Source organism: Kribbella sp. NPDC051952 (assembly GCF_040680855.1).
Lineage (GTDB): Bacteria > Actinomycetota > Actinomycetes > Propionibacteriales > Kribbellaceae > Kribbella.
Genome location: NZ_JBFAXQ010000008.1, coordinates 1 through 113,816, shown reverse-complemented (window position 1 = coordinate 113,816; position 113,816 = coordinate 1). Strand labels below are relative to the sequence as shown.

Genomic DNA, 113,816 nt, shown 5'->3' with positions numbered 1-113,816 from the left:
CGACCCGTCGTTCAGCGCGATCATCGGGCCGTACACGGCGGCGCTGAACCACTACGTGCGGGTCGAGCTCGGCTACGAGAACGACCTGCCGTACGAGAGCCTCAACTTCGAGGCCGCGAAGAACTGGTCGTTCAAGGAGTTCGAGGGCCAGCAGATCACGGTCGCGGACAAGCTCGCCGAGGCGATGCGCGTCAACCCGCACCTCAAGGTCCACGTCGCCTCCGGCCGGTACGACGGCGCCACGCCGTACTTCGCCACCGAGAGCACGCTGTCCCGCCTCCAGATCCCGGCAGAGCTCGTCGGCAACATCGAGACGAAGTACTACCCGGCCGGCCACATGATGTACGTCCACGACGAGTCCCGCGCCCAACAATCCGCAGACCTGGCAGCCTTCATCCAGTCATCCTCCAACCGGTGACGCAGTACGACGAGGTGTCGGCGAAGTTCCTCGCCCTGGCCGACGAGTTGCTGCCGGGGCGGGTCCGTGGGCTGTATCTGACGGGCTCGATTCCGCTGGACGACTTCCGGCCGGGGCGTAGCGACATCGACGGCGTGGTCGTAGTCGATACGCCGGTGACGGAGGACGAGGTCCGCCCGCTCCACGCCAATCTGCCTTCACGCCCGTACTTCGACGTCACGTATCTGACCGCGGCCGAGCTTGCGGTAGCGCCAGATCCGGGTGCGCCGCTTGTCTGCACGGTCGATGGTGAGTTCAAGGTTGGCGGTGCGAGTCCGGTGTTGTGGGCGGAGCTGGCCCGGTCATCGCTGGCGGTCCGGGAGGTGCCGGGGCTGACGGTTGTCGACGATCACCAGGCGCTCGTCGACTACACGCGCGACAACCTCGTCTCGTACTGGCAGCCTCTGCTCGATCAGGTGGACAAGCACTTTGCTGACCTGCCGCGGGATCAGGTGATCGATGCCTGGATCATCCCGTGGTGTGTCCTGGGGGTGCCACGGCTTCATGCGCTGCTTGCTACTGGCAACATCGTGTCGAAGACGGCTGCGGGGGAGCACGGCGCGGTGACGTTTCCGGCGTACGGCGAGCTCTGCCGGCGCGCTATCGAGCATCGGGGCGGTGCGGAGGTTGTTTTCACAGCGGCCGATGCGGTGGAGGCCGTCGCGTTCGGCCGGGCGGTGGTTGCCTCCGCTGCGGGGCTGTGATGGGCATCTTGATGCGCTCTGCCGGTGCTTTGGAGGCGGCGTCGGTGCCTGGTGTCGTGCTGCGACCGCTTTCGGTCGCGGACACGGTCGCGTTGGGGCGGTTGTATTTCGAGGCTTATGAGCCTGGGGTTGCGTCGGCGACTCTTGCCGAAGCGATCGAGGACATCGAGCTCAGCTTCGAAGGGCATTACGGCGTACTCGATCTGGAGCTCAGCCGGTTGGCGTGGGTCGGTGATGAGGCGGTCGGCGCGATGCTCGTTGTGGAGCGGGCGCCGTGGTCCGACACTCCCGACTGCCCGTTCATCATCGAGCTCTTCACGGCACCAACCCACCGCCGACAGGGCATCGCACGGTTGCTACTGGCCTCGTGCGCCACGACAACTGTCGCCCTGCGAGTGGAGGACGACAACATCCCAGCCCTGGCCCTCTACCGCAGCCTGGACTTCCAGGGCGTATAACGTTGCCTAGAGCAACGGTATCTGTGAGATTGCTCGCTGTGGATAACTCGTCGACCTGTGGACAACTGAATCTCCTTATTTTCAAGGGGGTTTGGGGTTTGAGAACTGTCGGTGGCGGTGTCTATCGTTGTGGGCATGGATCAGTTGGGTGAGCGGCCGGTTTGGTCGATGAGCGACAGTGAGTTGCTGCCGACCATCGACCAGGTTGACGCTGCCGTCGCCCAGTTGCTCACTTACCGCCTGCAGTTGATCGCCCGCACCGATGAGGTCGGTCTGGCGCAAGAGCTCGGCGCTCGTGACACTGCCGAGCTGCTCGCGATGCGGCATCGCATTGATCGTCGCGATGCTTACCGTGACGTGAAGCTGGCTCGTGCGCTGTCTAGGTACGAGACCGTTTCAACTGCCCTCACCGACGAGGTCCGGCCGTTGCGCCCGGCGCAGGCCGGGGCAATCGTCACCGCGCTCGAGCGAGTCAAGTCGAGAGTCCCGATCGAGGACCTCGACGTCGCAGAGGAGCAGTTGGTCAACCTGGCCGGACACTTGGCGCCGGGCGAGCTGGCTAAGGCTGCCAAGGACATCTGTGACTTGCTGGACTCCGACGGCCCCGAGCCTGACGAGAATGCGGCGTACGAACGCGAATCGCTGACCTTGATCGAGGCGGAGCACGGTGTGAAGTTCCGCGGCTACCTGGCCAACGAGAACGCCGAGCTCCTCCGCTCCCGCATCCACGCCGGCGCCCGCCCCCACAAGACCGTCGACGGCGAACTCGACCCCCGCTCCCGCGAAAAGCGCCAAGCCGACGCCCTAACATCCACCTTGACGATCGCCGCCGCAGCCGCCGACGTTGCTCCCACCGGCGAAGGAGGAAGCGGCGTGCCCGGGTTCGGCGCGAAGGCAACCATCACCGTCACCATCGACTACGAAGACCTGAAGCGGGCCACCGCCGATGCGACCGGCCGCCTCGTGTACGGCGATGGTCTCTCCGCCGCCGCGATCCGTCGAATGGCGTGCGATGCGAAGATCATCCCGCTGGTGCTCGGTTCCAACTCCGAGCCACTCGACGTGGGACGGGCCGAGCGCCTCGTGACACGGGGGATGCGCCGCGCGCTGGACGTGCGCGACAACGGCTGCGTGGTCTGTGGAGCGCCGCCGGTCTGCTGTGACGCCCATCATCTGCAGTCGTGGATCGACGGCGGCGAAACTGCGATCCACAACCTGGTTCTTCTCTGCCGCCGACACCACATGGCTCTCCACAAGGGCCACTGGATCATCACCATCACCGACGGCCACGTCCAAGTCACCCGCCCGAGCTGGGCCGACCCCCCACCCCAACCAACACCACCCATCTCAACCCTCCTCGCGGCAACCGCTACCCCGAGGCCGGACACCCCTGCCACCACAAGCCCCGCCACCGCAGAACCTGCCGCCGCGGGACCTGCCACCGCAAGACCCGCTGCCGCAGGACCTGCCGTCGCGGGACCTGCCACCGCTGGGCGTTCCGCGCGTGCTAGTCGGTGGTCGGCGGATGAAACGGCGATGCAGGACGCCGCCCGCTTCGCGGTTTGGGGCGATCCCTCGACCGATCCACCGCCCGAAACACCTCGGGATTCCTTGACGGGTGGGGACATCGAGGAGGTGGTTCCCCGATTATGGATAGATGCGGAAGCCTGAGAACGTTCGGTGCTCGAACGACTCGTAGAAATCGTTCGCGCTGTCCGTGACGAGATCTACCCGTTGGGCGCCAGTGAGAGGTACGGCGTACTCGAGGAGCGCGCGACCGATGCCCTTGCGGCGGTGGTCGCGGTGGACTGCCATCTGCGACAAGTGCGCCTGGATGTGGCCGTCGCTCTGCAGGTAAGCGAAACCGACCACCAGCTCACCGTCGCCCACCAGCTCGCCGTCGACCACCAGCTCACCGTCGACCACTAGCTCACCGTCGCCCGCCAGCTCACCGTCGACCGCCGTCGCGGCCGTGGCGAGCGCGACCACAGTCGTGACGCCAGGCGCTGTGAGGACGGCGTGGGCGCGCGCTGGGTCGGACGGCAGGCTCGGCCATCCCTCCGCCTCGCACAGCGCGAGAACGCCCGCGAGATGAACCTCGTCGTACCGTGTGATCGTCATCGCGACGGGTTACGGAAGGGTGAGTACTTCGGCGCCGGTGTCGGTGACTACGAGGGTGTGCTCGAACTGGGCGGTGCGGGACTTGTCCTTGGTGGTGGCGGTCCAGCCGTCGTCCCAGAGGTCGTAGTCGTAGGTGCCGAGGGTGAGCATCGGCTCGATGGTGAACGTCATGCCGGGCTCGATCACGTCGTCGAAACGCTCGTCGTCGTAGTGCGGGATGATCAGGCCGGAGTGGAACGACGTCGCGATGCCGTGGCCGGTGAAGTCGCGGACGACGCCGTACCCAAAGCGCTTGGCGTACGACTCGATCACGCGGCCGATGATGCTGACCTGGCGACCGGGCTTGACTGCCTTGATGCCACGGTTCAGCGCCTCGAGCGTGCGCTCGACCAGCAGCCGGCTCTCCTCGTCCACGTCGCCGACGAGGAACGTCCCGTTGGTGTCGCCGTGCACACCGTCCAGGAACGCGGTGATGTCGACGTTGACGATGTCGCCGTCCTCGAGTGGGCGGTCGTCGGGGATGCCGTGGCAGATCACCTCGTTGACCGACGTGCACAGCGACTTCGGGTAGTCGCGGTAGCCGAGGGTCGACGGGTAGGCGCCGCGCTCGACCAGGTACTCGTGGCCGACCCGGTCCAGCTCGTCCGTGGTGACGCCCGGCTTGGCCGCCGCACCGACCGCCTGCAACGCCTGCGCGGCCAGCTTGCTCGCGACCCGCATCTTGTCGACCAGTTCGGGCGCCGTGACGTAGGAACCGTCGTACGGCGTCGGAGCGGGCTTGCCGACGTATTCGGGGCGCGGGATGGATGCGGGAACTTCGCGGCGCGGCGAGATCTTGCCGGGGGTAATGATCGACATGGTGAGATCATTCTAGAGAGCTGCGACAAGACTCCCAGGAGGTGGTCATCCAGATGAGCGACGATCACAGCAACGAGTGGTACTACAACACCAAGACCGGCAAGGTCGAGCAATACCAGGGTGCGAAGTCGGGCGACCGGCTCGGCCCGTACAACTCCCCGGAAGAAGCTGCCCGGGCCCTGGAGAAAGTCCAGGAACGCAACGAGTCCTGGGACAACGACCCAAAGTGGGACGACGACTAACAAACCCGCCACGCGGGCACGTTACGAGCCCGACAACCAAATCACCCGCTCCGCGGGCATGTTGTGAGTGCTGCGGCTAGTCAGCTCAAGGATGTGGATGCATCGAGGGGCACCACCGGGTGGTGGTGCCCCTCGATGTTGCAGTGCTGGACGTCACGCGAGGGCGTTGTGAGTCCGACGACCGATAAACCGTCCGCTGCATGGGGGTGTTGTGGGTCCGGCGACTGACGAACCGTCCGCTGCGCGAGGCGTTGTGACTGACAAGCCATCTGCTACGCGGGGCGCGTGAGTCCGACGACCGAAAACCACCACTCCGCGGTGATGTTGTGAGTCCGACAGCCGACAAACCACCGCTGCGTGGCGGTGTTGTGAGTGCGACGTCTGACAAACCACCCGCTGCGTGGGGGTGTTGTGAGTGTGACGACTGGCAAGCCGTCCGCTGTGCGGGGGTGTGAGTGTGGCGGCTCGTTCGCTCGATGAGTGGATGCACCGAGGGGCACCACCGGGTGGTGGTGCCCCTGGGGGTTGCAGTGTTGGGCGTCGCGCTAGTGCGGACGTCCGGGTCAGCGGGTTACTCGGCGGGCTGCGGTCTTGCGGGCCGGCGCCTTGCGCGCGGGGGCCTTCTTCGCAGCGGTCCGCTTCGCCGGCGCCTTCTTGGCGACGGTCTTCTTGGCCGGAGCCTTCTTCGCCGCGACCTTCTTGGCGGGAGCCTTCTTCGCAACCGTCTTCTTCGCCGGCGCCTTCTTGGCCACGGTCTTCTTCGCCGTCGTCTTCTTGGCGGCGACCTTGCGCGCCGGAGCCTTCTTCGCCACGGTCTTCTTGGCCGTGGTCTTCTTCGCCGGTGCCTTCTTCGCGACGGTCCGCTTCGCCGGCGCCTTCTTCGTCGCAACCTTCTTGGCTGCGACCTTCTTGGCGGGGGCCTTCTTCGCGGTCGTCTTCTTGGCCGGCGCCTTCTTCGCCACCGTCTTCCTGGCGGCGGTCTTCTTTGCCGCACTCACCTTCTTCGTCACTGTCTTCTTCGCTGCGCTGACCTTGCGCGCGGTTGTCGTCCGCTTCGCCGGGGCCTTCTTCGCGACAGTCTTCTTGGCGGGAGAAGCCTTTTTGGCTGTCGCCTTCCCTGCGGCTGCCTTCTTGGCTGGCACTCTGCCTCCTTGGTGCGGCTGAGGAAAACCACGGTGGATTCCTCGTCGTCATGATGATGACAACACTTGGTGCATACGTAAAGCACCCGAAACGTCCGCAGGTTAAGGCGTGTGAGCCGCAAAGCGGCAGGCAAATGCCGAAAATCCTTGTGCAGAAGGGATTCCGTGCCGCACCGAGCATGCCCGAGGTGCTGAATAATTTCTTGGCGACACGCGCACAATCTGTGCGCCGAACCGCACTTTCGACGAGTGTTGTCGTCGGCAACGGCCTGTACGAAGTGAGGTGACAGACATGCGAGAGAGCCTGCGAGACGACGTTGGAGACGTGGTCTCGTTGCCGTTCGAAGTGACGCGTTTGGTCAGTCTCGTACCGTCGTTGACGGAGTCGATCGCGGCCACACATCAACACCTGATCGTTGGTGCGACCGACTGGTGTACGCATCCTGCGGACCTCGACGTGACACGTGTTCGCGGTACCAAGAATCCTGCGCTCGACGTCATCGCGGAACTCGCACCAGACGTCGTACTCGCGAACGCCGAAGAGAATCGCGCGGTCGATCTGGACGCGTTGCGAGCACGCGGAATCGCGGTGTGGGTGACCGCGCCGACAACCGTCGACGCTTCACTCGACTCACTCGAACGCATGCTGTCCGCGATCACCGGAGATGTTCCCGGATGGTTGCGGGATGCGCGCGCGGTGTGGACTCCGACGTACGACGAGATGCGTCGAAGGGCCGTCGTACCAATCTGGCGTAGACCATGGATGGCATTGGGCCGGGACACGTTCGCGGGTGATCTGCTCAGCCGGATCGGTATCGACAACGTCCTTGCACATTCCGGCGAACGTTATCCGCGGATCGAGCCGGATGAGTTACCCGACTACGACATCGTGGTGTTGCCGGACGAGCCTTATGCCTTTTCACCGACGGATGGACCGGAGGCATTCACGCGGCCGGCGAAGTGTGTCTCAGGCCGTCATCTCACCTGGTACGGGCCGTCACTGGTGGAGGCGCGGGAACTGCTCAGCGGACAGCTGCAGTGACCTGTGACACGGTCATTGCCGCTCAGGTAGACGCTTAGGTTTGCCTCACCTACACTCGCTGCGTGCCGTCCATGACCGCGAAGAAGAAGTGCTGCAAGGACAAGCCGAGGTGCAAGAAGTGCCCGGTCGTCCTGCTGCGCCTGTCGAAGGCCGGTTGTGCGGAGCGGATCGATCGCGACCACTACAAGGTCGACAAGAAGGTCCCGAAGAAGGTGCTGAAGGAAGCCCGCAAGCGCTGACCGCCCGCAAGCGCTGACCGCCCGGATCAGGCTGACCGCCCGAATCAGGCTGACCGGCCCGGATCAGGAGGCGCGGCGCAGCGTGATCGTGTCGGTCGCGTGCCGCAGTAGGTCGGGGATCGTGATGTGTGCGGCCTGACCGGTCGCCTCGAGGTCGTCGCCGTACCACCAGCCGTGTGCGCTGATCGTCTGCAGCTCGAGCTCCTCTTGGTTGGCGAACGTCACGTCGACGCCGTCCACCGCCACCGCGAAGAACGTCTGGTGCTGGATGATCCGCGCACCGCCCCATTCGAACTCGATCGTGTTCGTCGCCACCGGTGCGCCGAGCGCGTCGGCGGGCAGCAGGATGCCGACCTCTTCGCGCAGCTCCCGGGTCGCCGCTTCCGGGATTTCCTCGCCGGCTTCGACGCCACCACCGATCGTGAACCAGTACGGCGTCTGTGGTTTCAGCGGATCCCAGCCGTGCAGCAGCAGTACCCTGCCGTCCGGTCGGACCGGCAGGACACGGGCCGTCGTCCGCCGGACGACGGTGCCGGGTGGTGGCAGCCGAGATTCGCTCACACAACAAAACGCTAGAGGACACAGGCGGTCCGATGTCGTGCAACGCGGCGCGTCTCACCTTTTCGTTGCCAGCGACACCTAGCGCTGCCAGCGACACCTAGCGTTGCCAGCGACATCTAGGGCCGAAGGCTTGCCGGTGACACCTAGGACGGAAGGCTTGCCGGTGACGCCTACGATCAGAGCATGGCAAGTATCGGTCTGGGCCTGGCGGCACTGGGGCGTCCTGGGTACATCAACCTCGGCCACGACGAGGATCTCCCGCCGGGCCGGGCGGTCGAGGATCTTCGGCTGCGCACGCATCAGTTGCTCGAGCAGGCGTGGCAGGCAGGTGTTCGGTACTTCGACGCCGCGCGTTCGTACGGTCTTGCCGAGACGTTCCTCGGCGAGTGGCTGACGCCGCAACGCCGTACACAGCTGACCGTCGGCTCGAAGTGGGGATACACGTACGTCGCCGATTGGCGGGCCGATGCGGATCTGAACGAGGTGAAGGACCACAGCCTCGCAACCTTCGAACGCCAGTGGCCCGAGACCCTTCAAGCGCTTGGTGGACCGCCCGACTTCTACCTGATCCACAGCCTCACGCCGGACAGCCCAGCGCTCGGCGACCAGCAACTGCTGGATCGACTCGGTGAGCTTGCGGATGACGGCGTACGCGTCGGTCTGTCGACCAGTGGTCCGCATCAGGCCGACACTCTGCGGGCAGCCCTCAAGGTCGGTGGTCCCTTCTCCGCGGTCCAAGCGACGTGGAACGTCCTCGAGACGTCAGCCGGCGCCGCGCTGGCCGAGGCACACGACGCGGGCTGGTTCGTCGTGGTGAAAGAGGCCGTGGCCAACGGCCGCCTGACCGCGCGAGCCGGCGAGACGCCCTTCAACGAGTTCGCGCGTCAGCATGGCGTCGCCCCGGACGCGTTGGCGATCGGAGCCGCAGTCGAGCAGCCGTGGGCGGACGTCGTACTCAGCGGTGCGATCACCGCCGAGCAACTGGAGAGCAACCTCGCGTACGCCACCGACGGACCGCTGTCGGAGTTCGTCCAGCAACCCGAGGAGTACTGGACGGAACGCTCCGGCCTGCCCTGGATCTAGAACGTGTGCTCGTCGCCCGGGAAGGCACCCGTGGCGACGTCCGCGGCGTACGACGTGGCTGCGGTGGTCAGGATGCCTCGCAGGTCGGCGTACTGCTTGACGAAGCGAGGCATGGTGCCGGACCGGAGGCCCGCCATGTCTTGCCAAACCAGGACCTGTGCGTCGGTGTCGCGCCCGGCGCCGATGCCGATCGTCGGGATCGGGACTCGTTTGGTGATCTCGGCGGCTACGTCGCCGGGGACCATCTCGAGTACGACGGAGAAGGCACCCGCTTCGGCCAGCGCGACGGCGTCGTCGATCAGGCCGGCGGCTTGGTCGCCGCGCCCCTGAACTCGATAGCCGCCGATGCTGTGCTCGCTCTGCGGGGTGAAGCCGATGTGCGCCATCACGGGGATGCCGGACTGGGTCAGCTTCTCGACCATCGGGACCATGTTGCGGCCGCCTTCGAGCTTCACTGCATGTACGCCGGCTTCCTTCATGAACCGCACGGCGGTGTGGAAGGCCTGCTCGGGTGAAGCCTGGTACGAGCCGAACGGCAGATCCGCGACCACGAGCGCGCGATCGACGGCACCCGCGACGGCGCGAGCCAGCGGGATGAGTTCGTCAACGGTGACGCGCAGCGTGGTGTCGTAGCCGAAGACATTGTTCGCGGCGGAGTCGCCGACGAGCAGGACCGGGATGCCGGCCTGGTCGAAGATCTCGGCGGTGTACTGGTCATACGCCGTGAGCATTGCCCACTTCTCGCTACGGTTCTTCATGTCGCGCAGGTGATGCACGCGGTACCGCCGCGGCCGCTTGGGATTCTCGGCCGAACCCGAACCCGAACCACCGCCCTCAGGCGGCCGGTTCTCGGTCGGCGCAGACGGCGCGCTGAACCCGGGCTGCTCGGTGCTCGCGGTCGGCTGCGCTCTGCGCGCGGCGCGGTGTGAGCTCACGTGCTCGGTGGAGACCTGCGGCGGCGCGTCCTGCTGCACATCCGCACGTCGCCGCCCGCCGACCCGCTTGGGCTCGTTCGCTGCCGCGTTGCTGTTGTTGTTGCTGTACTCGGTGCTCTCGTACTCAGCACTCGGGTCCAGGTAGCGGTTGTCCTGCTTCGGCGCAGAGTCCTGCCGGTAGGCGTCGATGTTCTCCGGCATGTACGCCGTGATCGTCGGGCTGTCCGCCGGGAAGTTCGGCGGGGGAGTGGGCGGCCCGGCCGGTCGCTGCTGCTGTTGCTGCGGTGGCTGCACCGGCTGCGGCTGCTGCTGTGCCGGAGGTGGCGTCTGGTTCTGCGGCGCCTGGTTCTGGGCCTGCGCGACCGGAGGCGGAGTCTGCTGCTGAGGCTGCGGTTGCGGCGCAGGGCTCGGCGGCGGTGCCGGCTGACTCACACCATTGCTGTGCCCGTTGCTATGGCCATTGCTCAAGCCATTGGACGGCGTAGGAGTCGGAGCCTGCGGGCTCCAGTTAGCGCTTCCGTTCGAGCTGTGCGGCGCCGCGGGACGCTGCGTCACGCCGTTGCTCGGCTGCGACTGAGACTGTGGCGGCGCAGGCGGACGCTGCTGCTGCGGCGGAGTAGCCGGCGGTTGTGGCTGCCGGTTCGGCGGCGCACCGTTGCTTCCCGGACCGAACGGACTCGGACGGCCCTGCGCCGGCGGCGGAGCCGGCGTCTCACGGGTCGGTTCGCGGTCCCCGTAGTACTCGGGCCGACTCTGCGGCTGTTCGCCGTACCGCTGCTGCGGTGGTGGCGGTGCAGCCGGGAGGTACGGCGGCTTCGGCACGTACGGCTGCTGCGGCACCGGGCCGCGCTCGTACGACCGGGGTGCGCTCGGCAGGGACGGCGATGGGTCGAGGCCGAGGCCACCGGCCCGGTCCCGCCAGTTGTCGTCGCCGTACTCGGAGCGGCGGTTCTCTTCGGTTGTCCGGTTCTTCGGTCCGGTCCCGTACGGCGACGGCAGTTCCTCGTCGTCACCTGGGGTACCGGCCGACGCGAAGTTGTCAACCATGCCTTCATCGTCCCACCGTTGCGGAGGGTAAGCGCCACCGCCTGTGGGTGAGCGATCGCTCACCTCGTCGGAGGGCAGGCCGGAGCGCCCGGCGAGCTCTTCGGCAGAGCCCCACGGGCTGTCGGAGGAGGTTGGGCGGTACCGCCAGGAGTCGCTCAGTGCTCGGCTGCCTTTCGTGCGTCCTCACGCCATGCGCTGGTGATCGGCAGTCGCCGGTCCCGGCCAAACGCCTTGTGGGTGATCTTCGGACCCGGCGGATACTGCCGCCGCTTGTACTCCGCCTTGTCGACCAGCTGGATCACCTTGCTGACCAGCGCGCTGTCGAACCCGGCGGCGACCAACTCGGCACTACCCCGGTCCTGCTCGACATAGTCGTCCAGCATGTCGTCGAGCAGATCGTACGGCGGAAGCGAGTCGGTGTCCTGTTGTCCCGGGCGCAGCTCGGCCGACGGCGGCTTCGCGATCGAGTTCTCCGGGATCGGCGGCTGCTGGCCGCGTTCCTTCGCGTCCGCGTTCCGCCACTTCGCCAGCCGCCAGACCACGGTCTTCGGAACGTCCTTGAGCGGCGCGTAACCACCGACCGCGTCGCCGTAGATGGTCGAGTAACCCACGGACAGCTCAGATTTGTTGCCACAGGCAAGCACCAGGTGGCCGTCGGCGTTCGACAGGCCCATCCAGATCACCGCGCGGACGCGGGCCTGCAGGTTCTCCTCGGCCAGCCCGGTCAGGCCGAGCGTGTCGAGGAACGGCTGCACCATCGGCTGGATCGGCACCACCCGGTAGTTGAGACCGGTACGCGCGGCCAACTCGGCGGCGTCGTCCTTCGAGTGGTCGCTGGAGTACACGCTCGGGTTGGAGATGCCGAACACGTGCTCGGCGCCGATCGCGTCACAGGCGATCGCGGCGACCAACGAGGAGTCGATGCCGCCGGAGAGCCCGAGCAGGACGGATTTGAAACCGTTCTTCTGGACATAGTCACGCAGTCCGGTGACGATCGCGCCGTACATCTCGGCCTCGTCGGTCAGGCGCGGCGCCATCGCGGCGTCCATCGGCTCGTACGAGGGCAACGCGTCCGCATGGATCACGGTGTGGACGATCTCGATGCCCTCGTGCGTACCTTCCGGCGTACCGGTGGCGGCGGCGGGGAGCTCGAGGTCGACGACCATGCTGCCCTGCTCGAACTGCGGCGCGCGGGCGAAGACCTTGCCCTCGGCATCGGCAACCAGCGAGTCGCCGTCGAAGACGAGCTCGTCCTGACCGCCGACAAGGTTGACGTAGGCAAGCGAACAGCCGGCCTCGCGGGCACGACGCCGGACGAGATCGCCACGAACGTCGTCCTTGTTGGCCTCGTACGGCGAACTGTTCACAACCAGCAGCAGCCCGGCACCGGCGGCCTTGGTCACGGCGACCGGGCCGCCGTCCTGCCAGAGGTCCTCACAGATCACCAGCGCCACGTCGATGCCGTGGATACGCACTACCTGCAAGGTGTTGCCGGGAACGAAGTGCCGGAACTCGTCGAAGACGCCGTAGTTCGGCAGGTGATGCTTGACCGCGCTGGTGACGACCCGGCCCTGGTGGATCACCGCGGCGGAGTTCGTCGGCGAACCCTTGGGGCGACCGAGCCGGTCGATGCCCATCGCCGTACCGCCGGCGCGGTCGAGGTAGCCGCAGACCACGACGATGTCGCCGAGCCCTTCGTCGGCCAGCCGCTTCGCCAAGTCGTGGATCCGAGCCTGTGACGCGTCCACGAATGACGCCCGCAACGCGAGATCCTCGACCGGGTAGCCAGTCAGCCCGAGCTCCGGGAAGGCGACGATGTGCACACCCCGCTCGACAGCGTTGCGGGTCCACGCGACGATCTTGTCCGCATTCCCGTCAATGTCACCCACCGTCACATTGAGTTGAGCAAGCGCTACCCGAAGCTGAGGCACGGGAGCACATTACTGGTTCCGCGCCCAGTTCCCTACGTAGAGGTACGAAGGTTTACGCAGTGCGGAACTTTGGGTGGATGCGAGCGGTGGCCGGCGCCGATTGACTGATGGCATGACGGGACCGACGGGGATGAGTGAGCGGGCGCTGGGGCCGGACCTGGCTCGGGGCTTCATGTTGCTGTTCATTGCCTTGGCCAACTCGCACTACTTCGTCTATGGCGATCGGGTATTCGGGGGATTCCCGGTCGCCGGTTCTGGGGTCGACCGGGTGGTCGGGATGGTGATCTCGACCTTCGTGGACGGTCGGGCGTTCCCGATGTTCGGCGTGCTCTTCGGGTACGGCGTCGCGCAGATCGTCCGGCGGCAGCGCGAGGCCGGCCGGGACTGGTGGCCGATCCGGAAGCTGCTGTGGCGGCGGAGTCTCGTCCTGGTGGTGCTCGGGTTCGCGCACGCGATGCTGCTCTACATCGGCGACATCCTCGCGGCGTACGGCGTACTCCTCTTCCTCGGCGTGTGGGCGCTGCGCTGGAAGGACCGCTGGCTGTTCATCGTCGCCGCGTTCGTGCTCATCTTGACCGCCCTGCCGAGCGGCGACTCGATGGCGACGGCGTCCGACGCGGCCGACCCGTCGATGCTGCCGCCGAACTTCCTCGGCCAGTTCGGCGATCGCATCATCGTCCAGCCGTTCATCGCCGGACTCGGGTGGATCGGCTTCGTCACGCCGTTCCTGATCGGGCTCTGGGCCGGCCGCCGGCGCATCCTCGAGCGCCCGGCCGAGCACCTCGCCCTGCTCCGGACGACGGCGATCGCCGGCCTCACCATCGCGACCGCCGGTGCGCTCCCGGTCTCGCTCGTCGTCGGCGGCGTGATCGACCAACCGAGCGACCACGCGCTGACGATGCTCGGTCCGTTGCATGACGCGTCAGGTGTCCTCGGCGGTTTCGGGTACGCCGCTCTGATCGTCCTGATCGCGCGCCGGCTAAGCGACCAAAGACCGGGCGATCAAGGACGGGGCGACCGCCAGAGCCACCTGACCCTGGCGATCGCGGCCGTCGGTCAGCGTTCGCTGACCTGTTATCTCTCGCAGTCCGTGGTGTGGGCCGTCGTCTTCACGCCGTACCTGCTCGACCTGTCCCGCACGCTCACCACGACCACGACGGCACTGCTGGCCGTCGCGACCTGGCTGGCGACCGTGTGGCTGGCCGACCGGATGCGGCGCGCCAATTACCGCGGCCCGTTCGAGATCCTGATCCGGCGGATCACCTATCAGGAGACGATCGCGGCGACGCGGTCCCGGAGTTCCGGGAGCCTGGCGTAGAAGACGTCGCCCGGGCACTGGGTCGTGTTGTAGTCGCGGTGACCGACGATCGCGGCGTGCGGATCGAGGCCGTACGTCGTACACAGCCAGGCGCAGGTCAGCACGGACACGTCGAAGAGCGCGGTCGGCACGTTCTCGGTCACGTAGATGCCCTCGTGCTCGATGCCGATCGTGTGACTGTTCTGGTTCGCGGTCTGGGCGCCCATGACGTTCTGGCCGCTCCGGATCGACGACAGTGACTTGCTGCGGCCCTCCATCAGGAACCCGCCGCGGCTGATCGTGAGCTGGTTGCCCATGTCGATCCAGCCGTTCGTGTCCATGTGCAGATCCTGGATCCAGTGCTGGACCGCGTACGCCGCCGACAGCGTGTAGTCGGTGACATTGGGGCTCGCGGTGTGGTGGATGACGATGTGGTCGGGGGCGCCGATCACCTGGGTGGCGGCGGTGGGCGGGCGCGCCGACCATTCGGTCCGCGTGTAGCAGCGCGGCGCCGGAGCGGCCTGGGCTGCTGTGGTCGAGAGGGCGATGCCACCGAGCAGTGCGCCGCCGGCGGCAGCGCTGCGGAGCAGGGTGCGCCGTGACATGTGGGCACGTTGGATATTTTCTGGGGCGGTCATAGTCTGGAAAATTCCCTACCGGTGACCCCTTGAAACCGAGGATGGTCTAATGACGGGCGTGACAGATGGTGAGCGGACGAGGGTCGTCCGGCTGGGGCGGGTCGGCAAGGGCGTGCGGGTAGCCGTCGCCCTCGTCGGGATCGGCCTACTGATCAACGGGTCCGTGCGAGCCTCCGACGACGCGTGGCCGTTCGGCCCGATGTCGCAGTACGCGATGTCCGTGCCGGATGACGCGTCGATCACCTACACCCGGATCAGCGCGCAGACGGACGTCGGTACGACGGTCGACGTACCGCTGAACATCGAGGGCGCCGGGGTCGCGCGCGCCGAGATCGAGGCACGGACCGGGGAGATCGTGAAGGACCCGTCGTTGTTGCAGCAGGTGGCGGACGGGTGGGCGCAGAAGCACCCGGATCAGCCCAAGTACGTGAAGCTCGAGCTGATCCGTGACACCACGCAGTTGGTGAAGGGCCGCGTCGTCGGCCCGCCGACGCCCGAGGTGTTGGCGACCTGGCAGGTACGCCGATGAAGGTGACGAACTGGTTCACTCCGACCATCGCCCTCGCCCGCGTCGCGTGGCTGCGGACAGTCCTCTACCTGTTCGTCATCCTCGACATGCACGCGTTCGTCCGGGACACCCGGCTGAAGGGTGAGCACCCCGGGCTCTACCAACCGTTGCTGCTGGCCCGCATGTTCGAGCTGCCCAAGCCGTCGGTCGCCAACACGACCGCCCTGTACTGGGTCCTGATCGTGGCCTGCCTGCTCGGCGCGAGTAACTACTTCCCGCGGATCGCCGGCTGGATCGTCGCTCCGGCGTTCACCTGGTGGGTCCTGATCGGGATGAGCGACGGCAAGGTCGACCACGACCACCTCGCCCTGGTGATCGCGCTCTGGGTCCTCCCGACGGTCAAGGCCGGCCGTCGCGGGTTGGCGTCGTACGGCGATCAGACCCGGTCCGAGGCGGCCGGCTGGGCGATCCGGTGTGTGCAGATCTGTGTGATCGCGACGTACTTCTTGTCCTTCGTCGCGAAGCTGCGGAGTGCCGGCTGGGCGTTGACCTGGCCGGGGAGCGCGGTGCTGACCTGGGCGATCGTACGGCGGCCGCACCCGGTCGGGGAGTGGTTGCTGCATCACCCGTGGATGCTGCACGTGATGCAGTGGGTCGGGATCACCGCGGAGTTCCTGTCGCCCGCGATCCTGTGGCTCAAGGGTCGGTGGCAGTTGCTCGGGGCCCTGTTCTTCCTCGGGTTCCACGCGGCGAACACGGCGATCCTGCTGATCCACTTCCTGCCGACCGTGGTCTGCTGGCTCGCGTTCGCTCCGCTCGAGCGGGTCGTGCCCTGGTTCGAACAGCGTCAGTTCAGGCAGCGTGGGCGCAAGCAGGGGTCAGGTCGCAACGCCCGAGAGGCCGAAGACCAGGCCGAACAGGGCCGGCAGGCCGAGCAGCAGGCCGGCGCGTAGCCGGAATCGGCGGCCGCCGGGGCCCGGTGTGCGGACGATCCGGGACAATACGGCTCCGGCGTACCCGAAAACCAGGGCGGCGAGCAGGATCTGCTTGGTCGGCAGGTCGTCGGCGTTGTGGTGGGTCAGGCCGAGCGTGACCAGGCCCGGGCAGCAGAAGGCGCACATGCCGAAGCCGAGCTCCGGGATCGGCAGCCAGCGGCGGCCGAGCACGTCCCGCTCGGCCGGGCGCTTGCGGCGGATCGACTGGACGAACCGCGCTGTACCGAGCAGCAGGTCGCTGATGCAGAGGACCGCGGCCATCAACAGCGCGACCTGGTAGCCGGTACCGAAGATCGTCTGCACGAGGGAACACGCTAGGCCCTCTTGCGGCAGTTGTCCGCCGAGCCACGTAACGTCTGCTTAACAGAGTCGGGGCACACTGTGTGAGACCTGCAAGGATCAGTTGTTGAGAGGTGGACCAATGGACAAGCAGCAGGAGTTCGTGCTGCGCGCGCTGGAGGAGCGCGACGTACGTTTCGTGCGGCTCTGGTTCACCGATGTGCTCGGGTTCCTCAAGTCGGTGGCGGTGGCGCCGGCCGAGCTGGAGGGCGCGTTCGCCGAAGGGATCGGCTTCGACGGCTCCGCGATCGAGGGGTTCGCCCGGGTGACCGAGGCGGACATGCTGGCCAAGCCGGACCCGTCGACGTTCCAGATCCTGCCCTGGCGGGGCGAGACGATGGGCACCGCGCGGATGTTCTGCGACATCAACATGCCGGACGGGTCCGCGTCGTTCGCCGACCCGCGGCATGTGCTGAAGCGGACGCTGTCGAAGGCGGCCGACCTCGGGTTCACCTTCTACACGCATCCCGAGATCGAGTTCTACCTGTTCAAGTCGCTCGTCGGCGATCCCGGTACGACGCCTGAGCCGGTCGACTCGTCCGGGTACTTCGACCACACGCCGCAGGGGATCGGGAACGATTTCCGCCGCGAGGCGATCACGATGCTGGAGTCGATGGGCATCTCGGTCGAGTTCAGTCACCACGAGGGTGGGCCGGGCCAGCAGGAGATCGACCTGCGGTACGCCGACGCCCTCAGCACCGCGGACAACATCATGACGTTCCGCGTGGTGGTGAAGGAGGTGGCGCTGACGCAGGGCATCTACGCGTCGTTCATGCCGAAGCCGCTGAGCGACCAGCCCGGGTCCGGTATGCACACTCACATGTCGCTGTTCGAGGGTGACCGGAACGCGTTCTTCGAGGGTGGCGCCCAGTACCAGCTGTCCAAGACCGGCCGTGCGTTCATCGCCGGCCTGCTGCGGCACGCGGGCGAGATCACCGCGGTGACGAACCAGTGGGTGAACTCGTACAAGCGGCTCGCCGTCGGTGACGAGGCGCCGTCGTTCGTCTCCTGGGGTCACAACAACCGGTCCGCGCTGGTCCGCGTGCCGATGTACAAGCCGCACAAGGGCCAGTCGTCGCGCGTCGAGTTCCGCTCGCTGGACTCGGCGGCCAACCCGTACCTCGCCTTCGCGCTGATGCTGGCCGCCGGCCTGAAGGGCATCGAGGAGGGCTACGAGCTCCCGCCCGAGGTCGAGGACGACATCTGGTCCCTCACCTCCCGCGAGCGCAAGGCCCTCGGCATCAAGCCCCTCCCCGGCAGCCTTGCCGAAGCGATCAGCGCGATGGAAGACAGCGAACTGGTCGCCGAAACCCTTGGCGAGCACGTCTTCGACTTCTTCCTCCGCAACAAGCGGGCCGAATGGCAGGACTACCGCCGCCAGGTAACCCCCTTCGAACTCAACAAGCTCCTGCCTGTCCTGTAGGTTCCGCCGGTGGACGATCTCCTGGGCAGACTCGTGGAGTTGCCGCTGGGGCACGAGCTGGTGGCTGCCTGCCGGATGAAGGCGGTCGCTTGTGTTGCCGGCATGTTGGTGGCGGGGGAGTCGGCGGATTCGCTGGGGATCGCCGCCAACCTCGTTCCGGATATGTCGGTCGAGGGGATGGAACGGGCGTACGCCTCCGGGCAGGTCATGCGCAGGGAGCAGTCGGCGTTCTCACGGTCCTCGTTCCAGACCCGGCTCAACCATCATCCTGGTGTGGTCGACACCGAGGACGCTGAAGTCGTGCTGGACGGCAGCATCCGGGTTCGGGCCGAACAGGGCGTCCAGGGTCCTGGTGTGCACGTTCAACACGTCGACACCGACAACGGATGGTGGTTGGCGGATACGACGGAGCCAGGGCAGCAGTTCGGGAATCACTTCGCGGCCGTGCGGTTTCATGCGCCGGCCGACCGTGGCGAGCCCGTGCCGATGGTCTACGACCCTGGGTACGACAACCAGGATCCGCTCACGGTGACGGAGTGGAAGGCCCGGCAGGGCTACCCGGACTCCGTGGCCGCGGTCGCGCGGCTCGACGGTCCGTACCGCCTTCACCTCGAGTCGATGAGTGATGTCCAGAGAGCACGTTTGGCGGCGCTCGGCACCACCGAACACAACGACTTACTGCGGGAGTTCTTCCGGTTCCCACCGGAGGGAGATCGGTCTTACGCAAGCGACATCCGCGACCTGATCGTCGTCGAGGAGGCGATGCCAGGCGTCACCGACGATCCGGCCGCCGTCCTCCGCGCGACGCTCCGCGAGCTCGTCCCGCTGGCCACCTACGAGCGGTGGTTGCACGACACCGACGCGCGGATCCGGCTCAGCGCACCATCCGCGTCACCCGCAGTTGTCCAGGCGACCAGCAGTACGACGCCGACACGGCGCCGAGGCGGTCCGTCCGACCGAGAGCCCCGGGAGAGGTAGACACGGCGATTTGCCGCGTCATGGCGGCAAATAGTTTCCTGAGCCGTCATCCAATGGTTGCCAGGATCGCGTGGGATCTAGCCTCATGCGGCGCCTCCTGGTGGTCACCGGACTCACCGTCCTGCTGTTCCTGCCCGGAGCCACCTCGGCTTCGGCTCACGTGATCGCATCGACCGGCTATTCCACCGTGCACCAGGACGGCAACCGCGTGACCTGGCTGCTCAGCCTGGAGTACGACGTACTGGGTCGAGCCGTGGAGCTCGGTGGCCCGGGGACGGATGACGGGCAGCGCGCGCAGGCGCTGGACAATGCCAAGGAGCAGATCGGCGAGTACCTGCACGACCGGGTCGTCGTCTCCGTCGACGGCGCGGCCTGTGAGTCCGCGCTCGAGACCACCTCGGTCGGACAGCGAGCCACGAAGGCGTACGCCGAGCTCGGCCTGGTGTTCGAATGCCCCGGCTCAACCGGAACCTTCAGCCTCAAGTACGACGTCTTCGACACCGCCGAGGCGGTCGCGGACGATCACACCAACCTGGTCGAGTACGACTTCGCCAACCAGCACGGTCGGACCGTCTTCGACCGTTCGCATCACGACTTCAGCGTCGGCGACAACACGATGGCGAGTTCCAGCCTGCAGTTCGGGAAGATGGGCGTCGAGCACATCCTGCTCGGTCTCGATCATGTCCTCTTCGTGGTCGCGCTGATCCTCGGGGCGAGCAGCCTGCGCGGCCTCGTCCAGGTCATCTCGATGTTCACCGTCGCGCACAGCGTCACGCTCGTCTCCACCCTGCTGGGCGGACTCGCCGTACCGGCGGTGATCGTCGAGCCGCTGATCGCGCTCTCGATCGCCTTCGTCGCGGTCGAGAACCTGCTCGGTTCCACCCGCCACCGGCTCCCGGTGGTCTTCGGTTTCGGTCTTCTGCACGGTCTCGGGTTCGCCGGGTCGTTGCGGATCACCGATCAGGCCAGTCCGGAACTGCTCGTCTCGCTGCTGAGCTTCAACGTCGGCATCGAGGTGGGTCAGGCGTTGCTGTTGCTCGCCGTGTTCCCGCTGGTCCTGATGATCCGCCGGACCCGCGTCGCGGTCCCGGTGGTTCGCTCGGCGACCGGGGTCGTCGCCGCCTTCGGTCTCTTCTGGTTCGTAGAGAGGTTCTTCCTGGCATGATCCGCCTGTCACGCAGGTCGAACGATCAATCCACCGCCACCACGAGGTGGCACAAACTCCTGTACGGCGTCACCGCCGGACTGGCCGTCCTGGTGGTCGCAGTGCCTTTGAGCGGCGTAGTCGCGGACGCCGTCGACGGGCCGAGCGCCACCATCACCGGCACGGTCTTCGAGGACAAGGACGCCGACAACCGGATCGACAACGGTGAGGCCGGGATCCCCGGCGTCAGCGTCTCGGACGGTCAGCAGAGCGTCGTCACCGACGCCAAGGGGCAGTACACGTTCAAGACCGACGTCGAGCGTCGGGACACCGACCTCGTCTTCGTCACCCAACCGGCCGGCTACGCCGTCGGCACCGACGACAACATGACGCCGAAGTTCTTCCGGAACCTCGGCCAGTTGACCGACGGCGCCGCCCAGGAGGTCAACTTCGGCCTCCGCAAGGACAAGTCGTCCGCGAACGGCGGGTTCACTTTCGCCAACGTCGCCGACCCGCATGTGAACGCGCAACTGCCCGAGCAGATCGCCGAGGTCAACTCGACCCAGCAGAAGCTCGCGTTCATCCAGGTCAGCGGTGACCTGACCAACAGCGCAACCGACGCGGAGTTCGAGTTCTACAAGAAGAGCACTGCGAACTCGAAGGTCCCGGTCTGGCCGGCTGTCGGCAACCACGAGTACGCCGCGGGTGCGACGTACGCGGCTCGGATCAACAATTACCGCAAGCACGTCGGCCCGGAGTGGTACTCGTTCGACTACAGCGACCGGCATTTCCTGGTGCTGGAGAACAACGGGGCCGCGCCGTTCGCCGAGCAGCTCGAATGGGTCAAGGCCGACCTCGCCCGCAATATGAAGAAGGGCAAGCATCTCGTCGTACTGACGCATCAGCCGATGAACGTCCCGTTCGGCTCGCCGTCGGTGTACGACGAGTACGGCAAGGTGCTCGAGCAGTACGGCGCCGAGCTGATCCTGGTCGGTCACGAGCACTCCAACGACGTCGAGCCGAAGAGCGACTTCGCCGGCACCGCGAAGCACATCCAGACCGTGTCCAGCTCGTACACGATCGACAACTCGCCGCGCGGGTTCCGGTTCGTGCACATGGACAACAAGGCCTTCGACAACCCGTTCCGGATCTACGGCGCGGAGAAGGATCTGACCGTCGTCTCACCGGCGCCCGATACGGCGGTCCCGCTGGACCGCTTCCCCGGCATCCAGGTGAACGCGTACGACACCACCGACGCACCCGTCCGGGTCCGCTACCGCCTGGACAACGGCGCGTGGCGCGCACTGCAGTCGACCGGAGAGTTCACCTGGTACGGCGACCTGCCGCATGGTACCAAGGCCGGCAAGCACAAGCTCGTCGTGGAGGCAGCGGACAAGACCGGCGCGACCTGGACCCGTACGTCGGACTTCACCTTCACCACCGGCAAGGCGATCCAGCCGATCGCCGGAGCGAACTGGTCGCAGCACCACGGCGACGCCTCGCACAACGGGGTCGCCACCGACGCGATCGCCGCCGGCCAGCGGCTAGCCTGGTCCTTCCGGACCAAGGGCACCTTCCTGACCGGCTCGCCAGCGATCGTCAACGGCATCGTGTACGCCGGAACCCGGGACGAGAACGGTGACGGCAACAGCGCGGTCCACGCGGTCTCGCTCGCGACCGGCAAGAAGCTGTGGAGCTACACCGTGCCGTCGTCGGTCCACGGCAGCGTCGCGGTGTCAGATGGTCTCGTCTACGTCCCGACGCTGCGCGGCACGCTCTTCGCCGTGGACGCCAAGACCGGCAAGCTGAAATGGCGGCACGACCCGGAGGCCGCGCCGGAGGGCAACAACCAGCGCACCTACGGGTACTACGGCGTGACGGTTGCCGACGGCAAAGTGCTGTTCCCGTACCAGACTCGCTTCGGCGAGGCGGCGACCGGCCTGCTGCTGGCCCTCGACGCCAAGACCGGCCAGCGGGTGTGGGCCGCACCGATGTCCGGGGCAACGATGAGTGACGGCACGCCGGCTGTCTCCGACGGACGTGTGTACGTCGGCAACGAAACCGCCGACCGGGTGATCGCTTACGACCTGAAGACCGGCGCGAAGGTCTGGCAAGCCACCGAGAGTCTCGGCGGCTGGCAGGACGGCATCCCGTCGGCGGCCGATGGCAAGGTGTTCATCGGTTCGAACAACGGGATCGTGGCTCGTGACGGCGCGACCGGTGCCACGCTGTGGTCCTACACCAGTTCGCACTCGTCGCTGGTGAGCAGCGGCGCGACCCCGGCCGCCGCGGCGATCAAGGGCAACACGGTCTACATGTCCTTCCCGAGCGGCGCGGTCACCGCGTTGAACGCGACCACGGGTGCGGTGATCTGGGACCAGCTGTTGCCGGGTTCGCTGTACCGGGGTGGTTCTTTCACCTCACCGGCGCTGTCCGGGAACACGCTGTTCGTCGGCGCCAACAGCGGCGGGTTCTACGCGCTGGACGCGCGGACGGGCCAGCCGCTGTGGTCGCAGGACATCGGCACCTGGGTGTCGGCCGGACCGGCGGTCAGCGGCAACACCGTGGTCGCCGGCGCGTTCGACGGCAACCTGTACGCCTTCACCCCGGGCGGTACGACGGCCAACCCGTGGCCGCTCGTCTCCGGCAAGGTCACCAACAAGAGCACCGGCGCACCGGTGGCGAACAGCACGGTTCTCGTCGTCCGGGACGGTACGGCGATCGGCCGCACCACAACCGATGCCTCCGGCAATTACCAGGTCGGGCTCTCGCAAGGTGCGGGCAAGTACACCGTCCAGGTTGCCCAGCTCGGGTTCGGGACCGCGGCCAAGGAGGTCGAGGCCGGCGACAGCGGTACGTATCAGGCCAACCTCGAGGTGGCTCCGGTCACCGTCGACGCCAGCATCGGCAAGCGTCTGCCGAGCGGTCTGGTCGAGGGCGGCGTCGGTGACATCGTGATCGAGAACAAGCACCTGGCGATGACGGTCGCGAAGGTCTTCCAGGACTCGCAGCTGAGCCCGTCCACGCCCGGCAAGGTCGTCGACATGGCGATCACCGGGCAGCCGGACCAGCTGGACTGGATCAACCTCCCGTACGTGACCACCACCGAGCCGACCGGCGGCAGTGCCTGGCAGCAGACGCAGGTCCGCTCGACCGACGTCCGGATCGTCGAGAACACCGGCGAGAAGGCCGTCGTCCAGGTCACCGGCACGTCGGTGGAGAACGCGAACCTCAAGGTGGTCACGACGTACACCGCGACCGCCGACGAGCAGTTCATCGCCGCGGCAACGACCTTCACCAACGCAACGGGTGCGCCGCTGACGGTGTGGGCCGGCGACGCCCTCGACCACGACGGCGCGGGCTCGCGCTCGGCCGTCGCCGGCAACGCTCCAGTCACGACCGGTGGGCCGCTCGCCCAGACGCCGGACGTGAAGGGCTGGATCGGTCAGTCGGGGACCGGCGCGGACAACCAGACCTACGGGCTGGTGTACGGCGCGGACAGCGGAGCGTTCACAGGGTATTCGCAGGCGATCTGGACGATGAGCAAGTTCAAGCTCGACCTCCCGGTCGGTGGCGAGCACACCATCACCCGGCGGATCGTCGCGGTCTCCAACGAGGGCGCGGCGGACAAGTTCGCCGTACTGAACCAGTTCGCGTTCTGATCAACCGACCAGGACGCTGAGCACCTTGACGGGCTGCTGGGGCGAGGCCGCGATCCGGTCGAGCACCGGCAGCCCGTTGCTCACGGCACCGATGACGGTGGAGTTCTTCGGTACGCCGTTCGCCGTGTGCACGAGGAAGAACCGGCTCCCGCTACCGCCCTCATTGCTGAGGGCAACTACGCCGTGGCTGTAGGCCTCGTGGCCGGTCAGCTCCGGGGTGAACCGGTACCCAGGCCGGCCCGCGCCGCACTCGAGGATCGCCCGGGTACGGCGCGGGCACGGGGTCTGGTCGTAGAACCGCTTCAGCGCGAGATACGTGAAGCTGTGCACAGCACACGGTGCACCGTGGCGATCAAGCGTGAGGACCAGGTCGCCGCGATTGGTACGGACCGTCACCTTGACCAGTCCGATCGTCGGCGCCAGCGAGTACGGCGGCCGCACGGTCCCGTCACCCACCCGCGTGTAGGTGCAGGTCTTGAAGAGCGTCGGAGCGGCCTGGGCACTGGCGGCCCAGCCCTCCAGGATCAGCGCGACGGCTGCGACCAGGACGACTGCGACAATCCGTTTCCAGTGACGCATAGTGCTGACGCTAACATTGGGTAGGCGGATTGCAACAGATTGTGTTCAGACTGTGGCAGGCTGCGGTGGTGTGTCGTCCGACGCGTGCTTGGACGTCCAACGCGATGCCGCAGTCGAATGCCGGTACGGTCCATCGTCCGGGGGAGGACCCGCCGGGGCTTCTTCGGCAGCAGGTGGGATCACCGGTGTGCCGTCCGCCGCGAGGGCGTGAACTTCCTCGACCGTGAGCAGGCCGACCGGTCGGACCCCCTCGGTGATCACCACGATGCAGCCGGGGATCACCTGCTGGGCGCGGTATCCCTTCGCCGGTACGAGAATGCCCTCGGCCGGGGTCCGCCAGGCGCCCGGCGCGAACCGGCGCAGTGCGATCCCGGCCTGCCCGTCCTCCGCCGTCCGCGGCGGTAGGTAGGCGGTGGCTGTGTAGTCGTAGTCGTAGTCCGGCTCAGGCGGCCCGGACACTCGCCCACCCTGCTGGGGCGTCAACCAGACCACCATGCCCCGAACAGCGAGCGACCCCGTCATCATGACCATGAAGAGCCATCATGCCGATTACTGAGTGAATCCGCTATACGACACCGTGTATTCCCCGCAATCTCTCCGCGATCTGTTCGCGATGTACGGCCCGCCCGGCTGTGACAAGCGTGTCTTGGGTAGCCTGCAAGGGTGGCTGAGGCGCGGATGGGGTCGTGGGAGGGACGGCTGGTCCGGCTCGGGTTCGCGGACCCCCAGCGAGCCGGAGTGATGCTCGAACAACTCGATCTGCTCGAGCCGCACAGCCCCTTGGCGACCGAGCAGTTGATCACCAGTCTGTCCGAGTCGGCAGACCCGGATCTTGCACTGCTGGGCCTGTGCGGGATGGCCGAGGCACTGCACCGGCATCAGTACGATCTGGCCGCGTTCGCGCGCACGCTGGAGATGGACGACGGCTTCCGGCGCCGGCTCGTGTACGTGCTTGGTGCGAGCGAGGCGCTCGGGCGGCATCTCGGCGTACACCCGCGGCATTGGTACGACCTGGCGGATCCTGCGCTGGCCGGCTCGAGGCCGTCGGTTGAGGATGTTGCCGCGAAGCTGGCGACCGCGGTCGACGCCAAGCATCCGGTCGACGCGCTGCGGGTGGAGTATCGCCGGTTGTTGTTGCGGTTGGCCGCGCGTGATCTCGCCGAGGGGCTGCTCGTCGACGAGGTCGCCGCCGTACTGGCCGACTTGGCCGCGGGAGCGCTCGAGACCGCGCTGCGGATTGCCCGGAACCAGTTCTTCGCCGCTCACCCCGGTGCGGCCGATTGCCGGCTCGCGATCATTGCCATGGGCAAGTGTGGCGGCCGCGAACTCAACTACGTGAGCGACGTCGACGTACTGTTCGTCGCCGAGCCGCTGGAAGGTGAGCCGGAGGCGCCCGCGCTCAAGACGGCGACACAGTTGGCCGCGGCAACGATGCAGATCTGTTCGGCCCACACCGGCGAGGGCACGCTCTGGCCGGTCGACGCCGCGCTGCGTCCGGAGGGCAAGTCGGGCCCGCTGGTTCGTACGCTCGACAGCCACCTCGCGTACTACCAGCGCTGGGCCAAGACCTGGGAGTTCCAGGCCCTGCTCAAGGCCCGTCCCGTCGCGGGCGACGCGAAGCTCGGTCAGGAGTACAGCGAGAGGACCGGGCAGCTCGTGTGGTCGGCAGCCGACCGTGAGGGCTTCGTCGACGACGTCCAGGCGATGCGGCGTCGGGTCATCGACCACATCCCCGCAGCCGACGTCGATCGCCAACTGAAGCTCGGTCCCGGCGGGTTGCGGGACGTGGAGTTCGCCGTACAACTCCTGCAGCTTGTCCACGGCCGCAGTGACGAGGCGGTCCGCAGCGGTACGACGCTCGTCGCGCTGGAGCAGCTGACCACAACCGGGTACGTCGGTCGCACGGATGGCGCCGTACTCGCGGATGCGTATCGCTTCCTGCGGTCGATGGAGCACCGCATCCAGCTGTACCGGTTGCGTCGTACGCATCAGGTCCCGGACGACGACGCCGATCTGCGCCGGCTCGGCCGTTCGCTCGGTTTCACGAAGAACCCGGTCACCGACCTGGTCGCGGCGTGGAAGAAGCACGCGCTCGAGGTACGGCGACTCCACGAGAAGCTGTTCTACCGGCCGCTGCTCGCGGCCGTGGCGCGGATCCCCGGCGGCGAGGTGCGGCTGACGCCGGAGGCCGCGAAGCAGCGGCTGACCGCGCTCGGGTACGCCGATCCCTCCTCCGCGCTGCGCCACATCGAAGCCCTCTCGGAGGGTGTGACCCGGCGATCGTCGATCCAGAAGGCGTTGCTGCCGGCGATGCTCGGATGGTTCGCGGAGTCGCCGGATCCGGATGCCGGCCTGCTCGCGTTCCGGACGATCTCCGACGCGCTCGGCTCGACGCCCTGGTACCTGCGCCAACTCCGCGACGAGGGCGCCTCCGCCGAACGGCTCGCGCACCTCCTCGCCAGCGGCCGGTACGCAGTCGACCTCTTGCAGCGTGCACCCGAAGCGACCGCGATGCTCGCCGACGAGCGCGAACTCGTGCCGCGGACGGCAGACGCCTTGCTGACCGAAATGTCCGCGGCCGCGCGTCGCCAAGAAGCACCCGAGGCCGCGGTGGCCGCGATCCGGGCGGTCCGGCGGCGTGAACTCTTCCGGGTCGCCGCGGCGGATCTGTCCGGCCTGCTCGACGTCGAGACGGTGGGGACGACGCTGACGACGATCGCAGTCGGCACCCTGAGCAGCGCGTTGGAGGTGGCCCGCCGCACGGTGGCGAAGGGACAGCCGGAGCCGACGAAGATGGCGATCATCGCGATGGGCCGGTTCGGTGGTCACGAGCTCAGCTACGGCAGCGACGCGGACGTGATGTTCGTCCACCAGCCGAACCCGGGTGCGGACGAGAAGGCCGCCACCGACTTCGCCACCCAGGCCGCAACCGAGCTGCGCCGCCTGCTCGCGCTGCCGGGATCAGATCCGGCGGTCGCGATCGATGCCGACCTGCGCCCCGAGGGCCGCCAGGGACCGCTGGTCCGGACGCTGGCGTCGTACGAGTCCTACTATGCGCGCTGGTCCGCGGTGTGGGAGGCGCAGGCGTTGCTGCGGGCCGATCCGCTTTGTGGTGATGCCGACCTGTGCCAGGCGTTCCGCGAACTGATTGATCCGCTGCGCTATCCGGCGGACGGAGTCAGCGAGCGAGATGTGATGGAGATCCGGCGGATCAAGGCCCGCGTCGACGCCGAACGTCTGCCGCGCGGCGCCGATCCGGCCACTCACACCAAGCTCGGCCGCGGCGGCCTCGCCGACATCGAGTGGACCGTGCAGCTCCTCCAGCTCCGCGAGGCGCACCGCGTTCCGACACTCCGTACGACGCGCACGCTCGGCGCACTCAACGCCGGGGTCGAGGCGGGTCTGGTCGACCCGACCGAGGCGGAGACGCTGCGCACCGCGTGGGAGATGGCGACCCGGATCCGGAGCGCGATCATGCTCGTCCGCGGCCGCCCCAGCGACTCCCTGCCGCGCGATCCCCGCGACCTGGCCGCCGTCGCCCACATCTGCGGCTACCCGCCCGGCGAATCCAGCCGCTTCTCCGACGACTACCTCCGCATCACCCGCCACGCCTACAACACCGTGTCCCGCCTCTTCTGGGACGACTAATAAACTCATGCCGGTGGATGCAGTGGATCAGGTCAGACAGGAAGGCGTCTTCAGCCACGTCCGGCGGAGCGTGCGGATGACGGTTGGGCAGAAACGTGTCTGGGCGACGCACTGGTCCGAGCTGGGTCGCCGGCTCGAGGAGCTGCCGCCTGGATCGGTTGATCTGCCCGCGTGGTTCGACCGGGACGCGCCGACCGTGCTGGAGATCGGGTCCGGGATGGGTGACGCGACCGCGCAGCTCGCCGTCGCGATGCCCGAGGTGAATCACCTGGCCGCCGAGGTGTATCCGGCCGGCCTCGGGCAGCTGATGCTGTGGGTGGAGAAGTACGACCTCGACAACGTCCGGCTGCTGCACGGCGACGCGCTCGACTTCCTGCGTGACCACGTCGCGCCCGGCACACTGGCCGGCGTACGGATCTACTTCCCGGACCCGTGGCCGAAGAAGCGGCACCACAAGCGGCGACTCGTCACCGCGCCGTTCGTCGCACTGGTAGCGTCCCGGCTGCAGCCGCGCGGAACGTTGCATCTGGCAACCGACTGGCAGGACTACGCGGACCGGATGCTCGAGGTCTGCGAGAGCGAGCCGCAGTTGAGCAACCAGTACGACGGCTGGGCCCCGCGACCTGAGTGGCGTCCGGTCACCAAGTTCGAGTCCCGGGCCCAGGCCGAGGGCCGTGAGGTCCGGGACCTGATCTACAGCAAGGTCTAGTGCCTCGCGTCGGAGGCACTAGGCCGACCGACCGGTGAAGCTCCACTGCCCGGCCGGCACGGTGAAGATCGTGTAGCCGTCCTGGTACGTCGCCTCGCCCGCCAGCGAAGCCGGTACGGCGGTGACCTCCGAGGCTGCCGTGGACGGTACATGAACCTCTGCCGTCGTACCGATCGGGATCTGGATGTCCAGCGTGAACACCCGGCTCCGCTTCTTCCAGGCAACGGCTACCCGGCCGCGGACCGTCTCGGTCCGGATGCTTGCCGAGGGCACCTCACTGCGCGCGTCCGGCCGGATCACGATCCGCTCGCAGCCGTCGCCGACGATGCGCAGCCCGGCGACGTTCTCGTAGATCCACTGCACGACCGTGCCCTGGAAATAGTGGTTGCGCGACCGCGAGTCGTCCTCCCACTTCTCCCACATCGTGTCCGCGCCGAGGTCGAACCAGTAACCCCAGCTCGGGAACGTCCGCTGCAAGGCGACATTCGTTGCCACGTCGTCGTACCCGTGCGCGGTGAGGACCGGCAGCAGTACGCCGACACCCAGGCAGCCGGTGTTGAGATGGAAGCCACGGGCCTCGACATCGGCGGCCAGGTTGGCTGCGACACGATCGACCAGATCATCCGGCACCAGTCCGAACGCAAGCGGCACGGCGTTGGACGTCTGCCGGTAGTCCGGATCGTCAGCCGATCGGTACCGGCCCGCCTCGCGATCCAGGAACGCTCGGTTCAGACCGTCCTTGAGGTCGGCGGCCGCCTTGCGATAGTCGTTGGACTGCCCAATCAAGTCGCCGATCTCGGCCGCCGCAATAACAGCCCGATACAGGTATGCCGTACCCGTGAGCCGCCGGTCTTCCGGCGCCGGGCCGTTGCCGTAGCCGGGTGGGAGCCAGTCGCCGAGCACGCTGACGGACAGGCCGTCCTCGACCCGATCGAGTTCCCAGGCGAGATAGCGGGTGAGTGATTCCCAGTGCTCGCGCAGGATCCGCTCATCGCCGTACCAGCGGTGCATCTCGCGCAGCAGGAACGGATAGACCGTCGGCCATTCGGTCGCGGGGGAGAGGTCGGTGAAACCCCAGCCGCTGGACGGGACGATCACGGGCAGCTGGCCCGAGTCGGCCTGGCTGTCCCGGATGTCGCCGAGCCACTTGGTGAAGAACCGGGCCAGGTCGAGCATGGCCAGCATCGTCGGCCCGCCGACCTGCGCGTCACCCGTCCACCCGTTCTTCTCGAAGAACGGCGTATCGGTCGGGATGCCGTGCAGATTCCCCAGGATCGTCCGCCGCATCGCGTGGTCGAACTGTTCGTACGGCGCCTGCGCCGACGCGAACTGTGTCACGGTGCGAACGTCCGAGTGCACCACGCGCATCTGCACCTCGGCCGATGCGCCTTCGAGCTGCACGTATCGGAAGCCCTTGTAGGAGAAGCGTGGTTCCCAGGTCTCGACGCCGTTGCCGGCGGCAATGTACTCGTCGCGCTGGATCCGATCGCCGTCGACGTGCCCGTTCTCCGCGACCACGTTGCCATCAGCAACCGTCTCGCCGTGGGTCAGGCTGATCGTCGTACCGGCGGATGCCGTCACGGTCAGCCTGGTCCACCCGGCCACGGTCCGGCCGAAGTCGGCGATCCAGACACCAGGCCGGACCTCGGTGACGTCGACGGGATCGACAGTGTCGGTCACCCGGATCGGCTCGTGCTCCTGCGCCTTGACCTGTCCCTTCGGCGCCTCGACCACGGTCGCCGCCGACCACGACGAGTCGTCGAAACCGGGTGCGTCCCAGCCGGGCAGGGCGCGGCGCGCGTCGTACGTCTCGCCGGTGTAGAGGGAATCCGAGAGGGTGGGGCCGCCGGTGATGCGCCACGACTCGTCGGTGACCACCTCGGTCGTCCGGCCGTCGTGGTACTCGATCACGAGGCGCGCGATCAGGCGCGGCTCGGCGGTCCAGGGGGCCTGGTGCCAGCGCCAGACGTTGGGGGAGTTCAGGCCGAAGAAGCCGCGGCCGAGCTCGGCACCGACCACGTTGTCGCCGGACTGCAGGAGTTCGGTCACGTCGTGGGTGACATAGAGGACAGTGCGGTCGTAGGCGGTGAAGCCGGGATCGAGGACCGCGTCGCTGACGGCGTTGCCGTTGAGCCGGAGGTCGGCGTACCCGAGGCCGCTCGCGTAGAGGCGGGCTCGGCGCACCGTCCCGTCGATGGTGAAGCCGCGTCGTAGCAGGGGAGCGCTGTCGGTCGTGCCGCCGATCCAGCCGGCGCCGGCGAAGCCCTCGTCAAGGAGGCCGGTCTCGAACCATTCCGGTGCAGACCACTCGCCACTCCGGTCGAGTCCGTCCCAGAGCCGCACGGACCAGTGGTAGCGCGTCCGGGCTGTCGTCGGGCCGTCGTACTCGATCCCGAAGGTCTGCGCGGAAGCCACCCGACCGGAGTCCCATATGTCAGCGGTCTCCGGGCTCAGCAGCTCCGGCGTCGACGCGACGACGATCTGGTACGCCGTCTGCGTCGCGCCGTACCCGGGAGCCGTCGCGACCCAGCTCAGCCGCGGTCTGGGTACGTCGGTGCCGAGTGGCTGGACGGCGTACTCGGTCTTGAGGGAACGGGCGATCAGTGGACCACCAGGCGTCCATCCGTCCGGCACGTGCATCAGGCGGCTCCTCAAGCTCGTCTTGGCACCCCGAGGACCCTAGGCAGCTGGTTGTCGGCCTTTCAACACTCTGACCAGAACCGGCCGTGATCAACAGTGCCTTCTGTTCACTCGCTGCGCTCGTCAAGTGATCGTTTGTCTCACTTCCTGATTTGTCGTCTCACATCGCGAAACCTGAGCATGTCACTCGACTTTGTCCGCTTTCATGGAGACATGCAGGTCACCCGTAATGCGCCCGGCGACGCTCTCACGCGTCGTCGGCACGTCGACCTGCTGCGCGTGAACTCCTCCGGCTGTTGACCTTCGGCGTACTACCCGCCGTTCTGTCAGCGTCTCCACCCGACCCGTGGGAGCAGCTCCGTGCGTCGTCTCATTCTGATCGCCTTGCTGGGCTCGGTCGCCCAGCTCGTCGACGGCACCCTCGGCATGGCCTACGGCGTCACCGCCAGCACGGCCCTGCTGATCACCGGGATCACCCCGGCCGTCGCGTCTGCCTCCGTTCATCTCGCCGAAGTCGGCACCACGCTCGCCTCCGGCCTGTCGCACTGGCGGTTCGGCAACGTGGACTGGCGTGTGGTCACGCTGATCGGCCTACCGGGCGGTGTCGGCGCGTTCGCCGGCGCGACGTTCCTGTCCAGCCTGTCGACCGAGTCCGCGTCGGTGTGGGTTGCCGGACTGCTGCTCCTGCTCGGCGTCTACATCCTGGCCCGGTTCGGGACCGGGAAGGTGCGCGCGATCGTCGAGGGCCGCCCGGCCGGCAAGTTCCTCGGCCCGCTCGGTCTGGTCGCCGGGTTCATCGACGCCACCGGTGGTGGCGGCTGGGGACCGGTCGCGAACTCGGCGCTGCTCAGCAGCGGCAAGCTCGCGCCACGGCGCGCGGTCGGCTCGGTCAACGCGGCTGAGTTCATCGTGTCGGTCGCGGCGAGCATCGGATTCCTGTTCGGACTCGGTGGGCAGAACCTGCCGTTCAGCATCGTCGGTGCCTTGCTGATCGGTGGCGTCCTGGCCGCGCCGCTCGCCGCCTGGCTGGTCTCGCGACTGGCGACCCGCTGGCTCGGCGTCGGGGTCGGCCTGGTGCTGATCCTGACCAACGCCCGCACCCTGCTGAACGGTCTCGACGTCGCCACCGGCCCGCGGTACGCGGCGTACGGCGCTCTCGTCCTCGGCTGGGCCGCCGTCGTCGTGTACGGCGTCCGGTTCGCCGGCCGTCGCGCGGTCACCGAGGCCGAAGGCGTCCTCGACGACGAGCGCGAGCTCGAGACCGTCTCCTGACCTGCCCTTTCTTCCGCCTGCGGCCGTCCAGCCGCCGTACCACCAGAGGTCTTCTCGTGCGTATCCCCAGCATCCGTCCTGTCCGACTCCTCGCCGCAGCTCTGGCCCTGACCGTCGCCGCGGCCGGCTGCTCGCGCGCCGACTCGGACGAGACCACGGCCGCCACCTCAGACAAGGGCCCGGCCACCGAACTCCGGCTCGGCTACTTCCCGAACGTCACGCACGCCGCCGCCCTCGTCGGCCTCGGCAAGGGCTTGTTCAGCAAGGAACTCGGCAACACCAAGCTGGTGCCGACCAAGTTCAACGCCGGTCCCGAGGAAGTCGGCGCGTTGCTCGGTGGCTCGCTGGACGCCGGCTTCATCGGCTCCGGTCCGGCGATCAACGCCTTCGCCAAGTCGAACGGCGAGGCGGTTCGCCTGATCGCCGGTGCGACGTCCGGCGGAGCCCAGCTCGTGGTGAAGCCGACGATCACCAAGCCGGAGGACCTGGTCGGCAAGACCGTGGTCACTCCCCAGCTCGGCAACACCCAGGACGTGTCGCTGAAGAAGTGGCTCGCCGGGAAGAACCTGACCGGCAAGGTCAAGGTGACCAACCTGGAGAACGCCCAGACCCTGGACTCGTTCAAGAAGGGTGACGTCGACGCCGCCTGGCTGCCCGAGCCCTGGTCGTCGCGGCTCGTCCTCGACGCCGGCGCGAAGGTCCTGCTGGACGAGGCCACGCTCTGGCCGGACGGCAAGTTCCCGACCACCGTGCTGATCGTCCGCACCCAGTTCCTGCAGGAGCACCCGGAGACGGTCAAGGCACTGCTCACCGGTCTGGTCTCGGCGATCGACTTCTCCACCAGCAACCAGGCCGAGGCCGCGACCGTGGTGAACGCGCAGCTGAAGGCGGCGACCGGAAAGGCACTGTCGCCGGCCGTGATCGACCGCGCGTTCAAGAACATCCAGCTCACCGCGGACCCGATCGCGGCCACGTTCCCGCAGTTGGCCAAGGACCAGGTCACCGCGGGGATCGCGAAGGAAGCGCCCGCGGTGGCCGGATTCGCGGACCTCGGCCCGCTGAACGACGTACTGGGCAAGGCAGGCAAGCCGGCGGTCGACGCGGCCGGTCTGGACACCAAGTAACTCACGCAGTACCCGAGGAGGCAGCCATGACCGCGACCGTCGAGACCGATCGGACCGCAACGGACAGCAGGGTGAGTCCCGTGCGGTTTCATCAAGTGGGTAAGGCGTTCGGGACCGGCCGGAAGGCGGTCGTGGCGCTGGATGGTGTCGAGCTCGAGGTCGGGGCGGGCGAGTTCGTCTGCCTGCTCGGTGCTTCGGGGTGTGGCAAGACCACGCTGCTGAACCTGGTCGCGGGATTGGATCAGCCGACGAGCGGGCGGATCGAGCTGAACTCGTCGCGTCCGGCCGTGGTGTTCCAGGAGCCCGCACTGATGCCGTGGCTGACGGCCGCCGGGAATGTCGAGCTGCCGCTGCGGATGGCCGGCGTACCGAAAGCGCAGCGACGGGCCAAGGCTGCCGAGTTGCTCGAGTTGGTTCGGCTGGCCGGATTGGGCGACAAGCGGCCGCACGAGTTGTCCGGTGGTATGCGGCAGCGAGTCGCGCTGGCTCGTGCGCTCGCCTCGACGACCGACAACACCGGCTCGGGCGCAGGCAAGCCGTCGTTGTTGCTGATGGACGAGCCGTTCTCGGCGCTCGACGCGATCACCCGGGACGTCCTGCAGGGTGAGCTGCTGCGGATCTGGCGTGCGACCGGTACGGCGATTCTCTTTGTCACCCACGACGTCCGCGAGGCCGTGCGCCTCGGGCAGCGCGTCGTACTGCTGTCGTCGCGGCCCGGCCGGGTCGTGCGGGAGTGGGATGCGGACAAGCTGCCGGAATCCGACGCGGTGGACGAGATCAACGCCGCGCTGCGGAAGGTGATCAGCAGTCATGCCGCCTGAGCGGGCCCTCATAGACGGCACAGCAGATAGCGGAGTGGACGGGACGGCGGAGGGTTCGGTCGAGGCCGGACTCGACGCTCTCGATACGCCGGTCGTCGCGCCCGACGGTTCGCCGCTGCGGCGGATCGCGGCCCGGGTGCTGCCGCCGGTCGGCGCGATCGTGCTGTTCGTGGCGGTGTGGCAGGCGTTGTGGGCGGCCGCGTTCTGGCCCGAGTTCAAGCTGCCCGCACCGGTCGACGTATGGAGCCAGATCTGGCAGCTGGTCACGTCGGGCAAGATCGTCGAACTGTTCTGGGTCTCGGTGCACCGGGCCGTGATCGGCTTCGCGATCTCGCTGCTGATCGCCGTACCGCTGGGGCTGGCGATCGCGAACATCAGGGTTGTACGGCGGGGGATCGGTCCGCTGGTGTCGGGACTGCAGAGCCTGCCGTCGGTGGCGTGGGTACCGGCCGCGATCCTGTGGTTCGGGCTGAACGACCGGGCGATCTACTGGGTCGTGCTGCTCGGCGCCGTGCCTTCGATCGCGAACGGCCTGGTGTCCGGTCTGGATCAGGTGCCGCCGATCCTGCCGCGAGTCGGCAAGGCGCTCGGTGCGGGTCGGCTGGGCGGGATCCGGTACATCCTGCTGCCGGCCGCGTTGCCCGGATTCCTCGGCGGCTTGAAGCAGGGTTGGGCGTTCTCCTGGCGGTCGCTGATGGCGGCCGAACTGATCGCGACCTCACCCGAACTGGGCGAAGGACTGGGTCAGTTCCTGCACAACGGGATGTCCCTGTCGGACATCTCGATGGTCTTCGCCGGCATCATCCTGATCTTCGTCGTCGGCGTCGGCATCGAGCTCCTCGTCTTCCGCCCACTGGAGAACTCGGTACTACGAGCCCGCGGACTGACGTCCTCGGCACACTAACGCCGTACTGTGGGGGCGTGGTCCGATTTCTGCCGTTCCTGATCAGCTTGGTGCTCAGCGTCTACGCGCTGTTCTCCTGCATCCAGACGCCCGACGAGGACGTGCCGCACCTGCCGAAGCTGGTGTGGATCGTCCTGATCGTCTTCGTCCCGTTCGTCGGGCCGATCGTCTGGCTGCTGATGTCCCGGACCCAGCCCGGGCCGGCGGCCGGCACCGTACGACGATCGCCGGCGCCGGGGTCGCGCCCGGTCGCGCCCGATGACGATCCGGACTTCCTCAAGTCACTGGATCGCTACCGGGACCCGCGTACGACGAAGCCCGAGCCGCCCAAGCCGGAACCGCACAAGCCCGAGCCGACCAAGCCCGAGCCGACCAAGCCCGCACCGGCCAAGCCTGAACCGACCGGGGACGGGCCGAAGGACGCGAAGAAGAAGCCACCCCAGGACAAGCCCAAGAAGTCTCCGAAGCCGACCGAGGAGACGCCGTCGGAGACCGACGACGGTAAGGCCTGAGCTTTCGCGCAGGCCCCACCGACGACAGGTTGTACTGGAAGTGCGCGGCTCCTTACGCCGACTTTCGGTGCTCGGTCATGGGGTTGTCGCGCTCGGATTCTGTGGTGCCGCCCCAGACGCCGTACGGCTCACCGACCGACAGAGCGTGCTGCCGGCACTCGGGCTGGACCGGGCAAGTACCGCAGAGCGACTTGGCCACCATCTCGCGGGCGCGCTTGCGCACGCCACGCTCCGATTCGGGCGAGAAGAACAGCTCTGGGTTGACGTCGCGGCACGCGGCCTGCGACTGCCAGTCCCACAGATCCATGAGCGGGCGGGGTAGGCGAGGCATCCCTCTCGACATGGCAACCTCCTTGACTCACCGTGAGCGCGGACGGGCGCTCGGTGAAAACTATGCTCAACTCACACCGAGTTCAACCCTTGTTGTCTCGAACTTCGGTCCATTCGTTATCGCGGCGTACCCATCGAGGGCCGTCGCGGGCCGTGATCGGCGGTTTTCACACGGAGCGGGTGTTCACGTCATCACCTGATGTGACATGAGTCACTTCGTCAGCCAGGCACCGAGAACGGCCGCGAGCAGGCCGGCTCCGAGGTTCAGCACCACGTTGAGCAACGCTTTGCCACGATGCCCGGAAGTGGCCAGTGCGGTCGTCTCGGCCGCGAAGGTGCTGTACGTCGTGAACGCACCGCAGAACCCTGTACCAGCAAGCAAAGCGATCGTGTGATTGCCGACGCCAACGAGCATCCCGAGGACGAAACTGCCGAGAACGTTGACGGTGAAGGTTCCCCACGGGAGTGGCGTCTCGATCCGGGTTCCGAGCAACAACCGTCCGACCAAGTGCTTGTCCACCAGGAAACGCAGGGGAGCACCGACCGCGGCGCCGAGAGCGACCCACACGACGTTCATCGACGGTGCCCGGTCCACTCGCCGATGAATGCCGCCAGCAACGCCGCGACGACCGTGCCGAAGTAGTAGGCAAAGGCAACGAGCAGATGCACGTGCAGAAGCTGCTCGGTATCGACGGCGAAGGTCGAGAACGTCGTGAACCCGCCGAGGATCCCGGTGCCGAGGAACGGCCGCAACAACGGATGCGATCGCGGCGTGATCCGGGCCAGCAGAACACCGATGGCGAAACAGCCGAGTACGTTCGTCCCGAACGTCGCCCAGGGGAACTCGCCGACCGAATGTGGGAACGCCTCAGCGAGGCCGTAGCGCGCCAAGGAGCCGATCACACCACCGAGCGCTACGACACCGACAACACGGGGCAATCCATCGTCAGCCATCGTCCGCTGGATCGTAGCGGTAGTACTCGTGCCCGCCGTGCAGGATGCCCTTCTCGCCGGTCAACGCGCGGATCACCATCGCGTGCGTGATCGCGAGCACCGGTCCGTACGTGCTGGCGGTGTGCCGGGCCAAGGCCGCACGGGCTCGCTCGCGGACCTGCGAGAGCGGCTCCCAGGGACGTTGGAGACCTTCCGGCCACTCCCCGTCGTACTGCTCGAACTCCGCGTGAGCCGCCCGTACGTCGGCAATCCCGCGCCAGGACCCGGTGTTGTCGGGCAGCCAGTCGCGCAGGTCGTAGTCGACCCGAACGCCGAGGGCCAGCCGGTGACCGATGATCGCGGCGCTCTGCAGCGCCCGCGTGAACGGCGAGCTGACCAGGTACGTCGCCTGGATGCCGCTGAGCAGGTCAGCAACCTCCAAGGCTTGTTTCGCGCCGACAGTGGTGAGCGGGGCGGAATCGGCCGCCATCCCCGGCCATCCCCGGGAATCGATCGGCTCGTAGTCCGGCTCACCGTGCCGGACCAGGTAAATCTGCGTCACGGCCATGTTCTACCTGAGATGGCGCGCGCCCGCCCAGCCGCGGGCATGCCCGGGCGGCGGGATCGGCTCGGTCAGAGACGTAGGAGGCCGGACTTGATGCAGTTCGTCGAAGAGATGGTCGATGGGCCCGGGCTGCGTCTCGTCCTCGATCCAGCGCACCTCGGTCGCACCTTGGTGCCCGTGCACGGCAAGGACGGAATCGACATTCGGCCACACCGCCGTCGCCGGGTTGTCTCCGCGCCAGCGAAGGGCCACCGACCCGTCGCTGAACTCGCAGCCTTCCGCGACCACCCCGGTTCCCGACACGCCACTGGGATCCCGGTACCGCACCAACTCGAAAGTCCGCGGCCTCACCACCTGCTGCACTCCCCGTTTCCTCGACCCGTCTTGCAGCCCTCAACGAGTCCGGACCGGTCGCGGTTACTGACCGCCGACCGAACGACGCATGAAGATCCGCTGTGCCGGGTCGAGTCCGAACGCCGTCTCGGCCGCCAGCAGGTCGGTCAGTCCCGAGGTCAACTCCTGCGGCGGCAGCTCCTGGAAGCCGAGGCGGGCGTAGTACGGCCCGTTCCACGGCACGCTGCGGAAGGTGCTGAGAGTGAGGGCCGGCAGCCCCTGCTCCGCGGCCCAGGCGTCGACGTGGCTGATCATCCGGCGGCCGAGTCCCTGACCCTGGTGATCCGGGTGGACGCTGATCTGCTCGATGTGGGCCGCGCCGTCCACCAGCGTGACGAGGACGAAGCCGGTCGGGTGATCGTCGGCGTCGACGGTCACCCAGAGGCGGCCGGCCTGGCGGGCCTGCTCGAAGAGCTCGAGCGGTGGCGGTGGGTGCTCGGCGATATCCGTCATCCCGATAGTGCGGAAGAGCACGCCGGCGGCGGATTCCAGGGTGCGCAGGAGCTCCAGTTCGTCCTGGCGCGCGGTACGGATGGTCACCGGACGAGACAACCATGACCGAGGAGCGGACGCCACGCAGTTTCCGGCAGTGGTAGCCTCTGTCACGTGAAGCGCAGCTATTGGCGATTTTTTGAGTGGCCGGCCTTGGTGCCGGGCAGCTCAGCCATTCGCTGACGCCCAACCGCAAGACACCAGAGCCGGCTCGAAGACAAGGACTCCCGTCCTTGTCTTTTTTCGTTCCCAGCCGGTGTCTGCGACCTTCCGCGGCCTCCGGCGCCAGCCCCCTCGGGGGCGGAAAGGTCCCCATCATGAACACCCTCCCTCAGCAGGCCAGTCAGGCGGCCGTCGTCGACCGACGGATCGAGAAGACGGTCCCGCTGGTCACCCCGCTCGCCCTGCACGACGAGCTGCCGCTGAGCGACGACCTCGCCAAGACCGTCGTCGATGGTCGACAGGCCGTGGTCGACGTACTGAACGGCGTCGACGACCGGTTGCTGGTCGTCGTCGGGCCGTGCTCGGTCCACGACGCGAAAGCGGCCCTCGAGTACGCCGAACGCCTCCGACCGGTCGCTGAGCGACTCTCCGACGGTCTGCTCGTGGTGATGCGCGTGTACTTCGAGAAGCCGCGCTCGACCCTGGGCTGGAAGGGCCTGATCAACGACCCGGGTCTGGACGGCTCCGGCGACGTGAACCGTGGCCTGCGGACCGCTCGCCAGTTGCTGCTCCAGGTCCTCGAGCTCGGCCTTCCGGTCGGGTGTGAGTTCCTCGACCCGATCACCCCGCAGTACATCGCCGACACCGTCGGGTGGGGCGCGATCGGCGCGCGGACGGTCGAGAGCCAGGTGCACCGCCAGTTGTCGTCCGGTCTGTCGATGCCGATCGGCATGAAGAACCGCCCGGACGGCTCGATCGGTACGGCGGTCGACGCGATCAAGGCTGCCGCCGTACCGCACGTGTTCACCGGTATCGCCCACGACGGTGCGCCCGCAATCCTGCACACCCGCGGCAACCCGGACTGCCACCTCGTACTGCGCGGATCCGACAGCGGACCGAACTACGACGCGGTGTCTGTCGCCGGCGCGCAGGAGGCGCTGCGCAAGGCTGGTCTGCCGGAACGCGTGGTCGTCGACGCGAGCCACGGCAACAGCCGCAAGGACCACCGCCGGCAACCGGTGGTGGCCGAGGAGATCGGTGCGCAGATCGCGGCCGGCAACTCCGCGATCGTCGGCGTGATGCTGGAGTCGTTCCTGGAGGAGGGCCGCCAGGAGCTCGACCCGACCCGCGAGCTCACCTACGGGCAGTCGATCACCGACGCCTGCATGGGCTGGCAAACCACCGAAACAGTCCTCGAAACCTTGCGGGATGCGGTGCTGACCCGGCGGGGATAGCTGTTCACCTGGAGGTCTAGTCACGGCTACAGCGCGACCCTAGGGGTCCGGACCATGACTGAGATCTCCCGGCGCCCGGTGCTTGGTTCGGCGGTGGGTGGGGCAGCGGTCTCGCTGCTCCCACCCTCGCTGCACACCGCGATGGCGCAGCCTGTGCGGCGCGGTGGGCTGCGCGCGGTCGAGCACGTGATCGTGCTGATGCAGGAGAACCGCTCGTTCGACCACTACTACGGGACCCTGCGCGGGGTCCGCGACCATGACGCACTACGAGCGTCGCGACATCCCGTTGCAGTACGAGCTCGCCGAGACCTTCACGATCTGCGACGCGTACCACTGCTCGGTCAACGGCTCGACGAACCCGAACCGCAACTACCTGTGGTCCGGCACCACCGGCTACGAGCCCGGTACGACGCAACGCGCGGTCACCAACGCCGCCTACGACCACAACCACGCCGGTTACGACTGGACGGCGTACCCGGAACGGCTGGAGAAGTGCGGTGTCTCCTGGCAGATCTACCAGGAGTGGGACAACTTCACGACAACGCGGTCGAGTACTTCAAGACGTTCAAGGAGCTCGGGCACCGGATCCTCCTGGTCCCGTCCGCGGTCGACTCCGAGCACCCCGGCTCGTCCACTCCGGTCGGCAGCGCGAATCTCGTCTACGACCTGCTCGACGCGATCGCGTCGGACCCGGAGATCTGGTCGAAGACCGTGCTGCTGATCAACTTCGACGAGAACGACGGGTACTTCGACCACGTCCCACCGCCGGTCGCGCCGCGACCCGCCTCGGGTGAGGGCGACGACTGGTACGCCGGTCAGCCGATCGGTCTCGGCCCGCGGGTCCCGATGACCGTGGTGTCGCCGTGGACGGTCGGTGGGCATGTCAACTCGCAGGTGTTCGACCACACGTCCGTGATCCAGTTCCTGGAGGACTGGACCGGCGTACGCGAGCCGAACATCAGCAAGTGGCGGCGGACCGCGTGTGGCGATCTCACGTCGGCGTTCGACTTCCAGCGCACGTACCGGCAGCCGTCGGTCGACCAGCCCGGTCCGGTGCCGGCTCCGATCGAGCGGTGGAAGCCGACGCCGCCGGTCGACCAGGCGGTTCCGCAGCAGGAGCCAGGTCGCCGTCCGTCGCGTGCTGGTACGACGTAGAGGTCACGGCCGTCGAGGACACGACGTACTGTCGCCGGCTCACCGGGCACCTGGAGACCGGGAAGCCCAGCATCACCGGGTGATGCAGCCGCAGGACTCGCGATGCATGATCTCGGCCGGCAACCGGCTGGTCTGAGGTGGTGCGCCCGGGTCGTTCATCCTCCGGATCAGGAGCTGGACGGCCCGGGCCCCGATCGCGGCCGACGGCTGCGCGACTGTGGTGAGGCCCGGGCTGAAGAGGTCGGCCCAGGCGAAGTCGTCGAAGGCCGCGATGGCCAGGTCACGCGGCACCTTCACACCGGCAGCGCGGAAGGCGGCGAGCGCGCCGATCGTCATGTCGTTGTTTGCGGCAAATACCGCGGTCGGTGGCTCGCGCAGCTCGAGCAGTTCCCAGGCCGCTTTCCGGCCACCCGCGCTGGATGACGAGCCGTTGATGACCAGGCGGGGATCGACGGCGACGCCGGCGCGCTGATGAGCCAGGTGATACCCGCGTAGGCGTTCGCTGCTGGTCGAGAGGCCGGAGATGCCTGTCAGCATGCCGATCCGGGTGTGGCCGAGCGAGATCAGGTGATCGATGACGGCCGCGGTGGCCGCCTCGTTCTCGACGCCGACCTGGTCGACGCGGAGGTCGGGATCGATCCGGTCCACTACGACGTACGGAATCGGGTGATCGCGCAACAGCGGCAGGGTGAGGTCGCGCCAGCCGACGGCCGGGGCGATCACCAGGCCCTCGATGTGGTGGGCGAGCAGGTTCGCGATCGCGACCGCCTCGTGCCGGGCGTCGTCGCGGGTGTCGACCATGATCAGGTTCAGTCCGGCCCGGGTCGCCTCGCCGTCGATGCCCTGGATCAGGTCGGCCCAGTACGGATTCGAGGCGGCGGTCAGGGCCAGCCCGATCGTCCGGTTCGACCCGGCCGCGAGCGAGCGCGCGGTCGGGTGCTGCTGGTAGCCGAGAATCCGCATCGCGTGCTGGACCCGCTCACGCGTCTTCGGCGCGACCAGGCGGGTGCCGTTCACGACGTGCGAGACCGTACTCACCGATACTCCGGCGGCGTGGGCGACCTCGGTCATCGTGACCATCCGTCGAATGGTCGTCGCTGTCCGTACGTTGCGCAAGGCTTTGCGCAAAGCCGGAAACCAGTGCCCGCACAGGTCTACCTTCACCACTCAGACCTCCGCCCGGGTCGGTGGACCCGGGCCTACCCAGCTCCGGGAGGGCAGACCCGTGCGTAGAACCGTCCCCGTGTTCCTGCTCGCCGCTTCACTCGTGTGTACGGCGGCCTGCACCCAGACCAAGTCCGGTGGTGGCAGTTCGGACGACAGCGGACCGATCAAGATCGGCCTGGTCACCAAGACCGACACCAACCCGTACTTCGTCAAGCTGCGCGAGTCGGCCAAGGCGCACGCGCAGTCCAAGGGCGCCGAGCTGATCGCGGTGGCCGGGAAGTTCGACGGCGACAACGAGGGTCAGGTGGCCGCGATCGAGAACCTGGTCCAGCAGGGCGTGAAAGGAATCCTGATCACGCCGAGCAACTCGACCGGCATCCTCGGAGCGCTCAAATCGGCCAAGGAGAAGGGCGTTCTGGTGATCGCCCTCGACACCGAGACCGATCCGAAGGACGCGGTCGACGCGACCTATGCGACCAACAACACGACGGCCGGTGAGCTGCAGGGCAAATACATCAAGGCCACCCTCGGGTCGACGCCGCCGAAGCTGCTGCTGATGGACGGTACGCCGGGCGGCACCGTCGACGAGCAACGCCATCGTGGCTTCCTGCAGGGGATGGGCCTGAAGGACGGTGACCCCGCGATCCTCGGCGCGGCCCCGACCAACGGCGACCAGAACAAGGCGCAGGCAGCGATGGAGAACCTGCTGCAGCGCGACTCCTCTGTCAATGCCGTCTACACCTTGAACGAGCCCGCTGCGCGCGGCGCCGTTGCGGCTCTGACCGCGAAAGGGCTGGCGGGCAAGGTGGCCGTCGGTTCGATCGACGGCGGTTGCCAAGGGGTCGCGGACGTGAAGGCCGGCAAGTACCTGGCCACCGTCATGCAGTTCCCGAAGAAGATGGCCGAGCAAGGCGTGGACGCGGTGGTCGACTTCGCCAAGAACGGCAAGAAGCCCACAGGTTTCCAGGACACCGGCGCCCAGCTCATCACCGACAAACCCCTCGCGGGCCTGGACGCCAAGGACACGACCTGGGGCGCCCAGAACTGCTGGGGCTGAGATGACGATCACCGGAGAACGAACGACTCCCACCCTGAGGAACCGTTCTGCAGAAGCCTTTCTGCACAACCCGGCGTTGGGTCCACTGGGTGCACTCATCCTTGCCGTCATCGTTTTCTCGGTGACGACCAGCACCTTCCTCACGGTCGACAACATCTCGCTCGTGGTGCAGCAGTCGCTGGTGGTGGCGACCCTGGCGCTGGGGCAGACGCTGATCGTGCTGACCGGCGGGATCGACCTCGCGAACGCGGCGATCATGGTGCTCGGCACGATGGTGCTCGCCCGGCTGGTGACCGAGGGGAGTCCGTCCGGCGTCGCCCTGCTGGTGGGATTCCTGGTCTGTGCGTTGCTCGGCGCGGTGTCCGGTGGCCTGGTGACGATGCTCAACCTGCCGCCGTTCATCGTGACGCTCGGCATGCTGACCGTCGTACTGGCTGCCGGCCGGCTGTACTCCGGCGGCAACTCGTTCCCGGTCACCAATGAACTGCTCGGCGTACTGGGTGAAGGCGGGTACCTGTTCGGCCAGATCAAGGTGACGCACGGGATGACGCTGGGCGTGGTCATGTTCGCGGTCACCTGGTACGCGCTGACCCGGACCGCCTGGGGGCGCCATGTGTATGCCCTCGGCAACGATCCGGAAGCGGCCCGGCTGACCGGTATCCACGTCGGCCGGACCCGGTTCAGTGTCTATCTGATCGCCGGCGTGATCTACGCGTTCGCCGCCTGGCAGGCGCTCGGCCGGATCCCGAACGCGGACCCGAACGCCTTCCAGACCGGCAACCTGGACAGCATCACCGCGGTCGTCATCGGCGGCACCAGCCTGTTCGGCGGCCGGGGCAGCGTGATGGGCACGGTCGTCGGTGCCCTGATCGTCGCCGTACTGCGATCCGGTCTGACCCAGGCCGGCATCGACAGCCTGTACCAGGACGTCGCGACCGGTGTCCTGGTGATCGCCGCCGTCGCCTTCGACCAGATCGTCCGCCGGAGGTCACGATGAACGCACCCGCTCTGCAAGCCCGTGGCCTGGTGAAGCGCTACGGCCGTGTCACCGCCATCGACGGCGCCGACTTCGACCTGTACGCCGGGGAGGTCCTGGCCGTGGTCGGCGACAACGGCGCCGGCAAGTCGAGCCTGATCAAGGCCTTGTCCGGAGCGCTGATCCCGGACGCCGGCACGATCCTGCTCGACGGCCAGGAGACCCACTTCCACTCACCGCTCGACGCCCGCTACGCCGGGATCGAGACCGTCCACCAAACCCTCGCACTCGCCCCGGCGATGGACATCGCCACCAACCTCTTCCTCGGCCGGGAGGTACGCCGTACCGGTCCGTTGGGGACCGTGTTCCGGCTGCTCGACCGGTCGGCGATGCGCAAGCAGGCGCAGCGGCAACTCGATGCCCTCGGCATCGAAACCGTGCAGCACATCGGCCAATTGGTCGAGACCTTGTCGGGTGGTCAGCGGCAGGCGGTCGCGGTGGCGCGGGCGGCGATGTTCGGCAACCGGATGGTGATCATGGACGAGCCGACGGCCGCCCTCGGCGTGAAGGAATCCCGGCAGGTCCTCGACCTGATCCGCCGGATCCGTGATCGCGGCCTGCCGGTCGTGCTGATCAGTCACGACATGCCGCAGGTGTTCGAGATCGCCAATCGCATCCACGTGCACCGGCTCGGCCGGCGGGTGTCGGTGGTCAGTCCGGCGGACGCGTCGATGAGTCAGGTGGTGTCGCTGATGACCGGTGCGCTGCGTCCCGACGATTCCGACGCACCGCCGAACCTCGTGAGTTAGCGGGCGATGGCCGCCGTACGAGCCTTGGTCACGGTGATCAGGTCGGCGGGGGACAGGCCGATGTCGAGGCCGCGGCGGCCACCGGACACGTAGACGGTGTCGTGGTCGGAGGCAGTGCTGTCGACGACGGTGGGAAGGGCGCGCTTCTGGCCGATCGGGCTGATGCCGCCGACGACGTACCCGGTGGTGCGTTCGGCGGCGGCCGGGTCGGCCATCACGGCCTTCTTCCCGCCTGACGCGGCCGCGATCGCTTTCAGGTCGAGCTGCTTGTCGACCGGCAGTACGCCGACCGTGAGTTTGCCGTCGACCTCGACCAGCAGGGTCTTGAACACCTGCTCGGCTGCGAGCCCGAGTGCCTCGGCCGCCTCCAGCCCGTAGGACTTCGCGGCCGGGTCGTGGTCGTAGGCGTGGGTGCTGAACTCCACCTTCGCCTTCGTCAACGCCACTGTCGCCGGCGTCCCCTGGCTCTGCTTGTTCTTAGCCACCCGCCGAGCCTAATCCGACCGGCGCCAACCGGACGCAGCACCTGCCGGGACCAGGGTCGAGCCGGGCTTCGTACGGGATGTCGAGGGCGTCGACGAGTCCGGCGAGCAGGTGCAGGTTCATCCCGCAGACCAACTGCGGCTGCTCGACGGCGATGCGCTGGAACGGGCAGTTGGCGAGCGCGATGCCGTCCTTGTCGGGGCGAGGCTCGAAGCCGTGGGCGGCCAGGATCTCGGTCAACGACGTGCCGCTCGCCGCGCGGCCGAGGGCTTCGCCGTACTCCTCGGCCCGGTGGTTCACGGCTTCGCGGGGCGACGTACCGGTGGACTCGGCGTCCTCGATCGCGGCGGCGAGCAGGCGGCCGGCCACGGCGTACTGGCGCTCTGGCAGAGAGATCTCGATCTCACGGTCGGAGCGGTGGTAGAGCTTCGCGGGACGGCCGGCGCCGGGTCCGGTGCGTCCGGAGCGGCGCTCGTAGCAGGTCGCGAGCAGACCCTCTTCGGTCAGCTTGTCGAGGTGGAATGCGGCTGTCGTGCGCGGTAGTTCGAGCGCGGTGGCGGCCTCGTCCCGGCTGACGGGTGCGGACTGGGCGACGACGTACTCGTAGAGCCGGCGCCGGGTCGGTTCCTCCAGCACGGCGACCGCCTGAACCCGTGCGTCCCAAGGAATGTCCACAGAATGATTCTATCGACAACATCGGTTGATGTAACAGTATGATGGGCGTTCGTTGAACCTTCAGGGAGTTGCAGATGGCGATCTCGGCCGACCTCGAGTCCGTCCCCCTCCACATCGTTCCCGGGCGGGCGGAGATCGATCTACCCGCTGCCCAGCGTGCCGTCGCGGATCTGCTGACCGCGCTCGGGCGGGACCCGCACAGTCCGCATCTGGCGGACACCCCGCGCCGCGTCGCGGATGCCTACGCGGAGATGCTGACGCCGCGCGAGTTCGAGCTGACCACGTTCCCGAACGACGAGGGGTACGACGAACTCGTCCTGGCCAAGGACATCCCGGTGCAGTCGCTGTGTGAGCACCACCTGCTGCCGTTCACCGGGGTCGCCCACGTCGGGTACCTGCCGGGGGAGCGCATCCTCGGGCTGTCGAAGCTGGCCCGGGTGGTGGAGCTGTTCGCCCGCGACTTCCAGGTGCAGGAGCGGCTGACCAAGCAGATCGCCGACTGGTTGCAGGATCACCTCGACCCGAAGGGGGTCGGCGTGGTGATCGAGGCCGAGCATCAGTGCATGTCGTTGCGTGGTGTCCGCGCGATCGGTTCCCGCACGGTCACGTCGTCGTTGCACGGCGTACTACGCAACAGTCCCAGCTCGCGCCAGGAGTTCTTCGCCCTGACCGGCCTCACCCCGTAGTTACGGCGGCCGGGCGAAGGATTACCGCAGGTCAGCCGGCGACCGCCGCCGGGTGGTGGGTATGGCGTCCAGTGGCCAGGATGTGGGCGACTTCGCCCGGGAGCAGGTCTGTGCCGGGGACCGTTTCCATCTCGGAGACGTCGAGCCAGCGGACCACAGTGGCGCCGCAGTGGCCGTGGACGGCGAGGATGGAGTCGAGGTCCGGCCAGACGGCCGTGGACGGGTTGGGCCCGTGCCAGCGGAGGGCGACCGAGCCGTCGGTGAAGACACAGCCTTCGGCGACGATGCCGGTTCCGGAGACTCCGCTGATGTCGGTGTAGCGCACGAGTTCGAACGTCTGGGGTTTCACCGGCGGGCCTTGCCGGAAGCTACTGACCCGTTGTGCTGTGGATGGCGTGAGGGAGGTGCCATGATCCTTTCCCCGTAGTCGGCGTGGGTGGGCGCTCGCCACAAACCGGGGACAATACCGACTGTCAACGGGGAAGGACGGTCTGTAGCGACACATCTTCTCAAGACAAGCTAGAGCCAAATCGCCCGAACGCGCCAGAGTTCCGGCAGCGTGTCTCAATCTGCGACCTGCGAACGGCTCGAAACTCCTGACAAACCAGGACAATTCGGTGGGTTGTGGTCGCCCGGCGTGATCGAATACAGCGGTGTTCCTGACGTTTGGCACCGACCTGGCTGGAATTGACGCGCCCGCGAGCGATTTCGGGTTTCTGCTGCACAAGAACCCGGCGCGACCGCAGGCGATCGACGTGACCGGCGGGTCCGCCCATGTGTTCTACCCCGAAGCGACCGACGAACGCTGTACGGCGGCTGTCCTGCTCGAAATCGACCCGATCGGGTTGGTCCGCGCCGGCCGCGGGAAGGCTGCGGAGGGATTCACGCTCGGGCAATACGTGAATGACCGTCCGTACGCCGCTTCGAGCCTGCTGGCGGTCGCGCTCGGGAAGCTGTTCCGGACCGCGATGAACGGGCGCTGCGACGCTCGTCCCGAGCTGGCGGCGCGGGCGATCCCGCTGGAGATCCACGTCCCGGCGCTCCCGTGCAGCGGTGGCGCCGACTTGGCCGAGCGGCTGTTCGCCCCGCTCGGCTGGACCGTGGACGCCCGGCCGGTGCCGCTCGATCCGGAGATCCCGGCCTGGGGCGCTTCGCGGTACGTCGATCTGCGGTTGACCGGCGTACTCCGGCTGGCCGATGCACTCAATCACCTCTACGTCATGCTCCCGGTGCTGGACGATGCCAAGCACTACTGGGTCGGGTCCGACGAGGTCGACAAGCTCGTCCGGGCCGGCGAGGGCTGGCTCGGCGCGCACCCGGAGAAGGACCTGATCTCGCACCGCTATCTGGCGCACCGGCGGTACCTGGCCGACTCGGCTCTGGAGCGGCTGGCCGAGGTGGATGGCGTCGAGGTGGTGGAGGAGGAGGCGGTCGAGGGTTCGGTCTCGCTGGCGGTTGAGCGTCGTACGGCGGTGGCCGGCGTACTGCGGGAGCTCGGGGCGCGGCGCGTGGCTGACCTCGGTTGTGGTGAGGGCGCGCTGGTTGCTGAGCTGCTGAAGGATCCGATGATCGGCGAGCTGATCGCGACGGATGTCTCCGCGCGTGCGCTGATCTCGGCCAAGCGACGGCTGCACTACGACGACCTGCCGGACCGTCAGCGCGAGCGGCTGCGCTTGCTGCAGTCGTCGGTGACGTACGCCGACCAGCGCCTGGCCGGGCTCGATGCCGCGGTGCTGATGGAGGTCGTCGAGCACGTCGATCCGCCTCGGCTGCCGGCGCTGGCTCGTTCCGTCTTCCACACTGCCCATCCCGGAGCCGTCATCGTCACTACCCCGAACGCCGAGTACAACACGTTGTTCCCGTCCCTTCCGGCCGGCAATTTCCGCCACCCCGACCACCGGTTCGAATGGACCCGCGAAGAATTCCGGTCGTGGTCCCAGGATGCCGCGGAGATGTACGGCTACACCGTCGAGTTCCGCCCCATCGGCCCAGAGGACCCGCAGTTCGGTGCCGCGACCCAACTGGCTCTCTTCAAGGTGCAAGGGGAGGTCGGCTGATGGGTGAGATCGAGATCCCGGCGCTGTGTCTTGTTGTGCTTGTCGGCGCCAGCGGTTCGGGGAAGTCGACGTTTGCGCGGGAGCACTTCCTCGGGACCGAGGTGATTTCTAGTGACTTCTGCCGGGGGCTGGTTTCTGATGACGAGAATGACCAGGCCGCGACCAAGGACGCGTTCGAGGTACTGAACTTCATCGCCGGGAAGCGGCTCGCGGCCGGGCGGTTGACGGTGATCGATGCGACCAATGTGCAGCCGGAGGCGCGCAAGGAGCTGGTGAACCTCGCCCGCGAGTACGACGTACTCCCGGTCGCGATCGTGCTGGATCCGCCCGAGCGGGTGTGCATCGAGCGCACCGAGCAGCGGGCCGACCGGCAGTTCGGCGCGAAGGTGATCGCCCGTCAGCGCTCGCAGCTGAAGCGCGGTCTGCGAAGCCTCAAGCGTGAGGGCTTCCGGACCGTGCACGTGCTCACGACCGTCGAGGAGATCGATGCCGTCAGCATCGAACGCACCCGGCTGTACAACGATCTGACCGATCAGACCGGCCCGTTCGACATCGTCGGGGACATCCACGGCTGCCGGGCCGAGCTCGAGCAACTCCTCACCAACCTCGGCTACACCGTCACCCGCGACGACGCCGGCCGCGCGGTCGACGCCGTCCACCCGGACCGTCGGGCGGTGTTCGTCGGCGACCTCGTCGACCGCGGCCCCGACACCCCAGGTGTCCTCCGGCTGGTGATGGGCATGGTTGCCAACGGCCACGCTTTCTGTGTCCCCGGCAACCACGAGGACAAGTTGCTCAAGGCCCTCAGAGGCAAGAACGTGAAGATCAGCCACGGCCTCGAAACCACCCTCGAGCAGCTCGCCGACGAGCCACCAGAGTTCCGCGACGCCGTCATGGCCTTCATCGACGGCCTGATCTCGCACTACGTCTTCGACGGCGGCAAACTCGTCGTCTCGCACGCCGGCCTGGTCGAGCGGATGCACGGCCGTACCTCCGGCCGGGTCCGATCCTTCTGCCTGTACGGCGAAACGACCGGTGAGACCGACGAGTTCGGCCTGCCGATCCGCTACCCGTGGGCGAACGAGTACCGCGGTCGAGCGACCGTCGTCTACGGCCACACTCCGACTCCGGAGCCGGAGTGGATCAACAACACGATCTGCCTCGACACCGGCTGCGTCTTCGGCGGCGCGCTCACCGCCCTGCGCTATCCCGAGCGTGAGCTGGTCGCGGTCCAGGCCGCCCAGGAGTACTACGCGCCCGCGAAACCGTTGCACGTGGCAACCGCGCCGGGTCGCGAGCCCGACGTACTCGAGCTCACCGATGTGACCGGTCGCCGGGTGATCGAGACCTCGGCGCACGGCCGGCTCAGCATCCGGGCCGAGCAAGCGGGCGCGGCGCTGGAGGTGATGAGCCGGTTCGCGATCGATCCGCGGTTCCTGCTCTACCTGCCGCCGACGATGAGCCCGGTCGCCACGTCGAGCGAGCCCGGCCTGCTCGAACACCCACGGCAGGCCTTCGAGATGTACCGGGCGCAGGGCGTCACCGAGTTGGTGTGCGAGGAGAAGCACATGGGCTCGCGCGCCGTTGTCCTGTTGACCCGGGACGACGATGTCGCGGAGAAACGATTCGGCCTGGCCGGTCGGGGTGCGATCCACACGCGGACCGGCCGATCCTTCTTCGACGCTGCCCTGACCGACGAGCTCCTGCTCCGGCTGCGCGCCACCGCCGAGGAGGCGGGCCTGTTCACAGAGCTCGACACCCCGTGGCTGCTCCTCGACGCGGAGCTCCTGCCGTGGAGCGCGAAGGCCGAGGAACTGCTTCGCAACCAGTACGCCGCCGTCGGCGCAGCCGCCCGTACGTCGTTGCCAGCCGCAACGGATGCACTCCGGTCGGCGGTCGCGGCCGGCCTGGACCTCGGTGAGTTGCTGGCCGCAACTGAACGGCGTACGGCGAACTCCGAGCGGTTCACGGATGCCTACCGGCGGTATTGCTGGCCGACGGACGGGCTGGACGGGGTCCGGATCGCGCCGTTCCAGGTGCTGGCGTCGGAAGGTGCGACGTACCAGGACCGGCCGCATGCGTGGCACCTCGGGATCGCGGACCGGATGGTTTCCGCCGGCCCGGGACTGATCACGCCGACCCGGCGGCTGTTCGTGGACGCCGAGGACTGGGACGCCGGGATCGCGTGGTGGGGGGAGCTGACTGGTGCGGGCGGTGAGGGCATGGTGGTGAAGCCGGCCGCCAACCTGACCCGGACCGCGAAGGGACTCGCGCAGCCGGGGCTGAAGGTCCGCGGGCAGGAGTACCTGCGGCTCATCTACGGCCCGGACTACACCGAGCCCGCGAACTTCGAGCGCCTCCGCGACCGCAACCTCGGCCACAAACGCTCGCTGGCCCTCCGCGAGTACGCCCTCGGCATGGAGTCGCTGGACCGCGCCGCCCGAGGCGAACCCCTCTGGCGAATCCACGAGTGCGTCTTCGCCGTCCTCGCCCTGGAGTCCGAGCCGGTCGACCCCCGGCTCTGAGCCGGGGCCCCCGACGCAGGAGTTGTATCCGGGAGGTAAACGTCTTCCGGAATCCCTTGGCAAGGCGTGGGGGAGCGCCTAGGGTCAGTGCAATGTCACACGGTACAGAGATCACGACGGAGCTGACCGGAGGGCTGCTCCGCGCCTGGCAGGAGCGCAACCGGACCGCGACGATCCCGCACTCGATCGCCGAGCTGCGCAAGGCGGGGAACCTGGAGAACCTGCGTCGGCTGGCCGACCCGTCGATCGGGCCGTACCGCGGGCGCTACCCGTTCCTCGACACGGACCTCTACAAGACCCTCGAAGGGCTCGCGTACGAGGTCGGCCGGGACGACGCGCCGGTCGGAGCACGGGAGTTCTTCGACGAGGTCGTCGGGTTGCTCGAGCAGGCGCAGGCCGAGGACGGTTACCTGAACTCGTACTTCCAGGACCCGGATCAGCCCAAGCAGCCGTGGTCCGACCTCGGCTGGGGGCATGAGCTCTACAACCTCGGTCATCTGATTCAGGCGGCCATCGCGGCGAACCGTCAGTTGGAGGACGGTCGATTGTTGACAATCGCCGGCCGGTTCGCGGATCTCGTCGTACGGAAGTACGGGATCGACGGCGAGGAGGTCGTGGACGGGCATCCCGAGGTCGAGATGGCGCTGGTCGAGCTTTATCGAGAAACCGGCAACGCGGAGTATCTGACCCAGGCGCGGCTGTTCGTCGATCGCCGTGGGCAGGGGAAGTTGAAGCACACGATCTTCCCGGCCGAGTACTTCCAGGACAACGCGCCGTTCCGGGAGTTGCCGTCGGTCACCGGGCACGCGGTCCGGATGGCGTATCTCGCGGCCGGTGCCGCGGACGTGCACCTGGAGACCGGTGATCCGACCCTGCTGGCGGCGTTGGAGCGGCTGTGGGACGACATGGTCGCGACCAAGCTCTATCTCACCGGTGGGCTGGGAAGCCGGCACTCGGATGAGGCGATCGGGGATCGGTACGAGTTGCCGTCCGAGCGCGCGTACGCCGAGACGTGTGCGGCGATCGCGACGATGCAGTGGGCGTGGCGGATGCACCTCGCGACCGGGAAGGCGTCGTACCTCGACGTCTTCGAGACAGTGCTCTACAACGCTTATGCCGTAGGGCTTTCGGCCGACGGCACGGCGTTCTTCTACGACAACCCGTTGCAGCGGCGGCCGGATCATGAGCAGCGCTCCGGGGCTGAATCCGGCGGAGAGCCGTTGCGGCGCGCGTGGTTCGGCTGCCCGTGCTGCCCGCCGAACATCATCCGCTGGATGTCCCAGCTCCAGGACTACGTCGCCACCACCCGCGACGACACCCTGTACGTCGGCCTGTACGCCGACGCCCGCATCACCACGAACGACCTCGCCGTCACAGTCACCACCGACTACCCCTGGGACGGCGAGGTGACGATCACCGTCGACCACGCGACGGGGGAAGAGCGGGCGATCGCCCTACGCATCCCCTCATGGGTGGTTGGTGCACAAATAGATGGAGCGGCTGTCGAGTCCGGGTGGGCGATCGTGCGGCGGGCGTTTGTTGCTGGGGACATCGTTCGGCTGCGGTTGCCGATGGTGCCTAGGGCTCATGGGTCTCATCCGTACTTGGATGCGACGCGGGGTGGGATCGCTGTTGCGCGGGGACCGCTCGTCTATTGCGTGGAGCAACAAGATGTCGAGGCGCCGGTGGACGACTTGTTGGTCACGCCAACAGCTGTGGCTGCCGCGACCGCTGACCGGCGGGACGACAGCGTCGTACTCGAGCTGACCGGCGGCGTCGCGCCGACGCCATCGAGTGAGCTGTATCCGGTGATCACCGAGCAACCGCACAGCGCTCCGGCACAAGAGGTGCCGGTGACGCTCGTGCCGTACTTCCTCTGGGGGAACCGTCAGGCCCTGGCCATGCGTGTATGGCTGCGTGCCGCGAACTGAAAGTAGGCAGATGAAGAGAACGACCATGCTGGTGGGGCTCGTGGCGGCCGGTGCGTTGGCGTTGAGCGCCTGCGGTGGCGGTTCGAACGAACCCAAGGGCGACTCCGGTGGACCGGGCGGCAAGGCGGCCCAGGGCGGCACCCTGCAGGTGCTCCAGAACGCGGCCTACTCCCACCTCGATCCGGCCCGCGGTTTCGACGGCGGTGTGAACAACTTCTACCGGTTGATCTACCGGACCCTGACCACCCAGGGCGCGGCGCCGGGCGCCGAGGGCACGAAGATCGTCCCCGACCTCGCGACCGACACGGGCAAACCGTCCGAGGGTGGCAAGACCTGGACGTTCACGCTGAAGGACGGCCTGTTCTTCGAGACCGGTGCGCCGATCACCAGCGCGGATGTGAAGTGGGGCGTGTCCCGGGCCTGGGATCCCGAGATCGGGATCGGTTCGCCGTACGCGAAGCAGCTCATCGAGGCGCCGGCGACGTACCAGGGCCCGTACAAGTCGGGTGACCTGGCAACGATCGCGACGCCGGACGCGAAGACGATCGTGTTCCACCTGAAGAAGCCGTTCGCGGACTTCGGCAGCGTGGTCGCGCAGAACACCTTCGCCCCGGTCCCGAAGGGACAAGGCGCGGGCAACCAGCTGGACAGCAAGCCGATCTCCTCGGGTCCGTACAAGGTGGCCGAGTACAAGCCGGGCGCTTCGATCAAGCTGGTCCGCAACGACAAGTGGGACAAGAAGACCGACAGCATCCGGGCGGCGAACCCCGAGACGTATCAGTTCACGTTCGGGCTCGACGGCGCCACCATCGACGAGCGGATGATCGCCGGTCAGGGCACCGACACGGACGCGATCGCCGGCACGGTCCAGGCCGCCTCGGTCGCCCGGATCCAGGCGCCGCAGCTCAAGCAGCGAACGATGACGGGCCTCGGCGGATGTACGACGTACATGGGTCTCAACACTACGAAAAAGCCGCTGAACGACGTCAAGGTCCGGCAGGCGATCAACCTCGCGATCAACAAGCAGAGCGTCCGGGACGCGGATGGTGGTTCGGCGCTCGCGGATATCGCGACCAGCATCCAGCCGCCGACCGTGGCCGGCCGGGTGGACTACGACCCGTACCCGAGCCCGGACCACAAGGGTGACGTCGAGGCGGCCCGCAAGCTGCTCACCGAGGCGGGTCTCGCCAACGGGTTCACGCTGACGCTCGACACCCGCGCGCAACCGAAGATGCAGGCGATGGCGGTCGCGATCCAGCAGTCACTGCAGCCGCTCAAGATCGCCGTGAAGATCAACACGATCGACACCGCGACGTACTACGAGGTGATCGGGACGACGTCGCAACAGCACGACGCGGCGATCACCGGCTGGTGCCCGGACTGGCCGTCCGGTCAGACCTTCCTGCCGCCGCTGTTCGACGGTCGCAACATCACCACCAAGGGCAACTCGAACCTGGCCCAGCTGAACGACCCGGGCGTGAACGCGAAGATCGACGAGATCGCCAAGCTGACCGACGTGACCGCGGCGAACGCGGCGTACGGCGACCTGGACAAGCAGATCATGGAGCTCGCCCCGGTCGTCCCGCTGCTGTACGAGAAGGTGCTGATGGTTGTCGGCAGCAACATCGCCGGCGCCTACCTGCACGACGGGTTCTCCGGCGGGATCGACCTGGTCTCGGTCGGCCTCGCCGACGCCGGGAAGTAGCCGATGACCACAACCCCGACGCTGGCCGAGATCGAGGAGGTGGGGACCCCGGCGGCGGCCGGTGGTCCCCCCACCTCGGGCCGGCGGATCCTCACCAGGATCACCCGGGACAAGGGTGCGCTGGCGTGCCTGGTGTTCCTGGCGATCGTCGTCCTGATGGCGATCGCCGCACCGCTGATCACCAAGCTCAGCGGCTGGGGACCGTACAAGTTCGACTCCGCGGCGATCAACTCCGACCTGGGCGGCGTACCGCACGGAACCCTCGGCGGGATCAGCGGGAATCACTGGTTCGGCGTCGAGCCGCAGAACGGCCGCGACCTGTTCGCCCGGATCGTGTACGGCGCGCGCGTGTCGATCACGATCTCGTTGTCGGCGACGGTGCTGACCGGGATCCTCGGAGTCGTGCTCGGCATGCTGGCCGGGTTCTACCGCGGCTGGGTCGACCAGGTGATCTCGCGGCTGATGGACTTCCTGATGGCGTTCCCCGCGCTGATCTTCATGATCGCGATCCTGTCGTCGCTGCCGGCCGGGAACCGCCCGGTCCTGCTGGTCGTGGTGATCAGCGCGTTCGGCTGGCCCTACCTGGCCCGGGTGATCCGCGGGCAGACGATGACGCTGGCCAACCGGGAGTTCGTCGAGGCCGCGCGGGCGTCGGGGGCGAAGAACACGCAGGTCGTGTTCCGGGAGATCCTGCCGAACCTGCGCGGCTCGATCATCGTGATGACGACGCTGGCGATCCCGGGCTACATCGGCACCGAGGCCGGCCTGTCCTTCCTCGGAGTCGGCGTCTCACCGCCGACCGCGTCGTGGGGCCAGATGATCGCGAGCTCGGTGAGCTGGTACTCGGTCGACCCGATGTTCTTCGCGATCCCGGGTGCGTTCCTGTTCCTCACCGTGCTCTCGCTGACCGTCCTCGGCGACAAGATCCGCTCGGCCATCGACCAAGGAGAGGCCGCGTGATCCGCTACGTCCTCGGCCGGCTCGGCGGGGTGGTCGTCATCCTGCTCGCGGTCTGTCTGTTCACCTATCTGATCTTCTTCAAGCTTTCGCCGGATCCCGCGGTGATGATCTGCGGCAAGACCTGTACGCCGGACCGGATCGACTCGATCCGCAACGTCCTCGGGCTGAACCAGCCGCTGCTGAGCCAGTTCTGGGACTTCTTGAGCGGCATCTTCGCGGGCCGCGACTACGGCTCGGTGCACTGCCCGGCGCCGTGTCTCGGGTACAGCTTCCAGACGAACGAGTCGGTGTGGAGCATGATCACCGCGCGGCTGCCGATCAGCATCACGGTCGCGGTCGGCGCCGCCGTACTGTGGTTGCTCGCCGGGGTGCTCGGCGGCCTGGTCAGTGCGATCAAGCAGGGCACCTGGTGGGACCGTACGGCGATGGCGCTCGCACTGGGTGGCGTCAGTGTGCCGAACTACGTGCTCGCACTCGTATTGCAGTACGTCCTGGTCGTGAAGCTGCAGATCTTGCCGTTCCCGTCGGCACCGTCCTTCGCGGCCGATCCCGTGCTGTGGTTCGAGTCGTACCTGATGCCGTGGACCGTGCTGGCCGTCGGCTACGCCTGTCTGTACGCACGGTTGACCCGAAGCAATGTGATCGACACGTTGTCGGAGAACTACTTCCGGACCGCACGCGCCAAGGGACTGAGTCGTCCACTCATCCTGCGACGGCACGCACTGCGGCCGGCGTTGACGCCGATCACCACGATCTTCGGGATGGACTTCGCCGGTCTGCTCGGTGGTGCGCTGATCACAGAGACCGTGTTCGGGCTGAACGGGATCGGCAAGATGGCCGCCGATTCGATCGCGAAGAACGACCAGCCGGTGATCATGGCGGTGACCCTGCTGGCCGCGTTCTTCGTTGTCATCGGCAACGTGGTGGTCGACCTCGTGTACACCGCGCTCGACCCGAGGGTGAGGGTGACGTCGTCATGACCGATGACCTGTTCGTGGTGGAGGACCTGACCGTCACGCTGCCGACCGGTCGCGGCCCGGTGGATGTGGTCAAGAACGTGTCGTTCAGCGTCAGTCGCGACGACACGCTCGGCATCGTCGGCGAGTCCGGGTCGGGCAAGTCGATGACGGCTCTCGCCGTACTCGGACTTCTTCCGAGGGGAGCGGAGACGAAGGGCAGTATCCGGCTGGACGGTGCGGAGTTGCTCGGCCGGTCGGAGCGGGAGCTGCAGTCGGTGCGCGGGAACCAGATCGCGATGGTGTTCCAGGACCCGTTGTCGTCGCTGAATCCCTACTACACCGTGGGTCTGCAGATCGAGGAGATGTACCGGGCGCACCGCGGTGGTTCGCGCCGGGCCGCCCGGCAGGTGGCGATAGAGGCGCTGGACCGGGTCGGGATCCCCGATCCGCCGCGCCGGATCGACCACTACCCGCACCAGTTCTCTGGTGGCCAACGGCAACGAGTGATGATCGCGATGGCGTTGTGCTGTTCGCCGGCGCTGCTGATCGCGGACGAGCCCACGACCGCGCTCGATGTGACTGTCCAGGCGCAGATCCTGGAGTTGCTGGCCGAGCTGCAGTCGACCACCGGGACCGGGATGATCTTCATCACCCACGACCTGGCGGTGATCAGCTCGATCGCCCAGCGGGTGCTGGTGATGTGCGCGGGCGACCCGGTCGAGTACGGCACGGCCGAGCAGGTGTTCTCGGCTCCGCGGCACGAGTACACGCGCACGCTGCTGGACGCCGTACCGAGGATTGACGACGAGGTGCCTGGAGGAGTGTCACGATGACGTTGCTCGAGGTACGAGGAGTCACGAAGGAGTTCGCCACCCGCGGCGAAGGGGCGCTGGCGCGGAAGTCCACGTTCACCGCGGTCGACGACGTCAGCTTCGAGGTGGAGCTGGGCGAGACGCTCGCGATCGTGGGGGAGTCGGGCAGCGGGAAGTCGACCACGGCCCGGATCGCGGCCCGGTTGCTCGAACCGACCAGCGGTACGGTCGTGTTCGACGGGCAGGACGTGACCCGGTCGACCGGGAAGGACCTGGCCCGGTTCCGCAACGACGTACAGGTGGTGTTCCAGGACCCGTTCTCGTCGCTGAACCCGCGGTACACCGTCGAACGGATCGTCACCGCGCCGCTGACCTATCAGGGGATTGCGCCGGCCGGTGGGCGACGCGCGTACGCGCAGGAACTGATGGAAAGGGTCGGGCTGAACCCGGACCACTGCCAGCGGTATCCGGCGCAGTTCTCCGGCGGGCAGGCGCAGCGGATCGGCATCGCCCGGGCGCTCGCGGTGAACCCGAAGTTGGTGATCTGCGACGAGGCGGTCTCCGCGCTGGACGTGTCGATCCAGGCGCAGGTGCTCGAGTTGCTGATGCGGCTGCAGCGGGAGAGCGGGTTCAGCTACATCTTCATCGCGCACGACCTGGCCGTGGTCCGGCAGATCTCGCAGCGGGTCGCGGTGATGAACAAGGGCAGAATCGTGGAGCTGGGGTCGCGCGATCAGGTCTTCGGCGATCCTCAGGACAATTACACGAAGACGCTGCTGGCCGCCGTACCGCGGATCAATCCGGAGTGGGACGCCAGACGCCGCCAGAAGGAGGTCTCATGATCAGCTACACCATTCCGGGGATGCACGTTCGTGAGCACGAGGTGGAGGTCCCGCTCGACTGGTCGGACCCGGAGTCCGAGGCGATCACGCTCTTCGCGCGCGAGCTCGTCGACCCGGTCCGCAAGGACGACGACCTGCCGTGCCTGCTGTTCCTGCAAGGCGGTCCGGGCGGGAAAGGCCCGCGTCCGGCGGAACCCTCGGGGTGGGTCGGGGAGGCGCTGAAGACCTATCGGGTCGTCCTGATGGATCAGCGCGGCACCGGCCGCAGTACGCCGGCCTCCGGGCGCCGGATGTCTGCGCTGTCGGCCGAGGAGGGCGCTGACTACCTGGCCTGCTTCCGGGCGGACTCGATCATCGAGGATGCCGAACACCTGCGGATGACGCTCTTCGGTGGACGCAAGTGGTCGACGCTGGGTCAGAGCTACGGCGGGTTCCTCACGCTGACGTACCTCTCCAATGCGCCCGGGGCATTGACCGCCTGCTACGTCACGGGCGGCCTGGCCTCGATCGACCCGTCGGCGGCCGAGGTCTATCGGCGGACCTATCCGCGGGTGGAGGCCAAGACCCGGGTGTTCTACCACCGCTTCCCACACAACGTGGAGCGGGTCGGCCGGATCGCGGACCGGCTGGCGGCGTCCGACGTACTGCTGCCGGATGGTGACCGGCTGACCGTACGGCGGTTCCAGTCGCTCGGGATCGACTTCGGGATGAAGCCCGGGTACGAGCGGATCCACTGGCTGCTCGACGAGGCGTTCGACGGGGACGAGCTCTCGGACACGTTCCTCAACCAGGCGATGGGGTTGTCGTCGTACCGATCGAATCCGTTGTTCGCCGCGTTGCAGGAGAGCATCTACGGATCGGGCGACGGGGCAACGGCGTGGGCGGCGCAGGCGGAGCGCGAGCGGCGGCCCGAGTTCGCCGAGGACGCGCGGCCGTTGTTGTTCACCGGCGAGATGATGTTTCCCTGGATGTTCGAGGAGATCAGCGGACTGCGTCCGTTCCAGGGCGCGGTCGAGGTACTGGCGGCGCGGCCGCAGTGGCCGGAGCTGTACGACCTGGAGCAGCTGGCGGCGAACGACGTACCGGTGGCTGCGGCGGTCTACTACGACGACATGTACGTCGATTCCGCGCTGCAACTGGACACCGCGGCGCGGGTGGGGAATCTGCAGGCCTGGGTGACGAACGAGTACGAACACGACGGACTGGGCGCGGAGCGGGTGTTCGCCCGCCTGACCGAGCTGGTTCGATCCGTCGGGGGTGGCGTACCGGCCCGCTGAGGGGTGGGTGCATCACAATGGGCGGCGAGCGGGGACTGGGAGGTGGGCGGATGGCTGACTCGATCGGGCCGATGCCGAGCGTACGGAGATTGCAGCAAAGGGAGAACCTGCGCGACAGCGTCGCCAACGCGCTGCGGGCGGCGGTGATCTCCGGTGAGCTGGAGCCGGGGGAGGTGTACTCGGCGCCGATGCTCGGTGCCCGGTTCGGTGTGTCCGCGACGCCGGTGCGCGAGGCGATGCTCGACCTGGTCCGCGAGGGCCTGGTGATCTCGCTGCGGAACAAGGGCTTCCGGGTCACCGAGATGTCCGACGAGGACCTCGACGACCTGGCGTCGCTCCGGCAGTTGATCGAGCCGCCGACGATCCGGGACGTCGTACCGGCGATCCCGGCCGACGACTTCCCACGGCTGCGGGCACTGGCCGAGGACATCGTGGTGGCGGCCGAGGCGGGCGACCTGATCGCGTACATCGAGGCGGATCGGGTCTTCCACGTCACGCTGCTCGCGTACTCCGGCAACCAGAAGCTGGTCGATGTCGTGTCGGACCTGCGGTCGCAGACTCGGTTGCTCGGCCTGACACCGCTGGTGGAGAGCGGCCGACTCGTCCAGTCGGCCGCGGAACACCACGAACTGATGGACCTGGTCGAGTCAGCCGACGCCGAAGGCGCCGAACAACTGATGCGCCGCCACATCGGCCACGTCCGCGGCCTCTGGGCCCGCTGACTGGCAGGTTGCGGTCAGCCCGCTGGTACGCCGGTCCTGAACTGACAGGCTGCCGACCATGGGTTACGCACGGTTGTCAGCTGTTGTACTTGTCGGCTTGGTCCTGGCCGGGTGTGGTGGAGGGGAGAAGCCTCAGGCCGCGCCCGAGAAGCCGACGCCGACTTCCGCGAGTCCTACCCCAAAGCCGACCCCGAAGCTCACCCCGCCTCCCAGCCCGAAGCCTCCATCCACGTCGGCGCCTGTGGTGCCTGCGTCGGGGTGTGCTGGGACGTTCAAGGACGGGTCGTTCTCGTTCTCCGGGACGAACATCTTCATGAGTGGATCGAGCTTCAGCTGCGCCGACGGTCCGATGATCGACTACGAGCGGCTGAAGACCGCACTTCGCTTCTACTCCGGCTCGAAGCACATCACGCTCGGGCCGAAGCAGTCCGCGACCCTCGCCGGCTACCGGATCCGAGTCGGGCTCGCGAACAGCAAGCAGGCGACGTTCACCATCGATCGGGTCAAGAAGGCTTGATCGCGCCGCCGACCGCGCCTGCGGCCGTGGTGCCGTAGGTGGTGGAGAGGCGATCCAGGAAGGCGGCCTGGTCGAGGCTGTACTCCTGGGTGCCGACCGTCTCGAGGACCGTGGTCGCGAGCGTGCAGCCGAGGTGGGCCGCCGCCTCGTGGTCGAGGCCGGCGGCGCGCCCGGTCAGGTAGCCGGCCCGGAAGGCGTCGCCGCCGCCGGTCGGGTCGACCAGACCCGGTGCGGGCACGGCGGCGACCTTGGCGAGGATGCCGTCGGCGTTCTCGATCACCACGCCGTCACCACCGTGCGTGGTGATGCGTACGCCGACGCGCGACAGGATCTCCTCGTGGCTCCAGCCGGTCTTCTGCACCATCAGACCGGCTTCGTACTCGTTGCTGAACAGGTACGCCGCTCCGTCGATGAGCGTGCGGATGTCCGCACCGTCCATCCGGGCCATCTGCTGGGACGGGTCCGCCGCCACCGCGATGCCGTGCTGTTTGGCCAGCTTGGTGTGCTTGAGCATGCCCTCGGGGTCGTCCGCGCCGACCAGCACCAGGTCGATCCCGCCGGTTTTGGCGTGGATCTCGCCCAGGTCGAGCTCCCGTGCCTCCGCCATCGCGCCGGTGTAGAAGGAGGCGATCTGGTTGGCGTCGAGGTCCGTCGTACAGGTGAACCGGGCGGTGTGTACGTTTTCACACACGCGCACGTGCGACACGTCCACGCCGGCTTCCGTCAGGGCCGCGCCGTACTCGGCGAAATCGGCACCGACCGACCCGACCAGCACCGACGGGTGCCCGAGCTGGGCCATGCCGTAGCAGATGTTCGCGGCGACGCCGCCCCGGTGGACCACCAGCTCGTCGACCAGGAAGGACAGCGAGACCTTGTGCATCTGTTCTTCCAGGAACTGGTCCTTGAACCGGCCCGGGAACGTCATCAGGATGTCGGTCGCGATCGATCCGGCGACGGCGATGCGCATACGGGGTGCTCCTCGGGTGGGGTCGGTGTGCGACGTGCAGACGGCCAATAGAGACTACAGGCGACCGATCTAATACATGGAGGGCGGGAATTCATGGGCCATCAGGTACCGGTGACCGAAGAACTGCACGACTACATGGTCGCGCACGGGATGCCGCTGGACGAGATCGCGACCGAGCTGGTGGCCGAGACGCAGACGCTCGGCGACGCCGCCGGGATGCTGACCACCGCCGACCAGGCGGCCCTGCTGACCACGTTGACCCGGCTGGTCTCGGCGCGGCGGGCGGTCGAGATCGGCACCTTCACCGGCTTCTCCGCGCTGGCGATCTCTCGCGGGCTGCCCGACGACGGCGAGCTGATCTGCCTGGACGTGAGTGACGAGTGGACCTCGATCGGCCGGCGGTACTGGGAGCGGGCCGGGGTGGCGGACAAGATCGACCTGCGGATCGGTGACGCGCACGAGTCGGCCAAGAAGCTCGACGGCGAGTTCGACCTGGCCTTCATCGACGCCGACAAGGACTGGTACATCCAGTACTTCGAGGACGTGCTGCCGCTGATCCGGCCGAACGGGCTGATGATGTTCGACAACACGCTCGCCGGCGGCCGGGTGGTCAACGCGGACGGCCCGGCCGACCGCAAGGAGTTCAACGCGCACGTCGCCAAGGACGACCGGGTCGACGTGGTCATGGTCGGCATCGGCGACGGATTGACACTGGTCCGCAAGAAGTGAATCCGAAGGCGAGCAAATCAGGCGGCAAGTCGAGCGCGCGGCTGAGCGTGAAGGATCTCCAGCACAAGTACGGCGACCGGCCGGTGATCGAAGGGCTGACCTTCACGCTGGCCGCCGGTCAGGCGATCGCGCTGGTCGGCCCGAACGGCGCCGGCAAGACGACCGTACTCAAGTGCATCGTCGGCTCGGCCGAGCCCGCGGCAGGCACGATCCTGCTCGACGGCCTGCCGATCGACGAACGGGCTGAGTCGGTACGGCGCGATGTCGCCACGCTGCTCGACGACCTCGACTTCTTCCCGGACCTGACCGCGGCCGAACACCTGGACCTGCTCGCCCGCGCGCACGGCAACCCGGAGCCGGAGGACCTGGTCGACACCCTCCTGGACGACATCGGTCTGCTCACCGCCGCGGACCAGTTGCCCGGCTCGTTGTCGTCGGGTCAGCGTCGTCGCCTCGCCCTGGCGACGGCGTTGGTCCGGCCGCGCAAGCTGATGGTCCTCGACGAACCCGAGGCCCGCCTCGACACCGACGGCGTCCAGTGGCTCTCGGACCGCCTGATCGAGGAGAAGAAGTCCGGTACGTCGATCTTGTTCGCCAGCCACGACCCGGCCCTGGTGGAGGCGGTCGCGGACTCCGTCGTCACCCTGACCCCGCTGCCATGAGTTCAGCAGATGGTCCGGTCGTCTTCGACCCGTCAGACTTCGGCGCGATCCCGACGTCGCGCCGGCTGCGGCAATGGATGCGTACGACGCGACGCCGGCACGCGGATCGCTCGTTCTCCCAGGTGTTCGAGGACGTCTACCTGGTCGTGTTCACGCTGGCCATGGTCGGTGCGACCGGCGGCAACGTCGTCCACCACCTGAACAACAACGTCGCCAGCTGTACGTCGATGTCCTGCTTCGATCTCGTTCGCTACCTGCCGTGGATCCTCGTCCCGTTGCTGGTGGCAACCACGTTGCGGGTGCTGCTGAGTGTCGGGCCGGTGGCGGCGTCACGGGCGGCCGGGTTCTGGCTCCTCGCCACACCGGTGAAACGGACCGCCTTGCTGCGGCCGGCGTACTGGCTGGTGATCGGCGCGGTCGCGGTGATCGGTGCGGTTGCCTCGGTGATCGCCTGGGCAGTGCTCGGGTCCGGGTGGCGGTCGATCTGGGAATCGTCGTTGCTCACGGCCACTTTACTGGTCTGTGCTGCCTGCGTGACGGTATGGGCGCAGCAGACGCTGCGGCGGTCCAGATGGACGCTGCGAGTCGCCGACCTGTTGCTGGTCGCGGCCGCGATCCCGGCCGTGTGGCTGGCGACCCGGCGCGACCGGCCGGTGCAGTCGGCCAACGTCGTCCTTGGATTCGGCATCAGCTCAGCCGAGCCGGATCCGTTGCTGACGGCCGAGCAGGCGCATTTTCTGGTGGTTGCTCTGGTCTGCCTTGTGGTCGTGGTGGCCTTGGTGGTCGTCACGTCGCAGACCCTCGACAAGCTCACCCGGACGACTGTGATTGCCGGGGGCGAGTTGCTCGCCGGGCTGGCGGGCGCGGCGAGCAGTCTCGACATCAGCATGCTGGCGGACGTGGTGTCCGGCCGGCATTGGCGGCTGAAGGGGCGGGTGCATTCGCGGCGCGGTCGCGGTGCGAATGGTGGCGCGCTCGTTCAGCGCGAGTTCCTGCGGATTCTGCGGTGGCCACGGCGGTTGATCATCGGGTTCGCGCTACTGGTCGTGCCGTATGCGGTGGCCGGTGCGGGGTTCGACGTACTCGTACCGATCGCGGCCGGATTCGCCGGGTTCGTCGCCGTCCGTCCGTTGATGGATGGGCTGCGGTCGGTCTGCCGATCGACCGGACTCGTGCGCGCGCTCGGGATGGATCTGCGGGATCTGCGCATCATCATGGCTGTCGTCCCGGCGCTCTTCGCGATGGTGTGGGCGGCGCTGGCGTACCCGGCGATCGGGAACGGCGCGGCCACGTTCGCCGTTGCCGCGGGCATGCTTTCCGGTGCGGTCCGGCAGGCCTCGGCGCGGCCCCCGTCGTACGCCGGACCCCTCGTCGCCTCGCCCATGGGCGCGATCCCACCCGGCCTGTTCTCCCAGCCGATGCGCGGCTTCGACCTGCTGCTGCTCTGCCTGGTCCCGGTCCTGCTGAACCTTCCTCCCCTCTGGATGCTGATCATCCCCGCGTTCGTCCTCACCGTGATGTTCTCCGTCCGCCCGAAGACCGAATGACGGACTGACCCTCGGGTTGTCTTATCTTGGCGTTAGCAGGTACCTTGCGGTACATGGTAGCCGAGAAGGTCTTCACCCAGCTGCGGCGCGGCACGCTCGAGTTCTGCGTGCTGGCGTTGTTGCAGGGAGAGCCTCGCTACGGTTTCGAGTTGGTCAAGGCGCTCGGCGAGGTGGACGGATTGGTGACCACGGAGGGCACGATCTATCCGCTGCTCGCGCGCCTGCGGCGGGAAGGGCTGGTCGAGACCAGCTGGCAGGAGTCCGGCTCCGGCCCGCCGCGGCGGTACTACACCTCCACCGTGGAGGGCAGCCAGGCGCTGGCGGCGTTCACGGCGGACTGGGAGAGGTTCCGGACGTCGGTCGATGCGATCTTGCGGAGTGGGAGACGGGGATGAACGTGCAGCAGGACGGTGACCAGATGGTCGACGCCTACCTGAGCTACCTGACCAAGGCGGCCGAGCCGCTGCCGGCGGAACGGCGTACCGAGCTCCTCGCGGACGTGCGGTCGCATATCGCGGAGGCGCGCGCTGCCGGGGCCAACTCGGAGAGCGAGGTCCAGCAGATGCTGCGGGAGCTCGGGGATCCGGACGACATCGTTGCCGCCGCCACCGATGGGCTGGTGCTGGTCGAGCAGCCGCCGCGACTGCGGCTGCGGGACTTCGCCACGCTCGCGCTGTTGCTGTTCGGGCCGCTCCTACTGGTGGTCGGCTGGTTGGTCGGCGTTTGGTTGCTCTGGGCATCGGACCGGTGGAACCGCGGCGAGAAGTTGCTCGGCACGCTGGCCTGGCCGGCCACCTGGGCCGCTGCCGTCGTCGCCGAGTTCGTCTTCCAGCCGCAGATCTGGATGGATGTCGTGGGTGCGGAGCTGATCGCGGTCGCCGTCACCGTCGTACTCGCGATGAACGCCCGGCCGGGGCGGTCGGCATGAGCGTGCAGCATGATCCGGACCAGTTGGTCGACGCGTACCTGGAGTATCTGACGAAGGCGGCCGAGCCGTTGCCGGCGGACCGGCGTACGGAGCTCGTCGCCGAGGTGACGTCGCATATCGCCGAGGCTCGGGCCGCCGGGGCGACGTCCGAGGACGAGGTCCGGCAGATGCTCAAGCGGCTCGGGGACCCGGACGACCTCGTCGCGGCCTCGACCGACGGACTCGTCCTGGTGGACAGGTACACGCCGCGCTATCGGGGCCGGGACGTCGCGGCGCTGTTGCTGCTGGCGTTCGGGGCCGTGTTCGCGATCCTCGGCTGGGTGGTGGGTGCGGTCCTGTTCTGGAGGTCGGATCGCTGGACCCTGCGGGAGAAGTTGCTGGGCACCCTGGTCTGGCCAGGCGGCTTCGTCTTCGTCTACTTCATCGCGACCCTGCAGACCGGCTTCACGCTGCCGATCTGGCTCGGCATCCCGATCATCGTCCTGGTCGCCGCGGCCGAGGTCCTTGCCCTCGGCAAGCTTGTCAGGAATGCGAGGCCCGGTCGCTCACGCCTCGCGTGACAACCACTTCCGCTCGATCTCACCGGGCAGGTCGACGTCGTGCTGACGCGCGAGCAGGAGCAGCTGGCAGAACACGTCGGCGAACTCCTGGTGGAAGCCGGTCCGGATCTCCTCGGGCGTGAGCCCTTTGGCTCGCGCCCGCCCGGTGTGCTGGAGATAGGCCTGGGTCAACTCGCCCATCTCCTCCTGCAACTTCAGCAGGAACCAGTCCGCATCCCGCTCGAACCCGAGATGCTCGCCGTACCGCACCGACAACTTCTCCAACCGCTCCGACAACTCCGTGAGATCCACGGAATCACCCAAGCAGGGCCCACCGACTAAACCGGTGGTGTCGGCTCCGGGGCAGGCTCGTCGATCTTGGGGTCGGTGTTGGGGTCCGGCTCGGCGGGCACGTCGGGCTGGTCGACCGTGGGGAAGTTGTCAGGAGCGGTGGCCCAGACCGCGGCGGCTGCGCGGGCCGCGTCGGCGGCGTCGGTCTGGCGCTCGTAGTTCTTGATGTCGAGGGCGTACGCGCGGACCACCGCGGACAGGTCCTTGCGGAGCTGGCGGTGGGTCCACAGGGCATACGCCTGGGTGCGTGCCTCGATGAAGTTCTTCAGTTCCTGCATCTGGGCGGGGGTCATGTCGTCCTCCGAAGAGCCTGGATTGAATTCGCCGCGGGAGATTGCGGCGCGGGCCGCCGGCCCGGGACAGTCGGTCGGGTCCGGGCGGACCGCGGAGTGCGGCAGGATCGCCGTCCCGCGGGGGTAGAGCTTGCGGAAGTCGGCGATCACACCGCGGGTGGTCGCCTTCATCGCGGCGGTCGGTTGCTCACCGGTGACCAGGACGAGCAGGATCGCGCCGTACCGTTCGTTGACGTCGTTGTTCCCGTTGGCGCCGGACTGGGTGCGCAGGCCGCGCAGCGTCCAGGCCCGGCCGGACTGGTCGACCGCGATCTGGTACGCGATGTCCGACCAGCCACGGTCGTCCATGTGGAAGTTCTGCCATCCACGCAAGGCGGACGCGACCGCCGCCTGGCTGTGGATGACACTGGTCGACCCGGTCCCGGGCCAGTGGATCACCGCGCCTTGAACCCGCGACACGGTCAGATTCCCCGGCCCACCGTTCGGAGGTCGCGCGTTCCACGCGGACCGGGGCAGATATTGAACCATCACTGCTCCTCACATGCCTCACAGCACCGCATACCCAACGCTGGCGCTCGGTAATCAACCGATCACACCCAGCGCTCGACGTCAAGGCGAAAGCGCACAGACCCAGCCAACCAGTGAATGGGGTTCCTGTCCTGCCGACCCGCCTCCGGTGCCCGTGTCGTGCTGTGGAAGTAAGAGGTCAGTGCTGAGGCAGCAGGGGGAGGAGTTGGTCGCCAACGCGGATGATCTCTTCGCGGTACGGCGTGTCGGACAGGATGAAGTGCGTGACGCCGAGGTCGTAGTACTTGCGGAGCGACTTGGCGACATCATCCGGTGAGCCGACGAGCCACGTCGTACCGGCGCCACCGCCGCCGTACTTGCCGGGAGCCGTATAGAGGTTGTCGTCGAGGACCTCGCCGCGCTCGGCCAGGTCGAGCAGGCGTTGCTGGCCGACCGCCTTGAACCAGCGGCGATCGCGGGATCCCTGTGCCTCGGCCATCTTCGCGACCTTCGCCTCGGCGTCGGCCCAGGCCTCCTCGGTGGTGTCGCGGACGAGCGTGGTGATCCGCAGCCCGAACTCGAGTGGCGCGTGTTCGCGGCCGAGCTCGGACTCGAGGCCGCGCAGTTTGCTGATCCGCTCGGCGATCCCGTCCAAGGGTTCACCCCAGAACAGCTGGACGTCGGCATCCGTCGCGGCCACCCGCTGCGCCGCGTCCGACGCACCCCCGAAGTACAACCGCGGATGCGGCCGCCCTTCTCGTACGACGGGACGCGTCGCGACCGTGGACCCGGTGACCGAGAAGTACTCGCCGCTGAACGTCACGTCCTCCTCGGTCCACAATCGCCGTACCAGCTGGAGGAACTCCCGGGTCCGCGCGTACCGCTGGGCCTGATCGCCCTCGGAGTCGCCGTACGCCGCGAGGTTGTCCTGGCCCGACACGATGTTGACGAGCAACCGCCCGCCGCTCAGCTGATCCAGCGTCCCCGCGGCCGACGCGAAGTGGGCCGGTCGCCAGTATCCCGGCCGGATCGCGACCAGCGGCTGGAAGGTCGTCGTACGCGCGGCCAACGCGGCCGCGACCGTGAACGTGTCCGGCCGGCCCCATCCGGTACCGAGCAACGCCCCACCCCACCCATGCTCCTCGGTGAGCCGCGCCAACTCGGTCAAGCGCTCGATGCTGTTGTGTCCCTGGACGGCGTCGTCCCCACGATGCCCGGGAGCGACCTGGTTCGGGATGTACCAGAGGAAAGTCATACAAATCAGTCTAAGTTCACCCAATTAGTCGACTTTGACCTCATCTCGCGTGGCGGACTTTCACTGGCAGTTATCGGAAGAGACTTGTTGTAACGCTTTGTGACGGTACGACGATGTAGCGATCGACAGTCATTCGGGTTTTGGGGGAATCGTGGGACAGGAAATCATCGTGCCGAGCAGAGCCAGGGTGCCGGTCGCGCAGGGAATGCAGATGAAGGAGCGGCACCCGGTGGGGGTGTGGCTGGGGTTGCCGCTGGTCACGTTCGGGATCTACCACCTGGTCTGGTACTACAAGATCCACTCGGAGATGGCGCACTTCGACCGTCGTCGCGTCGTACCGGTCGCGGGCCCGATGCTCGTCCTGCTGTTCCTCGGCTGGACGCTGATCGCGCCGATGATCTCGTACTTCCGCACCGGCAAGCGCATCGCCGACAGCCAGCGAGCCGCCGGCCTCCCGGTCACCTGCAGCCCGGGCCTCGGTCTCCTGCTCATGTTCGTCCTCGGCCTGGGCACCTTGTACTACCAGGTCGAACTCAACAAGATCGTCACGTCGTACGGCGACACCCCGCCGCGCGCGCCGATCCAACTGCTCGGCTGAGCGACTCAGTACTGCGAGTTGTCGGGGTCAGCAACAATCCTTGTTGGACTGTGGAACGGGAACGTGGTCAGGATGCTGGAAACGTTCCCGTGACAGTCGGAGGATCTCATGACGACGGCAGCACAGCGTTCGCTCGGTGCGGGTGGACCGAAGATCAGTGCACTCGGAATGGGGTGCTGGGCGATCGGCGGACCGCATGCGCGCCAGGGCAGTCCGGTGGGTTGGGGGACGATCGACGACGAGGAATCGAAGCGGGCGCTGCGGCGTGCGTACGACCTCGGCGTCACGTTCTTCGACACCGCCGACGTCTACGGCTGCGGGCACAGCGAGAAGCTGATCGCCGCCGCGCTCGGCGACGTCCGCGACGAGATCGTGATCGCGTCGAAGGCCGGCTACACCTACGTCGAGGAGACCCGGGAGGCACCGGGGGAGAACGGCGACCCGGACTACATCCGCTGGGCCTGTGACGAGTCGCTCCGGCGGCTGAACACCGATCACATCGATCTGTACCAGTTCCACCTCGGCGGATACGACCTGGCCAAGGCGGACGACGTACTCGCGGTGTTCGAGGAACTGGTGGCCGCGGGCAAGGTTCGCGCGATCGGCTGGAGCACGGACAGTCCGGAACGGGCCGCGGTGTTCGCGAAAAGCGAGCACTGTAAGGCGATTCAGCAACACTTCAACGTCTTCGGCGGCAACGACGAGGTGCTGGAGTTGTGCGAGCAGAAGGGGCTCGCGAGCATCGTCCGTGGTCCGCTCGGGATGGGACTGCTGACTGGCAAGTTCGACCAGAACAGCACGCTCCCGGCTGACGACGTACGGCACGGTTGGGACTTCCGCAGCGGCGATCAGGCCGAGTCTCTCCGTCGCCTCGACGCGATCCGCGATGTCCTCACGTCCGACGGCCGCACGCTGGCCCAAGGTGCGCTGTCCTGGTTGTGGTCGCGCAGCGAGGCCTTCATCCCGATCCCCGGCTTCAAGACGGTCGCGCAGGTCGAGGAGAACGCCGGCGCGCTACAGCACGGCCCGCTCACGTCGGCACAGGCGGAGGAGATCGCCGGCATCCTCCAGTAGACCCGCCATTGACATCGTTGTCTGGCGCGGCGACGATGTTTCCGCACAATCCGTGTGAAACGTTTCCAACCTCGGTGAGCAGAGCCGCCACGAAGCAGTCGAGGAGAGTCCGTCATGGCCGTGTTGCGTTCCGCGCGTACCTTGCGCGTAGTCCTGGCAGGTGCGGTGACGCTGGCCGTCGGGCTGGTGTCACCGCCGTCCGCCGGTGCCGATCCGGGCCACGCCGCCGATGGTCCGACCGCCACCGCGCGGGCGCGGGTCGCGGCGGACGTGCTGATGAGTTCGTACGAGCCGGTGAAAGCTTGGTTCCCCTCCAGCTGGTGGAACTCGGCCGTCGCGTTGCAGACGATCGGCGACTACATGCAGCGGACCGGCGATCGCCGGTACCTGCCGCAGCTGGACAACACGTTCGAGAAGGACAAGGGCGTGTTCCCGGCGGGCTATCTGTCCGGTGACCCGCTGCTCGGCAACTTCACCAGCCGGGCCATCGACGACTCCGAGTGGTGGGGTCTGACCTGGATCCAGGCGTACGACCTGACCAAGAACCGCAAGTACCTCGACATGGCCGTCAAGATCGCCGAGTACGTCGAGGGCTACTGGGACCCGAGCAGCTGCGGCGGCGGGGTCTGGTGGGACGGCGAACGTACGTACAAGAACGCCGTCACCAACGGGCTCTGGGTCCGCCTCACCGCCGAGCTGCACAACCGGATGCCCGGCGACCGGCGCTGGCTCGGCCGGTCGAAGGAAGGCTGGAACTGGCTCACCGGCAGCGGGATGATCAACTCCGCCGCTCTGGTCAACGACGGCCTGAACAGCAACTGCGAGAACAACGGCGGCACGGTCTGGAGCTACAACCAGGGGCTCGCGATCGGTGCCGGCCTCGAGCTCTGGCGTGCGACCCACGACCCCAAACTGCTGACGACCGTACGGCGATTGGCCGACGCGGCAATCGCTCCGGGCGGACTCGTCACCGACGGCGTCCTGACCGAGTACTGCGATGCGCCGGGCCGCACGTGTGACGACAACGGCAAGCAGTTCAAGGGCATCTTCATGCGGTACTGGATGGACCTCGCCGACACCACCCACGACCGTCGCTACACCGACTTCGTCGACCAGCAGGCTGCCACGGTCTGGAACAACGACCGGGACGCGGCCGGGCGATTGGGGGAGCGGTGGTCCGGTGCGGCCCCGAACGTCTTCGACTGGCGGACCCAGGCCAGTGCGCTCAGCGCGCTGATCGCCGCCGTACCTCGGCAGGCACCGGTCAAGTCGTTGTCGGCGACCATCAGTCCCGCACAGCCGGTCGTGATGCCCGCAACCGGGAGCGCGACTCACGTGAAGCTGACGGTCCAGGTGCAGGCCACTGGGCATGCTCCACTGCAGGTTGCGGTGCGAGCCGGAGCTCCTGCGGGTTGGACTGTGACCCCGAGCCGGGCAACGGTGAAACTGAGTCCGCACGGCAACGCCGTACCCGTCCAGAAGACGGTAGACCTCGACGTGACGATTCCGGCCGGTACGGCGGACGGCCACTACTCGGTCACGGCCGCGGCGTCCGGATCCCAGCTGTCGTTCACCGCGCAGGCCGACATCCTGGTGGCGCACAACGTCGACTTCGACACCGGTACGGCGGCCGAGAACCCGTGGCTGTGGGACGCCGACGGCTCGCAGAGCAACGGGGTCCAGAACCGGTTCGCGGACGGGCACTCGTACTTCGTGTACCGCTTCCCCTTCCCGAGCGACACCACCACGGCCTCCGCGACGCTGACGATCGACAATGAGTACGTCGTACAGGTCAGTGGCGACGGTCAGCAGTGGACCACGGTCGCGACCGAGACGCAGCAGATCCACGACGGTGAGAACAAGGGCGACCAGACGATCGACCTCACGCCGTACCTCGGCCCGGACAAGGCCGGCTATGTCCGTGTTGCCGACTCCTTCCCGGATGACGGTTGGGGCGGCCGCGTCTACCACGTCACCGCCACCTACAACTGAGTTAGCGGGGGCGCAGGCCCTCGACGAGGAGCGCGAGCAGACGCTGTGTCTGCTCGCGCTGCTGTTCCGGGGCGGCAGCGATCACCGCGCCGGCCATCGCCGCGACAACATCGTCGGGCGGTACGCCGGGCCGGAACGTGCCCGCCGCCGTACCCGCGGCCAGGAAGTGCGCGACGGCTGCGGCGAGCCTGGCGCGGGTCTCTGCCTGGGTGACGGCGCCCGAGGCGATCATCGTGCGCAGGTCGGCGCCCATGGCCCGTTTGGAGTCGACGAAGTCGAGATAGCGGTTCATCCAGGTCAGCAACGCCTCGTCCGCGGGTGCGCCGGCCGCCAGCCCGGGGGCGGCGTCGCACAGCCGGGTCAGCTCGTGCCGATAGACGGCGTCGAGAAGAGCCTCCCGGGTCGGGAAGTGCCGGTACAGCGTGGCGATGCCGACCTTGGCCCGGGCTGCCACCCGGTCGAGGGACAGATGGACCGGCGCGCCCTGACGTGCGGCCACGCCGAGATCGGCGAGCTCGTCGCCGGCCGCCGCCACCACCTGCTCGCGCTTGCGCGCAGCGTCCGCCCGCATAAGTGGAGAAACCTCCAGTTAGTTGTTAGGGTCGAGAGAAATGGAGAAATCTCCGTTTTCATCGACTCTACCTGAGGACACAGCTGATGACATCCCAACGACCGGGCGGCACCGTGAAGCTCGGGCAGCACGAGATCGCCCGGATCGGGTACGGCGCAATGCAACTGGAACACGTTGACACCGCGGCCGCCGGCGCAGTGTTGCGGCGCGCTGTCGAGCTCGGCATCAACCATCTCGACACCGCTTCGTTCTACGGACACACCACGGTGAACGAGCACATCCGGGCCGCCCTGCACCCGTACGCGGACGACCTCGTGATCGTCAGCAAGGTGGGCGCGCGCCGGGTGGACACGCCGGTCCGGCTCGCGCTGGCGCAGCGGCCGGAGGATCTGCGCGAGCAGGTCCACCTCGACCTCACGTCGCTCGGCCTGGAGCAGGTGCCGGTGGTCAACCTTCGTCGGGCCGACCAGGGGCCGGGCCTCATTGCTGAAGGCAACCAGATCGTCCCGCTCGACGACCAGCTGGCCGAGCTGATTGCCCTGCGCAACGAAGGTTTGATCGGGGCGATCGGCCTCAGCAACGTCAATGCCGAGCAGCTCGAGCAGGCGCTGCCGGTGGGTGTGGTCTGCGTCCAGAACGCCTACAGCGTGCTCGATCGCTCGGCCGAAGAACTGCTGGCCATCTGCGCTGCGAACGACATCGCATGGGTGCCGTACTTCCCGCTCGGCTCGGCGTTCGACCGGATCCCGTCACCGACCGGGCATCCCGTCGTACAGGAGATCGCGGCGCGCCTCGGGGCCACGCCGGCCGCCGTCTGCCTGGCCTGGATCCTCGCGCACGACGAACACACCGCCCTGATCCCAGGCACCCGCAGCGTCGACCACCTCGAGGACAACCTCCGCGCCGCCGACGTCCGCCTGGACGCCGAGGCACTAGCCGCCCTCGACCACCTGTCCTGAAACAAAGCAGCCCACCCGGCCAAACCGGGTGGGCTGCTCTAATTCGGTGCGAACTCAGACGTCGTAGTAGAGCTCGAACTCGTGCGGGTGCGGACGCTGCTGGATCGGGAGGATCTCCTGCTCGCGCTTGAGGTCGACCCAGGTCTCGATCAGGTCCGAGGTGAAGACGTCGCCCTCGAGCAGGAAGGCGTGGTCGGCCTCGAGCGAGTCGATCACGGCCGGCAGCGAGGTCGGCACCTGCGGGATCGACGCGTGCTCCTCCGGCGGGAGCTCGTACAGGTCCTTGTCGACCGGGTCGGCCGGCTCGATCTTGTTCCGGATGCCGTCCAGGCCGGCCAGCAGCTGGGCCGAGAAGGCCAGGTACGGGTTGGCCGACGGGTCGGGGCAGCGGAACTCGATCCGCTTCGCCTTCGGGTTCGATCCGGTGATCGGGATCCGGATGCAGGCCGAGCGGTTGCGCTGCGAGTAGACCAGGTTGACCGGCGCCTCGAAGCCCGGGACCAGGCGGTGGTAGGAGTTCACCGTCGGGTTGGTGAAGGCCAGCAGCGACGGGGCGTGCTTGAGCAGGCCGCCGATGTACCAGCGGGCCACGTCGGACAGGCCGCCGTACCCGGCCTCGTCGTAGAACAGGGCCTCGCCGTTGGAGAACAGCGACTGGTGGACGTGCATACCGGAGCCGTTGTCACCGAAGATCGGCTTCGGCATGAAGGTCGCCGTCTTGCCGGCCGCCCAGGCGGTGTTCTTGACGATGTACTTGAACTTCATCAGGTTGTCGGCGGTCTTCAGCAGCTCGTCGAAGCGGAAGTTGATCTCCGCCTGACCGGCGGTGCCGACCTCGTGGTGGGCCCGCTCGACAACCAGGCCGGCCTTCTCCAGCGCCAGCGTGATGTCGTCACGCAGCTCGCCGAAGTGGTCGGTCGGCGCGACCGGGAAGTACCCGCCCTTGTAGCGGACCTTGTAGCCGCGGTTGCCGCCGTCCTCGACCCGGCCGGTGTTCCAGGCGCCGGCGACCGAGTCGATCGCGTAGTACCCGGTGTTGGCCTTGGTCTCGAACCGGACGTCGTCGAAGACGTAGAACTCGGCCTCCGGCGCGAAGAACGCGGTGTCCGCGATCCCGGTCGACTTCAGGTACTCCTGCGCCTTCCGCGCGATGTTGCGCGGGTCACGCGAGTACGCCTCGCCGGTCAGCGGGTCGTGGACGAAGAAGTTGATCGCCAGCGTCTTCGTCCCGCGGAACGTGTCGAGGAAGGCGGTGGTCGGGTCGGGCAGCAGCTTCATGTCGGACTCGTGGATCTGCTGGAACCCGCGCACCGACGAACCGTCGAACATCAGGCCCTCTTCGAAGACCTCGGGCCCGAACGACGACACCGGGACGGTGAAGTGCTGCATGATGCCCGGCAGGTCGGAGAACCGGACATCGATGATTTCGATGCCCTCGTCCTTGACGTAGGCGAGCAGCTCCTCAGCGCTGGAAAACATACGTACTCCTAGGGTGGCTCAGAGATTCATCTGAACGTAGGGCCTCGGCATTACTCGGTCGTGACCCTGATGTTTCGCGGATGTTACGCCCAGCGTGTCCGCGCTGACCCACTGGTGTACGTCGGCTACGCCCTGAGATCTCGTGAGCCCCTGAGAGGTCCCGCGGAGGTCACTGTGAGCGGGGCGTGGTCGCCTCCGTAGGCTAGCCATCATGGCATCATCGGCGCAGCCGGGCACAGGACCCTCCGAAGAATTCCGGTATCCGGGGAACCGGCTCGGCCTGCCCGAGGACGGTCCGGGCTCGGTCGCGGGCTGGGGCCGCCGCTTCCTCGCGCTGCTGCTGGACTGGGTGATCGCCTCGCTGATCGCGTCCGCGGTCACGTCGAAGCCCGTCTGGGCCGGCGGCAACGATTTCAGCACCGCGCAGCTGGTCACGTTCTTCGCGATGACCGCGATCCTGACCGGCCTGGCCGGCGGCACGATCGGCCACCGTGTGCTGGGTCTGCGTGTGATCAATCTCAAAGCCGAGGGGGCGACCGGCTACGCGGCACAGGTCGGTCTGCTCGGTGGCGCCGTACGCGCGCTGCTGATCTGCCTGCTCATCCCCGCCGTCGTCTACGACCGCGACCGCCGCGGGCTGCACGACCGTGCCGCAAACACAGTCGTCGTACGCCGCTGAGCTACCGCCGGGTCAGCCGGAGCTGGACGTCATCGAGGTAGCCGGTGCGGAAGCCGGCCTCGGAGTAGGCCAGGTAGAACTCCCACATCCGGCGGAAGGTGCCGTCGAAACCGAGGTCGGCGATGGCCGGCCAGCGGTCGATGAAGCGATTCCGCCAGACTCGCAGCGTCCGGGCGTAGTCGTCGCCGAGATGGCGGACGACCTCCGAGCGCAGACCCGTGTGCTGCCTGGTGACGTCGTCGATCACCTTGATCGACGGGATCAGGCCGCCGGGGAAGATGTACTTCTGCACCCAGGTGAACGTGTTCCGGGTCGCGAGCATCCGCTCGTGCGGCATCACGATCGCCTGCACGACGCCGACCCCGCCCGGGGCGAGCCGCCGCTCGATCGCATCGAAGTAGACCGGCCAGTACTTCTCGCCGACCGCCTCGATCATCTCCACGCTGAGCACGGCGTCGAACTCGCCGATCTGGTCGCGGTAGTCCCGCAACGCCACCTGCACGCGGTCGCCCACCCCAGCGTCCGCGATCCTGCGCTGCGCGAGCAACGCCTGCTGCGAAGCGATGGTGATCGCGGTGACCCACGCACCCCGCTGCGCGGCCCGGATCGCCAGGCTGGCCCAACCACAGCCGATGTCCAGTACGCGCGACCCCGACACGACGCCCGCGGCGTCGAGGATCGAGTCCAGCTTGTTCAGCTGCGCCTGGCTCAGTTCGTCGTACGACGCTGTTGCGAGGTCGGCCAGCGGATCGCCACCGAAGTACGCAGCCGAGTACGTCAGGCTCGGGTCGAGAAACTCGGAGAACATCGCGTTGCTCAGGTCGTAGTGGCGGCTGACGTTGTCCCGGGCGCCGGCGCGGTCGTTCTCCTGCTCGCCCGGCTGGGACCGCGTCACCAGCCAGCGCAGGGACTGGGCCCACTTCGGCAGCAGGTGCCGGGTCTCGTCGTTGCTGAACCGCTCCGCGAACGGGACCAGCAGATCGGCCAGGTCCGTGCCCGGCTCGGGATCCCAGTCACCGGCGAGGTACGCCTCGCCGAAGCCGGACCCGGCGTCGTGGCCGAGCCGATCGAGGAAGTGCGCGCTGCGGTGGACCCGCATCGCGGGGCCGCCCAGACCGTACGAGCGGTTGTTGTCGAGGTGGATCGTGGCCGGCAGGTCCTTGGCGATCATCCGGATCGCGGCCAGTGCACCGGCCCGGCGGATCGGATTCGACCGCGGGCGGGCCAGGGTCGGCCAGGTCTCGGCCACCGGCTGGTGCACAGCCGCCGGTAAGAGATCCGTCATGGTCGTCAACCTCGTGTCCTCGATCCGTCCTGATCGCACCTTAAGGCCCGACCGCCACCCCACGACGCGACACGAAGGCACTCTCGTGCCACGTCACGACTGATCAACTGCTGAGTTGCTGCCGGGTTACCGACATCTCACCCACAGAGAACTACTTGTCCGCCCCCCGGCGCCCTGTGAGGCCCGAATGACGCCCTGTCAGCGCCCCTTCATGGCTTGCCGGGCGCCCTTGAGGCTGGTCGGGACCGGGCCCTTCGGCATCGGCACCTGCGGGCGGACGGCGTCCAGCGCCTTCAGCCGCTGCAGCAGGTCGGTGATCTCCGACGGCTGCAGCGCCTGCGGCAGCTTCATCACGTGCTTGGTGAGCTTGCGGATGTCGATCTCGCCCTCGCCCTGACCGGCGATGATCTGGATCACCGGCGCACCACCGGCGACCCGGTTGTGCTTCTTGCCTTCGGCGGCCAGCAGGTTCTTCACCCGGCTCGGCTGTCCCTCGCCGACCAGCACGATGCCCGGCCGGCCGACGACCCGGTGCACGATGTCGGCGTTCTTGGTGACCGCGACGGCGGGCGACACGTTCCAGCCCCGGCGCAGCGTCTGGAGCGCGGACGCGGCCGCGCCGGCCTGTCCCTCGATCTGGCTGTACGCCGCCTTCTCGACCTTGCGGCCGAACACGATGGTGGCGGCCAGGAAGCCGAGTGCGACACCCAGCGGGATCCAGATCATCAGCGGTCCGACCAGCAGGCCGACCACCACGAACACGGCGACGATGCCGAGGAAGATCCCGGCGAGCACGAGTCCGACCGTCGGGTCGGACTTCTTGGTCAGCTTGTACGCCGACGCGATCTGCTTGAGCCGGCTGGTCTTCTCTTCGGGCGCGTCGTTCTTGGCCATAACTCCCGGATCCCTCTTATCCCTGTGTCACTGTCTGGGCGGCGGCGTTCATCCGCGACTCCACAGCCTGACGGTACAGCCGACCGGCCCGGTACGACGAACGCACGAGCGGTCCCGACATCACTCCGGCGAAACCGATTGCCTCGGCCTCGTCGTTCAGCTCGACGAACTCCTCCGGCCGGACCCACCGCTCGACCGGGTGGTGCCGCACCGACGGGCGCAGGTACTGGGTGATCGTGATGATCTCGCAGCCCGCCGCGTGCAGGTCGGTCAGCGCCTGGCTGACCTCCTCGCGGGTCTCGCCCATGCCGAGGATCAGGTTCGACTTGGTCACCAGGCCGTAGTCGCGGGCCTGGGTGATGACGTCCAGCGAGCGCTCGTAGCGGAACCCGGGGCGGATCCGGCGGAAGATCCGCGGCACCGTCTCGACGTTGTGCGCGAACACCTCCGGGCGGGACGAGAACACCTCGGCCAGCTGCTCGGGTACGGCGTTGAAGTCGGGCGCGAGCATCTCGACGCCGGTGCCCGGGTTGAGCTCGTGGATCTGCCGGATGGTCTCGGCGTACAGCCAGGCGCCGCCGTCGTCCAGGTCGTCGCGGGCGACGCCGGTCACGGTCGCGTAGCGCAGGCCCATGGTCCGGACCGACTCGGCCACGCGGCGCGGCTCGTCGCGGTCCAGCGCTTCCGGTTTGCCGGTGTCGATCTGGCAGAAGTCGCAGCGCCGGGTGCATTGGTCACCGCCGATGAGGAAGGTGGCCTCGCGGTCCTCCCAGCACTCGAAGATGTTCGGGCAGCCGGCTTCCTGGCACACCGTGTGCAGCTGCTCGGACTTCACGAGCTTCTGCAGCGCCTGGTACTCCGGGCCCATCTTGGCGCGGGTCTTGATCCACTCGGGTTTGCGCTCGATCGGGGTCTCCGCGTTGCGCACCTCGAGCCTGAGTAGTTTCCGTCCTTCTGGGGCGATCGTCACGACTCCAAGCCTACGCGGCCCCAGCCAACGACGGTCAGCAGCCATCCACACCCGTAGGCTGATGAGCTATGTCCACGCTTGAGCTCGGTACGGCGCCCACCGACGCCGAACCGGGGACACCACCGGGTACCGGGACGACCGTCTGCGGCTGGGTGCGGCCCGGCCCGACCGTGCGGGAGCGGCGTGCCGACATCCTGCTGGGCCTCGGCATGGCCCTGGCGGCGGTGATCGGGACGGAGCTGGCCCGAGGCGCGTCCTCGGCGAAGGTGGACCTCGGGATCGGCGGGGTCGAGGCCTACGTCCTCAGTGCGGCGACGGTCCTGCCGCTCTGCTTCCGCCGCCGGTACCCGATCCCGGTGCTGCTGGCCGTCGCGGTGCTGTTCGTGGTCAGCGGGGAGCGAGTCACGTTCGCCTTCGCCGGCAACCTCACCACCCAGGCCTCCATGTTCATGGCGATCTATGCGGCCGTCGCCTGGGCCGTCGACCGGCGGCTGATGAAGGCGTCGGTGGCAGTCGTCTTCATCGCGATGTTCGGCTGGCTGACGATCAACTTCGTCAAAGCGCTGCGGAACAACTCGATCGAGGGCCCGAACCATGCGTTGTTCTCGCCGTACGTCTCCAGCGTCGTCCTCACGGTCGCACTGAACGTCCTCTACTTCTTCGGCGCCTACTTCTGGGGCCGGACCGCCTGGGGGATCGCCCGCCAGCAGCACGAACTGGAGCAGCAGGCCGCCGAGCTCGCGGCCCAGCAGGAGGCGAACTCCCGCCGCGCGGTGATCGACGAGCGGCTGCGGATCTCCCGGGAGCTGCACGACGTGGTCGCGCACCACATCAGCAGCATCGGCGTCCAGGCCGGGGGAGCCCGCCGGGTGATGGACACCGATCCGGCCGCGGCGAAGGACGCGCTCAGCGTGATCGAGAACTCCAGCCGGACCGCGGTCAACGAGATGCGCCAGCTGCTCGGCATGCTCCGGGCCGCGGATCCCGAGCTCGACGTTGCCGGCACCGGCCCCAAGGCACCGCAGGCAGGCGCCGACCGGCTGCCCGCGCTGATCGCCGAGGTGAACGGTGAGGGCCTGCAGGTCGGCTTCCACCAGATCGGCCCGCCGGTGAAGTTGCCCGAGACCGTCTCGGTCTCGGTCTACCGGATCGCCCAGGAAGCCCTGACCAACGTACGCCGCCATTCGACCGCTCGAAGCGCTCACATCACGCTGCGTTATCTCGGGGACGCGGTCGAGCTCGAGGTGATCGACGACGGCCGGCCGAAGCACGCCCCGGTGGGCAGCCGGCTCGGCCACGTCGGGATCCGTGAGAGGGTCGGTCTGCTCGGCGGCGAGAGTGAGATCGGGCCGCGGCCCGTGGGTGGATTCCGGGTCCGGGTCCGGATCCCGCTCAATCCGCAGAACCGCCCGATGACCGAAGGATCCCTGGATGAGTGACGAACCGATGCGCGTGCTCCTCGCGGACGACCAGGATCTGGTCCGCGCCGGATTCCGGATGATCCTCTCGGTCGAGCCGGACATCGAGGTGGTCGGGGAGGCGTCCGACGGGGAGAAGGCGATCGAACTCGCGCTGGCGCTGCGGCCTGACGTCGTACTGATGGATGTCCAGATGCCCGGGATGGACGGGATCACCGCGACCCAGCAGATCGTCGCGGCCGACGCGGGCAAGGTGGTGATCCTGACCACCTTCGACCGGGACGACTACCTGTTCGAGTCCCTCGGCGCCGGGGCCAGTGGGTTCCTGCTGAAGAACACCGCGCCTGAGGACCTGGTCGACGCGATCCAGGTCGTCCATCACGGCCACGCGCTGCTCGCGCCGGAGGTGACCCGCCGGGTGATCAAGCGGTTCACCGGCACCCGCGAGCGCGTCTACCGCCCCGACCTGCTCGCCGAGCTGACCGACCGTGAACGCGAGGTCCTCGGCCTCATCGCCCGCGGCCTCACCAACACCGAGATCGCCACCCAGCTCTTCGTGGGCGAAGCCACCGTCAAGACCCACGTCTCCCGCGTCCTGCTGAAACTCGGTCTCCGCGACCGCGTCCAGGCCGTCGTCTTCGCCTACGAATGCGGCCTGGTCACCCCCGGCGACGACCCCACCAGCTAGGCAGTCCACCCCGCGGATGACGCGGGTGATCACCCTCGCGGGCGACGTGGAAGTGGTCTTGTCCTGACTAGCTTTGAACAAGCCGGGCATAGGTCCGGTGGGGGCCGAGCTGATGGGGATTGTGACCGATGTTGACAGTGGCTGGGCTCACGCGGCGGTTCGGTGAGCAACTTGCGCTGGACGACGTGACGTTCGACGTCGTACCAGGGCGGATGACTGGGTTCGTCGGGGCCAACGGCGCCGGGAAGACGACCGCGATGCGGATCATCCTTGGTGTGCTGGCCGCGAACGCCGGCGAGGTGCGCTGGCAGGGCGAGCTGCTGACCGGGGAGGTACGGCGCGACTTCGGCTACATGCCCGAGGAGCGTGGGCTGTACCCGAAGATGAAGATCCGCGATCAGCTGGTGTTCTTCGGCCGGCTGCACGGACTCACCCCGGACCGGGCCGAGGAGCGGACCGACAAGCTGCTCGAGCGACTCGGCCTGGCCGATCGGGCCACCGACATACTCGAGACGCTCTCGCTCGGGAACCAGCAGCGCGTGCAGATCGCGGCGGCGCTGGTGCACGAGCCGATCGCGCTCGTATTGGACGAGCCGTTCAGCGGGCTCGACCCGCTCGCCGTCGACGCGATGGTGGACCTGCTCCGTGAAGAGGTGACGGAGGAGGTGCCGGTGCTGTTCTCCAGCCACCAGTTGGACCTGGTCGAGCGGTTGTGCGACGACCTCGTCGTACTCGCCCGCGGCAAAGTGGTTGCCGCAGGCTCCGTTGCGGAGCTCGCGGCCGGGCCGACCACGACGTACCGCTTGGTGGTGGACGGCGACGCGGGCTGGCTGCGCGACGTCCGCGGGATCCGGGTGCGCGACGTGGCCGGCGGTACGGCGCTCTTCGACGTCGAGGACAGCGCCGTCGAGCAGCAGATTCTTCAGCAGGCGATCAGCCGTGGACCGGTGCTCGAGTTCGGGCCGGAGCGGGTGGCACTCAGCGACGTCTTCCGGGAGGCGACCCGATGAACGACCGTACTCTCGACCGGCCCTGGATGCTGATCGCCCAGCGCGAGGTGAGCACCAAGCTGCGGGACAAGACCTTCATCGGGTCGACCGTGTTCATGCTGGTGATCGTGCTCGCCGCGGTGCTGATCCCGGCGCTGATCGCCGGGCGTGGTGGTCCCGACAAGGTCGCGGTGATCGACGACGCCGGCGCGAAGGTGGTGCAGCAGGCGTCCACGACCAAGGGCGGCGACGGCTACGAGGTGACGCGGGCCGCGGACCGGCCGGCCGCCGAGCAGCTCGTCACGAACGGCGATGTGAAGGCGGCGCTGCTGCCGGGCAAGGACGGGTACGTCGTGCTCGGCAAGGACCGGGTCGACTCCGGGCTCGAAAGCGCGCTGCGGGAGGCGACGGTCAACGTCGGGATGGAGGCGAACGCCGGGCGGGTCGGACTGACGCCCGATCAGCTGCGGGCCGGGACCAAGGTCGAGCTGCAATTGCTGAAGCCCGGACCGCTGCCGGACATCGTGTCGGACTTCGTGAACATCGGGCTTGCGCTGGTGTTCTACATGACCGCGCTCGGGTTCGGCATGATGATCGCGCAGAGCGTCGTCCAGGAGAAGGAGAGCCGGGTCGTCGAGATCCTCGCCGCCGCGGTCCCGATCCGGGCGCTGCTGTGGGGCAAGGTGCTCGGCAACACCGCGTTGGCGCTGTCGCAGATCGTGGTGATCGCGGGGACCTCGCTGATCGGGCTGCTGATCACCGATCAGGCGGACATCCTCGAGGTCATCGCACCGGTCGCCGGGTGGTTCGTGGTGTTCTTCGTGCTCGGGTTCGTGGCGCTGGCCGGCCTGTGGGCAGTGGCCGGGTCGCTGGCCACCCGGCAGGAGGACCTCGGGTCGACCACGCTGCCGGGGCAGATGATCCTGATGGTCCCGTTCTTCTTCTCGGTTTTCGCGGGTTCGTCGGCCAAGACGGTCGCGTCGTTCGTACCGATCGCGTCGTCGATGGCGATGCCGGGGCGGATGCTGACCGAGGACGTCCCGATCTGGCAGCCGCTGGTCGCGATCGTGATCCTGCTCGCCGCGACCGTACTGATCGTGCGGGTCGGAGCCCGGTTGTACGAGCGGACTCTGCTCCAGACCGGGCGTCGACTCGGCTATCGAGAGGCACTCGCTCTCAAGGCGTCATGACACATCGTCACGGCCGGGTCGGGCGTTACAGCGTCGGCCCGGCTGTGACAAAACCGCAATGTTGGGTACCTGTGTGCTGTGCCTACACCTGGACTACGGTCTCAACGCATGAACGTCGAGCTGCGCCACCTGCGGGTGGTGGTCCTAGTGGCAGAAGCGGGTTCCGTCGGCAGGGCCGCCCGCTGGCTGAAGGTGAGCCAGCCGAGCCTGACCGCGCAGCTCAAGCGGATCGAGGCGGCGTTCGGGGGAGAGCTGTTCGAGCGCTCTCGCACCGGCGTGACGCCCACTCCGCTCGGCCGGTACGCCGTTGATCGCGCTCGGGCGATCCTGGTTGACGTCGATCACCTGTCCGCGACTGTGTCCGCGATGACTGCGGTCGAGTCTTCGGCCGTTCGGCTTGGCGGGTTCCCGACCGCGCCGATGTCGGGGATCGCTTCGCGGCTGCGCCGGCACGGTGAGATCGAGCAGGTCAGCATCGAGGTCGAGTGGTCCACCAGCGTGCTCTTGCAGCAGTTGGAGAGTGGTCGGCTGGACTTCGCGTTGCTGCGGGAGTTCCCCGGGTTCGAGCTGCGGCTGCCCAGAGGGGTCGAGGTGACCACGGTTGTCGAGTCGGAATCGGCGTACGTCGTGATGTCGGCCGACCACCCGACGGCGATGTCGACGCGGGCACGCGGTGAGATCGAGCTGTCCGCGCTGTCGGGCGAGGAGTGGATCGGGGAGCCGCCGGACGACAGCGGGTTCCACGTGCTGTTCCGGGCGGCGTGCGAGGAGGCTGGGTTCCAGCCGAAGGTCGAGCACCACTCGGTCGACACGTCGGTGCTGATGGGGTTCGTGACGAGCGGTCAGGGTGTGGCGCTGGTGTCGCCGACGTCGTACCGGATGCTCTCCTCCGACGTGACCACGCGCACGCTCGTGGGTGATCCGATCCATCGCAAGCTCATGCTCGCCTGGAGCACCGACTCACCCCGGGCCCAGATGGCCCCCGACGTCCTGGCCATGGCCACCGTCGCGTACGACGAAGCCATCACCGAACACGCCCGCCGAGACCAACACCAACGAATGCACGTCGCCTGACCCTCGGTCGCAGAAGAGCCCCTCACGCGTGATCGCGTGAGGGGCTCTCGAGTCTGTGGCTCCTGGAGGGCTTAAGCTCCCGCCGGGCGAACCACCGGATTCTCAAACGCAGTCAGATGAAACTCCCCGGTGTCCTCCGGATTGTCCATCCGCTCCCGATACTGAGACCCCACCTGCTCCTTAGCCCCCACTACCGGAGCCCGCTGCATCTCCACCCGTCCGTCAGGAGACGATCCCTCCGCCCGTCCGTCAGGAGACGATCCCTCCACCCGACCCGCAGGAGACGATCCCTCGGCCCGTCCGTCAGGAGACGATCCCTCGGCCCGTCCGTCAGGAGACGATCCCTCCGTGCGACCTGCAGGAGCCTTGGCCACCTGCGCGTCCTCTTCTTCTTCACCTTCCGGCGCCCGCGGCGCTTCCGGCGCAGCCACCTCGTGCGCCGCATCCGGCACGGCCTCAGCCTGAGCTGACCCACCTGCGGGTGACGCAGCCTGGGGTGACGCGGCGGGGGTTGATGCGGCGGCCGGTGAAGCGGGGGATGAAGCGGCGGGCGGTGAAGCGGCGGGTGGTGACGCAGGAGGTGAAGCGGCCGCCGGTGAAGCGGGGTGTGAAGGGGCGGGTGGTGAAGCGTTCGCGGGACCCTCAGGAGCCTGGGCCACCTGCGTGTCCTCTTCTTGTTCAACGTCCGGCGCCCGCGGTGCATCAGGGGCAGCTACCTCGTGCGCCGCAGCCGGCACAGCCTCAGCCCGCGCCTCCGGCTCTACCCGGGGAGCCAGCTGCGTTGCGTCCTCGTCGACCTCGGGCCGGGCGGCTGCCTGCGTCACCTCTTCGTCGGAGTCCGCCTCAGGCGCGAACGGGGACTTGGTGGGGACCTGGACGGTTTCGTCCGCGTTGGTGGGGACGAGGACCGTTTCCTCGCCGACGTCGTTGCCTGCGGCATCCTCTTCGGCGAACTCGCGGGTCTGCTCAGAGGTGGTCGTCGGATACTGCGACGTCTGCTCCTCCGCCTGGTTGCGCGGCCGCACCGGCTCCGGCTCGTCGTCGAAGAGGTCGTCGTACCGCGTGCTGTTCCCGTACCCACCGCCGTACGCCGGCGCCTCGGGATAGGTGCTCCCGGCAACCGGGTAGACCGCGGCGACGTCCGCCTCCTGCTGCGCCTGCGCGGCGTCCTGCTCGCGCTGCAGGCGGTCCTCCTCGGCCCGCTGCCGCCGCCGGCGCTGTACTCCGCGCACGATCAGCTGGATCGCGTAGACCAGCGAGATCACCGCAAGGATCGGTACGACGCCGTTCAGCGTGTACTGCTTCGTCCCGTCGATCATCCCGGTGGTCACGCCGGGGACGTCGTTCAGGAAGTTCGTGGTCCGGTTCGGGATCCAGAGCCAGCAGTAGATCAGCGTGGCGAACGCGATGAACGCACCCAGCGCACCGGCGCCGGAGAAGTACGACACCACGGCCCAGAAGACCAGCGCGCCGATGCCGAAGGCAAGCGCCATCTCCTTCGCATTCAGCTCGATACCACCCGGGGCCGCGAGTACGCCGAACACGGCCGGTCCGGCGAGCGCTACGACCACTCCGAGCAAGAACCCAAGAAATTTGGACACACCCCCAAGGTAGCGACGTTTCCTCGTCACACCCCGCAGACACTTCGGGCACCCAACGGAAGGGCAACCGCTTGCCTAAGCTAGGACCGTGACCCGTCCTAACGTCCTTGTTGTCCTGTCAGACGAACACACTGCCGCGGCCGCGGGGTGGGCCGGGCATCCACAGGTGCAGACGCCGCACTTGGATCGCCTGGCCGCACAGGGCGTTTCGTTCGATCACGCGTACACAAACAGCCCCATGTGCGTGCCTTCGCGGCTCTCATTGATGGCCGGACAGTATGTGCACCAGATCGGGGCCTGGGACAACGGCGTCATCCCCGGCCCGTGCTTTCGAACCTGGGGTCACCATCTGCGCGAGGCCGGTTACACGTCGGTGATCGCCGGCCGGACCCACTTCAACGGACCAGACCGCTTACTGGGCTTCGATCGCCGCCTCACAGACGACCTGGACTTCTGGATCGACCACAGTGGTCGCCCACCCCGTCGTACGACGGACTGGCGCCGGCCATCCAACTCCCACGTGACTGAGAACGGCCCCGGCGACCACGTCCACACCCAGCATGATGTGGCCGCGACCGACGCCGCACTGGAGTTCCTGCGTGACCCAGGACCTGATCCGTTCCTGCTGTACGTCGGCTACATGCACCCGCACTTCCCCCTGGTCGCACCGCCCGAGTATCGAGCGCTCTACGACCCAGCGGACGTGGAACTGCCTCCGGCTGTCGCTGACGAGCACCCGGTGATTTCGTTGCTACGGCACGGTTTCCGCAACGATGAGCCAGTCACCGAGGAGCAGTTCCGGGAGGCGATGGTTTGCTACTGGGCGCTGATCAGTCACCTCGACCACCAGGTCGGTCGGCTACTGGACGCGGTGCCCGGCGACACGGTCGTCATCTACACCAGTGATCACGGCGAAATGGCCGGTCAGCACGGCATCTGGCAGAAGCAGTGCTTCTACGAGCCCGCCGTACGCATCCCGCTGCTCTTGCGGCATCCGTCCGTCCAGCCCGGCCGAAACGACGACCACGTCAGTCTGGTCGACGTACTGCCGACACTGCGCGACATCGCCGGACTGCCGGTAGATCCCGCTCTCCCTGGACGGACGCTGCTTGACCCTGCTGATCGGCCAGTGCTGTCGGAGTACCACGCGCAGGGGATGGTCGACGGTGGATTCATGCTGAAGTCCGGCCCGTGGAAGTACTGCTACTACGGCGCCGGCCAGCGGCCGCAGGTGTTCAACGTCGACAGCGACCCGCTCGAGCTCGACGACCTCTCGACTGACGAGACCCTGGTTGCGAAGCTCGACGCCGAGCTCAGATCGCTGCTGGACCCCGACCAGATCGACGTACTCGCGAAATCCGACCAGGCCGCGCGTACTGCGGCTTCGACGAGAGGGTGACCCCCGTTGACTGCCCCGAACATCCTGCTGATCGTTTCCGACGACCATGGGTACGCCGATCGTGGCGGTCTCGGCATCCACTCCGAGGTGAAGACGCCGGCGCTGGATCGGCTCGCAGCCGAGGGGGTGAGCTGCACCGACGCCTACGTGACTGCGCCGATCTGCAGTCCGTCCCGGGCCGCGATCATCTCTGGTCGATACCAGCAGCGGTGGGGCGGTCAGTGGTTCGACTCGGCCGCGTTCCCGCCGGACGACGTACCGACGTTGGCGGAGATCCTGCGCGATCAGGGCTATCGGACCGGGTACTTCGGCAAGGTGCATTACGGGGGAGAGGCGGTCGGGGATCGGGCCTGTCCGCCGCATCACGGGTTCGAAGAGACGCTGTACGGGCTGGCCGGTCAGTCGTTCGGGCGGCTCAACTATCTCCATCACTCCGAGGACGCGGTCTCGTCGTACGGGCAGCCGGCGGCGCATCACATGGCGGTGCAACCGTTACTGTCGGGGGATGAGCCGGTCGAGCACGAGGGCTTCCTGACCGCGAGGCTCGGGCAACGGGCGGCAGAGTTCATCGACGGTGCGGACGAGCGGCCGTACTTCTGCATGGTCGCGTTCAACGCCGTCCACAACTTCTGCTGGCAGCTGCCCGAGGACGAGCTGGCCGCCCGCGGCCTGCCCGCTTTCCGGGACTGGACGCCGGACGTGAACGACTCCTTCAACGAGTGGTACGACGACGCGATCGTGCCGAACCTGCCGCACGGGCGGGAGTACTACCTCGCACAGCTGGAGCTGATGGACGCCGAGATCGGCCGCCTCCTCGACCTCGTCGACGACAACACCATCGTCATCTACGTCACCGACAACGGCGGATCGACCTGCAACTTCGGCGACAACACACCCTTGCGCGGCACGAAGTACACCGTCTGGGACGGTGGCATCCGCGTTCCGATGCTGTGGCGCTGGCCGGCTCAGCTGCCGGCCGGGCGGCGTACGGGCGCTCTTGTCAGCACACTCGACCTCGTCCCGACCCTCGCGGCTGCCGCCGGTGCGGATGTCGCCGATGTGGACGGTCTCGACATCCTTCCGGTGCTTTCCGGGGATGCCGACGTTCAGCACGACGCTCTGCACTGGGACTGCGAGTTCCAATGGGCCGTCCGCTCCGGTCCGTGGAAGCTCAGCTGGGTCGACGACAACGCCGATACCCAACACCTCAAGGACTACGAGCACGCGCCGATTGGCAACGGCTGGCACCTGTCCAACCTCGCGCAGGACGTGTCCGAGGAGCAAAACCGCCTCACCGACGAGCCAGACGTGGCCGCTCGCCTGCACGAGCTGCACGCCACCTGGCGCACCGAGGTCGGTCTACCTCCGCTGGCGCAGCCGGGACCTCAGACAGTCAGCCCGTAGGTGATCGGGGTCGGCGGTTCCTCGTGGTGGTCGATGTCCGGGCTGCGCTCGTACTCGTCCCACGCCAGCATCCGATCCAGCTCCCGGCGCACGGAAGCGAGCACCTCGGTCACCGGCACGTCCCGCCCGAGCTCCTTCGACAGCGTCGTGACGTCGGCGTCCGAGATTCCGCACGGCACGATGCGGTCGAACCAGGTCAGGTCGTTGTCGCAGTTCAGCGCGAATCCGTGCATCGTCACGCCCTGCGAGACGCGGATCCCGATCGCCGCGATCTTCCGCTCCCGGCCGCGGTCGTCGGCCGCCACCCAGACCCCACTACGGCCCTTGACCCGCCCGGTCTTCACCCCGAGGTCGGCGCAGACCGCGATCAGCGCCTCCTCCAGGCGCCGGACGTAGTCCACGACATACACATGTGAGGCCAGCTTCACGATCGGGTAGCCCACCAGTTGCCCCGGACCGTGCCACGTGATCTTGCCGCCGCGGTCCACGTCCACCACCGGCGTCCCGTCCAGCGGCCGCTCCTGCGGCTCGGTCCGCTTGCCTGCTGTGTACACCGGTGGGTGCTCGAGCAGGATGACCGTGTCCGAACCAGTGCCCTCGGCAACTTCCGCGTGCAGACGTCGCTGCTCGGCCCACGCGGTCTCGTAGTCCACCGCGTCGGCGCCGAATCCGGCCTCCACATACTTGATAGCCCTCACGCCTTCGAGTGTAGGCGCCGCCCGAACTCGTCGTCCGCCGCCATCCACAGGCACCCCTTCGGACGCCGGGATCCCGCGGGCCTGTGGATAACTTCGCCGGGCGTTCCGGCGATTCGTGCACTCTCTTGGGCATGGACCTCGACGACATCGCCGGCTACAGCCTGCGCCGCAAGCTCGGGTCCGGATCGGCCGGCACCGTCTGGCAGGTCCGCGACCTGGCGTCCGGCCGCAACGCTGTGCTCAAACGCATTCCGATCACCGACATCCCCGATCAGGAGAAGCTCCGTGAAGACCTCAACATCCTGCAACGCATCCGTCACCCGCACATCGCCCGCCTGCTGGAGTTCCGCGAGACCAGCACCGAATGGCTCCTCATCAGCCAGTACGTCGTAGCCGGCAGCCTGACCGCTCTCCTCACGCGACGAGGCCCCCTCTCTCCCGGCGAACTGGTCACGCTCCTGACCCCAATCACCGAAGCCCTCCACTACCTGCACCGCTCCGGCCTCACCCACGGCCGCCTGACCCCGATCAACACTGTCTTCGACGCCGACGGCCGCCCGGTCCTCACCGACACAACCCTCCACCTGCCTGCGCCGCCCGACCCCTACCGACCGACCGACGACCTACTCGCCCTGGCGACCCTCGCCCAAGAAGCAGGCGGCGACCCAGCCCTCTTCAGCCCCGACCTCTTCACGACCACCCCACTCCATGAGCTATCCCGCCGCCTCCTGACCCTCGCCGCGCCCGCCCCGATCGACCTGGCGTTCCCCGAGGACCCCGCCACAACGCCCACCACCAAGCCCGCAACCACCACCGATCCGCTGGAACGGTCGCGCGATCCCCTCACCGCGCCAGCACCTGAACGACCGCGGCCGGAAACCCCGCAGGCCTCCAAGGCAACGCCAACCAGCCTGGCCAAACCACGTCCCAAACCATTGCCCAAACGCCGACCGCGCGCCGCCCTCCGCCGCGCCAAGCTGCCGGCGCCGGGCGGGACAAGGCGATCATCACGGCCGATGGGTCGGTTCCTCCGCCGTGCGCCGACCCCGATCAACCCTCTGACCCGATTGAGCCCATCCACTTCCACGCCCGCCTTGGCCCTGTCCGTGCCCAGGCCCACGAGACCTGACCGACCGCGGACTCGCCGCCTCCGTTGGCGCCGCAGCCACACCCTCTGGCGCCGGCTACCTCACCCGGCCTACGGCGTACTGGCCGCGGCTGCGCTCGGAGCCGTAGTCGTCCTGGTCATCGGCATAGCAACCTTCCACGCCCTCGACACCCCCACCGCGGCCACAGGACCCACTGCGGCAACCGAACCCACCGATCCGCCCACCAGCCCCACGCCGCCCACCAGCCCCACGCCGCCCGCCAGCCCGACGCCGCCCGCCAGCCCTATGACGCCTGCCAGTCCGACCCTGTCCGCGCAGCCGTCGACCACCACCGCAACATCCAATGAGGTCGCCCAATGGACACTCACCTTGCAAGCCCTGGATGCCCAACGCGCACAGGCGTTCTGGACCCTCGACCTGAACGCTCTCGACAAGATCTACGTCCGCGACAGCCCACCCTGGCGCGCCGACCGAGCGCTGCTGACTGCCTACCGCAGCCAGAACATCCGCGTCCAAGGCCTACGCATCCACATCGACAGCACGACCGTCACACACCGAACCCCGACGACCGTCACCCTCAGAACCACCGACCATCTGTCGGCCGGTCAAGCCATCGACCACACCGGCACGACTACCCCACTGCCGCCAGGCACGCCAACAACCCGCCTGATCACCCTGACGACCACGCCAACCACGCCAACCACGCCATCCACGCGACCCACGCCGTCGACACCCGAAGCCTGGCGAATAACGACCATCACCCAGGCCTGAGCCCGGAGGTCAGGAGGTGAGCGCCGCAGAGATCGCCGCCGGAGCCGTCGGGTGGTGGAAGGTGAAGTCGTGGGACTGCAGACGAGTGGGAAGGGTGCGATTGCTCCCCAAGAGCTCCCACGCGAACTCACCCAGCACGGCCTTCATCGCGAACGCAGGCACAGGCAGGATCGTGGGCCGGTGCATGGCAGTACCAAGCGCGTGCGTGAAGTCAGCGTTCGTGGTCGGGACGGGGATGGTTACGTTGACCGGTCCACTGATGGCGTCGTTCTCGGCGACGAAACGGGCCGCCCGGAGCCAGTCGGTGAGCGAGACAACCGGGAAGTACTGCGTGCCCGAGCCAAGCCGGCCGCCGAGACCCACGCGGAAGGGAAGGGAGAGCAACTGGAACGCCGGAGCCTTCCGGTCGAGGACAACGCCGGTCCGGAGGGCAGCGACCCGGCTGCCGGCGGCACGCGCGGGTTCGAGCGCGCCTTCCCACAGACGTACGACGTCGGAGAGGAAGCCCTCACCGAGTTCGGAGTCTTCGGTGAGGATGCGATCTCCGCAGTCGCGGCCGTATCCACCGACCCCGCTCTGCGTGATGACCACCGGCCGCCGCTCGAGCTGGCTCGCGACAGCCGCGAGTGTCGCCGTCGTGCTGACTCGGCTCTCCCGGATGGTGTTCCGGTACGTCGGGGTCCACGGCCGGCCGATGTTCGCGCCGGCCAGGTTGATCAGGACATCGGGATCACCCAGCGAACCCGGGTCCAGCTCACCGCGCGCCGGGTCCCACCGGATCTCGTCCGCGGTTGCCGGCGTACGACGTACCAGGCGAAGGACCTGGTTGCCGTCGGCGACGAGATCACGAGCGAGGGCCTTACCAAGAAAGCCGGATGCGCCGGCCAGTACGTACTTCATCCCGCTTGCTCCTTGGTGTCAGTGGTACCGGAGATCGAACCTAAAAGCGCCGGTGCCCGCTCCAGAGGAGACGAACACCGGCGCAAGGGTCCGATCGGGATCAGACGTCGAACTGTGCCTCTTCGAGGCGCTGCTTGACGGCCGTCAGGTAGCGGGCCGCGTCGGCGCCGTCCACCAGGCGGTGGTCGTAGGTGAGGGCCAGGTAGACCATCTGGCGGATCGCGATGGTCTCGCCCAGCTCCGGGTGGGTGATGACGACCGGGCGCTTGACGACCGCGCCGGTGCCGAGCATGCCGACCTGGGGCTGGTTGAGGATCGGGGTGTCGAAGAGCGCGCCCCGGCTGCCCGTGTTGGTGATCGTGAACGTGCCGCCCGCCATCTCGTCCGGCAGCACCTTGTTGGTCCGGGTGCGCTCGGCCAGGTCGGCGATCCGCTTGGCCAGGCCGGCGATGTTCAGGTCGCCAGCGTTGTGGACGACCGGGACCATCAGGCCCTTCTCCACGTCCACGGCGATGCCCAGGTGCTCGGCGGCGTGGTACGTGATCTCGCCGGCTTCCTCGTCGATCGAGGCGTTCAGCTTCGGGTACTGCTTCAGCGCGTCGACCGCGGCCAGGGCGAAGAACGGGAGGAACGACAGCTTGACGCCCTCGCGGGCCTCGAACTCCGCCTTCTTAGCGTTCCGCAGCTTGGAGATCTCGGTGACGTCGACCTCGACGACCGTGGTCAGCTGGGCCGACACCTTCAGCGAGTTGACCATGTGGGCCGCGATCGCCTTGCGGATCCGGCTCATCTTCTCGGTCGTGCCGCGGAGTGGGCTGATCGAGGGGGACTTGGCTGCCGGAGCCTGTGCCTGCGCTGCGGGTGCAGCGGCGGGGGCGGCTGCGGCGGCCTTCTGGGCCTCGGCGGCGGCGATTACGTCCTGCTTGCGGATGCGGCCGCCTACGCCGGTGCCCTGGACCGCGTTCAGGTCCACCTGGTGCTCGGCCGCGAGCTTGCGGACGAGCGGGGTGACGTAGTTCGGGCCATCAGACGAAGAGCCGTTCGGGGAGGCTGCCGGAGCCGACTGCTGGGCGGGAGCCTGCGCTGCCGGGGCCTGAGTGGTCGGAGCCTGCGTCGTCGGAGCCTGGGTGGTTGGGGCCGGAGCGGATGCGGCCGGGGCGGCTGCGGGGGCTGGGGCCGCTGCGGCCGGAGATGGAGAAGAGTTAGTTGCCGGAGCCGGAGCTGCCGCCGGGGCTTGCGCCTGCGGGGCCGGTGCCTGGGCCTGGGCGGGCGCGGGGGCCTGCTGAGCCGGGGCGCTCTGCTGGGCGGGGGCCTGCGCGGCGGGCGCGGCGGCCTGCTCTGCGGGAGCTTGTTCGGCTGCGGGAGCCTGCTCTGCGGGGGCGGCCTGGGCGGGGGCTGACGAGGCTGGGGCGGAGTTGGCGGAGCCAACGATGGCTAGTTCGGCGCCTACCTCTACCGTCTCGTCTTCGGCGACCTTGATTTCCAGGAGCTTGCCGGCGACGGGGGACGGGATCTCGGTGTCCACCTTGTCGGTGGAGACCTCGAGGAGGGGCTCGTCGACGGCTACGTCGTCGCCTACCTGCTTGAGCCAGCGGGTGACCGTTCCCTCGGTCACGCTCTCGCCCAAGGCGGGGAGCGTCACCGGAGTGCCGCCACCAGAACCACCCGAAGACTGGTCGTCAGCAGGCGCCTGCGCGGCCGGAGCTGCCTGCGCGGCCTCGGCAGCCGGGGCCTCAGCAGCCGGTGCTTCCTGGGCCGGAGCCTCCTGAGCGGGCGCGGCCTGCTCAGCGGGAGCCGCCTCAGCAGCGGGAGCCTCCTGCGCCGGGGCTTCCTGGGCGGGGGCTTCCTGGGCGGGCTGCTCGGCCGGGGCTTCCGCGGCGGGCTGCTCGGCGGGGGCGGACTGGTCGGAGGAGCCGGTGGACTCGCCGGCGTCGCCGATGACGGCTAGCTCGGCGCCGACCTCGACGGTCTCGTCCTCGGCGGCCTTGATCTCCAGCAGAGTGCCGGCCACCGGTGAGGGGATCTCGGTGTCGACCTTGTCGGTCGAGACCTCCAGCAGGGGCTCGTCGACGGCAACCGTGTCGCCGACCTGCTTGAGCCAGCGGGTGACGGTTCCTTCGGTGACGCTCTCCCCGAGGGCCGGCAGGGATACAGAGGTCGGCATGACGGTCGTTGCTCCTTCGTCTGATCGGTCGAGTGTCAGCCTACGGTGCCGCCGGAGCGAGCGGGATCCGGGTCAAACAGCGCCCACTCGCCCCTTGCGGACTCAAACCTACTCGGGCGCTCCAGCAGACGCGCCCGGGTGTTCAGTCATGGAAATGCAAAGGTTTCCCGGCCAGGGCGAGGTGCGCCTCGCCGAGGGCCTCGTTCTGGGTGGGGTGGGCGTGGACGAGCGGTGCGACGTCGGCCGGGTAGGCCTCCCAGTTGTAGATCAGCTGGGCCTCTCCGATCAGCTCGCCGACGCGCGAACCGACCATGTGCAGCCCGACGACCGCGCCATCGCGGGCGCGGACGAGCTTCACGAAGCCGGCCGTCTTCAGGATCTGCGATTTCCCGTTGCCGCCGAGGTTGTAGTTGAGGATCTCGACGTCGCCGTACTTCTCCCGGGCCTGCTCCTCGGTCAGACCGACCGACGCGACCTCCGGCTCGGAGTACGTGACCCGCGGGATGCCGGCCTCGTCGATCGGCGTCGGCGCGAGGCCCGCGAGGTGCTCGGCGACGAAGATGCCCTGCTGGAACCCGCGGTGTGCGAGCTGCAGCCCCGGCACGATGTCGCCGACCGCGTAGACCCCGGGCACGCTGGTCTGCAGCGTCGCGTCGACGGTCACGAACCCACGGTCGAGCGCGACGCCGACCTCGTCGTACCCGAGACCGGTCGTGTTCGGCCCGCGGCCGACGGCGACCAGCAGCAGCTCGGCCTCGATCACCTCGCCACCGGCCACATTCACCCGTACGCCGTTGTCGGTCACCTCGACCGACTCGAACGGCGTACCCGTCTTGAAGGCGATCTTTCGCTTCCGGAACGCGCGCTCGAGGGTCTTGCTGCAGTCCGCGTCCTCGGCCGGCACCAGCCGGGGCAGCGCCTCGACGATGGTGACCTTGGTGCCGAACGACGTCCACGCCGACGCGAACTCGACGCCGATCACGCCACCACCCAGTACGACGGCGGATTCCGGCACACGGTCGAGCGTCAGCGCGTGCTCGCTGGCGATCACCCGCTGCCCGTCCAGCTCGAGCCCGGGCAGCGAGCGGGAATAGGAGCCGGACGCAAGGATCACGTTGCGACCGGTGTACGTCGTGTCCCCGACCTGGACGGTGGTGGGGGAGGTCAGCCGGCCTTCGCCCTCGACCACCGTGATGCCGCGGGCCTTGATCTGGCCCTGCAGGCCCTTGAAGAGCCGGTCGACGACGCCGTCCTTGTACTTGTTCACGCCACCCATGTCGACGCCCTCGAGCGTCGTCCGGACCCCGAACTGCTCGCCCTCGCGGGCCGAGTCGGCCACCTCCGCGGCGTGCAGCAGCGCCTTGGTCGGAATACAGCCGCGATGCAGGCAGGTGCCGCCGACCTTGTCCTTCTCCACCAGGGCGACGGACAGCCCCAGGCTCGCGGCGCGCAGGGCGGCGGCGTAACCACCGCTTCCACCGCCGAGGATCACCAGGTCGTACGTCGTGCCGGTCTCAGTCACAGGTTCCTCCGTGGGACGTGGGTCATCGGGCGGCCCCGGATCGCGGTTCCGGCCCGGCGTCATCTTCGCACTCACGGCGCCCCCGCGCGGTCCCCGGGCGGCTGCGACGCGCACATCCGCCGGGGCCAGAACCGTTATCCAGGATTTCGGCGGTGACTTGCCCAGATAGAGGACACTTACTCCATGAAGTGGTTCGGTCGCCGGCAGAAGGCCGGAACGATGCGCCGGTCGGACACACCCGACCAGGCGCACCTGCGGGACTTCGCCCAGACCCGCCAAGGAGTCGAGGGATTCGTCGAGCCGCGGACGGCGGTGACGGAGTACACCCTGCTGCTGGTAGCGATCGACGGCGAGTGGACCCGGCGCCGGGTCCCGTCGGTGCGGTGGGCCCACGATTTCGCGAACAAGCTGGGCATTCCGTCGTATGACGCGGCCGTGGTCGGCTACCCGCCGCGCATGCGTGAGTACAACGCCCGGATGAAGAAGAACGGACTCGCCTAGCCCACCGGCCGGGACTGACACATGAAACTGGCGGCGGACTGACTCATGAAGGACGAGAAGGAGTTCTTCGCCGCCGACGCTCTCCCGTGGTCCGGCACCGGGATCAGCGAGAAGGTGCTCAGCCAAGACGCTGACGGCACCCTGACCAGGCTCGCGCGCTGGGCGCCCGGGACCAGCTCAGGCGATGAGGTGATCCGGCACGAGTACGTCGAAGAGGTCTATCTGCTCGAGGGTGAGCTGACCGATCTCACCCTCGGGCAGACGTTCGGCCCCGGCGACTACGCGTGCAGGCCGCCGGGGATGCCACACGGTCCGTACGTCACGACCGGCGGCTGCACGATGCTGGAGATCCGGTACTCAGCTCGCTGACGCGGCCAGCTCGACCAGCGTGCGGACGGAGTAGCCCGTGCCGCCAGGCAGGGTGTAGCCGGCCGCGCCGCCGTCGTTGAAGGCCGGGCCGGCCACGTCCAGGTGCACCCAGTCGATGCCCTCAGCAACGAAATCGCCGAGGAACGCGGCTGCGGCGAGCGCGCCGCCCCACGGCTCGCCCGTGATGTTGGCCAGGTCGGCGACCTTCGAGTGCGTCTTCAGCTTGTCCAGCATCTCGGCCGGGATCGGCAGCGGCCACATCGCCTCACCGGCCGCGATCGCGGCGTCGACGACCCGGTCCCGGGCGGTGTCGGTGTTGGCGAACGCGCCGGCCACCTTGGTGCCCAGGGCAACAACACAGGCACCCGTCAGCGTGGCCACGTCGACGATCAGGTCCGGCTGGTCCTCGGACGCGCGGACCAGCGCGTCGCCGAGCACGAGCCGGCCCTCCGCGTCGGTGTTCAGCACCTCGACGGTCTTGCCGCCGTACATGGTCAGGACGTCGGACGGGCGCGCGGCCGATCCGGACGGCATGTTCTCGGCCATCGCGGCGTACGTCGTGATCTGGACCGGCAGGCCGAGCCGGGCGATCGCGACGGTCGCGCCGATCACCGCGGCGGCGCCGGCCATGTCGGCCTTCATGCCGATCATCCCGTTGGCCGTCTTCAGCGACAGGCCGCCGGAGTCGAACGTGATGCCCTTGCCGACGAAGGCCAGGTGCGTGACCGGCTTCTTCGGCGTGTAGGTGAGCCGGATCAGCCGCGGCGGGTTCGCCGAGCCCTGGCCGACGCCGAGGATGCCGCCGTACCCGCCCTTGAGCAGGGCCTTCTCGTCCAGCACCTCGACCTTGACGCCGTACTCCTTGCCGAGCTTCAGCGCCGAGGCGGCGAAGTCGGCCGGGTTCAGATCGGACGGCGGGGTGTTCACCCAGTCGCGCACCTGGGCGATCGCGTCGGCGGTCACCTCGGCCCGCTCCAGCGCAGCCTTGGCGTCCTTGTTCCGGGCCAGGTCCGTGAGCACGGTGAGGTTGCCGGGTGCCTCGGTCGAGCCCTCGGCCGACTTGTACGCCGTGAACGAGTAGCGACCCAGCAACGCGCCTTCGGCGATCGCCCGCACGCACTCGGCATCGGGGGTCGGCAGAGCGAACGCGACCGACTGCGCGGTCTTCGCGGCCCGGACGCCGGTGCCGGCCGCGGTCCGCAGGTCCTCGGTCTTCAACGCACCATCAGGGGCCGCACCGAGACCGACCGCGATCAGCGTGGCCGACTTGCCCGGCTTCGGCCCGGGCACCTTCGTCACCTCCCCGGCCTTACCGGTGGCGCCGAGTCCCGACAGCACCTCCACCAGCTTCCCGCCGTACGCGGCGTTCAGCGACTCGGTGCCGGCCGGCAGGGTGACGCCGCCGCCGAGTTTGACCACGCCGATGACCACCGCGTCGGTCTTGACACCGGCCGCATCGGACTTGCTCAAGGTGATGGTGCTCACGAAAATCTCAGTCCTCCTTGACCGGCCGGGCAGTCGGCGGTCGTGACGGTACGTACAAGCTGCCTCCGCATGCTACGCGTCCGGTAGTTTCCCCTCCATGACCGAGTCGCCGGAGTTGAAGAAGTCCCCGCTGCACGAGCGCCACGTCGCTCTCGGCGCCAAGTTCGCCGAGTTCGGCGGCTGGGAAATGCCCCTGGAGTACAGCGGAGTCGTCGCGGAGCACACCGCGGTCCGTACGTCGGTCGGCGTCTTCGACGTCAGCCACCTGGGCAAGGCGACCGTCAAGGGTCCGGGGGCGGCGGCGTACGTGAACGCGTGCCTGACCAACGACCTCGGCAAGATCGCTCCGGGCCAGGCGCAGTACACCCTGTGCTGCAACGAGCGCGGTGGAGTGGTCGACGACCTGATCGCGTACCTGCACGCCGACGACGATGTCTTCCTGATCCCGAACGCGGCCAACACCGCCGAGGTGGTCCGGCTGCTGCAGGCCGACGCGCCCGAAGGTGTCGTGGTGACCAACACCCACGACGACTACGCGATCCTCGCCGTCCAGGGGACGAACAGCGACGACGTGGTCGCCGCAATCGGCCTGCCGACCGGACACGACTACATGTCCTTCGCGGTGGCTGACTTCGCCGGTACGCCGGTTGTGGTCTGCCGGACCGGATACACGGGCGAGCGCGGGTACGAGCTCGTCGTACCGAACGAGGCCGCGGTGGGTGTGTTCGACGCCCTCCTGGCCGCCGGTGCGGCCCACGGGATCGTCCCGGCCGGGCTGGGTGCCCGGGACACGCTGCGGACCGAGATGGGGTACCCGCTGCACGGTCAGGACATCTCTCCGGACATCACGCCGGTGCAGGCGCGGTCCGGATGGGCCGTGGGGTGGAAGAAGGAGCACTTCTGGGGTGACGAGGCACTGCGCGCCGAGAAGGAGCGTGGACCGGCCCGGATCCTGCGGGGGCTGCGTGCCGCCGGCCGCGGCATTCCGCGGCCGCACATGACCGTTCTGGACCCGTCCGGCACCGCCCTCGGCGAGGTCACCTCGGGGACGTTCTCACCGACGCTGAAGAAGGGCGTCGCGCTGGCGCTGCTCGACGCGACGGTGAAGGAAGGCGATCAGGTCACCGTCGACATCCGGGGCCGCCAGGAGAGCTTCGACGTGGTCAAGCCGCCGTTCGTCACGGTCCACGTCCGCGAGGCCTGATCCACCCCGGCTTGGAGTCCGCGGACGGAAATTATGCACAGAGAGTGACGATTACTCAGTGCCAGGACTTTCATCACCCTCCGTCATAACCTGGCACAAAATGGCCGCTGTCTGGACTGTGCCGACGCATTTCGCGGTGGATTGATCGCAAAGGGTGACGATTCGCGACAAATGTTCCGTTCCAGTACCCGTTCCGGTAACGATTTGTGCACTGGTGCCGAGCACCGCTGGCTTGGTGTCACAGTGTCAGGCAGGCTAGCGCGCGGTTGTGGGGGACCGGCCTGTCAAGGGGATTTGACGCTGGCCCACCACAGAGCGAAGCTTCGGCACGATATTCACCAGATATGTGCCGGAACCACGGACCGAAATCCGGCTGACAGCTGACGGAGCGCGAATGACTATTGGGTTACCCGACTCGACCGTAGGGATCGAGGACCACCCGGCGTCGGCGGAACCGGTTCGCGCGGCGACCGTGGCGCACGGCAAGTCGCCGACCCGGATCGCGGTGGACCGGCTCCGTAAGGACAAGGTCGCCGTCACCTGCGCCTGCATCGTGCTGTTGTTCATCCTGATCGCGATCTTCGCGCCGCTGCTGACCAAGCTCGAAGGTGGCGACGTCGCGACGTTCCACCCGGAGCTGGTGGACGAGTTCGGCTTCCCGACGATCGGCATCACGCCGGACCACTGGTTCGGCATCGAGCCGAAGACCGGCCGGGACAGCTTCGCCCGCTGGGTGTTCGGCGCCCGCCCGTCGCTGATCGTCGCCTCGGTGGCCACGATCTTCGGCACCACCGTCGGCGTCGTGATGGGCCTGATGGCCGGCTTCCTCGGCGGCTGGGTCGACCGGGTCATCTCCTGGTTCATCGACTTCGTGCTGAGCCTGCCGTACCTGCTCTTCGCGATCGCGATGGTTCCGATCGTCGAGTCGTGGCGAGGCGGTTCGTTCAACCTGACGCCAGAGGAACAGGCAAGTACCCGGTTCTACGTCCTCATATTTGTGCTTTCGTTCTTCGGCTGGGCCGGCCTCGCCCGCATCATCCGCGGTGAAGTGCTGTCCCTGCGCGAGCGGGAGTTCGTCCTGGCCGCCAAGGCGATCGGCGTCTCGACGCCGCGGATCCTGTTCAAGGAGCTGCTGCCGAACCTGGTGGCCCCGATCGTCATCTCGGCCTCGCTGTCACTGCCGGCCTACGTGACCGCGGAGGCGGGTCTGTCCTTCCTCGGCGTCGGGCTGATCGAGCCCCGCCCGTCGTGGGGCCAGACGATCGCCAACGCGACGAACTGGTTCAAGGCCGATCCGCTCTATCTCTGGCTCCCGGTCGCGGCGATCACCATTCTGGTGCTCGCGCTCGCCCTCCTCGGTGACTCGATCCGGGATGCCTTCGACCCCAAGACTCGCCGGTAGTACGGCGATTGCCCCAGCGGCAGAAAAGGAGAAACCCGACCATGCAGTGGAAACGGATCACCGCAGTCGCGGCGACGGTCATGTTGGCCGCCGTAGCCTGTGGCAGCCCGTCCTCGAACAGTGGTACCAAGAGTGATGAGGGTGGGCAGGCCAACGCGACCCAGACCAAGGTCACGGACGAAACCGCGAAGGGCCCGGCCAAGGACGTCGACGGCTTCAAGAAGGGCGGTACGGCGACGATCCTGTCCGACGTCACGCCCGACACCTTCGACCCGACCGACACGTACTACGTCGACGGCTTCCAGATCGAGAAGCTGTACTTCCGTGCGCTGACCCAGTACCGGCTCGACGGCCCGGACCACACCCCCGTTCTGGTGCCTGACCTGGCCGAGGACCTGGGCAAGGTGTCCGACGACAAGCTGACGTGGACCTTCAAGCTGAAGAAGGGCATCAAGTACTCGAACGGCCAGCCCGTCAAGGCCGAGGACTTCGCGTACGCGATCAAGCGTTCCTTCGCGCACGACCTGTACGACGCGGGACCGGCGTACCAGATCCAGTTCTTCAAGGACGGGGACAAGTACAAGGGTCCGTACGGTCCGCAGGGTGACACCTACGCGGGCGTCGAGACGCCGGATGACAGCACGCTGGTCATCCACCTGTCCAAGCCGTTCCCGGACATGCCGTTCTTCGGCGCGTTCTCGATGTTCACGCCGATCCCGAAGGCGGCCGACACCAAGGACGCCTACGAGCAGAAGCCGCTGGCGACCGGTCCGTACATGGTCGACTCCTACAGCGCGGGCACCGAGCTCAAGCTCGTCAAGAACCCGAGCTGGGACCCGGCGACCGACCCGGTACGTCACCAGTACCTGGACGGCTACGACTTCAAGTTCGGTCTGGACACGCTGAAGGTCCAGCGCCAGATCCTGGCCAGCCAGGGTCCGGACGCGAGTGCGCTGACCTACAGCAACATCGACTCGACGCTGGTTCCCGAGATGACTGACCAGAACAAGGCTCAGCTCATCCAGGGTCCGACGCCGTGTAACCGGATGTTCCCGATGGACACCCGTAAGATCCCGCTGCCGGTCCGCAAGGCCGTCGCGGTCGCTTACCCGTACGACAGCGAGCGCAAGGTCGCCGGTTGGACCTCGCTCGCCGAGCCGGCCACCTCGACCTACATGTCGCCGTCGGTTCCGGGCTGGGAGAACTACGAGATCCCGGGCCTGAACGGCAAGGGTGACGGTGACCCGGTCAAGGCCAAGCAGATGCTGCAGGACGCGAACGCTGTCGGCTTCGAGCTGTCGTGGTACTACTCCAACGACGACCCGATCGCCACGCAGCGCAGCCTGGTCCGTCAGCAGAAGCTGGAAGCGGCCGGATTCAAGGTCAAGGCGCTGGGCGTCGGCAAGGCCAAGATCCGTACCGTCACCGGTGACCAGAACGGTCCGGTCAACACCCTGAAGGCTCCGACCGGTTGGTGCTCCGACTGGCCGAGCGGCTCCTCCTGGGCCCCCGTGCTGTTCCGTTCCGACGCGATCGCCCTGGGCAACAGCGTCGGCCAGCTCGAGGACAAGGCGCTGGACGCGGAGATCGACAAGGTCAACAACATGGACCCGAACGAGGCCCTGAAGACGAAGGCCTGGATCAACCTGGACAAGAAGATCATGCAGGACTACCTGCCGGCTCTTCCGCAGTACCAGTCGCGGTCCGCGTTCCTGGTCGGTACGAACATCGGTAACGCGATCAACGACCCGACGCAGGGTATGCCCGAGTTCACCTCGCTGTTCCTGAAGCAGCCCTGATCGGTTCCAGTGACCGGACTGCATGAGTAGTCCGTTCTGATCGCAAGGTAGGTGGCCGGACCGGTTTCCCCGGTCCGGCCACCTCCAGCGGTCGGTGAGGAGATCCCCGTGTTGCACTTCCTGGCGCGTCGCGTTGTGAGCGCCCTCTCCGTCGTGCTCGTCACCCTCGTCGCGACGTTCGCGCTGTTCTTCGTCGCCCCCACCGACCCCGCGGGGGCGATCTGCGGCCAGCGCAACTGTCCCCAGGAGCGGTACCTGGAGATCAAGAAGAACCTCAATCTGGACAAGCCGAAGGTGACCCAGTTCGCCGACTACATGAAGGGCATCGCCGTCGGCCGCACCTACACCACCAACGGTGTGGATCGCGACTGCAAGGCGCCCTGCCTGGGCTTCTCGTTCAAGAACGACCGTCCCGTGCTGGAGATGCTGGGTCAGCGCCTACCAGTGACGATCTCACTGGTCGCCGGTGCCGCGGTCATCATGCTCACGATCGGCGTGACGATAGGCTCGATGGCGGCCAAACGAAGAGGGACGACCGGTGACCGGGCACTCGTCACCACGTCGCTGGTGATCAGCTCGATCCCGTACTACATCGTGGCGCTGATGGTCGCCCTGTACTTCACCATCTTCTACTCGATCCTGCCTCGCGGCGGCTGGACGTCACCGTTCGACAGTCCGGGCAAATGGATCGCCGGGTTGATCACACCGTGGCTCGTCCTCGGGCTGGTCAACACCACCCAGTACGTGCGGTACTCGCGCGGCTCGATGGTCGAGACGCTCAGCGAGGACTTCATCCGGACGGCCCGGGCCAAGGGCCTGTCGGACCGCGTCGTCACCTACAAGCACGCGCTGCGCGCCGGGCTGATCCCGGTCATCACGATCTTCGGTCTGGACGTGGCCGGCATGCTCGCCGGCGCGATCTTCACCGAGCGCATCTTCGACCTGCCGGGGCTCGGCAACCTGGTGCTGCAGAGCCTGAACAACTACGACCTGCCGGTGATCATGGGGACCGTGCTGGTGGCGTCGGTGTTCCTGGTCGCGGCCAACCTGGTCGTCGATATCGTGTACAGCGTGATCGACCCGCGGGTGAGGCTTTCGTGAGCGCACCCGTCCCTGAAGACCGGAAGGACACCATGGTCGAGAGTGCAGCCGGCCAGCCGGAGACCGCGGCCGACGCGAAGCGTGGTCCTTCGATCGCGACCCGCGAACGCCGCCAGGGCACGCTGAACCCCAGTGGGGAGACGCCGTACCTGGTGGTCGAGGACCTGACTGTGAAGTTCCCGACCGCGGACGGCGTGGTCAGCGCGGTGAACGGGCTGAGCTACTCGGTCCCGCTCGGCCGGACGCTGGCCATCGTCGGCGAGTCCGGGTCCGGCAAGTCGGTGTCCAGCATGGCCGTGATGGGCCTGCACGACCGCAAGCGGACCAAGATCACCGGGTCGATCCGGCTCGGCGGCGACGAGATCGTCGGCATGCCGGAGAACGACCTGATGAAGGTCCGCGGTGACGCGGTGGCGATGGTCTTCCAGGACCCGCAGTCGTCGCTGCACCCGCTGTACACGGTCGGCCACCAGATCGTCGAGGCGTACCGCGTGCACCACAAGGTGACCAAGGAGGTCGCCAAGAAGCGGGCCCTGGAGATGCTCGACCTGGTCGGCATCCCGAACCCGCCGCGCCGGTTCGCGCAGTACCCGCACGAGTTCTCCGGCGGTATGCGCCAGCGCGCGATGATCGCGATGAGCCTGGTCAACGACCCGAAGCTGGTGATCGCCGACGAGCCGACCACCGCGCTGGACGTGACCGTGCAGGCGCAGATCCTGGATCTGCTGAACAACCTGCAGAAGGAGTTCGGCTCGGCGATCGTGATGATCACCCACGACCTGGGTGTGGTGGCCGAGATGGCCGACGACGTCCTGGTCATGTACGGCGGTCGCTGCGTCGAGTACGGCACGGCCGAGGACGTGCTGGCGAACCCGCGGATGCCGTACACGTGGGGGCTGCTCGAGTCGATCCCGACCGTGTCGGCGGCCCAGGAGCGGCTCCGCCCGATCAAGGGCCTGCCGCCGAGCCTGCTGAACCTGCCGACCGGATGTTCGTTCAATCCGCGTTGTCCGTACACGGACCGGGTGAAGGGCGAGCGCTGCACCACCGAGCTGCCCGAGCTTCTGCCCGTCGACGGCGCCGGTGCCCATGTGTCCCGCTGCCACCTGCACGACAAGGAAACGATCTACGTCTCCGAAGTCGCGCCGAGACTGGGCTGAGGGGGCTGAGGAGAGAGATGAGCGACACAGTGCGCACCACAGGCCGCGACAACGGGGCCGCCCCGCTGCTCGAGATCCGCGACCTGAAGATGCACTTCCCGATCAAGGAAGCTGCCGGACTGGCCCGGACCAAGAAGGTCGTCCAGGCCGTCGACGGGGTCAACTTCGACCTGAAGACGGGGTCCAGCCTGGGCCTGGTCGGTGAGTCCGGTTGTGGCAAGTCGACCACCGGTCGGATGATCACCCGGCTGCTCACCCCGACCGCCGGCCAGATCCGGTTCAAGGGCACGGACATCGCGCAGATGAAGGAGCGGGAACTGCGCCCGTTCCGGCGGCAGCTGCAGATCGTGTTCCAGGACCCGTACAGCTCGCTGAACCCGCGCCAGACGGTCAGCAACATCATCAGTACGCCGCTACGCGTGCACAACCTGGTGAAGAAGGGCAGGGAGCTCGAGCGCGTCCAGGAACTGCTGGAGCGGGTCGGCCTGAACCCCGAGCACCACAACCGGTACCCGAACGAGTTCTCCGGTGGTCAGCGTCAGCGGATCGGGATCGCCCGGGCGCTGGCGGTCGAGCCGGAGGTCATCGTGGCCGACGAGCCGGTGTCGGCGCTGGACGTGTCCATCCAGGCCCAGGTGATGAACCTGCTGGAGGACCTGCGCCGCGACCTCGGCATCGCGTTCATCTTCATCGCCCACGACCTCGGTGTGGTCCGTCACTTCTGTGACGAGGTCGCGGTGATGTACCTGGGCAAGATCGTCGAGCAGGGCCCGCGGGAGCAGATCTACAACGCTCCGCAGCACCCGTACACGCAGGCGTTGCTGTCCGCCGCTCCGGACCTGGGCACCATCCGTGGTGTCCCGCCGAAGGAGCGGATCCGGCTGGTCGGCGACGTACCCTCGCCGATCGACCCGCCGAGTGGTTGCCGGTTCCGGACCCGGTGCTGGAAGGCCGAGGACATCTGCGCGACGACCGAGCCGCTGCTGGAGGCCAAGCCGCAGTCCGGTCCCGGCCACTCGGCCGCGTGTCACTTCGCGGAGCCGAAGGTCGACCTGACCGCCGAGGTTTCGGCCTGAAACACCTTGTGGACAAGGGCCCCTGGGATCACCCGGGGGCCCTTTCTCATGCGTGATGCTTGAGCTGGTCCCGCTCCTGCGCGAACCGGATCGACTCGTACGTGACCAGGCCGACCAGCAGAGCCGTGAGTACGCCGAGCTCCGCGAGCGCCGGCAGTTCGACCACCAGCGGTACGGCGATCGCCGCCAGCGCGGCCGTGATCAGCCGGGAGTAGCTCAGCCGGTGCATCGTCCGCCACTTGAAGCCGACGTGTCCGAGTAGATAGAGGATGACGCCCGCGTACAAGGCGTAGAGGCCGAGACCCTTGAGTGGGTCGTCGAGGTGGTGATGCTCGGTGTCGCCGACGTACTCGAGCACCTTCTTCAGGCCGAGTGCGAGCAGGACGATGCCGGCCACCATCGGGAAGTGCAGGAACGTGTAGGCGTCGCGGGCGAGCGCGGTCCGGGTCTCCTTCGGTGCCTGCTCCAGCGCCTGCTCGCCGTAGTGCACGGTCGCGTCGAAGTAGATCCACCACAGCGCGGACGAGACGGCCAGTCCGAGCACGGACGCGATCAGGATCGGCCAGGAGATCGGCAGGTCGGTGACACCGACGCCGATGGCAACGATCGATTCGCCGAGCGCGATGATCACGATCAGCCCGTGCCGTTCGGCGAAGTGGGACGCGGACCGGAATCGCCAGCCGTGCGCGTCGATCAGGTACGTGCCGCCGTAGTCCACCGCCAGCGCGGCTGCCCACAGCAGCGTTTGGGTCCACCCGTCGTACTGCGAGGCGACCAGCAGCAACACGCTGGCTCCGAGCATCGAGCCGGAGAACCTGATCAACGTACGGCGGAGTTGCCGGTCGCCGGCCGCGATCAGCCAGAACAGCACCAGGTGCATCGCCCGGAACGCGAAGTACGCGCCCGCGATCACGACCGGACCGGGCAGCCCACCCGGGAGGTCGTCGAAGGCCTCCGGGATCGCCAGCGCGATCAGGAACATCGCGGCCATCGCCGCCATCATCACGCCCCGGACCGAGCCTTCGTCGGCCTTGACCAGGTTGCACAGCCAGGAGAAGCCGATCCAGCTCCACCAGAGCAGCCCGATCAGCAGGACTCCGCGCAGTACGCCGTGCCAGGTCAGCTCGTGCGCCATCAACGCGGTGATCTGGGTCAGCGCGAACACGAAGACCAGATCGAAGAACAGCTCCAGCGTCGTGACCGTCTGGTTCTCGCTGGTTTCCGCGGCCCTGATGGGCTTCCTCGATGTCGCCATGGCGGACATCCTGCCATCGGCGAAGGCCCGCGTCGTCTCCCTCCACCGACGCGGGCCGGCCCGATGATCAGGCGCGGACGGGCGTGGTCAGCAGCAGGCGGCTGAGCCCGATCCAGGAGACGCCCCACAGCGCGATGGCCAGGAAGTGCGGTACGTCGCCGACGGCAGCGCCGACCGGGATCGTCGCCAGCGGCCACACGCCACACAGCAGCGGGAGGAACCGCCCGGGCCCGGACCAGATCCGCGCCCGCAGGATCGCGACGCCGGCCACGATCAGGCCGACCGCCGACAGCACCATCAGCGCGCTGAACAACGGGGTCGCCCGGTCTGGGTCGACGATCGCGTAGAGGTGGGACAGCCCGAACAGCGTCATGGTCACGGCGACCACCGCGAGCGCACGCCGGGCGGTCGTCACGTCGGCAACCGCTTTGCGCAGCCCGGTGATTCCACCCACGAACAGCAGGATCGCCACCGCGGCGAGGGCGAACCAGATCCCGCCGGCGTCCGGCCCGAAGGCCGCGAAGACGCCGAGGGCGGTGAGTAGCAGTCCGGCGGCACCGGCGGTCCGGCCGGAGGTGTGAACAGTCGTGTCGAGCGTTGTAGTCATCGAAGTGCTCCTCTGCCAATGAAGTGGTGACGACTTCGAGACTGCGCGGGCAGCTCACCCGGGCAGCAGGGGAGATGGCCGGACGGCCTGGCCGGGATACCCGGATCGGCCGGGAGTTTTGCCTGCAGACAGCGGGACGTTCCGCACCCCACCATGGGGGCGTGAGCAACTACCGGCGGTGGGTGGGAGTGCTGCTGGCGTGTGCCCTGGCCGAGGCGCTGGCGGCCGTTGTCGGCGTACTGGCGACCGGCATCAGCTATCGCACCATCACCGACAGCTTCATGCTGCCGAACTGGGTGATCGGGGTGAGCTGCGCGGCCTGCGGTGCCCTGATCGCCTGGCACCGGCCGCGGAATCTGCTCGGCTGGTTCCTGCTCGGTGCCGGCATCGCCCAGACCGGCACAGCTGCCGTGACGCCGTGGCTGATCCAGGCCCTGCGGAACGGCGAACCCGCGCACGCCCTGTCGACGGCGTACTCGGCGGCCTGGCCGCTGTCGATCAGCCTGTTCATCCCGCTCGCGGTCCTGTACTTCCCGACCGGAACGTTGCCGGGCCGGCCGTGGCGGCTCGCCGTACTGCTTGCCGTCGTCAACGGACCGTTCCAGGTCATGCTGTTCAGTGCGGCCCCCGATCCGCTGCCTACCGTGCCTGGTCTCGGCACCCGGGACCGGGCGGCTTCGTGGCTGTCGATCCCGCCCCTGGCCACCGCCACCACTCTACAGACGGCCTCTGATGTCGCTCTCGGGCTCAGTCTGCTGGCCGGGGTGGCCGCGCTGGTCGTGCGCTACCGGCGAGGCACCGAGAAGGCTCGCCGGCAGCTGCTGTGGTTGTTGCTGGCCGCAACCGTCGCGGTGGTGGTGATCGTGGTGTCCCGGATCGCCGGACCGATCGAGGACAGCGGCTTCCCGATCGTCCTGCTGACGATGGTCGCGCTGATCCCGATCGCGATGACCATCGCCGTACTGCGGTACCAGTTGCTCGACATCCGGTTGGTCTGGTCGAGGACCGTGACGTATCTGCTGCTCACGACGGCGGTCGCGGCGACCTATCTCGGGCTGGTCGAGGTCGTCGATCGGCTGGTACGGCCGCGGCTGAGCGTCAGCGGCGCCGTGCTCGCCACGCTGGTCGTCGCGGTCTTCTTCAATCCGGTCCGGGTCCGGTTGCAGCGGCTCGTGGATCGCTTGTTCTACGGGGATCGCGGCAACCCGGTGCGGGCGGCATCGTCCGTCGCCGCACAGCTCGCCGGTGCCTCTCAGCCTGCGGATGTGCTGCCTGCGGTCTGCCAGGCGTTGCGCCTTCCGTACGCCGCTCTGACCGACGAAGCGGGCGTGATTCGCGGCGAACACGGGACGCGGCCCACCTTGCTCGAAGCGATCCCGCTCCTGCAGGCGGGCGAGCGGGTCGGCGAGCTGCAGATCGGGATCCGGCCGGGGGAGAGCCACCTGGCGAACGCGGATCGCGTCGTCCTCGAGTTGATGGCAGCCCCGCTCGGGGTGGCCCTCCGGGCGCAGGCGTTGTCGGACGCGGTCCAGCGATCCCGCCGGGAGATCGTCGCGGCTCGCGAGGAAGAGCGCCGGCGGCTCCGGCGCGATCTGCACGACCGTCTCGGTCCGGCCCTGACCGGGATCGGGTTCCGCGCGGATGCCGTGGTGAACCTGGCCGACGACCAGGTCCGGTCCCTCGGCACCGAGATCCGGAGAACGGTCGACGGCGCGATTACCGACGTACGGCGGTTGATCAACCAGTTGCACCCGTCCGCACTCGACGACGTCGGACTCGTCGAAGCGGTACGACGGCATGCGGCACTGCTCGATCGCCGGGGAGACGGGTCGCCGCTGCGGGTCGTCGTGCGGGCCGACGAGGTCCCGCCGGAGCTGCCCGCGGCTGTGGAGGTCACGGCGTACCGGATTGTCACGGAGGCGTTGACGAATGTGGCTCGGCATTCGCGGGCGGGTGAGGCCGAGGTGCGGATCTCGGGCGGGCCGGGGGAGTTGAGGTTGTCGATCGCCGACGACGGTCCGGCGGTGAACGGCCGGTGGGTGCCGGGCGTCGGACTGACATCGATGCGGGAGCGGGTGGCCGAGTTGGGTGGCACGATGCTGGCGGAACCCACACCGGCCGGCGGCCGCGTGCACATGTGCCTGCCCTTGGAGGCTGACCGATGACGATCCGCGTAGTGCTGGCCGACGACCATCCGGTGGTGCGTGACGGGCTGGAGGTCCTGCTCGGCTCGGTGGACGGGATCTCGGTTGTCGGCGTCGCTGAGAACGGGTCCGAGGCGGTCCGCGCCGCGGTGACGTTGAAGCCCGACGTACTGGTGATGGACATTCACATGCCCGGGGTCGACGGGGTTGCCGCGACGCAGGAGATCGCGCGAGCCGCGCCGTCGGTCGGCGTACTGATGCTGACCATGCTCGACGACGACGAGACGGTGCGCGCCGCCGTCCGGGCCGGAGCGGCTGGGTATTTGCTCAAGGGGTCGTCGCAGCAGCAGATTGTCCGCGCGATCCAGGCGGTCGCGGCAGGCGACTCGATCTTGGGGTCGGGAGTGGCCAGGCAGGTGCTGGATGCCGCGTCCGGACGGGTGAGCGCCCCGCCGGATCCGCTGGAGGCGTTGACGCCGCGAGAGCGCCAGATCCTCGAGCTGCTGGCCGGTGGATCGTCGACGACCATGATGGCGAGCCGGCTCGCGCTGACCACGAAGACCGTCAACAACAACCTGTCGGTGATCTTCGGCAAGCTCGGCGTCGCCAACCGCACCGAGGCCGCACTCCTGGCCCGCAGGGCAGGCCTCGGCGGCTAGGTGGAAACGGTGGGCTCCCGCTGGTCAGGGTCAGGAAGGAGCCCACCGTGTCTGAGGGTCGTGTCTGGTGGTCTCGCGAGACACGACCTACGCCCGGCCGTGGGCCTGGCGGCTGCGGCGGCTGAGCGAGTCGATGGTGACGGCGATCAGCAGGACGCCGGCGGTGACCATGTAGCGCACGTTCGAGTTCAGGCTCAGCAAGGCCAGGCCGTTCGAGATCGACATGATCACGAGCGCGCCGAGCAGTGCGGAGTACGCCGAACCCCGGCCACCGAAGAGGCTGGTGCCACCGATCACGGCGGCCGCGATCGCGTTCAGGTTGGTGTCTCCACCGCCGCTGCTCTGGTTCACCGCGACCAGCCGGGCCGCGGCCAGCAGACCACCGATCGCCGCGAACGTCGAACAGGCCGCGAACACGGACAGGTAGATCATCCGCACGTTGATACCGGCCCGCCGGGCCGCCTCGACGTTGCCACCGACCGCGACGACCGACCGACCCCACCGGGTCCGGCGGATCGCCACGTCCGTGCCGACCACCATCGCCAGCAGCAGCAGGAACATCACCGAGACACCGCGGTCACCGTTCAGGATGATCACCGGGATCAGCAACACCACAGCCAGCGCGCCGGCCTTGATCGCGATGACCGAGCTCGGCGGCGCCGACAGCCCGGCCCTCGAGCGCGCACCACCGGCCCGCAGCCGCGTCAGTGCGTACGCCGCGACCACGAGCGCGACGAGCCCGTAGGCCAGCGCGGGGGAGAGGAAGCTGCGGGTGGCGAACCCGACCAGCGCCGAGTCGTACGGGAGGTTGAGCGAACCCTCCTTGCCGAGCACCAGCAGCTGCAACCCGAGGAACCCGAGCAGACCGGCCAGCGTGATCACGAAGCTGGGCACACCGAAGCGGGTATAGAGCGCCCCGTAGAAGAGCCCGATCACGACCCCGACCACGATGCCGGCCAGGAGTGAGATCACCAGCGGCCAGCCCTGGTTGACGAAAGTGACACCGAGCACCGCCGCGGACAGGCCGCTGACCGAGCCGATGGACAGGTCGATCTCACCGAGCAGCAGGACCAGAACGATGCCGAGGGCAAGCACTCCGACCGAGGTGGTCTGCAGGGTTAGGTTGACCAGGTTGCGGCTGGACAGGAACGAGCCGTTCGCGATCTGGAAGACCGCCCAGATGATGATCAGGCCGACCACCACCGGGACGGACCCGAGGTCGCCGGACCGCAGCCGGGCGGTGAACGCGGCGACGGCACCGCTGAATCCACGACCGGCGATCAGGCGCTCGTCCTGGAGGTCGGCGGGGAGCTGGTCGGCTCCGTTCGTGACCACGGCCGCGTCGGGTGTGCCCGGCGTACTCGAAGGGGTGGCGTCCTGGGGGCGGGTGCCGGATCCGTGCAGGCTCATGATGCGGGCCCCTCCTCCCGGGTCCGGCGCGCTGCGCGCTCGGAAACGGCGTTGTCGGTCGCGCCGGTGATGGCGGCGATGATGTCTTGCGTCTTGGTGTCGCTGACCACGAAGACGCCGTTGTTGCGGCCGAGCCGCAGGACGGCGACCCGGTCGGCGACCGCCATCACGTCGGCCATGTTGTGGCTGATCAGGATCACGGCCAGGCCGCGTTCGCGCAGCCGCTCGACCAGGTTGAGGACCTCGGCGGTCTGAGCTACGCCGAGAGCCGCGGTCGGTTCGTCCAGCATCACGACCTTGGGCTGGCCGAGCAGGCTGCGGGCGATCGCGACGGTCTGCCGCTGGCCGCCGGACAGGCTGGCGACCGGGATCCGGACCGACGGGATCTTCGCGGACAGCTGCCGGAGCAGCTCCCACGAGGAGCGTTCCATCTCGACCTCGTCGAGCAGGCTGCCCTTGCGGAGCTCACGGCCGAGGTAGAGGTTCGCGACCACGTCCAGGTTGTCGCACAGGGCGAGGTCCTGGAACACGGTGGCGATGCCGAGCTGCTGGGCCTCGGCCGGACTGCCGACCCGGACCTCCTGGCCGTCGAAGATCATCATCCCGTCGTCGGCGGTGTAGACCCCGGCGATCGTCTTCACCAGCGTCGACTTGCCGGCGCCGTTGTCGCCGACCAGCGCGAGGACCTCACCGGCCCGGACGTCCAGCTCGATGTTCTTCAGAGCCTGGACCGCGCCGAATCGCTTGGAGATCCCGCGCAGCGTCAGCACCGTACCGGTGCCGACGTCGAGGGGGGTCGGGGTAACAGTCACTCGATCAGCCTCCTGGGCTTTTCAGGCCATGATCCCCGTGGGCGCGGGGTTTGGGGAGACCCGGCGTTGCCCCCCGCACCTCACTGCGGGGGGCTGCAAGAAGGCCGGCCTGCTCGGCCCGGACAACAAGATCAAGACCGTCAAGGGCGTGACCGAGTTCCTCGACATGCTCCGGGCGGTCAAGGAGA

109 protein-coding genes and 2 pseudogenes (1 of these 111 running past the window's edge) are annotated in these 113,816 nt (G+C 67.9%); 70 read left to right on the top strand and 41 right to left on the bottom strand.

Annotated elements, in window-relative coordinates; genetic code table 11:
* The 4 genes from AB0L70_RS17285 to AB0L70_RS17270 all read left to right on the top strand — a co-directional run.
* Positions 1–418: the final stretch of a peptidase S10 gene (locus AB0L70_RS17285; RefSeq protein WP_363684996.1), read on the top strand. Its footprint begins 1,064 nt before the window's first position; only the last 418 of its 1,482 coding nucleotides appear in the window; the start codon falls outside the window, past its left edge; the stop codon is at positions 416–418.
* Entirely contained in the window at positions 415–1,161 is a 747-nt protein-coding gene (locus AB0L70_RS17280; RefSeq protein WP_363684994.1) for a hypothetical protein, read from the top strand. Before AB0L70_RS17285 ends, AB0L70_RS17280 begins: the two co-directional genes overlap by 4 nt.
* A complete protein-coding gene (locus AB0L70_RS17275) occupies positions 1,161–1,619 on the top strand; it encodes a GNAT family N-acetyltransferase (protein ID WP_363684992.1) in 459 nt (152 codons plus the stop codon). The genes AB0L70_RS17280 and AB0L70_RS17275 overlap by 1 nt, the downstream gene beginning before the upstream one ends.
* Positions 1,620–1,754: 135 nt before the next feature.
* On the top strand, positions 1,755–3,290 hold the full coding sequence (locus tag AB0L70_RS17270; RefSeq protein WP_363684990.1) for a DUF222 domain-containing protein: 1,536 nt from the start codon (positions 1,755–1,757) through the stop codon (positions 3,288–3,290).
* Here the strand turns inward: AB0L70_RS17270 and AB0L70_RS17265 are convergent.
* Both AB0L70_RS17265 and map read right to left on the bottom strand, forming a co-directional pair.
* On the bottom strand, positions 3,267–3,740 hold the full coding sequence (locus tag AB0L70_RS17265) for a GNAT family N-acetyltransferase (protein ID WP_363684988.1): 474 nt from the start codon (positions 3,738–3,740) through the stop codon (positions 3,267–3,269). The genes AB0L70_RS17270 and AB0L70_RS17265 overlap by 24 nt on opposite strands.
* Before the next feature lie 9 nt (positions 3,741–3,749).
* On the bottom strand, positions 3,750–4,598 hold the full coding sequence (gene map / locus AB0L70_RS17260) for a type I methionyl aminopeptidase (RefSeq protein ID WP_363684986.1): 849 nt from the start codon (positions 4,596–4,598) through the stop codon (positions 3,750–3,752).
* A gap of 53 nt (positions 4,599–4,651) precedes the next feature.
* On the opposite strand from map, the gene AB0L70_RS17255 reads away from it, so the two are divergent.
* Complete coding sequence (locus AB0L70_RS17255; protein ID WP_363684984.1) at positions 4,652–4,840, top strand: hypothetical protein; 189 nt, start codon at positions 4,652–4,654, stop codon at positions 4,838–4,840.
* A 563-nt stretch (positions 4,841–5,403) separates the two neighbouring features.
* On the opposite strand, the gene AB0L70_RS17250 is transcribed toward AB0L70_RS17255, so the two are convergent.
* Positions 5,404–5,982: a histone H1-like repetitive region-containing protein gene (locus tag AB0L70_RS17250; RefSeq protein ID WP_363684982.1), complete on the bottom strand. Its 579-nt coding sequence runs from the start codon at positions 5,980–5,982 to the stop codon at positions 5,404–5,406.
* 292 nt (positions 5,983–6,274) lie between these two features.
* On the opposite strand from AB0L70_RS17250, the gene AB0L70_RS17245 reads away from it, so the two are divergent.
* Complete coding sequence (locus tag AB0L70_RS17245) at positions 6,275–7,024, top strand: helical backbone metal receptor (protein ID WP_363684980.1); 750 nt, start codon at positions 6,275–6,277, stop codon at positions 7,022–7,024.
* Between the two features lie 62 nt (positions 7,025–7,086).
* Positions 7,087–7,263: a hypothetical protein gene (locus AB0L70_RS17240; protein ID WP_363685386.1), complete on the top strand. Its 177-nt coding sequence runs from the start codon at positions 7,087–7,089 to the stop codon at positions 7,261–7,263.
* A 63-nt stretch (positions 7,264–7,326) separates the two neighbouring features.
* Here the strand turns inward: AB0L70_RS17240 and AB0L70_RS17235 are convergent, their stop codons facing one another.
* Positions 7,327–7,824: an NUDIX domain-containing protein gene (locus AB0L70_RS17235; protein WP_363684978.1), complete on the bottom strand. Its 498-nt coding sequence runs from the start codon at positions 7,822–7,824 to the stop codon at positions 7,327–7,329.
* Positions 7,825–8,007: 183 nt separating this feature from the next.
* Between AB0L70_RS17235 and AB0L70_RS17230 the strand changes: the two genes are divergently transcribed.
* Positions 8,008–8,907, top strand: a complete 900-nt coding sequence (locus tag AB0L70_RS17230; RefSeq protein ID WP_363684976.1) for an aldo/keto reductase — start codon at positions 8,008–8,010, stop codon at positions 8,905–8,907.
* Here AB0L70_RS17230 and panB read toward each other — a convergent pair.
* Together panB and AB0L70_RS17220 are read right to left on the bottom strand one after the other, a co-directional pair.
* Entirely contained in the window at positions 8,904–10,889 is a 1,986-nt protein-coding gene (gene panB / locus AB0L70_RS17225; protein WP_363684974.1) for a 3-methyl-2-oxobutanoate hydroxymethyltransferase, read from the bottom strand. The two genes, AB0L70_RS17230 and panB, sit on opposite strands and share 4 nt — an antisense overlap.
* Before the next feature lie 155 nt (positions 10,890–11,044).
* Positions 11,045–12,820, bottom strand: coding sequence for an NAD+ synthase (locus AB0L70_RS17220; protein WP_363684972.1), 1,776 nt, complete (start codon positions 12,818–12,820; stop codon positions 11,045–11,047).
* A 112-nt stretch (positions 12,821–12,932) separates the two neighbouring features.
* On the opposite strand from AB0L70_RS17220, the gene AB0L70_RS17215 reads away from it, so the two are divergent.
* On the top strand, positions 12,933–14,138 hold the full coding sequence (locus AB0L70_RS17215; protein WP_363684970.1) for a DUF418 domain-containing protein: 1,206 nt from the start codon (positions 12,933–12,935) through the stop codon (positions 14,136–14,138).
* Here the strand turns inward: AB0L70_RS17215 and AB0L70_RS17210 are convergent.
* Positions 14,087–14,722 carry a peptidoglycan recognition family protein gene (locus tag AB0L70_RS17210; RefSeq protein ID WP_363684968.1) on the bottom strand — a complete coding sequence of 212 codons (636 nt, stop codon included), beginning with the start codon at positions 14,720–14,722 and terminating at the stop codon, positions 14,087–14,089. The two genes, AB0L70_RS17215 and AB0L70_RS17210, sit on opposite strands and share 52 nt — an antisense overlap.
* Positions 14,723–14,804: 82 nt before the next feature.
* Between AB0L70_RS17210 and AB0L70_RS17205 the strand changes: the two genes are divergently transcribed.
* Positions 14,805–15,284, top strand: a complete 480-nt coding sequence (locus AB0L70_RS17205) for a hypothetical protein (RefSeq protein WP_363684966.1) — start codon at positions 14,805–14,807, stop codon at positions 15,282–15,284.
* The gene (locus tag AB0L70_RS17200; protein ID WP_363684964.1) at positions 15,281–16,216 is read left to right on the top strand and encodes an HTTM domain-containing protein; all 936 of its coding nucleotides are present in this window, start codon (positions 15,281–15,283) and stop codon (positions 16,214–16,216) included. The genes AB0L70_RS17205 and AB0L70_RS17200 overlap by 4 nt, the downstream gene beginning before the upstream one ends.
* Here AB0L70_RS17200 and AB0L70_RS17195 read toward each other — a convergent pair.
* On the bottom strand, positions 16,142–16,561 hold the full coding sequence (locus AB0L70_RS17195; RefSeq protein ID WP_363684962.1) for a hypothetical protein: 420 nt from the start codon (positions 16,559–16,561) through the stop codon (positions 16,142–16,144). The genes AB0L70_RS17200 and AB0L70_RS17195 overlap by 75 nt on opposite strands.
* Positions 16,562–16,679: 118 nt before the next feature.
* Between AB0L70_RS17195 and glnA (AB0L70_RS17190) the strand changes: the two genes are divergently transcribed.
* The 4 genes from glnA (AB0L70_RS17190) (at position 16,680) to AB0L70_RS17175 (ending at position 23,804) form a co-directional block, all read left to right on the top strand.
* On the top strand, positions 16,680–18,020 hold the full coding sequence (glnA, locus tag AB0L70_RS17190) for a type I glutamate--ammonia ligase (protein WP_363684960.1): 1,341 nt from the start codon (positions 16,680–16,682) through the stop codon (positions 18,018–18,020).
* A 9-nt stretch (positions 18,021–18,029) separates the two neighbouring features.
* A complete protein-coding gene (locus AB0L70_RS17185; RefSeq protein WP_363684958.1) occupies positions 18,030–18,998 on the top strand; it encodes a hypothetical protein in 969 nt (322 codons plus the stop codon).
* Between the two features lie 85 nt (positions 18,999–19,083).
* Positions 19,084–20,163, top strand: coding sequence for a HupE/UreJ family protein (locus AB0L70_RS17180; RefSeq protein WP_363684956.1), 1,080 nt, complete (start codon positions 19,084–19,086; stop codon positions 20,161–20,163).
* Entirely contained in the window at positions 20,160–23,804 is a 3,645-nt protein-coding gene (locus AB0L70_RS17175) for a PQQ-binding-like beta-propeller repeat protein (protein ID WP_363684954.1), read from the top strand. The genes AB0L70_RS17180 and AB0L70_RS17175 overlap by 4 nt, the downstream gene beginning before the upstream one ends.
* On the opposite strand, the gene AB0L70_RS17170 is transcribed toward AB0L70_RS17175, so the two are convergent.
* Entirely contained in the window at positions 23,805–24,383 is a 579-nt protein-coding gene (locus AB0L70_RS17170; protein WP_363684952.1) for a peptidylprolyl isomerase, read from the bottom strand.
* 45 nt (positions 24,384–24,428) lie between these two features.
* Positions 24,429–24,842, bottom strand: a complete 414-nt coding sequence (locus AB0L70_RS17165; RefSeq protein ID WP_363684950.1) for a hypothetical protein — start codon at positions 24,840–24,842, stop codon at positions 24,429–24,431.
* Between the two features lie 204 nt (positions 24,843–25,046).
* On the opposite strand from AB0L70_RS17165, the gene AB0L70_RS17160 reads away from it, so the two are divergent.
* Positions 25,047–28,031, top strand: coding sequence for a bifunctional [glutamine synthetase] adenylyltransferase/[glutamine synthetase]-adenylyl-L-tyrosine phosphorylase (locus AB0L70_RS17160; protein ID WP_363684948.1), 2,985 nt, complete (start codon positions 25,047–25,049; stop codon positions 28,029–28,031).
* A 13-nt stretch (positions 28,032–28,044) separates the two neighbouring features.
* Positions 28,045–28,740, top strand: a complete 696-nt coding sequence (gene trmB, locus AB0L70_RS17155) for a tRNA (guanosine(46)-N7)-methyltransferase TrmB (RefSeq protein ID WP_363684946.1) — start codon at positions 28,045–28,047, stop codon at positions 28,738–28,740.
* 18 nt (positions 28,741–28,758) lie between these two features.
* Here the strand turns inward: trmB and AB0L70_RS17150 are convergent, their stop codons facing one another.
* Positions 28,759–31,380, bottom strand: coding sequence for a family 78 glycoside hydrolase catalytic domain (locus AB0L70_RS17150; RefSeq protein ID WP_363684944.1), 2,622 nt, complete (start codon positions 31,378–31,380; stop codon positions 28,759–28,761).
* A 360-nt stretch (positions 31,381–31,740) separates the two neighbouring features.
* On the opposite strand from AB0L70_RS17150, the gene AB0L70_RS17145 reads away from it, so the two are divergent.
* Genes AB0L70_RS17145 through AB0L70_RS17125 form a run of 5 tightly spaced genes read left to right on the top strand, consistent with a single transcriptional unit; the run spans position 31,741 to position 36,013 of the window.
* Positions 31,741–32,652, top strand: coding sequence for a sulfite exporter TauE/SafE family protein (locus AB0L70_RS17145; protein WP_363684942.1), 912 nt, complete (start codon positions 31,741–31,743; stop codon positions 32,650–32,652).
* Between the two features lie 56 nt (positions 32,653–32,708).
* Complete coding sequence (locus AB0L70_RS17140) at positions 32,709–33,776, top strand: ABC transporter substrate-binding protein (RefSeq protein ID WP_363684940.1); 1,068 nt, start codon at positions 32,709–32,711, stop codon at positions 33,774–33,776.
* 26 nt (positions 33,777–33,802) lie between these two features.
* Positions 33,803–34,597, top strand: coding sequence for an ABC transporter ATP-binding protein (locus AB0L70_RS17135; RefSeq protein ID WP_363684938.1), 795 nt, complete (start codon positions 33,803–33,805; stop codon positions 34,595–34,597).
* Positions 34,587–35,501 carry an ABC transporter permease gene (locus AB0L70_RS17130; protein ID WP_363684936.1) on the top strand — a complete coding sequence of 305 codons (915 nt, stop codon included), beginning with the start codon at positions 34,587–34,589 and terminating at the stop codon, positions 35,499–35,501. Before AB0L70_RS17135 ends, AB0L70_RS17130 begins: the two co-directional genes overlap by 11 nt.
* 17 nt (positions 35,502–35,518) lie before the next feature.
* A complete protein-coding gene (locus AB0L70_RS17125; protein ID WP_363684934.1) occupies positions 35,519–36,013 on the top strand; it encodes a PLD nuclease N-terminal domain-containing protein in 495 nt (164 codons plus the stop codon).
* A 52-nt stretch (positions 36,014–36,065) separates the two neighbouring features.
* On the opposite strand, the gene AB0L70_RS17120 is transcribed toward AB0L70_RS17125, so the two are convergent.
* The 6 genes from AB0L70_RS17120 to AB0L70_RS17095 all read right to left on the bottom strand — a co-directional run bounded on the left by AB0L70_RS17120 (position 36,066) and on the right by AB0L70_RS17095 (position 38,774).
* Positions 36,066–36,356: a WhiB family transcriptional regulator gene (locus AB0L70_RS17120; RefSeq protein ID WP_363684932.1), complete on the bottom strand. Its 291-nt coding sequence runs from the start codon at positions 36,354–36,356 to the stop codon at positions 36,066–36,068.
* Positions 36,357–36,554: 198 nt separating this feature from the next.
* Positions 36,555–36,920, bottom strand: a complete 366-nt coding sequence (crcB, locus tag AB0L70_RS17115) for a fluoride efflux transporter CrcB (RefSeq protein ID WP_363684930.1) — start codon at positions 36,918–36,920, stop codon at positions 36,555–36,557.
* Positions 36,917–37,297, bottom strand: a complete 381-nt coding sequence (locus AB0L70_RS17110; RefSeq protein ID WP_363684928.1) for a CrcB family protein — start codon at positions 37,295–37,297, stop codon at positions 36,917–36,919. Before AB0L70_RS17110 ends, crcB begins: the two co-directional genes overlap by 4 nt.
* Positions 37,290–37,838, bottom strand: coding sequence for a histidine phosphatase family protein (locus AB0L70_RS17105; protein WP_363684926.1), 549 nt, complete (start codon positions 37,836–37,838; stop codon positions 37,290–37,292). Before AB0L70_RS17105 ends, AB0L70_RS17110 begins: the two co-directional genes overlap by 8 nt.
* Before the next feature lie 9 nt (positions 37,839–37,847).
* Positions 37,848–38,192 carry a hypothetical protein gene (locus tag AB0L70_RS17100; protein WP_363684924.1) on the bottom strand — a complete coding sequence of 115 codons (345 nt, stop codon included), beginning with the start codon at positions 38,190–38,192 and terminating at the stop codon, positions 37,848–37,850.
* Positions 38,193–38,258: 66 nt separating this feature from the next.
* Positions 38,259–38,774, bottom strand: coding sequence for a GNAT family N-acetyltransferase (locus AB0L70_RS17095; protein ID WP_363684922.1), 516 nt, complete (start codon positions 38,772–38,774; stop codon positions 38,259–38,261).
* Between the two features lie 269 nt (positions 38,775–39,043).
* Between AB0L70_RS17095 and AB0L70_RS17090 the strand changes: the two genes are divergently transcribed.
* The 4 genes and pseudogenes from AB0L70_RS17090 to AB0L70_RS17075 all read left to right on the top strand — a co-directional run bounded on the left by AB0L70_RS17090 (position 39,044) and on the right by AB0L70_RS17075 (position 41,278).
* Positions 39,044–40,123 (top strand): 3-deoxy-7-phosphoheptulonate synthase, encoded by a 1,080-nt coding sequence (locus AB0L70_RS17090; protein WP_363684920.1) that lies wholly within the window; start codon positions 39,044–39,046, stop codon positions 40,121–40,123.
* Between the two features lie 54 nt (positions 40,124–40,177).
* Positions 40,178–40,381: pseudogene (locus AB0L70_RS17085) on the top strand (alkaline phosphatase family protein); the annotation flags it as partial.
* Positions 40,380–40,622: pseudogene (locus AB0L70_RS17080) on the top strand (alkaline phosphatase family protein); the annotation flags it as partial. The pseudogenes AB0L70_RS17085 and AB0L70_RS17080, both read left to right, overlap by 2 nt.
* Positions 40,616–41,278, top strand: a complete 663-nt coding sequence (locus AB0L70_RS17075) for an alkaline phosphatase family protein (RefSeq protein WP_363685380.1) — start codon at positions 40,616–40,618, stop codon at positions 41,276–41,278. The pseudogene AB0L70_RS17080 and the gene AB0L70_RS17075, both read left to right, overlap by 7 nt.
* 72 nt (positions 41,279–41,350) lie before the next feature.
* Here the strand turns inward: AB0L70_RS17075 and AB0L70_RS17070 are convergent, their stop codons facing one another.
* A complete protein-coding gene (locus AB0L70_RS17070) occupies positions 41,351–42,358 on the bottom strand; it encodes a LacI family DNA-binding transcriptional regulator (RefSeq protein WP_363684918.1) in 1,008 nt (335 codons plus the stop codon).
* A 145-nt stretch (positions 42,359–42,503) separates the two neighbouring features.
* On the opposite strand from AB0L70_RS17070, the gene AB0L70_RS17065 reads away from it, so the two are divergent.
* The 3 genes from AB0L70_RS17065 to AB0L70_RS17055 all read left to right on the top strand — a co-directional run bounded on the left by AB0L70_RS17065 (position 42,504) and on the right by AB0L70_RS17055 (position 45,287).
* Positions 42,504–43,502: a substrate-binding domain-containing protein gene (locus AB0L70_RS17065; protein ID WP_363684916.1), complete on the top strand. Its 999-nt coding sequence runs from the start codon at positions 42,504–42,506 to the stop codon at positions 43,500–43,502.
* Positions 43,503–43,623: 121 nt separating this feature from the next.
* The gene (locus AB0L70_RS17060) at positions 43,624–44,499 is read left to right on the top strand and encodes an ABC transporter permease (RefSeq protein WP_363684914.1); all 876 of its coding nucleotides are present in this window, start codon (positions 43,624–43,626) and stop codon (positions 44,497–44,499) included.
* Complete coding sequence (locus AB0L70_RS17055) at positions 44,496–45,287, top strand: ATP-binding cassette domain-containing protein (RefSeq protein ID WP_363684912.1); 792 nt, start codon at positions 44,496–44,498, stop codon at positions 45,285–45,287. Before AB0L70_RS17060 ends, AB0L70_RS17055 begins: the two co-directional genes overlap by 4 nt.
* On the opposite strand, the gene ybaK is transcribed toward AB0L70_RS17055, so the two are convergent.
* Positions 45,284–45,772 carry a Cys-tRNA(Pro) deacylase gene (ybaK, locus tag AB0L70_RS17050; protein ID WP_363684910.1) on the bottom strand — a complete coding sequence of 163 codons (489 nt, stop codon included), beginning with the start codon at positions 45,770–45,772 and terminating at the stop codon, positions 45,284–45,286. The genes AB0L70_RS17055 and ybaK overlap by 4 nt on opposite strands.
* On the bottom strand, positions 45,765–46,445 hold the full coding sequence (locus AB0L70_RS17045; protein ID WP_363684908.1) for a helix-turn-helix domain-containing protein: 681 nt from the start codon (positions 46,443–46,445) through the stop codon (positions 45,765–45,767). Before AB0L70_RS17045 ends, ybaK begins: the two co-directional genes overlap by 8 nt.
* A 74-nt stretch (positions 46,446–46,519) precedes the next feature.
* Between AB0L70_RS17045 and folE the strand changes: the two genes are divergently transcribed.
* Positions 46,520–47,131, top strand: a complete 612-nt coding sequence (gene folE, locus AB0L70_RS17040) for a GTP cyclohydrolase I FolE (RefSeq protein ID WP_363684906.1) — start codon at positions 46,520–46,522, stop codon at positions 47,129–47,131.
* A gap of 31 nt (positions 47,132–47,162) precedes the next feature.
* Here folE and AB0L70_RS17035 read toward each other — a convergent pair whose 3' ends face one another.
* Positions 47,163–47,480 (bottom strand): hypothetical protein, encoded by a 318-nt coding sequence (locus AB0L70_RS17035; protein WP_363684904.1) that lies wholly within the window; start codon positions 47,478–47,480, stop codon positions 47,163–47,165.
* A 304-nt stretch (positions 47,481–47,784) separates the two neighbouring features.
* On the opposite strand from AB0L70_RS17035, the gene AB0L70_RS17030 reads away from it, so the two are divergent.
* From AB0L70_RS17030 to AB0L70_RS16985, 10 genes are all read left to right on the top strand, one after another.
* Positions 47,785–49,188, top strand: a complete 1,404-nt coding sequence (locus tag AB0L70_RS17030; RefSeq protein ID WP_363684902.1) for a 3' terminal RNA ribose 2'-O-methyltransferase Hen1 — start codon at positions 47,785–47,787, stop codon at positions 49,186–49,188.
* Entirely contained in the window at positions 49,188–51,713 is a 2,526-nt protein-coding gene (locus AB0L70_RS17025) for a polynucleotide kinase-phosphatase (protein WP_363684900.1), read from the top strand. The genes AB0L70_RS17030 and AB0L70_RS17025 overlap by 1 nt, the downstream gene beginning before the upstream one ends.
* A gap of 92 nt (positions 51,714–51,805) precedes the next feature.
* Positions 51,806–53,644 (top strand): beta-L-arabinofuranosidase domain-containing protein, encoded by a 1,839-nt coding sequence (locus AB0L70_RS17020; protein ID WP_363684898.1) that lies wholly within the window; start codon positions 51,806–51,808, stop codon positions 53,642–53,644.
* Between the two features lie 10 nt (positions 53,645–53,654).
* Entirely contained in the window at positions 53,655–55,349 is a 1,695-nt protein-coding gene (locus AB0L70_RS17015) for an ABC transporter substrate-binding protein (protein WP_363684896.1), read from the top strand.
* A gap of 3 nt (positions 55,350–55,352) precedes the next feature.
* Positions 55,353–56,309, top strand: coding sequence for an ABC transporter permease (locus AB0L70_RS17010; protein ID WP_363684894.1), 957 nt, complete (start codon positions 55,353–55,355; stop codon positions 56,307–56,309).
* Positions 56,306–57,289, top strand: coding sequence for an ABC transporter permease (locus tag AB0L70_RS17005; RefSeq protein ID WP_363684892.1), 984 nt, complete (start codon positions 56,306–56,308; stop codon positions 57,287–57,289). Before AB0L70_RS17010 ends, AB0L70_RS17005 begins: the two co-directional genes overlap by 4 nt.
* Positions 57,286–58,101, top strand: a complete 816-nt coding sequence (locus AB0L70_RS17000) for an ABC transporter ATP-binding protein (RefSeq protein ID WP_363684890.1) — start codon at positions 57,286–57,288, stop codon at positions 58,099–58,101. The genes AB0L70_RS17005 and AB0L70_RS17000 overlap by 4 nt, the downstream gene beginning before the upstream one ends.
* A complete protein-coding gene (locus tag AB0L70_RS16995) occupies positions 58,098–58,922 on the top strand; it encodes an ATP-binding cassette domain-containing protein (RefSeq protein WP_363684888.1) in 825 nt (274 codons plus the stop codon). The genes AB0L70_RS17000 and AB0L70_RS16995 overlap by 4 nt, the downstream gene beginning before the upstream one ends.
* Positions 58,919–60,199: an alpha/beta fold hydrolase gene (locus tag AB0L70_RS16990; protein WP_363684886.1), complete on the top strand. Its 1,281-nt coding sequence runs from the start codon at positions 58,919–58,921 to the stop codon at positions 60,197–60,199. The genes AB0L70_RS16995 and AB0L70_RS16990 overlap by 4 nt, the downstream gene beginning before the upstream one ends.
* 50 nt (positions 60,200–60,249) lie before the next feature.
* A complete protein-coding gene (locus AB0L70_RS16985) occupies positions 60,250–60,921 on the top strand; it encodes a GntR family transcriptional regulator (RefSeq protein WP_363684884.1) in 672 nt (223 codons plus the stop codon).
* 132 nt (positions 60,922–61,053) lie between these two features.
* On the opposite strand, the gene AB0L70_RS16980 is transcribed toward AB0L70_RS16985, so the two are convergent.
* Entirely contained in the window at positions 61,054–61,236 is a 183-nt protein-coding gene (locus tag AB0L70_RS16980; protein WP_363684882.1) for a hypothetical protein, read from the bottom strand.
* Here AB0L70_RS16980 and AB0L70_RS16975 point away from each other — a divergent pair.
* Entirely contained in the window at positions 61,235–61,438 is a 204-nt protein-coding gene (locus AB0L70_RS16975; protein ID WP_363684880.1) for a hypothetical protein, read from the top strand. The two genes, AB0L70_RS16980 and AB0L70_RS16975, sit on opposite strands and share 2 nt — an antisense overlap.
* On the opposite strand, the gene AB0L70_RS16970 is transcribed toward AB0L70_RS16975, so the two are convergent.
* Complete coding sequence (locus tag AB0L70_RS16970; protein WP_363684878.1) at positions 61,425–62,405, bottom strand: carbohydrate kinase family protein; 981 nt, start codon at positions 62,403–62,405, stop codon at positions 61,425–61,427. The two genes, AB0L70_RS16975 and AB0L70_RS16970, sit on opposite strands and share 14 nt — an antisense overlap.
* A gap of 93 nt (positions 62,406–62,498) precedes the next feature.
* Here AB0L70_RS16970 and AB0L70_RS16965 point away from each other — a divergent pair, with 93 nt between their 5' ends.
* The 6 genes from AB0L70_RS16965 to AB0L70_RS16940 are packed head-to-tail and all read left to right on the top strand — an operon-like array spanning position 62,499 to position 66,831.
* Entirely contained in the window at positions 62,499–63,134 is a 636-nt protein-coding gene (locus tag AB0L70_RS16965; RefSeq protein ID WP_363684876.1) for a class I SAM-dependent methyltransferase, read from the top strand.
* Complete coding sequence (locus tag AB0L70_RS16960; protein ID WP_363684874.1) at positions 63,131–63,796, top strand: ABC transporter ATP-binding protein; 666 nt, start codon at positions 63,131–63,133, stop codon at positions 63,794–63,796. The genes AB0L70_RS16965 and AB0L70_RS16960 overlap by 4 nt, the downstream gene beginning before the upstream one ends.
* Entirely contained in the window at positions 63,793–65,343 is a 1,551-nt protein-coding gene (locus tag AB0L70_RS16955) for a DUF6297 family protein (RefSeq protein ID WP_363684872.1), read from the top strand. Before AB0L70_RS16960 ends, AB0L70_RS16955 begins: the two co-directional genes overlap by 4 nt.
* Positions 65,344–65,396: 53 nt before the next feature.
* A complete protein-coding gene (locus AB0L70_RS16950; protein WP_363684870.1) occupies positions 65,397–65,738 on the top strand; it encodes a PadR family transcriptional regulator in 342 nt (113 codons plus the stop codon).
* Complete coding sequence (locus AB0L70_RS16945; RefSeq protein ID WP_363684868.1) at positions 65,735–66,271, top strand: hypothetical protein; 537 nt, start codon at positions 65,735–65,737, stop codon at positions 66,269–66,271. The genes AB0L70_RS16950 and AB0L70_RS16945 overlap by 4 nt, the downstream gene beginning before the upstream one ends.
* Positions 66,268–66,831 carry a hypothetical protein gene (locus tag AB0L70_RS16940; RefSeq protein WP_363684866.1) on the top strand — a complete coding sequence of 188 codons (564 nt, stop codon included), beginning with the start codon at positions 66,268–66,270 and terminating at the stop codon, positions 66,829–66,831. The genes AB0L70_RS16945 and AB0L70_RS16940 overlap by 4 nt, the downstream gene beginning before the upstream one ends.
* Here AB0L70_RS16940 and AB0L70_RS16935 read toward each other — a convergent pair.
* From AB0L70_RS16935 to AB0L70_RS16925, 3 genes are all read right to left on the bottom strand, one after another.
* Positions 66,817–67,122, bottom strand: coding sequence for a pyrophosphatase (locus AB0L70_RS16935; protein ID WP_363684864.1), 306 nt, complete (start codon positions 67,120–67,122; stop codon positions 66,817–66,819). The genes AB0L70_RS16940 and AB0L70_RS16935 overlap by 15 nt on opposite strands.
* 26 nt (positions 67,123–67,148) lie before the next feature.
* Complete coding sequence (locus tag AB0L70_RS16930; protein WP_363684862.1) at positions 67,149–67,982, bottom strand: peptidoglycan recognition family protein; 834 nt, start codon at positions 67,980–67,982, stop codon at positions 67,149–67,151.
* 178 nt (positions 67,983–68,160) lie between these two features.
* A complete protein-coding gene (locus AB0L70_RS16925; RefSeq protein WP_363684860.1) occupies positions 68,161–69,216 on the bottom strand; it encodes an LLM class flavin-dependent oxidoreductase in 1,056 nt (351 codons plus the stop codon).
* A gap of 211 nt (positions 69,217–69,427) precedes the next feature.
* On the opposite strand from AB0L70_RS16925, the gene AB0L70_RS16920 reads away from it, so the two are divergent.
* From AB0L70_RS16920 to AB0L70_RS16910, 3 genes are all read left to right on the top strand, one after another.
* On the top strand, positions 69,428–69,814 hold the full coding sequence (locus tag AB0L70_RS16920) for a DUF4234 domain-containing protein (protein ID WP_363684858.1): 387 nt from the start codon (positions 69,428–69,430) through the stop codon (positions 69,812–69,814).
* Between the two features lie 108 nt (positions 69,815–69,922).
* The gene (locus AB0L70_RS16915) at positions 69,923–70,888 is read left to right on the top strand and encodes an aldo/keto reductase (RefSeq protein ID WP_363684856.1); all 966 of its coding nucleotides are present in this window, start codon (positions 69,923–69,925) and stop codon (positions 70,886–70,888) included.
* Positions 70,889–71,002: 114 nt separating this feature from the next.
* Positions 71,003–72,880, top strand: a complete 1,878-nt coding sequence (locus tag AB0L70_RS16910; protein ID WP_363684852.1) for a glycoside hydrolase family 76 protein — start codon at positions 71,003–71,005, stop codon at positions 72,878–72,880.
* Position 72,881: 1 nt separating this feature from the next.
* Here AB0L70_RS16910 and AB0L70_RS16905 read toward each other — a convergent pair whose 3' ends face one another.
* On the bottom strand, positions 72,882–73,451 hold the full coding sequence (locus tag AB0L70_RS16905) for a helix-turn-helix domain-containing protein (protein WP_363684850.1): 570 nt from the start codon (positions 73,449–73,451) through the stop codon (positions 72,882–72,884).
* Positions 73,452–73,537: 86 nt separating this feature from the next.
* On the opposite strand from AB0L70_RS16905, the gene AB0L70_RS16900 reads away from it, so the two are divergent.
* Positions 73,538–74,410 (top strand): aldo/keto reductase, encoded by an 873-nt coding sequence (locus AB0L70_RS16900; protein ID WP_363684848.1) that lies wholly within the window; start codon positions 73,538–73,540, stop codon positions 74,408–74,410.
* A 54-nt stretch (positions 74,411–74,464) separates the two neighbouring features.
* Here the strand turns inward: AB0L70_RS16900 and glnA (AB0L70_RS16895) are convergent, their stop codons facing one another.
* The gene (glnA, locus tag AB0L70_RS16895; RefSeq protein WP_363684846.1) at positions 74,465–75,889 is read right to left on the bottom strand and encodes a type I glutamate--ammonia ligase; all 1,425 of its coding nucleotides are present in this window, start codon (positions 75,887–75,889) and stop codon (positions 74,465–74,467) included.
* A gap of 211 nt (positions 75,890–76,100) precedes the next feature.
* On the opposite strand from glnA (AB0L70_RS16895), the gene AB0L70_RS16890 reads away from it, so the two are divergent.
* Entirely contained in the window at positions 76,101–76,568 is a 468-nt protein-coding gene (locus tag AB0L70_RS16890; protein ID WP_363684844.1) for an RDD family protein, read from the top strand.
* Between the two features lies 1 nt (position 76,569).
* On the opposite strand, the gene AB0L70_RS16885 is transcribed toward AB0L70_RS16890, so the two are convergent.
* From AB0L70_RS16885 to lipA, 3 genes are all read right to left on the bottom strand, one after another.
* Positions 76,570–77,853: a cyclopropane-fatty-acyl-phospholipid synthase family protein gene (locus tag AB0L70_RS16885; protein ID WP_363684842.1), complete on the bottom strand. Its 1,284-nt coding sequence runs from the start codon at positions 77,851–77,853 to the stop codon at positions 76,570–76,572.
* A 198-nt stretch (positions 77,854–78,051) separates the two neighbouring features.
* Positions 78,052–78,747, bottom strand: coding sequence for a DUF4191 domain-containing protein (locus tag AB0L70_RS16880; RefSeq protein ID WP_363684840.1), 696 nt, complete (start codon positions 78,745–78,747; stop codon positions 78,052–78,054).
* 16 nt (positions 78,748–78,763) lie between these two features.
* On the bottom strand, positions 78,764–79,717 hold the full coding sequence (gene lipA / locus AB0L70_RS16875; protein ID WP_363684838.1) for a lipoyl synthase: 954 nt from the start codon (positions 79,715–79,717) through the stop codon (positions 78,764–78,766).
* 68 nt (positions 79,718–79,785) lie between these two features.
* Here lipA and AB0L70_RS16870 point away from each other — a divergent pair, with 68 nt between their 5' ends.
* The 5 genes from AB0L70_RS16870 (at position 79,786) to AB0L70_RS16850 (ending at position 85,076) form a co-directional block, all read left to right on the top strand.
* Positions 79,786–81,156, top strand: coding sequence for a sensor histidine kinase (locus AB0L70_RS16870; protein ID WP_363684836.1), 1,371 nt, complete (start codon positions 79,786–79,788; stop codon positions 81,154–81,156).
* Positions 81,149–81,823, top strand: coding sequence for a response regulator transcription factor (locus AB0L70_RS16865; protein WP_363684834.1), 675 nt, complete (start codon positions 81,149–81,151; stop codon positions 81,821–81,823). The genes AB0L70_RS16870 and AB0L70_RS16865 overlap by 8 nt, the downstream gene beginning before the upstream one ends.
* A gap of 128 nt (positions 81,824–81,951) precedes the next feature.
* Complete coding sequence (locus AB0L70_RS16860; RefSeq protein WP_363684832.1) at positions 81,952–82,833, top strand: ATP-binding cassette domain-containing protein; 882 nt, start codon at positions 81,952–81,954, stop codon at positions 82,831–82,833.
* Positions 82,830–84,002 carry an ABC transporter permease gene (locus AB0L70_RS16855; protein WP_363684830.1) on the top strand — a complete coding sequence of 391 codons (1,173 nt, stop codon included), beginning with the start codon at positions 82,830–82,832 and terminating at the stop codon, positions 84,000–84,002. The genes AB0L70_RS16860 and AB0L70_RS16855 overlap by 4 nt, the downstream gene beginning before the upstream one ends.
* Positions 84,003–84,110: 108 nt before the next feature.
* Positions 84,111–85,076: a LysR family transcriptional regulator gene (locus AB0L70_RS16850; RefSeq protein WP_363684828.1), complete on the top strand. Its 966-nt coding sequence runs from the start codon at positions 84,111–84,113 to the stop codon at positions 85,074–85,076.
* Between the two features lie 71 nt (positions 85,077–85,147).
* On the opposite strand, the gene AB0L70_RS16845 is transcribed toward AB0L70_RS16850, so the two are convergent.
* Positions 85,148–86,677, bottom strand: coding sequence for a hypothetical protein (locus AB0L70_RS16845; protein ID WP_363684826.1), 1,530 nt, complete (start codon positions 86,675–86,677; stop codon positions 85,148–85,150).
* A gap of 88 nt (positions 86,678–86,765) precedes the next feature.
* On the opposite strand from AB0L70_RS16845, the gene AB0L70_RS16840 reads away from it, so the two are divergent.
* Positions 86,766–88,076 carry a sulfatase-like hydrolase/transferase gene (locus AB0L70_RS16840; protein ID WP_363684824.1) on the top strand — a complete coding sequence of 437 codons (1,311 nt, stop codon included), beginning with the start codon at positions 86,766–86,768 and terminating at the stop codon, positions 88,074–88,076.
* A 6-nt stretch (positions 88,077–88,082) separates the two neighbouring features.
* On the top strand, positions 88,083–89,480 hold the full coding sequence (locus tag AB0L70_RS16835; RefSeq protein ID WP_363684822.1) for a sulfatase-like hydrolase/transferase: 1,398 nt from the start codon (positions 88,083–88,085) through the stop codon (positions 89,478–89,480).
* Here the strand turns inward: AB0L70_RS16835 and lipB are convergent.
* On the bottom strand, positions 89,462–90,178 hold the full coding sequence (gene lipB / locus AB0L70_RS16830) for a lipoyl(octanoyl) transferase LipB (protein WP_363684820.1): 717 nt from the start codon (positions 90,176–90,178) through the stop codon (positions 89,462–89,464). The two genes, AB0L70_RS16835 and lipB, sit on opposite strands and share 19 nt — an antisense overlap.
* 131 nt (positions 90,179–90,309) lie before the next feature.
* Here lipB and AB0L70_RS16825 point away from each other — a divergent pair, with 131 nt between their 5' ends.
* Positions 90,310–92,058, top strand: coding sequence for a protein kinase (locus AB0L70_RS16825; protein WP_363684818.1), 1,749 nt, complete (start codon positions 90,310–90,312; stop codon positions 92,056–92,058).
* 9 nt (positions 92,059–92,067) lie between these two features.
* Here AB0L70_RS16825 and AB0L70_RS16820 read toward each other — a convergent pair whose 3' ends face one another.
* From AB0L70_RS16820 to lpdA, 3 genes are all read right to left on the bottom strand, one after another.
* A complete protein-coding gene (locus tag AB0L70_RS16820) occupies positions 92,068–92,958 on the bottom strand; it encodes a TIGR01777 family oxidoreductase (protein WP_363684816.1) in 891 nt (296 codons plus the stop codon).
* Positions 92,959–93,058: 100 nt separating this feature from the next.
* A complete protein-coding gene (gene sucB, locus AB0L70_RS16815; protein WP_363684815.1) occupies positions 93,059–95,122 on the bottom strand; it encodes a 2-oxoglutarate dehydrogenase, E2 component, dihydrolipoamide succinyltransferase in 2,064 nt (687 codons plus the stop codon).
* A 142-nt stretch (positions 95,123–95,264) separates the two neighbouring features.
* Entirely contained in the window at positions 95,265–96,644 is a 1,380-nt protein-coding gene (lpdA, locus tag AB0L70_RS16810; protein ID WP_363684813.1) for a dihydrolipoyl dehydrogenase, read from the bottom strand.
* Between the two features lie 183 nt (positions 96,645–96,827).
* Here lpdA and AB0L70_RS16805 point away from each other — a divergent pair, with 183 nt between their 5' ends.
* Both AB0L70_RS16805 and AB0L70_RS16800 read left to right on the top strand, forming a co-directional pair.
* Positions 96,828–97,145: a hypothetical protein gene (locus AB0L70_RS16805; RefSeq protein WP_363684811.1), complete on the top strand. Its 318-nt coding sequence runs from the start codon at positions 96,828–96,830 to the stop codon at positions 97,143–97,145.
* 45 nt (positions 97,146–97,190) lie between these two features.
* A complete protein-coding gene (locus tag AB0L70_RS16800; protein ID WP_363684809.1) occupies positions 97,191–97,514 on the top strand; it encodes a cupin domain-containing protein in 324 nt (107 codons plus the stop codon).
* On the opposite strand, the gene AB0L70_RS16795 is transcribed toward AB0L70_RS16800, so the two are convergent.
* Positions 97,503–98,999 (bottom strand): leucyl aminopeptidase, encoded by a 1,497-nt coding sequence (locus AB0L70_RS16795; RefSeq protein ID WP_363684807.1) that lies wholly within the window; start codon positions 98,997–98,999, stop codon positions 97,503–97,505. The genes AB0L70_RS16800 and AB0L70_RS16795 overlap by 12 nt on opposite strands.
* Positions 99,000–99,096: 97 nt before the next feature.
* Here AB0L70_RS16795 and gcvT point away from each other — a divergent pair, with 97 nt between their 5' ends.
* From gcvT to AB0L70_RS16765, 6 genes are all read left to right on the top strand, one after another.
* The gene (gcvT, locus tag AB0L70_RS16790; protein WP_363684805.1) at positions 99,097–100,203 is read left to right on the top strand and encodes a glycine cleavage system aminomethyltransferase GcvT; all 1,107 of its coding nucleotides are present in this window, start codon (positions 99,097–99,099) and stop codon (positions 100,201–100,203) included.
* Positions 100,204–100,597: 394 nt separating this feature from the next.
* On the top strand, positions 100,598–101,605 hold the full coding sequence (locus AB0L70_RS16785; RefSeq protein WP_363684803.1) for an ABC transporter permease: 1,008 nt from the start codon (positions 100,598–100,600) through the stop codon (positions 101,603–101,605).
* 41 nt (positions 101,606–101,646) lie between these two features.
* Positions 101,647–103,404, top strand: a complete 1,758-nt coding sequence (locus AB0L70_RS16780; RefSeq protein ID WP_363684801.1) for an ABC transporter substrate-binding protein — start codon at positions 101,647–101,649, stop codon at positions 103,402–103,404.
* 108 nt (positions 103,405–103,512) lie between these two features.
* Positions 103,513–104,505, top strand: a complete 993-nt coding sequence (locus tag AB0L70_RS16775; RefSeq protein WP_363684799.1) for an ABC transporter permease — start codon at positions 103,513–103,515, stop codon at positions 104,503–104,505.
* A gap of 32 nt (positions 104,506–104,537) precedes the next feature.
* A complete protein-coding gene (locus tag AB0L70_RS16770; protein ID WP_363684797.1) occupies positions 104,538–105,665 on the top strand; it encodes an ABC transporter ATP-binding protein in 1,128 nt (375 codons plus the stop codon).
* Positions 105,666–105,682: 17 nt separating this feature from the next.
* On the top strand, positions 105,683–106,741 hold the full coding sequence (locus tag AB0L70_RS16765; RefSeq protein WP_363684795.1) for a dipeptide ABC transporter ATP-binding protein: 1,059 nt from the start codon (positions 105,683–105,685) through the stop codon (positions 106,739–106,741).
* A gap of 46 nt (positions 106,742–106,787) precedes the next feature.
* Here AB0L70_RS16765 and AB0L70_RS16760 read toward each other — a convergent pair whose 3' ends face one another.
* Positions 106,788–107,996 (bottom strand): low temperature requirement protein A, encoded by a 1,209-nt coding sequence (locus AB0L70_RS16760; RefSeq protein WP_363684793.1) that lies wholly within the window; start codon positions 107,994–107,996, stop codon positions 106,788–106,790.
* 67 nt (positions 107,997–108,063) lie between these two features.
* Complete coding sequence (locus tag AB0L70_RS16755; protein ID WP_363684791.1) at positions 108,064–108,603, bottom strand: hypothetical protein; 540 nt, start codon at positions 108,601–108,603, stop codon at positions 108,064–108,066.
* A gap of 161 nt (positions 108,604–108,764) precedes the next feature.
* Here AB0L70_RS16755 and AB0L70_RS16750 point away from each other — a divergent pair, with 161 nt between their 5' ends.
* Together AB0L70_RS16750 and AB0L70_RS16745 are read left to right on the top strand one after the other, a co-directional pair.
* Positions 108,765–110,768, top strand: a complete 2,004-nt coding sequence (locus AB0L70_RS16750) for a histidine kinase (protein WP_363684789.1) — start codon at positions 108,765–108,767, stop codon at positions 110,766–110,768.
* Positions 110,765–111,406, top strand: a complete 642-nt coding sequence (locus AB0L70_RS16745; protein ID WP_363684787.1) for a response regulator transcription factor — start codon at positions 110,765–110,767, stop codon at positions 111,404–111,406. Before AB0L70_RS16750 ends, AB0L70_RS16745 begins: the two co-directional genes overlap by 4 nt.
* An 87-nt stretch (positions 111,407–111,493) precedes the next feature.
* On the opposite strand, the gene AB0L70_RS16740 is transcribed toward AB0L70_RS16745, so the two are convergent.
* Positions 111,494–112,816 (bottom strand): sugar ABC transporter permease, encoded by a 1,323-nt coding sequence (locus tag AB0L70_RS16740; RefSeq protein WP_363684785.1) that lies wholly within the window; start codon positions 112,814–112,816, stop codon positions 111,494–111,496.
* On the bottom strand, positions 112,813–113,628 hold the full coding sequence (locus AB0L70_RS16735; protein WP_363684783.1) for an ATP-binding cassette domain-containing protein: 816 nt from the start codon (positions 113,626–113,628) through the stop codon (positions 112,813–112,815). The genes AB0L70_RS16740 and AB0L70_RS16735 overlap by 4 nt, the downstream gene beginning before the upstream one ends.
* Between the last annotated feature and the right edge of the window lie 188 nt (positions 113,629–113,816).

Bases quoted from the DNA above. Each gene is read 5' to 3' on its own strand.
- AB0L70_RS17110 (WP_363684928.1), bottom strand. From the start codon at position 37,297: ATGGCTGACGATGGATTGCCCCGTGTTGTCGGTGTCGTAGCGCTCGGT.
- AB0L70_RS16740 (WP_363684785.1), bottom strand. From the start codon at position 112,816: ATGAGCCTGCACGGATCCGGCACCCGCCCCCAGGACGCCACCCCTTCG.
- AB0L70_RS16940 (WP_363684866.1), top strand. From the start codon at position 66,268: ATGAGCGTGCAGCATGATCCGGACCAGTTGGTCGACGCGTACCTGGAG.
- AB0L70_RS17270 (WP_363684990.1), top strand. From the start codon at position 1,755: ATGGATCAGTTGGGTGAGCGGCCGGTTTGGTCGATGAGCGACAGTGAG.
- AB0L70_RS17180 (WP_363684956.1), top strand. From the start codon at position 19,084: ATGCGGCGCCTCCTGGTGGTCACCGGACTCACCGTCCTGCTGTTCCTG.
- AB0L70_RS16885 (WP_363684842.1), bottom strand. From the start codon at position 77,853: ATGACGGATCTCTTACCGGCGGCTGTGCACCAGCCGGTGGCCGAGACC.
- AB0L70_RS17265 (WP_363684988.1), bottom strand. From the start codon at position 3,740: ATGACGATCACACGGTACGACGAGGTTCATCTCGCGGGCGTTCTCGCG.
- folE (WP_363684906.1), top strand. From the start codon at position 46,520: ATGGCGATCTCGGCCGACCTCGAGTCCGTCCCCCTCCACATCGTTCCC.
- AB0L70_RS17275 (WP_363684992.1), top strand. From the start codon at position 1,161: ATGGGCATCTTGATGCGCTCTGCCGGTGCTTTGGAGGCGGCGTCGGTG.
- AB0L70_RS16765 (WP_363684795.1), top strand. From the start codon at position 105,683: ATGAGCGACACAGTGCGCACCACAGGCCGCGACAACGGGGCCGCCCCG.
- AB0L70_RS16870 (WP_363684836.1), top strand. From the start codon at position 79,786: ATGTCCACGCTTGAGCTCGGTACGGCGCCCACCGACGCCGAACCGGGG.
- AB0L70_RS17200 (WP_363684964.1), top strand. From the start codon at position 15,281: ATGAAGGTGACGAACTGGTTCACTCCGACCATCGCCCTCGCCCGCGTC.
- AB0L70_RS16850 (WP_363684828.1), top strand. From the start codon at position 84,111: ATGAACGTCGAGCTGCGCCACCTGCGGGTGGTGGTCCTAGTGGCAGAA.
- sucB (WP_363684815.1), bottom strand. From the start codon at position 95,122: ATGCCGACCTCTGTATCCCTGCCGGCCCTCGGGGAGAGCGTCACCGAA.
- AB0L70_RS16910 (WP_363684852.1), top strand. From the start codon at position 71,003: ATGGCCGTGTTGCGTTCCGCGCGTACCTTGCGCGTAGTCCTGGCAGGT.
- AB0L70_RS16900 (WP_363684848.1), top strand. From the start codon at position 73,538: ATGACATCCCAACGACCGGGCGGCACCGTGAAGCTCGGGCAGCACGAG.
- AB0L70_RS17175 (WP_363684954.1), top strand. From the start codon at position 20,160: ATGATCCGCCTGTCACGCAGGTCGAACGATCAATCCACCGCCACCACG.
- AB0L70_RS17230 (WP_363684976.1), top strand. From the start codon at position 8,008: ATGGCAAGTATCGGTCTGGGCCTGGCGGCACTGGGGCGTCCTGGGTAC.
- AB0L70_RS16950 (WP_363684870.1), top strand. From the start codon at position 65,397: ATGGTAGCCGAGAAGGTCTTCACCCAGCTGCGGCGCGGCACGCTCGAG.
- glnA (WP_363684846.1), bottom strand. From the start codon at position 75,889: ATGTTTTCCAGCGCTGAGGAGCTGCTCGCCTACGTCAAGGACGAGGGC.
- AB0L70_RS17245 (WP_363684980.1), top strand. From the start codon at position 6,275: ATGCGAGAGAGCCTGCGAGACGACGTTGGAGACGTGGTCTCGTTGCCG.
- AB0L70_RS17015 (WP_363684896.1), top strand. From the start codon at position 53,655: ATGAAGAGAACGACCATGCTGGTGGGGCTCGTGGCGGCCGGTGCGTTG.
- AB0L70_RS16965 (WP_363684876.1), top strand. From the start codon at position 62,499: ATGGGCCATCAGGTACCGGTGACCGAAGAACTGCACGACTACATGGTC.
- AB0L70_RS16920 (WP_363684858.1), top strand. From the start codon at position 69,428: ATGAAGGAGCGGCACCCGGTGGGGGTGTGGCTGGGGTTGCCGCTGGTC.
- AB0L70_RS16780 (WP_363684801.1), top strand. From the start codon at position 101,647: ATGCAGTGGAAACGGATCACCGCAGTCGCGGCGACGGTCATGTTGGCC.
- AB0L70_RS16755 (WP_363684791.1), bottom strand. From the start codon at position 108,603: ATGACTACAACGCTCGACACGACTGTTCACACCTCCGGCCGGACCGCC.
- AB0L70_RS17025 (WP_363684900.1), top strand. From the start codon at position 49,188: ATGGGTGAGATCGAGATCCCGGCGCTGTGTCTTGTTGTGCTTGTCGGC.
- AB0L70_RS16980 (WP_363684882.1), bottom strand. From the start codon at position 61,236: ATGAAGATGTTCGTCCCGGAGAACGAGAACGACCCGTCCTTGAACGTC.
- AB0L70_RS16805 (WP_363684811.1), top strand. From the start codon at position 96,828: ATGAAGTGGTTCGGTCGCCGGCAGAAGGCCGGAACGATGCGCCGGTCG.
- AB0L70_RS17215 (WP_363684970.1), top strand. From the start codon at position 12,933: ATGACGGGACCGACGGGGATGAGTGAGCGGGCGCTGGGGCCGGACCTG.
- AB0L70_RS16985 (WP_363684884.1), top strand. From the start codon at position 60,250: ATGGCTGACTCGATCGGGCCGATGCCGAGCGTACGGAGATTGCAGCAA.
- AB0L70_RS16770 (WP_363684797.1), top strand. From the start codon at position 104,538: ATGGTCGAGAGTGCAGCCGGCCAGCCGGAGACCGCGGCCGACGCGAAG.
- gcvT (WP_363684805.1), top strand. From the start codon at position 99,097: ATGACCGAGTCGCCGGAGTTGAAGAAGTCCCCGCTGCACGAGCGCCAC.
- AB0L70_RS17255 (WP_363684984.1), top strand. From the start codon at position 4,652: ATGAGCGACGATCACAGCAACGAGTGGTACTACAACACCAAGACCGGC.
- AB0L70_RS17210 (WP_363684968.1), bottom strand. From the start codon at position 14,722: ATGTCACGGCGCACCCTGCTCCGCAGCGCTGCCGCCGGCGGCGCACTG.
- AB0L70_RS16825 (WP_363684818.1), top strand. From the start codon at position 90,310: ATGGACCTCGACGACATCGCCGGCTACAGCCTGCGCCGCAAGCTCGGG.
- AB0L70_RS16990 (WP_363684886.1), top strand. From the start codon at position 58,919: ATGATCAGCTACACCATTCCGGGGATGCACGTTCGTGAGCACGAGGTG.
- AB0L70_RS16905 (WP_363684850.1), bottom strand. From the start codon at position 73,451: ATGCGGGCGGACGCTGCGCGCAAGCGCGAGCAGGTGGTGGCGGCGGCC.
- AB0L70_RS16800 (WP_363684809.1), top strand. From the start codon at position 97,191: ATGAAGGACGAGAAGGAGTTCTTCGCCGCCGACGCTCTCCCGTGGTCC.
- map (WP_363684986.1), bottom strand. From the start codon at position 4,598: ATGTCGATCATTACCCCCGGCAAGATCTCGCCGCGCCGCGAAGTTCCC.
- AB0L70_RS16890 (WP_363684844.1), top strand. From the start codon at position 76,101: ATGGCATCATCGGCGCAGCCGGGCACAGGACCCTCCGAAGAATTCCGG.
- AB0L70_RS16930 (WP_363684862.1), bottom strand. From the start codon at position 67,982: ATGGTTCAATATCTGCCCCGGTCCGCGTGGAACGCGCGACCTCCGAAC.
- AB0L70_RS17150 (WP_363684944.1), bottom strand. From the start codon at position 31,380: ATGCACGTGCCGGACGGATGGACGCCTGGTGGTCCACTGATCGCCCGT.
- AB0L70_RS16880 (WP_363684840.1), bottom strand. From the start codon at position 78,747: ATGGCCAAGAACGACGCGCCCGAAGAGAAGACCAGCCGGCTCAAGCAG.
- AB0L70_RS16855 (WP_363684830.1), top strand. From the start codon at position 82,830: ATGAACGACCGTACTCTCGACCGGCCCTGGATGCTGATCGCCCAGCGC.
- AB0L70_RS17120 (WP_363684932.1), bottom strand. From the start codon at position 36,356: ATGTCGAGAGGGATGCCTCGCCTACCCCGCCCGCTCATGGATCTGTGG.
- AB0L70_RS17090 (WP_363684920.1), top strand. From the start codon at position 39,044: ATGAACACCCTCCCTCAGCAGGCCAGTCAGGCGGCCGTCGTCGACCGA.
- AB0L70_RS16860 (WP_363684832.1), top strand. From the start codon at position 81,952: ATGTTGACAGTGGCTGGGCTCACGCGGCGGTTCGGTGAGCAACTTGCG.
- AB0L70_RS16995 (WP_363684888.1), top strand. From the start codon at position 58,098: ATGACGTTGCTCGAGGTACGAGGAGTCACGAAGGAGTTCGCCACCCGC.
- crcB (WP_363684930.1), bottom strand. From the start codon at position 36,920: ATGAACGTCGTGTGGGTCGCTCTCGGCGCCGCGGTCGGTGCTCCCCTG.
- AB0L70_RS17055 (WP_363684912.1), top strand. From the start codon at position 44,496: ATGAACGCACCCGCTCTGCAAGCCCGTGGCCTGGTGAAGCGCTACGGC.
- AB0L70_RS16865 (WP_363684834.1), top strand. From the start codon at position 81,149: ATGAGTGACGAACCGATGCGCGTGCTCCTCGCGGACGACCAGGATCTG.
- AB0L70_RS17130 (WP_363684936.1), top strand. From the start codon at position 34,587: ATGCCGCCTGAGCGGGCCCTCATAGACGGCACAGCAGATAGCGGAGTG.
- AB0L70_RS17000 (WP_363684890.1), top strand. From the start codon at position 57,286: ATGACCGATGACCTGTTCGTGGTGGAGGACCTGACCGTCACGCTGCCG.
- AB0L70_RS16760 (WP_363684793.1), bottom strand. From the start codon at position 107,996: ATGGCGACATCGAGGAAGCCCATCAGGGCCGCGGAAACCAGCGAGAAC.
- AB0L70_RS16975 (WP_363684880.1), top strand. From the start codon at position 61,235: ATGAGTGGATCGAGCTTCAGCTGCGCCGACGGTCCGATGATCGACTAC.
- AB0L70_RS16915 (WP_363684856.1), top strand. From the start codon at position 69,923: ATGACGACGGCAGCACAGCGTTCGCTCGGTGCGGGTGGACCGAAGATC.
- AB0L70_RS16745 (WP_363684787.1), top strand. From the start codon at position 110,765: ATGACGATCCGCGTAGTGCTGGCCGACGACCATCCGGTGGTGCGTGAC.
- AB0L70_RS17170 (WP_363684952.1), bottom strand. From the start codon at position 24,383: ATGCGTCACTGGAAACGGATTGTCGCAGTCGTCCTGGTCGCAGCCGTC.
- glnA (WP_363684960.1), top strand. From the start codon at position 16,680: ATGGACAAGCAGCAGGAGTTCGTGCTGCGCGCGCTGGAGGAGCGCGAC.
- AB0L70_RS16955 (WP_363684872.1), top strand. From the start codon at position 63,793: ATGAGTTCAGCAGATGGTCCGGTCGTCTTCGACCCGTCAGACTTCGGC.
- AB0L70_RS16970 (WP_363684878.1), bottom strand. From the start codon at position 62,405: ATGCGCATCGCCGTCGCCGGATCGATCGCGACCGACATCCTGATGACG.
- AB0L70_RS16945 (WP_363684868.1), top strand. From the start codon at position 65,735: ATGAACGTGCAGCAGGACGGTGACCAGATGGTCGACGCCTACCTGAGC.
- AB0L70_RS17135 (WP_363684938.1), top strand. From the start codon at position 33,803: ATGACCGCGACCGTCGAGACCGATCGGACCGCAACGGACAGCAGGGTG.
- panB (WP_363684974.1), bottom strand. From the start codon at position 10,889: ATGGTTGACAACTTCGCGTCGGCCGGTACCCCAGGTGACGACGAGGAA.
- AB0L70_RS16925 (WP_363684860.1), bottom strand. From the start codon at position 69,216: ATGACTTTCCTCTGGTACATCCCGAACCAGGTCGCTCCCGGGCATCGT.
- AB0L70_RS17020 (WP_363684898.1), top strand. From the start codon at position 51,806: ATGTCACACGGTACAGAGATCACGACGGAGCTGACCGGAGGGCTGCTC.
- AB0L70_RS16820 (WP_363684816.1), bottom strand. From the start codon at position 92,958: ATGAAGTACGTACTGGCCGGCGCATCCGGCTTTCTTGGTAAGGCCCTC.
- AB0L70_RS17070 (WP_363684918.1), bottom strand. From the start codon at position 42,358: ATGGTCACGATGACCGAGGTCGCCCACGCCGCCGGAGTATCGGTGAGT.
- AB0L70_RS17010 (WP_363684894.1), top strand. From the start codon at position 55,353: ATGACCACAACCCCGACGCTGGCCGAGATCGAGGAGGTGGGGACCCCG.
- AB0L70_RS16785 (WP_363684803.1), top strand. From the start codon at position 100,598: ATGACTATTGGGTTACCCGACTCGACCGTAGGGATCGAGGACCACCCG.
- AB0L70_RS17205 (WP_363684966.1), top strand. From the start codon at position 14,805: ATGACGGGCGTGACAGATGGTGAGCGGACGAGGGTCGTCCGGCTGGGG.